The following is an 87,703-nucleotide window of genomic DNA, read 5'->3' on the forward strand; positions in this document are numbered from 1 at the left end:
TCCCCCCCCCCCCCCCCCCCCCCCCCCCCCCCCGCCGACCCGACCACGACACCCGACCCGAGACGTCAGACCTGCGCGTCCTGCTTCTGCGCGCGCTCGAGCGACCGCTTGCGGTCCTCGGCGTTCTCCTGCTCGATCCGCTCGGCCTCGGCGTCGTCGCGCGTGAGGTTGTCGCTCGTCTCGGGGTCGAAGAGCATCATCTTCGTCGGGTCGAACCACAGCTCCGTCGTGTCGCCGTCGCGGACGCGCGACGCGGAGTCGAGCGCGACGACGAACTGCGAGCGCTGGCCCTCGCCGTCGAGCTCGCGGTCGAGCTCGTCGAGCTGGCCCTTGACCGACTCGTGCATCTCGAACGGCACGTAGGCGTAGAGCTCCGCGCCGAGCCACTCGGTGACGTCGATCTGCGCCTCGAACGTGTGGCCGCGGTCCTTCTTCGACGGGTCGACGAGGCGCGCGTCCTCGAAGTGCTCGGGCCGGAGTCCCACGATCACGAGTCCCCGGTCCCCCACGGCGGACGCGAGGCCCTCGGGCAGGTCGAACTCCCCGAACGGCAGCGCGATCTTCCCGCCCGAGACCTCGCCGGGCAGGAAGTTCATGGGCGGCGTGCCGATGAAGCCCGCGACGAACAGGTTGACGGGCTGCTCGTAGAGACCGCGGGGGCTCGCGACCTGCTGCAGGACGCCGCGGCGCAGCACCGCGACGCGGTCGCCGAGCGTCATGGCCTCGGTCTGGTCGTGGGTGACGTAGACGGTCGTCGTGCCGAGCCGGCGCTGCAGGCGCGCGATCTCGGTGCGCGTCTGCCCGCGGAGCTTGGCGTCGAGGTTGGACAGGGGCTCGTCGAAGAGGAACGCCTTGGCGTCGCGCACGATCGCGCGGCCCATGGCGACGCGCTGGCGCTGACCGCCGGACAGGTTCGCGGGCTTGCGGTCGAGGTGCTCGCGCAGGTCGAGCATGTCGGCGGCGCGCTCGACCTTGCCGCGGATCTCCTCCTCGCTGTGCTTGCCCTTCGCAAGGCGTAGCGGGAACGCGATGTTCTCGGCGACCGTGAGGTGCGGGTACAGGGCGTAGTTCTGGAACACCATCGCGAGGTCGCGGTCGCGCGGCGCCTTCTCGTTGACACGTTCACCGTCGATCTCGAGCTCGCCGGACGTGATGTCCTCGAGCCCGACGATCATGCGCAGAACCGTGGACTTCCCCGAGCCGGACGGGCCGACGAGGATGACGAACTCGCCGTCGGCGATGTCGAGGCTCACGTCGTCCACGGCGAGGAACCCGTCCCCGTAGCGCTTGACGATGTCCTTGAGGGTGATCGACGCCATCAGGTCTCTCCTCGGGTTCGGCGTGCGGCGAGGTACGGGGTGCTCATCCCTTGACCGCCCCCTGGGTCAGTCCGGAGACGATCTGGCGCTGGAACAGCACGACGAGCACGACGACGGGGATCGTCACCACGACGGCCGCCGCCGAGATCGCGCCAGTCGGCTGCTCGAAGTACGACGCGCCGGTGAAGAACGCGAGCGCCGCCGGGACGGGTCGCGCGGCGCTCGTCGACGTGAGCGAGATGCCGTAGACGAAGTCGTTCCACGCGATGAAGAACGCGATGAGCGCCGTCGTGAAGACGCCGGGCGCGGCGAGCGGGACGATCGCCTTGCGGAACGCCTGCCAGGGCGTCGCGCCGTCGACCTGCGCGGCCTGCTCGAGCTCCCACGGGATCTGGCGGAAGAACGCGGCGAGCGTCCAGATCGAGATCGGGAGCGTCAGGGACAGGTACGGGATGATGAGGCCGGGCCACGTGTCGTAGAGGCCGATGTTGCGCCACAGGTTGAACAGCGGCGTGACGATCGAGACGACGGGGAAGATCGAGACGCCGAGCGCCGTCGTGAGGATGATCCGCTTGCCCGGGAAGTCGAGGCGCGCGATCGCGTAGGCGCACAGCGTCGCGAGGACGACGGCGATGACCGTCGCGATGAGCGAGATGCCGATGGAGTTGCGCAGCGCCGAGAGAAAGAGCTCCTGCGCGGAACCGCCGGTCGCGAGGATCTGCTCGTAGTTCTCGGTGCTCCACCGCGGCGGGAGGAACGTCCCGGAGTTGATGTCGCTCGAGGCCTTGAAGCTCGTCATGAAGATCGACACGATCGGGAACAGCGCCCCGACGAGGACGACGACGGTGATGACGGCCCACCAGGCCTTGGCCCGGGTGCTCAGGACGCTGCCCATCACTTCTCCCCCCTCGCGCCGGCGAGATCGACCTTGAAGAGCTTGATCGCGATGAAGCAGATGACCACGACGCACAGGAACAGCAGCACGGAGATCGCCGAGCCCATCCCGATCTGGAGCTGACCGATCGACGTGCGGTACGCGAGGAGGGAGAGCACCTCCGTGCCGTTGGCACCGTTCGTCATGATGAAGACGTTGTCGAAGATGCGGAACGCGTCGAGCGCACGGAACAGGACGGCGACCATGATCGCGGCCTTCATGTTCGGCACGATGACCCGCGTGAACCGCTGCCAGGCCGTCGCGCCGTCGACCTTGGCGGCCTCCTCCAGGTCGCCGGGCACCTGCGCCAGCCCCGCCAGCAGCAGGAGCGAGATGAACGGCGTCGTCTTCCAGACCTCCGACGCGATGATGACGAACAGGCTCGTGCCCCGCTGGGCGAACCAGTTGAGCTCGGGCCCGACGCCCGGGACCCAGTCGAACCACGCGTTGACGTACCCGGACGTGATGTCGAACGCGTAGAACCACGCGAACGCCGAGACCACGGTGATGATGCCGTACGGCACCAGGATCGCGGTGCGCAGGAGCCCGCGCAGGCGCCTGATCGCGCGGTGCATGACGAGCGCGAGCGCGAAGCCGAGGACGAGCTCGATGAGGACCGTGACCACCGTGATGAAGAGCGTGACGCCGAGGTCGCTCCACCACACCTGGTCGGTGAGGATGACGAGGTAGTTGTTGAGCCCGACGAACTCCCGGTCGTCCGGGGCGGTGAGCTTGTAGTTGAACAGCGAGTCGTAGAACGCCTGGAGGATCGGGTAGAGCGTCACGGCGAGCATGACGACGAACGCCGGCCCGGCGAGGTACCACCCGAGGCGGGCCTCGGCGCGGGAGCGGTCGCTGCGCGCCGCCTTCGCCGCGGCGTCGGGCGCGCCGCGACCCGTGTCCGACGGCGCGTCGTCGGTCCCGGGTGCGGCGTGGCGTCCGCGGGACGCCGGGTCGGTCGAGGTGCTCACAGGAGTCGCTCCCCTCGCAGGACGGCGGTGATGAACTCGGCGGACTGCTGCGGCGTCGTCTCGGGATCGACGTCCGACGGTGCGTACCACTGGTCCTGCAGGCCGCCGGAGACCTCGTTGTAGAACGGCGTCTGCGGGCGCGGTGCGGCCTGGTCGAGCGAGTCGCGGATGACCTCGTACATGGGGAACGCCTCCTGGACGTCCGGGTCGTCGTACGCCTGGAGGCTGGCCGCCGGGTTGCCGTTGGTGACGAAGTACTCCGCCTGGTTCTCCGGGCTGACGATGCACTCCGCGGCCTCGTAGGCGAGGTCGGTGTGCGCGCCGAACGCCCCGATCCCCAGGGAGATCCCGCCGTACGGCGGACGGGAGTCCTCGCCCTCGACCGTCTGCGGGTACAGGGCCCAGCCGATGTCGTCGAGCAGCTCCTGGTCGAGCGAGCCGGCGTCGACCGCGCCCTGGGTCGAGGACCACACGAACGGCCAGTTGACCATGAAGGACCCGCTGTCGCCCTGGAACTTGGTGAGCGACGCCGGCTCGTCCTCGCTCGGCAGGCCAGGGCCACCGAGCCCGCTGGAGCCGATCCCTCCGATGATCTCCGCGGCGGCCGTCCCGGCGTCGGTGTCGAGGCCCAGCTCCACCTCGTCGGCCGGCGCCTCGGGGTTGGTGATGATCTGCCCGCCCGCCCCCTCGACGAGCGCGTTGATCCACACGGTGAGCGACTCCGCCTTGGCCCCCTGGACCGCGAGCAGCTTGTCCTGGTCCTCCGCCGCCTGCATGATCTGCTCCCACGTGACCGGCTGAGTCATGTCGAGGCCCGCGGCCTCGGCGACGGACTTGCGGTACCAGAGCAGCTGCGTGTTCGCCCAGAACGGGACGGCGACGAGCTCGTCCTTCCAGGTCGACGCGTCGATCGCGCCCTGCACGACGTCCTGCGTCGTCGCGTCGGCGACGTCGTCCGGCACGGGCGCCAGGAAGTCGGCCTCCGCGAACTCGGCGATGAAGACCGGGTCGAGGCTCATGAGGTCGATCGACGAGTCCTTCGCCGCGAGCCGGCGTGCGAGCTGCTCGCGCTGCGACGCGGCGTCGCGCGGGAGGAGCTCCGTCTCGATGCGGTACGCGCCCTCCGCGGCCTCGGTGCACGACGCCGCGATCTCGGCCTGCCCACCGTTGTCGGGATTGATGTACCACGTGAGCACCGGCGTCCCGGAGTCGCCGGGGCCGCACGCCGCGAGCGGCGCCACGAGCCCGGCGGCGACCAGGACGGCGAGCGCTCGGGTGCGTCGGCGCACGTCGGCTCCCTTCCGTCACGGCTCCCCGTCTCCGGGGCGTCCCCTCCATGGCTACACCCGGTTCTCCTCGCCCGCCATGCGAACGCGCCCCCGCCTGGGACGACGTGGTGGGCGATCATGGGTGCCATGACTGCTGCCGCGACACCCGCCGCCCCCCGTCCCCTCACCCCGGCCGAGGCCTGGGCGACGCTGCGAGCGGGCAACGACCGCTTCGTCGCCGACGCCCCGCTGCACCCGTCCCAGGGCGCCGACCGACGCCGCGAGACGTCGTCGGCGCAGCACCCCCACACCGTGCTGTTCGGCTGCTCCGACTCGCGCGTCGCGGCGGAGATCGTCTTCGACCAGGGTCTCGGCGACATGTTCGTCGTGCGGACCGCGGGGCACGTCGTGGACACCACCGTGCTGGGCTCGATCGAGTACGGCGTGGACGTCCTGTCGGCACCGCTCGTCGTGGTCCTCGGGCACGACTCGTGCGGCGCCGTCGCGGCCGCGGTGAACACGCTCACGACGGGCGCGCAGGCCGACGGGTTCGTCCGCGCCGTCGTGGACCGGGTCATCCCGTCGATCGCCAAGATCACGAGCGCGGGAGGCGGCTCTCTCGAGAGCATCGACCCCGACGTCCTGCGCCGCGAGCACGTGCGCAACACGGTCGACATGCTGCACTCGTACTCGGCCGGGCTCGCCGCCGCGGTCGCGGCGGGGCGCTGCGCGATCGTCGGCGTGGAGTACGACTTCACCGAGGGCCGCGCGCGCCTCGTCGACGTCGTGGGCGACGTCGGCGAGCAGCCCGTCGCCGACGTCTGAGCCGCCCGGGGCCGGGGCGTCCGCCTCGCCGTCGTGCGTCGTGACGTCGCTCACGCGGGTTGCCGGAGCCCTCGTGCGGTGCGGCAGGATGGCCTCATGACTGCATCTCCCGAGGCCCCCGGCGCCGCCGCCGGCGAGACCCGTCCCACGGCCGCGTCCACGACCGAGTACCGCATCGAGCACGACACCATGGGCGAGGTGCGCGTCCCCGCGCACGCCCTCTACCGTGCGCAGACGCAGCGCGCGGTGGAGAACTTCCCCATCTCGGGCACGCCGCTCGAGCGGGGTCACATCGAGGCCCTCGCCCGGGTGAAGAAGGCCGCGGCGCGCGCCAACGCCGAGCTCGGCGTGCTCGACGAGGACGTGGCCACCGCGATCGTCGCCGCCGCCGACGAGGTAGCGTCCGGCGCCCACGACGACCACTTCCCCGTGGACGTCTACCAGACCGGGTCCGGGACGTCGTCGAACATGAACACCAACGAGGTGCTCGCGACGCTCGCGACGCGCTCGCTCGGTCGCGACGTGCACCCGAACGACCACGTCAACGCGTCCCAGTCGTCCAACGACGTCTTCCCGACGTCGGTCCACGTCGCCGCGACCGCCGGCGTCGTCCGCGACCTCGTGCCGGCGCTCACGCACCTCGCCGAGGCGCTCGAGGCGAAGTCGGCCGAGTTCGCGACGGTCGTGAAGTCCGGGCGCACGCACCTCATGGACGCCACGCCCGTCACCCTCGGTCAGGAGTTCGGCGGCTACGCCGCTGCCGTGCGCTACGGCGTCGAGCGCCTCCAGGCCGCGCTCCCCCGCGCCGCCGAGGTCCCGCTGGGCGGGACCGCCGTCGGCACCGGCATCAACACGCCCGCGGGCTTCCCGCAGCGCGTCATCGCCCTCCTCGTCGAGGACACCGGCCTGCCGCTCACCGAGGCGCGCGACCACTTCGAGTCGCAGTCCGCGCGCGACGGGCTCGTCGAGCTCTCCGGTGCGCTGCGCACGATCGCCGTCTCGCTCACCAAGATCTGCAACGACCTGCGCTGGATGGGCTCCGGCCCCAACACCGGCCTCGGCGAGATCTTCATCCCCGACCTGCAGCCGGGAAGCTCGATCATGCCGGGCAAGGTCAACCCCGTCGTGCCCGAGGCCGTGCTCATGGTCGCGGCCCGCGTGATCGGCAACGACGCGACCGTCGCCTGGGCAGGAGCCTCGGGCTCGTTCGAGCTCAACGTGCAGATCCCCGTCATCGCGCAGGGCGTCCTCGAGTCGATCCGCCTCCTCGCCAACGCCTCCCGCGTCCTCGCCGACAAGACCGTCTCCGGCATCACCGCGAACGTCGAGAGGGCCCTCGCCCTCGCCGAGTCGTCGCCGTCGATCGTCACGCCGCTGAACCGCGTCATCGGCTACGAGGCCGCCGCGAAGGTCGCCAAGCACGCCGTCAAGGAGGGCGTCACCGTGCGCCAGGCCGTCGTCGACCTCGGCTTCGTCGAGCGCGGCGAGGTCAGCGAGGAGCAGCTCGACGCGGCACTGGACGTGCTGTCGATGACGCGGCCGCCGCGCGGCTGACGTTTCGTCCTTGGCTCACCCGGGTGGCCGGGTGGGGTGGGGGCGCCGGTCTACCATCCGCGGGCTCGTTCCTCGCCCGCTCCCGCCAGACCCGCCACGACCGGCGCCCCCACCCCACCTGGCCTTCTTCGTCTCACCCGAGCCCGTGCTCACCCACCCCCCGGCGAAGTAGAACTCTGGTTCGCCGAGGTAGAACCGTGGTCCGGCGAGGTAGAACCCTGGTCCGGCCAGGTAGAACTGTGGCCCGGCGGGGTAGAACCGTGGTCCGGCGAGGTAGAACCCTGGTCGAGGCGGGCTCGACGGCGGGCGGTCAGCCCAGGTGGACGGCCTGGTGGTCGCCCGACGGGAGGAGCTTGTCTTTCGGGCCGCGGATCAGGAGGGCGGCGAGGACGGCGCCGATCGCCATCGTGATCGCTGCGGCGACGAAGACGGCGGAGTAGCCGGCGACCAGGTCCGTCAGCTCCGGTGCGGACGCCGTGGGCAGGGCGCCGGCGTAGACGGCGGTGAAGACCGAGAGGCCGACGGAGCCGCCGATCTGCATGGCCGCGTTGACCGTCGCGCTCGCCGCGCCGGCGTCGTGCGGGGCGACGCCCGCGAGGGCGACGTTCTGCAGGGGCACCAGGACGAGCGCGAGCCCGACGCCGAGCACGATCTGCGACGGGAGGATCTCGGCGACGTACGAGCCGCCGACCGTGACGCGGCTCAGCAGGAGCAGGCCCGCGGCGGCGATCACCGGCCCGGTGATCATGAGCGGCCTCGGCCCGACCTTGGGGAGCAGGGTCGTGACGACGGGCGCGAGCACGAGGATGACGAGCGTCATCGGGACGGAGCCGAGGCCCGCGCGCAGGGGCGAGAGTCCCATGACGACCTGCAGGTGGAACGACAGGTAGAGCAGGGCGCCGATCATGAGCGCGCCCACGATCGCCTGGAGGAGGAAGGCGCCCGCGCGGACGCGGTCGCGCACGATGCGCAGCGGGAGCAGCGGCTGGGCCACGCGGGACTCGACCAGGACGAAGAGGGCGAGCATGGCGACACCGCCGACGAGGCACGCGACGGTCCCCGGCGCGGTCCAGCTGTGCTCGGCGAGCGTGAGGCCGTAGACGAGCGCACCGAGCCCGAGGACGACGACGATCGTCCCGAGCACGTCGTAGCGGTTGTCCCCCTCGGCCCGGCTCTCCGTGACGAGGAGCTTGCCCGCCACGAACGCCACGACGACGACGGGGACGTTGACCCACAGGCACCAGCGCCAGTCCGCGAGCTCGGTGAGCGCACCGCCGAGCACGAGCCCGACGGCGGCCCCGACCCCCGCGATGGCCCCGAAGACGGCGAACGCGGTGTTGCGCTCCTTGCCGCTCGGGAAGGAGACGGTGAGCAGCGCGAGTGCCGCAGGCGCGAGCAGCGCGGCGAACGCACCCTGGAGCCCGCGGGCGGCGATCAGCTCGACGCCGTCGCGCGCGAAGCCGGCCAGCAGCGACGCGACGCCGAACCCGACCATGCCGAGCAGGAAGGTGCGCTTGCGGCCCCAGTAGTCGGCGATCCGGCCGCCGAGGAGGAGGAGTGCGCCGAACGCGAGCGCGTACGCCGTGACGACCCACTGGCGCTGGGAGTCGGAGAGCCCGAGCTCGACCTGCGCCTGCGGGAGCGCGATGCTGACGATCGTGCCGTCGAGGACGACGAGGAGCTGCGTGGCGGCGAGGACGACGAGGATCCACCACCGCCTCGCAGAACGGTCTGGCGTGCCGTCGGCCGGTGGTGTCGTGCGAGTCGTCGCGGGAGCGGACGCGAGCGCCCGTCCGGAGGTGGGCTCGTCGAGGCGTGCCGGGGCAGGGCTGGAGGACATGAGGCGACCTTTGCGCGGGTGGGGAGAATCATGGGGTTTCGAGCCCGGACCCGGTCGTCACGCGCACTGCGCGGAGACCCGGCCGCTCCAACCGCGGGGTCGGACAGACGGGCAAGCGTAGCCCGCCCGATGCTTCCCTCGCCCGTCGCCGCCGGGGTGACGTCGATCACGGCCGCCACCGACCGCGCCTCCGATCGCGCTCCCGCAGGCGCCGCCGGTGGGGCTCGGCCACGCGGCCCGGGCGATCATGGGCTCGACCGCGGTGCTCCAGGGGGAGTCGCCCCGCCACGCCGTCGTCCGGGCGCTCCAGCGCGGCGCGGGCACCGTGGCCGGTGCCCTGCTGGCCTGGCCGTTGCTCGCGGCGCCGCTCGGCCGCCCGCCACGGCGAGATAGAACCGTGGTACCGCGAGGTAGAACCCTGGTCCGCGACCAGGGTTCTACCTCGCGAGGTCAGACCTCGATCGACTCCAGCATCTCCGTGACGAGCGCGGCCACGGGCGAGCGCTCGGAGCGGGTGAGCGTCACATGAGCGAACAACGGGTGGCCCTTGAGCGCCTCGATGACCGCGGCGACGCCGTCGTGCCGGCCCACGCGCAGGTTGTCGCGCTGGGCGACGTCGTGCGTGAGGACCACGCGCGACGACTGCCCGATGCGCGAGAGCACCGTGAGCAGCACGTTGCGCTCGAGCGACTGGGCCTCGTCGACGATGACGAACGCGTCGTGCAGCGAGCGCCCGCGGATGTGCGTGAGCGGCAGCACCTCGAGCATCTCGCGGTCGATCACCTCGTCGAGCACCTGCGGGGAGACGAGCGCGCCGAGCGTGTCGTAGACGGCCTGGGCCCAGGGGTTCATCTTCTCGGCCTCGGACCCGGGGAGGTACCCGAGCTCCTGGCCCCCGACGGCGTACAGCGGCCGGAACACCATGACCTTGCGGTGCTGGCGGCGCTCCATCACCGACTCGAGCCCCGCGCACAGCGCGAGTGCCGACTTGCCCGTGCCCGCGCGGCCGCCGAGAGACACGATGCCGATGCTCTCGTCGAGGAGGAGGTCGATCGCGACGCGCTGCTCGGCCGAGCGACCGTGCAGGCCGAACAGGTCGCGGTCGCCACGCACGAGCTGCACGTGCTTGTCCGCCGTGACGCGCCCGAGCGCCGACCCGCGCGGCGAGTGCACGACGAGCCCCGTGTGGCAGTGCAGCGGGCCCGCCACCTCCACGACGGCGGGGTCGAGGCTCGCGATCTCGACGGACTCGTGCTCCCACAGCGCCGCGGTCTCCTCGTCCGTGAACGAGATCTCGCTCATCCCGGTCCAGCCCGAGTCGACGGCGAGCTCGTGCCGGTACTCCTCCGCGCGCAGCCCGACGGCCGACGCCTTGACGCGCATCGGCAGGTCCTTGGACACGACCGTCACGTCGTGCCCCTCCGCGGCGAGGTTCGCGGCGACGGAGAGGATCCGCGTGTCGTTGTCGCCCAGCCGGAACCCGGCCGGCAGGACGCCCGGGTCCGTGTGGTTGAGCTCGACGCGCAGCGTCCCGCCGGCGTCGCCGACCGGGATCGGTGCGTCGAGGCGGCCGTGCTTCACGCGCAGCTCGTCGAGCATGCGCAGCGCGCTGCGTGCGAAGTACCCGAGCTCGGCGTGGTGGCGCTTCCCCTCGAGCTCGGTGATGACGACGACCGGCAGGACCACGTCGTGCTCGGCGAACCGCCCGATCGCGCGCGGGTCGCTCAGCAGGACGGACGTGTCGACGACGAAGGTGCGACGGGTGTCGTCGCCGGTGTCGTCCTCCGGAGCAGGACCGGGGCGGGGGGTGGGTGAGGTGCGGACCACGAGGGCTCCCCTCCGGCGCGCGAGCGCCGTCGTCTCAGCGGGCGAGGCGGGCGACCGGCCGCTGGACCGTCAGAGCCACGGCTCAGCAGCGCCGGTGCCGGCCCTCCTGAGCGGAGCGTGAACCCCATCGGCTGGCCTCCCGGAGGACGGCGGTGGTGCCGTCCGTCTCCGACGAAACTACGCCGGTGTGATTCCGATCACCAGCCCTACGCGCGCGCGTCGTCGAGGTTTAACCCGCCGTTCATGCGGCGCTCCCCGAGGGGGCCGCCGCGAGATCGGCCTGAGCGTCCGAGATCGACCTTCGGGAGGTCGATCTCGTCGCGGGCGGGTCGATCTCGCGGAGCCTCAGTGCTCGACGTGCCTCGGCGCCATCGCGACGGCGCACACGAACCCGACGACGAGCACGGCGGCGGTGACGGCCAGCGTCTGCCCGGCGGCGGTCGCGAAGCCCTGGTGGAACGCGGTCGTGGCGGCGTCCGAGAGCTGGCGCGCGACGTCGTCGGGCACCCCCGCCGGGAGCTGCGGCGCGCCCACCTCGAGCGACCCGCCCGCGCTCGCGAACCCGTCGAGGAACGGCTGGCGGAGCTGCTCGGGCAGCGACGCCGCCGCGTCCTGCGCGGCGGCGGGGAGCGTGACGGACAGGCGCGCGGTGAGCGTCGCGACGATCGCGGCGGACCCGATGACGCCGCCCACCTGGCGCGTCGTGTTGAACGCGCCGGCGCCCGCACCGGCCGTGCGGTGGTCGAGGCCCGACGTCGCGAGGTTGGCGAGCGGCGAGAACACGCACCCGGTGCCGACGCCGAAGAGCGTCATGGGCAGGACGATGGTCACGACCGACGCGCCCGGCGCGACGACCGCCGCGAGCCACGCGACGGCCACCGCGAGCACACCGAAGCCCGTCGCGACGACCCACTTGGCGGGCACGCGGTCGGACAGCCGTCCGGCGAGCGGGGCGACGATCCCCGACACGAGCGAGCCCGGGAGGTTGATGAGTGCCGCGTGCAGCGGCGACAGGCCGAGGATCGACTGCAGGAAGATCGTCAGCGGGAAGAAGATGCCGATCATCGCGAACGAGACCGACATGCCGGCGACGTTGGCGAGCGAGAAGTTGCGCGAGCGGAACAGCTTCAACGGGAGCAGGGCGGCGTCGCCGAGGTGCCGCTGCCACAGGACGAACGCGACGAGCACGAGCAGCCCGAACCCGACCGTCCCCCACACCGTGACCGGCCCGACGATGGTGCCCCAGTCGTACGTCCCACCCTCCTGCAGTCCGAAGACCACGGCGAAGAGCCCGACCACCGACAGCACGACCCCGAGCACGTCGAACGAGCGCTTGTTCGTCGCGAGCCGTGGGAGCCGCCGGAACGCGAGCCACAGCGCGACGACGCCGACCGGGACGTTGACGAAGAAGATCCACTCCCAGCCCCAGGTCTCGACGAACACGCCGCCCAGCAGCGGACCGGCGATCGTCGCGGCACCCGCCGTCGCGCCCCACAGGCCCATCGCCGCGCCGCGCTGACGCGGCGGGAAGACCCGGGTGATCATCGCCATCGTCTGCGGGGTCATGAGCGCCGCGCCGACGCCCTGGACCACCCGTGCGGCGATGAGCATCCCGATGCTGCCCGACAGCCCGCACCACGCGGACGCGAGCGTGAAGACCACGAGCCCGACGACGAACACCGGCTTGGGCCCGTAGCGGTCGCCCAGGCGCCCGGCGAGCAGGAGCAGCACCGCGTAGGAGAGCAGGTAGGCGCTGTTCACCCAGCCGACGGCGACGAGCGACGCGTCCAGCTCGCGCTGGAGGGTGGGGACGGCGATGTTCACGATCGTCGTGTCGACCATGATCATGAAGAAGCCGAGGATGAGCGGCGGGAGGATGCTCCAGGCGCTGCGGCCGTGCAGGTCGACGAGCGGCACGACGGGGGTCTTCGTCGGCGCGGCCGGCGGCGTGGGGGTGGTCACGGGTTCTCCTGGCGGTCAGGGGTGTCGGTGGCTCCGGGAGCCGTCGGGAATCGGAACCTCGCGGACGGCTGGTCGGTCCAGCTCAGGTCGCCGCTCTCGATCTCCGCGAGCGTCGCGTCGAGCCAGGCGAGCTCGGCGTGCACCATGTGCTGCTCGTAGGAGGCGTCGAGCAGGAAGCGACGCGGGAGGCCGTCGGCGACGAGCTCGTCGAGGTTCTCGAGATGGCCGGTGGTCGCGGCAGCGAGGCCCTCGCGGCGAGCGCGCAGCGCGGCCACCGCCTCCTCGCGTCCGACGTCGCGCAGGAGCGCCAGCCCGACGGGGAACCCCGGGTACTCGGGCGACGTGTCGCGCACGAGCTCGACGCTGCGCGCCGCGTGGGCGGCCGCTCCGGCGGGGGTGATCGCGTAGGTGGTGCGCTCGGGCCGGTTGCCGTCGCGCTCGACGCCGGCGCGCTCGACGAGCCCGCCGCGCTCCAGCCGGTCCACGGCGTGGTACACGGCACCGGGGTTGAGCCGGACGAGGCGGTCGTCGCGACGCCTGCGGAGCCGCAGAAGGATCTCGTACGGGTGCAGCGGCCCGTCGCGCAGGACGCTGAGGACGAGCGTGGCGGCAGGGCTGAGGCGCGGTACGGGCACGCGGCGGCTCCGAGAGACGGGTTCGAGGGCGGACACGTTCAGGATCGCTGGGTCCGAGAGGAATATTCCTGTCGGAATATACGCCTGGATCAGGGCTGTGTCGACCCGTTGACTTCTCCGCGCGGACCTTCGTGCGCGACGCGGGCGGACGTCCCTGCGCGTCGCGCACACGCGTAGGCGCGGCGGCACGGCGTGTGGGGGCACACGAGCGATGGCGCGCGCAGGTCGGGGGCGACGGGGTCCGAAGCGGCGTACGGTCGGCAGTCATGGGCTCCGACCTGCTCGACCTCGACGCGACTGCACTCGCCGCCGCGTTGCGCGCGGGGGACGCCTCCCCGACCGAGGCGCTCGACGCCACCCTCGAGGCCGCCGCGGCCGCGGGTGCGGCGGTCGGTGCGTTCACGGTCGTCACCGCCGACCTCGCGCGGACGCAGGCCCTTGCGGCAGAGGCCATGCTCGTCGCGGCTCGGCGCAGCGGCGCCGCGCGCGCATCTGCCGGCGGCGCGGTGGACGACGGCGGGCTGCCCCCGTTCCTCGGCGTCCCGTGCCCGGTCAAGGACCTCACGATGGTCGAGGGGGTGCCGATCCGGGCCGGGTCCGCGGCGATCGACCCGTTCCCCGCGCCGTACGACGACGGCGTGGTGACGCTCCTGCGCGCCGCGGGCACGGTCATGGTCGGCAAGACGTCGACCCCCGAGCTCGGCCTGCCCTGCTACACCGAGCCCGACGTCGGCCCGACCGCCCGCACGCCGTGGGACCTCGCGCGGTCCGCGGGCGGGTCGAGCGGCGGTGCCGCCGCGGCGGTCGCCGCACGCATCGTCCCCGTCGCGCACGGCAGCGACGGCGGCGGGTCGCTGCGCATCCCCGCGAGCGCGTGCGGGCTCGTCGGCCTCAAGCCCTCGCGCGGGCTCGTGAGCCCCGGCCCGTACGGGGTCGACGGCGCCGGGCTGGCCACGCACGGCGTCCTCACCCGATCGGTGCGCGACACGGCGGCGTTCCTCGACGTCCTCGCCCGTCCGTGGCCGGGCGACACGTTCGCCGGCGCCTCCGCGGACGGGCGGTACGTCCCGACGGGCGGCACGACACGCCGCGCGCTCGGCGACGACGGCGCCCTCCCGCGGACGTTCGTCGCCGCGAGCGTCCTCACGCCCCGTCGGCTGCGGGTCGGGCTGCTCCTCGACCCGGTGATCTCCGCCGGCGCACCCGTCCACCCGGCGTGCACCGACGCAGCCCGCGCGACGGCGGCGCTCCTCGCGGGCCTCGGGCACGACGTCGTCGAGGTGGCGCCGCCGTTCGGTGCGGAGCGGTGGGACGCGTTCGCGGCGCTGTGGTCGGTCGGGGCGCTCCAGGCGCCCGTCCCGCCGGACCGCGAGCACCTGCTGGTGCCGCTCACCCGGTGGCTGCGCGAGCGCGGCCGGGCGGTGAGCGGGTTCGAGCACGCGACCGCGCTGGCCGGGGTGCAGCAGCTCACGCGCGAGGTCGCCGCGGCGTGGGCGGGTGTGGACGTCGTCCTCTCCCCCACGCTCGCGCAGCCCCCCGCGCTGGTCGGCAGCCAGCGCCTCGACGTCGACCCGGCCGCGGACTTCGCGGCGCAGACCGCGTTCACGCCGTGGACGAGCGTGTGGAACCTCACGGGACGACCCGCGATCTCGCTGCCGCTCGGCGAGACGCACGTCGCCGACCCGGGACACGCGCGACGGACGGTCCCCGTCGGTGTCATGCTGGGCGCCGACCACGGCGACGACGCCCTGCTGCTCGCGCTCGCCGCCCAGCTCGAGCAGGCTGCACCCTGGTCCGACCGTCGACCCGGGGAGGCCCTGTGACCGCGTACGTCGCGCTGCTGTTCGCCGTCAACGTCGGGGGCCGCAAGGTCCCGTCGACGGAGCTCCGCGCGCTCGCCGACGAGCTGGGCTTCGCGCACGCCCGGACCGTGGTCAACAGCGGCAACCTCGTCGTCGCGCCCGGGTCGTCCGGCGCCAAGGGCCCCGACGACGTCGCCCGCGTCCTCCACGACGCCGTCGCCGACCGCTTCGGCGTCGACGCGGCCGTGGCCGTGCTCACCACCGACCAGCTCCGCGCGATCGTCCAGGGCAACCCGCTGCCCGACGACGCCCAGGACCGTCCGGCGGCCCTCCTCGTCCACGTCGGCGAGTCCCCCGTCGACCCCGCCGCCCCGGCGACGCTGGAAGCCCGCGCCAGGAGCGAACGCGCCGCCGTCGCGCACAGCGTCCTCTACGTCGCTTACCCCGACGGGATCGGACGGTCGAAGCTCACAGCGGCGGTGCTCTCCAAGGCGGCCGGCACCCCGGTCACCGGCCGCAACTGGAACACCATCACGCGCCTCCTCGAGCTCGCCGAGGCCACCACCGACTGACCTCGGCCCGCCGTCGGCGTCGGCCGTGGGTTGAGCGGCTCGTGGTCGGGTCCGGTTGAGCGGCTCATGGTCGGGTCCGCAGGTGGGGCGGCGCCGGTGCTCGGGCGGGTTGGGCGTGCTGTGGTCGGGTCCGCGTGCGGGGCGGCGCCGGTGCTCGGGCTGTCCGCGCTGTCACCGTGGTCTGTCGGGTGTGGGTTTGAGGAGCGCGGACTTGACGCCCTTCGCATCCGACGCCGCCCCACCCGCTCAGCCGTCGTCCCGCCCGGGGCAGGGCCCGGTCCGCCGAGATAGAGCCGTGGTCGCGCGAGGTAGAGCTGTGGTCGGTCGACGGCGCGGCCCGCGTCGCGCACGGCCGCGCGCCACGGTGCCGGGCAGCCCCCGTGCCGACCATGCGGTCCCCAACAGGGCGGGCAGGCGACCGCGCTAGCCAACCGCTCGGGGACGAGCCGCAGCGACATGCTCGACGCGACACCGCGGGCCTTGCCCGGGTGAGCCACGACCAGGGCGGGACGACGTCGGGCGGGGTGGGTGGGGGCGCCGCGTCGTGGTCGGGCCTGGCGGGAGCCGCGAGGAACGAGCGGCGGATGATAGACGCGGCGCCCCCACCCACCCCGACCACCCAGGCCCACCACGCGCCGTCCGACAAAGAACCACAGCTCTACCTCGACCGACCACGGCTCTACCTCGCGTGACCAGGCCTCTACCTCGGCGGCGGGGTGGCGGCGCGGGACACCGGCCGCGAAGATGGCCGGGAGCCGGACAGGTCGTCCTCCGGGCGGGCCGACCCCGTACGATCGTGGGCGGTGTGCCGGGAAGTCTGGTCGGCCACGGTCTCGCGACGTGCGGGCCGTGCTGCCGTCTCACGACCCCAGGAGCACCATGAGCGACACCCCGTCGACACCCCACGCGACCTCCCCGCCCGGCGCCGGGAGCCGGCTGCGCCGGTGGGTGAGCCGCGAGACCACCGGCGGCGCTCTGCTCATCGGCGCCGCGATCCTGGCACTGCTGTGGGCAAACTCGCCGTGGCACGATTCCTACCTCGCGCTCTCGGACACCGTCGTGGGTCCGTCGTCGCCGCTGCACCTCGACCTCACGCTCGAGACGTGGGCGGCCGACGGCCTGCTGGCGATCTTCTTCTTCGTCGTGGGCGTCGAGCTCAAGCAGGAGTTCGTCGCCGGGAGCCTGCGCAACCCGAAGCAGGCGGGCGTCCCCATGCTCGCGGCGGTCGGCGGGATGATCGTCCCGGCGCTGATCTTCGTCGTCGTGCTCCTGGTGAACGGCGACTCGAGCGCTCTGCACGGGTGGGCGATCCCGACGGCGACCGACATCGCCTTCGCGCTGGGCGTGCTGGCCGTGTTCGGGCGTGGTCTTCCTGTCGCGATCCGCACCTTCCTCCTCACCCTGGCCGTCGTCGACGACCTCCTGGCGATCGTCGTGATCGCGATCTTCTACTCCGAGGACCTGAAGTGGGGCTACCTCGGTCTCGCGCTGCTCGCCGTCGCGCTGTACGCGGTGCTCGTCCGGGTGCGTCGCCCGCGCTGGTGGTTCCTGCTCCCGGTCGCCGTCGTCGCGTGGGCGCTCATGCACGAGTCCGGTGTGCACGCGACCATCGCCGGGGTGCTGCTCGGCTTCACGGTCCCGGCGTTGCTCGTGCACGGGGAGAAGGAGTCCCGGACGCACCGGTTCGAGCACGTCATGCGACCGGTCTCCCAGGGCATCGCGCTCCCCGTGTTTGCGTTCTTCGCGGCGGGGGTGTCGTTCGTCGGCGGCGAGACGCCCGTCGGCGAGGTCGTGACCCAGCCCGTCGTCCTCGCCATCGTCCTCGGCCTCCTCCTCGGCAAGCTGGTCGGCGTCCTCGGGGTCACCGCGCTCGTCACGCGCTTCACGCCGCTCCGCCTCCCGGCGGGCATCGGTGTGCGGGACCTGCTGCCCGTGGGGTTCCTGGCGGGTATCGGGTTCACCGTCTCCCTCCTCATCGCCGAGCTGTCGTTCCCCGACGCGGAGCACGCCGACGGCGCGAAGATCGCGATCCTCGCAGCCTCCACGATCGCCGCGGTGCTCGCGGCGATCGCGCTGCGCTGGGACGTGCGGCACCCCCGTACGGACGACATGAACCGCGACGACCTCCCGGACGAGGTCAAGGAGTTCATCGGGGACGAGAAGGACCGCCTCGAGCACTGAGGCGAACGGACCGCCGTCGACCCGTGTGAATCCTGGATCTGACTGCCGAACCCGGGGCTGCGGGGCGCGACTCGGTCGAACCCGCCCGTGACCCCGGGTTCGGCGCGCGACCGGAGGCTGCGCGGTTCCGCGCGCCCGTTGCCCGATCGTGACCAGGCGCCCGTGCTCGACGGGTTGACACCGCAGCGTGCGTTGCCGCATGATTCCCGCAACCTGAATCGCCTCTCATGTTTCGAGCGGCGGCTCCCCAGGACCACCCAACGAAGGGCGAAGTCATGCGGACGAAGAAGTCCCAGCGGTCGGCACTCGTCGTCGCGGCGCTCGCGGTCGCGAGCCTCGCGCTCGCCGCGTGCGCGCCGACGGACGCGACCGGCGGCGACACCGGCCAGGACGCGAGCGGCGAGACGAGCGCGAGCAGCGAGCCGGTCGACGTCGGCATCATCTACTCGAAGACCGGCCCCCTCGCGGCGTACGGCGAGGCCTACTACGAGGGCTTCCAGGCGGGCCTCGACCACGCGACCGACGGCACGGGCGAGGTCGACGGCCGCCCGCTCAACGTCACGTTCCACGACGACGGCGGCGACCCGGACAAGGCCGTCGGCCAGGCCAAGGACCTCATCGGCAAGGGCTACCAGATCCTCGGCGGCACGGTCGTGTCGGGCGTGGCGCTCAAGCTCGCGGAGCAGGCCGAGCAGAACAAGGTCCTCTACATCTCGGGCCCCGCCGCGGTCGACGGCCTCACGGGCATCAACGACTACACGTTCCGCTCGGGCCGCCAGTCGCTGCAGGACGTCGCGACGGCGGGCACGTTCGTCGACCCCGACGGCGCGAAGGTCGTCGTGTTCGCGCAGGACAACGCGTTCGGCCAGGGCAACCTCGCCGCGGTCGAGGCGGTCCTCGGCGCGCAGGGCGCCGAGGTGACGAGCGTGCTGGTGCCCGAGGACGCGACGGAGTTCACGCCGTTCGCCCACCAGATCGCCGACGCCGCGCCGGACCTCGTGTTCGTCGCGTGGGCCGGCGCCACGTCCGGCGCCATGTGGCAGGGCCTCGACCAGCAGGGCGTCCTCGACTCCACGACGGTGGTCACGGGACTCGGCGACGTCGCCACCTACGGCGCGTACGGCGCCGCGGCGAGCAAGGTCGACTTCCTCAACCACTACTTCCCGGGCGCGTCAGGCACCGAGGTCGAGGCCGCGATGCTCGAGGCGGTCGAGGCCGCGGGCAAGCAGCCCGACCTCTTCACGCCGGACGGGTTCGTCGCGGCGCAGATGATCGTGCACGCGATCGAGGAGGGCGGCGACGACGTCGACGCCATGGTCGACGCGCTCGAGGGCTGGAGCTTCGAGGGCCCCAAGGGGACCACCACGGTCCGGGCGTCCGACCACGCGCTCGTCCAGCCGATGTACCAGGTCAAGCTGGTCGCCGACGGCGACGCGTGGGTCCCCGAGCTCGTCGCCGAGGTGCCTGCCGAGGACGTCGCGCCGGCCGAGGCGGGCTGACGTGGGCGAGCCGCACACCCTCCCCGCGCTCGAGGTCCGCGACCTGGGTCTGCAGATCGGCGGGGCACGCATCCTGCGCGGCGTGAGCCTCGCCGTCGGCAAGGGCGAGATGCTCGGCGTGATCGGGCCGAACGGCGCCGGCAAGACGACGCTGTTCAACCTGGTCTCGGGGATCCACCGCCCGACGAGCGGGACGGTGCTCCTCGAGGGCGCGGACGTGACGACGACGTCGGTCGCCGCGCGGGCCCGCGCCGGGCTGGGCCGGACGTTCCAGACGTCGAGCCTGTTCCCGCGCCTGAGCGTCCGGGAGAACGTGCGGCTCGCCGCGCAGGGGCGCCTCGGCGGCGCCCTGTCCGTGCTGCGCTTCCCGCGTCGCGGCGACGCCGCGACGCGGGAGGCGGACCGCCACCTCGAGACCGTGCGCCTCACCCGGCGTGCGGAGGTCGCCGCGGGCGACCTCTCCCACGGCGACAAGCGCAAGCTCGAGATCGCGGTGCTGCTCGCGACGGAGCCGCGCGTCGTCCTCCTCGACGAGCCCATGGCCGGGGTGTCGTCGGCCGACGTGCCCGGCCTGGTCGAGGTCATCCGTGACCTGCACGCCACGGGCTGCACGGTCCTCATGGTCGAGCACCACATGGACGTCGTGCTCGGGCTCGTGGACCGCGTCGCCGTCATGCACCACGGCGAGCTCCTCGCGTGCGACACCCCCGAGGCCGTGATGGCCGACCCCACCGTGCAGAGCGCCTACCTGGGCGTGACCGCAGGCGAGAGCGCCACCCAGAACGCAGGAGACGCCGCATGAACGTCCCGGACCCCACGCCCGTCCTCGAGGTCCGCGGCCTGTCCGCGCGCATCGCGGGCCAGCAGGTCGTCGAGGACGTGACGTTCTCCGTCCCGGCCACCGGGGTGACCGCGGTGCTCGGCCGCAACGGCGTCGGCAAGACGTCGACGCTCAAGGCGGTGCTCGGCCTGATCGAGCGCCGGGGCGAGGTCCTGCTCGCGGGCGAGCGGGTCGACGGCGAGCGCACCGACCGCATCGTGCGCCGCGGCGTCGGCTACGTCCCCGAGGACCGCGAGGTCTTCGCCGGGCTCACCGTCGCGGAGAACCTGCGCCTCGCCGAGCGCGACGCGCACCCGCGCCGCGAGCTCGTCGCCGAGCTGTTCCCCGACCTCGTGCAGCGCGCCGCGCAGCGTGCGGGGACGTTGTCCGGCGGGCAGCAGCAGATGGTCTCGCTCGCCCGTGCGCTGCTCAACGCGAACCGCCTGCTCCTCGTCGACGAGCCCACGAAGGGCCTCGCGCCGCGGATCGTCGGCGAGGTCTCCGACGCGCTCGCCGAGGCCGCCCGCACGGTCCCGATCCTGCTCGTCGAGCAGAACCTCGAGGTCATCGAGCGGCTCGCCGAGCGCGTCGTGGTGATCGACGCCGGCCGCGTCGTGCACACCGGCCCGGCGCGCGAGCTCCTCGACGACCCCGAGCGCGTCCAGCACCTCCTTGGCGTCCACGCCGACACCGAGCCCGAACCGACCTCGGAGGTCGCCCGATGAGCACGATCGTCCTGCTCCTCGTTACCGGCCTCGGCCTCGGTGCGCTCTACTTCCTCGTCGCGTCCGGCCTGTCCTTGATCTACGGGCTCATGGGCGTCCTCAACTTCGCGCACGGCTCGTTCCTCACGCTCGGCGCGTTCGGCGGCTGGTTCGTCGCACGGACGCTCGGCGCGGACTCGTGGGGCGTGTTCGCGCTCTCGCTCCTCGCCGGTGCCGTCGTGGGCGCGGGGGCGGCGGCGCTCACCGAGCTCCTGCTCATCCGCCCCCTGTACGAGCGGCACATCGAGCAGGTGCTCGTCACGGTCGGCCTCTCGCTCGCGTCCGTCGCGCTGTTCGAGGGCATGTGGGGCTCGGACCCCGAGTTCATCTCCGGACCCACGTGGCTCAAGGGCACGACCGACCTCGCGGGCGCCCCCATCCCCAACGACCGGTTCGTCGCGATCGCCGCGGCCGCGCTCGTGCTCGGCGCGATCGTGCTGTTCCTCAAGCGCACGCGCTACGGCCTGATCATCCGCGCGGGCGTCGAGAACCGGTCGATGGTCACCGCGCTCGGGATCGACGTGCGCAAGGCGTTCACGCTCGTCTTCGCCGTCGGCGGCGCCGCCGCGGGGCTGGGCGGGGTGCTCGCGTCGCAGTACTTCGGCTACGTCTCGCCGCACCTCGGCGGGTCGCTGCTCATCTTCGCGTTCATCGTCACCGTGATCGGCGGGCTGGGCTCCCTGACCGGCGCCGCGGTCGCGTCCGTGCTCGTCGCGGTCCTGCAGCAGTTCGCGAACTACTACCTCGGGTACGGCGACCTCATCGTCGTCCTGCTGCTCGCGCTCGTGCTCCTCGTCCGTCCCACCGGCCTCCTCGGGAGGGCAGCCGCATGACCACCCAGACCGCTCCCGGCAGCCTGCCCGACGGCGGCGCGTCCTCCACGGCGGACCGCACCTCTCCTTCCGGCCCGGACGGCCCGACACCCGCTGCCCCGTTACGCACGGCGCGGCGCGCGCCGTCGGGCCCGCTCGTCCGCACGCTCGCGGGCGTCGCGCTCGTCGCGCTGCTCGCCTGCCTGCCGCTGCTCGCGATCCACGTGCCCGGCGTCCTGCCCGGCCCGACCTACACGCCCGGCGCGCTGCAGATGATGGCGCTGTGCTGGCTCATCGGGGCGCTCGCGCTGAGCTACCACCTGCTGTTCGGGGTGGCGGGCCTGCTGAGCTTCGGCCACGCCCTGTACTTCGCGGCCGGCGTCTACGGTCTCGCGATCGTGCTCGACACGACCGAGATCCCGCTCCTGCCCGCCGCGGTGCTCGTGCTCGTCGGCGGGATCGTGCTCGCGCACGTCGTCGGCGCGATCTCGCTGCGCGTCACGGGTATCTCGTTCGCGATGGTCACCCTCGCGTTCGCCCAGGCCGGCAACGTGCTCGTGCGCCGCAACCCCGGCGGGGTGACCGGCGGCGAGGAAGGGCTCGCGCTCTCGACCGCGAACGTCCCCGACGCGCTCGTCGGCGTGCTCAACACGCGCAACCTCTACTGGCTCGCGCTCGCGGTGCTCGTCGTCGTGTATCTCGTCGTCCTGGGGGTCGAGCGTTCGCGCGCGGGCCACGTCGCCGCGGCGACGCGCGAGAACGAGATGCGCGTCCGCGTCATCGGCGGACGCCCGTACCTCGTCAAGCTCCTGGTCTTCGTGCTCGCCGCGACGCTCGCGACGGTCGTCGGCATGACGTACCTGCTCCTGCAGTCGGGCGCGGTCCCGCGTGCGACGTCCGCCGACTTCACGCTCACGCTGCTCGTCATGGTCGTCCTCGGTGGCGTCGGCTCCCGGTGGGGCGCGGTCGTCGGAGGCGTGCTCTACACGATCCTGGACCAGCGCCTCGGCACCCTCGCGAGCTCCGAGGCCGTCGCGGACCTGCCCGCCGTCCTGCGCGTCCCGCTCAGCGAGCCGCTGTTCATCCTAGGGACGCTCTTCATCCTCGTCGTCATGTTCCTGCCCGGCGGCATCGCCGGCGCGGCGTCGCGCCTCGCCGCGCGGCGACGCCCGCGGGAGGATCGTGAGGAGTCCCGCGAGCGCCTCGAGGAGGTGGCATGACGACGACGAACCACCCTTCCCGTTCGCAGGACGGCCTGCACACCCTCGGGCGCTGGACGCGGGACCGCGCGCTCGCGACGCCGGACCGCGTCGCCGTCGACGACCGCGGCGTCACCCTGCGGTACCGCGACCTGCACGAGCGCGCGAGCGCCCTGGCGACGGCGTTCCGTGACGCGGGGTACGGCGTCGGGGACCGCGTCGCGACGGTCACGGGCAACAGCGCCGACCAGGTCGTGCTCTTCTTCGCGTGCGCCCAGGCGGGGCTCGTGCTCGCGCCGCTGTCGTGGCGGCTGTCGCCCGGCGAGCTCGCGGCGCAGCTCGAGCAGGCCGACCCGGCGCTGGTGCTCGTCGAGCAGGAGTTCTCCGGCCTGGCCGAGGCGGCGCTGGACCGCCTCGTCCTGCCCCCGCAGCGCACGGAGCTCGGCCGCAGCGGCGTCGAGGCGCACGTGCCTCCGCCGTCGCGCCGGCCCGTCGCGGGCGGGACGGCGGCCGTCGTGCCCTCCCCCGAGCGCCGGCCGGTGCGCGACGACGACCCGCTCCTCCTCGTCTTCACGTCCGGCACGCAGGGCACGGCCAAGGGCGCGCTGCTCACGCACGCGAGCTGCTTCTGGACCAACCTGTCGCTCTCGCGCACGGTCGAGCTGACGAGCCACGACGTCGTGCTGAGCGTCCTGCCGCAGTTCCACGCGGGCGGGTGGAACATCCAGCCGCTGCTCGCGTGGTGGACGGGCGCGACGGTCGTGCTCGAGCGCACGTTCGAGCCGGAGCGCGTGCTCCAGCTCATCACCGAGCGACGCGTCACGACGATGATGGGCGTCCCGACGAACTACCTGCTGCTCGCCGAGCACCCCGGCTTCGCCGACGCGGACCTCTCGTCCCTGGGCCACGCCGTCGTCGGCGGCGCGCCCATGCCGGAGCCGCTCCTGCGCACGTGGCACCGGCGCGGCGTCGCGCTCTCGCAGGGCTACGGGCTCACGGAGGCCGGGCCGAACGTGCTGTGCCTGCCCGACGACCAGGCGCGCGAGCGCATCGGGTCGGCGGGCACGCCGTACCCGCACGTCGAGGTCGCGGTCGCCGACCCCGTCACCGGTCAGCTGCTCGACGGGCCCGCGACCGGCGAGCTCCTCGTCCGCGGCCCGGGCGTGTTCGCGGGCTACTTCCGCGACGACGCCGCGACGGCCGCCGTGCTGCGCGACGGGTGGCTGCACACCGGCGACCTCGTCGAGCGCGACGCCGACGGGTACTACCGCGTCGTCGACCGGATCAAGGACGTCTTCATCGTCGGCGGCGAGAACGTCACGCCGTCCGAGGTCGAGGCCGTCCTCCGGTGCCACCCCGCGGTCGCGGACGTCGCCGTCGTGGGCGTCCCCGACGACCGGTGGGGCGAGGTCGGCGCGGCGTTCGTCGTCCCGCGCGCGGGCCACCCCACGGACGCCGAGGACCTCGAGGCGTTCTGCCGCCGCGAGCTCGCCCACTTCAAGGTCCCGCGCCGGTTCGACCTCGTCCCGTCCCTGCCCCGCACGTCGCTGCACAAGGTGTCGCGCCGCTCGCTCGTCGAACGCGTGACCGTCCCGGAGGACTCATGAGCACGCAGCCCCGCACCGCCCGCGGCAACCGCACGCGGGCCAAGATCCTCGCCGCGGCCGAGCAGGTGTTCGCGCAGGTCGGGTACCACGACGCGTCGATCGTCAAGATCACGGAGGCGGCCGGCGTCGGGCAGGGCACGTTCTACCTGTACTTCGAGTCGAAGATCGACGTGTTCGACGAGCTCGTCGACGACCTCAACCGCCGCGTGCGGCACGCGATGATCGAGGGCAGCTCGCAGGCTACGACCCGACTCGCGGCCGAGCGGGCCGGGTTCGAGGCGTTCTTCCGCTTCACCGCCGAGCACCCGGCGCTCTACCGGATCGTGCGGCAGGCCGAGTTCGTCTCCCCCGGTGCGCTGCGCCGGCACTACGCGCGCATCGTCGAGGGCTACATGACCGGGCTCGACAAGGCGCGCGCGAACGGGGAGGTCGGCCACGACGTCGACCCCGAGGTCGCCGCGTGGGCGCTCATGGGCATCGGCGAGATCGTCGGGATGCGCTGGGTGCTGTGGGGCGGCCGCTGGGAGGAGGGCGCCGAGCCGCCGGCGTACGACGCCGCGGCCGCCGAGGTCCCGCCGCACGTCTTCGAGCAGACCATGCAGTTCATCGAGCGCGCGCTCGCCGTACCGACCAAGGGAGAAGCACCGTGACCCCACCCGCCACGCTCACCGGACGGCGAGCGCTCGTCACGGGCGGCGCGAGCGGCATCGGCGCCGCGTGCGCGCGCGAGCTCGCCGCCCGCGGTGCGCACGTGACCGTCGCCGACGTCGACCCCGACGGCGCGAAGCGCCTCGCCGACGAGATCGGCGGCGAGGCGTGGGTCGTCGACCTCGCGGAGACTCGCGCGCTCGACGACCTCACGCTCGACGTCGACGTCCTCGTCAACAACGCGGGCGTGCAGCGCGTGAGCCCGATCGAGGACTTCCGGCCCGACGACTTCCGCCTGCTGCACGCGATCATGCTCGAGGCGCCGTTCCTCCTTGTCCGCGCAGCGCTGCCGGGCATGTACGAGCGCGGCTTCGGCCGGGTCGTCAACGTGTCGTCGGTGCACGGCCTCGTCGCGTCGCCGTTCAAGTCGGCCTATGTGTCCGCGAAGCACGGGCTCGAAGGGCTGTCGAAGGTCACCGCGCTCGAGGGCGGTCCGCACGGCGTGACGAGCGTGTGCGTCAACCCCGGCTACGTGCGCACGCCGCTCGTCGAGAAGCAGATCGCCGACCAGGCGCGCGTGCACGGCATCCCCGAGTCCGAGGTGCTCACGACCGTGCTCCTCGCCGAGTCGGCCGTGAAGCGGCTCGTGGAGCCCGAGGAGGTCGCGTCGCTCGTCGGCTGGCTCACCGGGCCGGACGCGTCGATGGTCTCCGGCGCCTCGTGGACCATCGACGGCGGCTGGAGCGCGCGATGAGCGCGGGCACGTCGACGGCCTCGGCTGCGTCCACCCCGGCACCCGGCACCACGCCCGCAGCCCCCGACGACGTCACCGCGGCGACCCACACGTACGCGACGCTCGACGTACCCGTCGCCGGCGGGCGGCTGCGCGTCGGCGTGTGGCACCCGGTGCCCTCGACCGATGGACGGCACGACGACGGCACGCGGCCCGGCGACCGGCTGCGCCGTGACGACGTCCCCGTCCCCACCGTCCTCGCCGTGCACGGCATCACCGCGTCGCACCGGGCCTGGCCGGCCGTCGTCGCGGCGCTGCCCGGGATCCGTGTGGTCGCGCCGGACCTGCGCGGGCGCGGGCGCAGCAGCGCGCTCCCCGGCCCGTACGGCATGGGCGCGCACGCCGACGACCTCGCCGCGGTGCTGGACGCCCTGGAGATCGAGCGCGTCGTCGCACTGGGTCACTCGATGGGCGGGTTCGTGTCGGTCGTGCTCGCGCACCGCCATCCCGGGCGCGTCTCGCAGCTCGTGCTCGTCGACGGCGGGATCCCGCTCCCGCTGCCCGCCGGCCTGCCCGCCGACTCCGACCACGACACGATCCTGCGCGCGCTCCTCGGGCCGGCGGTCGAGCGGCTCGAGCGCACGTTCGCCGACCGCGACGAGTACCGCGACTTCTGGCGCGCGCACCCCGCGTTCGCCGGCGCGTGGGACCAGCCGTGGGGCGCCGTCGTCACGGACTACGTCGACTACGACCTCGTCGGCGAGGCGCCGGCGCTGCGCCCGGCGTCGTCCGCGGCCGCCGTCTCCGCCGACTCGCTCGAGCTCTACGAGGGCGGCCCGCTCGCCGACGCGCTCGCGGGCGAGCGGCCGCTCCGCGTGCCGATGGTGCTCCTGCGCGCGCCCCGCGGCCTCCTCGACGAGCCGCGGGCGCTCTACTCCCCCGAGCACCTCGCCGCGTGGCGCGCCCGGCTGCCCGTGCTGCAGACTCACGACGTCGCGGGTATCAATCACTACACGATCATCATGAGCCCGGACGGCGTCGAGGCCGTCGCGGGCGAGACGCTGCGGGCCGTCACGAGCGGTGCGCAGGCGAGTGACGAGGAGGTCACGGCATGAGCTCCACGACCACGTCCCCACGAGGGGCCGGGCTGGACAAGGTGGTCGCGTCGGCGGCCGAGGCGGTCGCGGACGTGCCCGACGGCGCGTCGCTCGCCGTCGGCGGGTTCGGCCTGTGCGGCAACCCCATCGCGCTCATCGAGGCGCTGCTCGCCCAGGGCACGCGCGATCTGTGGGTCGTGAGCAACAACTGCGGCGTCGACGACTGGGGCCTCGGCGTGCTGCTCGGCGCGGGCCGCATCCGCAAGATGACGAGCTCGTACGTCGGGGAGAACAAGGAGTTCGAGCGCCAGTTCCTCTCGGGCGAGCTCGAGCTGGAGCTCACGCCGCAGGGCACCCTCGCGGAGAAGCTGCGCGCCGGCGGCGCGGGCATCGCCGGGTTCTGGACCCGCACGGGCGTCGGGACGCAGGTCGCCGAGGGCGGCCTGCCGCAGCGGTACGACGGCGCGGGCGGCGTCGCGCAGGCGAGCGCGCCCAAGGAGGTGCGCACGTTCGGCGTCGGGCCGCGCGGTCGCGACGGGACCTTCGACGCCGAGGCCGAGTTCGTGCTCGAGGAGTCGATCACGACCGACTTCGCGCTCGTGCACGCGCTGCGCGGCGACCGGCACGGCAACCTCGTGTTCCACCGCTCGGCGCGCAACTTCTCGCCGCTCGCCGCGATGGCCGGGCGCGTGTGCGTCGCGCAGGTCGAGGAGCTCGTCGAGCCCGGCGCGATCGACCCCGACGCCGTGCACCTGCCCGGCGTGTTCGTGCACCGCGTCGTCGAGGTGGGCCCCGACGTGCCCAAGCGCATCGAGCGCCGCACCGTCCGACCTGCACCGTCGACCACGAACCAGGAGGGCTGAGGCATGCCGCTCACCCGTGACGAGATGGCCGCGCGCGCCGCGCGCGAGCTCCAGGACGGCTGGTACGTCAATCTCGGGATCGGCCTGCCGACCCTCGTGCCCAACTACGTCCCGGCCGACAAGCACCTCGTGCTGCAGTCGGAGAACGGGATCCTCGGTGTCGGGCCCTACCCGACCGAGGACGCGGTCGACCCCGATCTCATCAACGCCGGCAAGGAGACGGTGACCGTCCTGCCGGGTGCCGCGTTCTTCGACTCCGCCCTGAGCTTCGGCATGATCCGCGGTGGCAAGATCGACGCCGCGATCCTCGGCGGCATGCAGGTCTCCGAGGCCGGCGACCTCGCCAACTGGATGATCCCCGGCAAGATGGTCAAGGGCCCCGGCGGCGCGATGGACCTCGTGCACGGCGCCGCGCGCGTGATCGTGCTCATGGAGCACGTCGCGCGGGACGGGTCGCCCAAGATCTTGCGCTCGTGCTCCCTCCCGCTCACCGGGAGAGGGGTCGTGCACCGGATCATCACCGACCTGGCCGTGCTCGACGTGACGCCCGACGGGCTCGTGCTGCGCGAGACCGCACCCGGGGTGAGCGTCGACGAGGTCCGCGCCGCCACCGAGCCCGAGCTGACCGTCGCGCTCGACCCGGCCCCGCTCGACGTCACGGACGACCGACCGGGTCCGTCCCCGCAGGCGACGGGGACGCCGTCGTGACGCGCGACGTGCCCGGGCCTGCCGCGAGCCGAGTGGCGGCCGGTCGTGACGTCGCCGATCGCGCCGTCGCCCATCGCGACGTCCCGACGCCGCGAGGGCGCGAGCACGTGCGCGAGGTCGCTGCCGACGGAGACGTCCGGGCGACGGTCCTGCTCGTGCACGGCAACTGCTCGTCCTCGGCGTTCTTCGACCCGCTGCTGCGCGCCCTCCCTGCCGACGTCCACGGCATCGCAGTCGACCTGCGCGGGTACGGCGACGCCGAGGTGCGCCCCGTGGACGCGACGCGCGGCGTGCGGGACTACGCCGACGACGTCGCGGCCCTGGTCGACGCGCTCGACCTCGCGCATCCGCTCGTCGCCGTGGCGCACTCGGCCGGGGCGGGGGTCGTGCTCCAGCTCGCGACCGACCGGCCCGACCTGTTCGACGCGGTCCTCCTCGAGGCGCCCATGTCGCCGTACGGGTTCGGCGGCACGCGCGACGTCGACGGCACGCCCCTGTCGCCCGACTTCGCCGGGACCGGCGGCGGGACGGCGAACCCCGCGTTCGTCGCGGCCCTCGCCGCGGGCGACCGCAGCGAGGACCCCGGCTCGCCGCGCGACGTCCTGCGCCGGTTCTACGTCGCCGACCCGGCGTCGCTCGGCGAGCCGCTCGGCGCGATCGAGGAGCTCCTGCTCGACTCCGTCCTGTCCACGCGCACGGGCGACGACAACTACCCGGGCGACACCGCGGCGTCGGACACGTGGCCGGGCGTGGCCCCCGGCACGCGCGGGATGAACAACGCGATCAGCGCGAAGTACTGCGACCTCTCCGGGTTCGCGACCGCCGGCGCGACGGCGCCCGTGCTGTGGGTGCGCGGCGACGCCGACGCGATCGTCTCGGACGCGTCCCTGTTCGACCTCGCGCAGCTCGGCGCGCTCGGCGCCGTGCCCGGCTGGCCCGGAGCCGAGACGCACCCGCCGCAGCCGATGGTCGCCCAGACGAGAGCTGTGCTGGACGCCTACGCGGCCGCGGGCGGCGGGTACCGTGAAGAGGTGCGGCCCGGCGTCGGGCACAGCCCGCACCTCGAGGAGCCGGACGTGTTCCTCGGGCTCCTGCTCGGGCTCGTCGACGACGCCGTCGCACGAGCGGCTGCCACACCCTCGGCGCCCGCGCAGACACCGCCGTCCGCACCCCTGGAGGTCAAGCAGTGAGCACCACGTCCCACACCCCCGACGTCTCTCCCGCAGCCCGTCCGGACGACGTCGTGATCGTCTCCGCCGCCCGCACGCCCCAAGGGCGGCTCAAGGGCTCGCTCGCGGCGCTGACCGCCGTCGAGCTCGGTTCCGTCGCCGCGCGCGCGGCGATCGAGCGCTCCGGGCTCGGCGCCGACGCGGTCGACGCGGTCGTCTTCGGCCAGGTGCTCCAGGCCGGGGCCGGGCAGAACCCCGCGCGCCAGACCGCGGCCGCGGCCGGCGTCGGCTGGGACGTGCCCGCCGTCACCGTGAACAAGGTGTGCTTGTCCGGGCTCACCGCGGTGATCGACGGCACGCGGATGATCCGGTCCGGCGAGGCCGAGGTCGTGCTCGTCGGCGGGCAGGAGTCGATGACCAACGCGCCGCACCTGCTCCCCGGGTCCCGGGCCGGCTTCGCGTTCGGCGACGCGACGCTCGTCGATGCCGTCGCGCGCGACGGGCTCACCGACGCGTTCGACCGCGCCTCGATGGGCGTCTCGACCGAACGCACCAACACCGGCGACGTGTTCGTGTCACGCGAGGAGCAGGACGTCGTCGCCGCCGCCTCGCACCAGCGGGCGGCCGCCGCGGCCAAGGACGGACTGTTCGACGCCGAGCTCGCACCCGTGAGCGTCCCCCAGCGGCGCGGCGATCCCATCGAGGTGCGCGACGACGAGGGCGTGCGCCCCGACACGACGACCGAGAGCCTGGCCCGGCTGCGCCCCGCGTTCGACCCCGAGGGCACCATCACCGCGGGCAACGCGTCGCAGATCTCCGACGGCGCCGCGGCCCTCGTCCTCACGACGCGCGCCCGCGCCGAGTCGGCCGGGGCACCGGTGCTCGCGACCGTCCGCACGTGGGGCCAGGTCGCCGGCCCCGACACGTCGCTGCACTCGCAGCCCGCGCGCGCGATCCGCCAGGCGCTCGACCGCGCCGGGTGGTCGGTCGACGACCTCGACCTCGTCGAGATCAACGAGGCGTTCGCGACCGTCGTCGCGGTGTCCACGCGCGTGCTCGGCGTCTCCCCCGAGATCGTCAACGTCCACGGCGGCGGCATCTCGCTCGGCCACCCCATCGGCGCGTCCGGCGCCCGGCTCGCCGTCCACGCCGCGCACGAGCTCGCGCGTCGCGGTGGCGGGCGGGTCGCGGTCGGGCTGTGCGGTGGGGGCGGGCAGGGAGAGGCGTTGCTGCTCGAGGCGTGAGTTCCGCTCCGGGGTCCGTGGTCACCTGGGTGGAGGGGTGGGTGGGTGCGCCGCGTCTACCATCCGCCGCTCGTTCCTCGCGGCTCCCGCCAGGCCCTCCACGACGCGGCGCCCCCACCCACCCCTCCCTCTTCGTCCCACCCTGGTCCTCGGCCGGCAAGGCAGCAACGCCCCGCGCCGAGGTAGAGCTCTGGACCGCGAGGTAGAGGCCCGGTCCGCGAGGTAGAGGCCCGGCCCGACGAGGTAGAGGTCTGGTCTGGTCTCGGCGGGTCGATCGTCGCTTGCGCGCCTACGCTCGCGAGGTGCAGCCCACCGTGACGGAGACCCGCGTTCCTGAGCCCGTCGACGAGGAGCGTCCTCGGCACGGGGTGTGGGGGCGGTGGGTGCGGCGGTTCTCGGCGACCGGGCTCGTGCTCGCGCTGCTGTGGTTCTGCGTGTCGTTCACGCCGTCGCTCATCCCGCGCGCCTGGTACTACCAGGCGGTGATCTCCGGGGTGAGCGCGATCGGCGGGTATGGGGTCGGGGCGCTCGTCGAGTGGTTCGCCGTGAAGGTCGGGCTGCGCATCCGGTGGACGGCACGAGCGAGCCGCGTCGCGTGGTGGGTGCTCGCCGGGGCGACGGTCGTGCTCGTGCCGCTCTCGCTCGTCCTGGGCGCACGACGCCAGATCGAGCTGCGGCACCTGTTCGGCATGTCCGAGGACGTGCCCGGTCGTGAGGTCGTGACGCTGCTGCTCGCCGTGGCCGTCGCGCTGCTCGTCCTCCAGGTGGCGCGCGGGCTGCGCCGGCTCGCGCACTGGTTGAGCCTGCTCGTCGACAACGTCGTCCCGGCGGCCGTCGCGCGGTTCGTGAGCGGCGTGGTCGTCGCGGTCGTCGTCGTGCTCGTCTTCAACGGCGTGATCTGGTCGGGCGTGCTCAGTGCGATGAGCTCGATCTTCGCCACGGCGAACGACGAGATCGACCCACGGCTCACGCCACCGGCCCAGCCCGAGCGCTCCGGCTCCGACGCGTCCCCCGAGTCGTGGGACTCGCTCGGCGCAGAGGGGCGCAAGTTCGTCGTGTCCGGCCCGACCCTCGACGAGCTGCGCGCGTTCGCGCAGGCCGGGGACGTTGTCGACCCCGCGGAAGTGCGCGAGCCGATCCACGCGTACGCGGGCCTCGACCCCGACGGCGACCTCGACGCGACGGCGGCGCGCGTCGTCGACGAGCTCGACAGGACGGACGCCTGGGACCGGTCCGTCCTGGTCGTCGCGACGACCACCGGGACCGGCTGGGTCGACCCGGGCATGACCGAGGCGGTCGAGCTCATGCACGGCGGGGACACCGCGATCGCGAGCATGCAGTACTCGTACCTGCCGAGCTGGATCAGCTTCGTCGGCGACCGCTCGACGCCGCCTGCCGCGGGCAAGGCGCTGTTCGAGGCGGTGTACGACCGGTGGTCCGCGCTGCCCGAGGACGACCGCCCGCGCCTGGTCGCCTTCGGCATCTCGCTCGGTTCGTTCGGCATGCAGGGCGCGTTCAGCGGCGTCCAGGACCTCGAGGCCCGCACCGACGGGGCGATGTTCACCGGGACCCCCGGGTTCACGCCGCTGTGGCGCGAGCTCACCGACGCGCGCGACCCCGGCTCGCTCGAGTACTCCCCCGTGCTCGACGGCGGCCGGCAGGTCCGCTGGGCCGACCCGGTCCGCACCGGGGTCGCGGACCTGTGGGGACCGGGCCCCCGCTGGGACGCCCCGCGCGTCGTCTACCTGCAGCACGCGTCCGACGGCGTCACGTGGTGGTCGCCCGAGACGCTGTGGTCGGAGCCCGACTGGCTGCGCGAGCCGCGCGGCCCGGACGTGCTCGGCGACGTCAACTGGTACCCCTTCGTCACGTTCTGGCAGCTCACGGGCGACCTGTTCGTCGCCGCGGCGTCCGACATCCCGCCCGGCCACGGGCACGTCTACAAGCTCGAGTACGCCGACGGCTTCGCGGCCCTCCATGCGCCCGACGGCTGGTCGGACGCCGACACCGCACGCCTCAAGGCCGCGATGGACGCTCCCGTGCAGGGCGGCTCGATCGGCTGAGGACGACGAGCGCCACGGCGACGACGACGCCGACCGCGCTGACCGCCGTCGCGACCCAGAACGCCTCGGCGAACGGCCGGCCCGGGTCCGCGCTCGTCGCACCCGCGGCGAGGAGCGCCGCGACCACGGGGGCGGCGGCCGCAGAACCCACGGTCCGGATCACGCTGTTGAGGCCGGTCGCGGCCCCGATCTCCGCCGGCGGGGACCACGCGACGACGAGCTGGGCGCAGATCGCGTACCCGATGCCGTTGCCGAGCCCGAGGACCGAGAACGCGACGACGACGGCCCACGGCACGGTCGGCCACAGCGCGAGCCCGACCGACCCCACGAGCATGACCCCGACCGCGACGCCAGACGTGGCCGCCGCGCCCACGCGCGCGACGAGGACGGGCGTGAACCGGCCGCCGAGGAAGACCAGGACGGCGCTCGGCAGCATCGCGAGGCCCGACGCCGTCACGTCCAGCCCGTGCCCGTACCCGGTGCTCGTCGGCGCCTGCATGAGCACCGGAAGCGCGACGTAGCAGACGTAGGGGACGAACCCGACGGCCACCGTGAGGACGCTCACGAGCGCGAGCGGCCCGTGGCGGAACGTGCGGACGTCCACGAGCGGCGCGTCCCGGCGCAGCTCGACGAGCACGAGCAGGACGAGCAGGACGACGCCCGCGGCGCCCACCACGACGGTGCGCGGCGAGCCCCACCCCCACGAACCGCCCTGGGACACCGCGAGCAGGAGGCCGACGAGGCCGCCCGCGAGCAGCACGATGCCCGGCCAGTCGGTGCGCCGGCGCACCGGCGGGACGGCCGCCGTCGGCACCCAGGCGAGCACCAGGCCGGCTGCGACCACCACGAGGGCGGCCGCCAGCACGAACATCCACCGCCACGACAGCGCCTCGACGATCACGCCGCCGAGGACGAGCGCCGCTCCCGCGCCGAGCCCGATCATCCCGGAGATCCACCCGAACGCCGCGGCGACCCGGGGGGCCGGCAACAGGTTGCGAGCGAGGGCGAGCGCGAGCGGGAACGTCGCCGTGCTCACGCCCTGCACGACGCGCGCCCCGAGGAGGACGCCGAGGTTCGGCGCGGCAGCCGCGACGAGGGTCGCGACGGCGAAGACGGCGAGCGTGCCGAGCAGCACGCGCCGGTGCCCGAACCGGTCGCCGAGGTTGCCGACCACGGGGGCGAGGACCGCGCCCGCGAGCAGGAACGCCGTGAGGATCCACCCCGTCCCCTGCGGACCGGCGCCGAGCTCGCGGCCGAGCGTCGGCAGGGCGGGGACCACGAGCGTCTGCATGAGCGAGAACGCGAGCACGACGACGCTCAGCGCCGCCGTCACGAGGCCGGGTCGCGCGCCCGGTGCGCGGTCGGCGGCGGGGACCGCCGAGGGGGTCACGGCACCGGGCGAGGCGGTCGCTCTGTGGGGCGGGGCGTCGTCGGTCGTCGCGGGGGGTCCGGAGGGCACGGGGTACTCGCTCTCAAGGTGGGAGTCGTGGTGTGGATCGGAACGGAACCTACGTTCCGATTCGCCATCGTACCCCGCCGCGGCTACCGTGACGGCATGCCCGACGCCACCCCCCTCCCGGCCCTGCCCGGCCGCCAGCGCGAGGCCCGGGCGAACGACACCGCGATCCTTGCGGCGGCTCGTGAGGTCTTCGCCGCCCAGGGCCACGGCGCCTCGGTCGCCGACGTCGCGCAGCGCGCCGGAGTGGGTGTCGGCTCGGTGTACCGCCGCTACCCCACCAAGGAGGCGCTCGTCGAGGCCCTGCACGTCGCGGCCGTCCAGGAGGTCGCGGACCTCGCCGCGGCGGTGGCCGACGCCGCAGCGCAAGCCGGCGGAGACGACGACGGCGCGGTCGCCGCGTTCCTCGCGCGCCACATCACCGGGGCGTCCGGTCCCCTGCTCCGCCCGCCGGGCGCGCAGAGCCGCATCCCGCCCGAGCTCTCCGCGGCGTCCGACCGGCTCCGCGCCGCGCTGGAACGGCTCGTCGCGCTCGACCGTGCCGCGCACCGCGTGCCCGACGGCTTCACGGCCGCCGACGTCATGCAGCTCGTCGTCCACCTGCGCCCGCCGCTGCCGTTCTCCCGCGCGCAGTCCGACGCGCTGCACCTGCGCTACCTCGCGCTCGTGGTGCGCGGACTGCGCGAGCGGGCCGCCGAGGGCGTCACGCTCGCGGGCGGGCCGGGCTGGGACGAGTGGGTCGGCGCCTGGCACGACTGAGAGCAGCCACCGGCATCCCGACCGCCGACCCACCCGCTGACGGAGCTCACCGACGCCCTCCCGCAGGGCCGGTCGGCTCGTCGTCGGCCACCGGGCGGTCGTCCGCCAACGTGTGCGCTCCCGCCCGGAGCCGTTCGAGGAGCTGCGCGGTCCAGGCGATCTCGGCGCTCGCCGTCTGATCCCAGTACCGGATGGCTTCGACGTGGTGCCCCCAGTCGTCGTCCGGGTTCTGCTCGTGCTCCCGGACGACACGTTCGCGCTTCGACCGGAACGCCTCGAGGCGCTGCTCGAGCAGGAGGATCGCGCGGTCCCGCGGCAGGGACGACAGGAAGCCGATCGCCGCGACGGTCGCACCCGGGCTGGTGTCGTCGGCCGCGAGCGTGCGCTCGAGCAGCTCGACGAACGCACGCCGCCCTTCGGCGGTGGGGCGGTACCGGGTGCGCGCCGGCCCGGCGGGCCGGGCCTCGTCGTCGGCGTGCTCGAGCAGCCCCTCTGAGGTCAGCTGCCGCAGCGCGTGATAGATCGACCCCTGGCCGATGCCACCCCACAGGTCGACGCGCCAGGACTCCAGGTCCTTGCGCACCTGGTAGCCGTGCGCCGTGCCGCGGGCGATCACCGCACCGAGCACGAGCAGTCGCGTGGCCGACATCTGCACCTCCTTGCCATTTTGGCGCCCCTGGGCGACGCTAGTACAACTTTACTAGAGGAGAGAAGGCTCAGAGTGCACATCGTCGTGGCAGGTGCGTCCGGCCGGACCGGACGCAGGATCGTGGACGAGGCAGTTGCCGCGGGCCATCGGGTGACGGCGCTCGTGCGGGACGGGACCGGCACGACCGGGTCGGCAGCCGTCGACGTGCAGTTCGCAGAGGTCGTGGCGGACACGTCGCTGGTCCTGCCGGCCGACGCCGACGCCGTGATCTCGGCCCTGGGCATGCGCGACGGCCGCGGCGCGCCCGTGTGCGAGCCGGGCACCGCGAACCTGGTAGCCGCGATGTCGCGTGCCGGCATCACGAGGATCGTGGCGGTCTCCGCGGTGCCCGCACATACCTCCGGACAGGGTGAGCCGTGGTGGTTCCGCGGCGTCCGGACGTTGGCGCGTCGGCGCATGCCGCAGGTGTACGACGACATCGAGGGGATGGAGCGGGTGCTGCGCGCCAGCGGGCCCGAGTGTCGGTGGACGGTCGTGCGGCCGGGCTACCTCACGGACGGTGAGCCCACCGACTACCGGTTGCTCGCGGAGCGCAACGCCACGACGAGCACGCACCGCGTCGATCTGGCGCACGCGACGGTGGCGCTCGCCGCAGATGACGGTGCCGAGCGGCGTTCGTACGGGATCCGGAGAGGTCGGACGCGACAGGCGGTGACCGCCGCATGACGGCACGCATGGTCCGACTCGGGTTCCTCGCGGACGGCGTGTGGAAGGCGCTCGTCGGCATCGCGATGCTCGTGCTCCTGCGGACGCTCGTCGACGAGCTCGATGCGCCGGGGTGGCTGCTCGTCGTCACCGCGGCCGTGGTGCTGGCCGGTGCCGCGGCCGAGGTGGCGTACGCCGTGCGGAACGGGGCGGGCACGCACACGAGGTACCTCGTCGCCTACGACGCCGGCTGGGTGCTGGTGTCGGCGCTGGCCCTGGTGCTGGCTCGTTCGGACGCCGACCTGGCCTGGGTGCTCTGGCTGGGATACCAGCTCGTCGCCGCGCCGCTGCTCATGGTGCTCTTCGCCCGGGGCGCGCGGTCGAGACGAGCTCCGGCGTGACCGTTCCCCACCGCCTGCTCACCCGGAGACCGAGCGCGTAGACGCTCTCCGACACCACTACCCCATGGGCGCGTGCCGCTCCAGGAACGCGTACACCTCGGTGGTGTCGACCCCCGGGAAGGCTCCCGTCGGCATCGCGGCCAGCATCGACGCGTGCGGGCGCGCGCTCGGCCACGCCTGCCCGGCCCACCGGTCGGAGAGCGCGTCGGGCGGGCGACGGCAGCACGCGCCGTCGGGACAGCGCGAGACGAGCCGCTCGGTGGTGTCGCGCCCGAGGAACCATCTGACGTGCGCGAACGGCACGCCGACGCTCACCGAGAACTCGCCGTCGGCCGACCCCTGCACGCGCGACGTGCACCAGTAGGTGCCGCTCGGGGTGTCGGTGTACTGGCTGAACGGGCTGAGCCGGTCCTCGACCGCGAACACCGTTCGGGCCGTCCAGCTCCGGCACACGTACTGTCCCTCGACGGCGCCGAGCGGGTCGGCCGGGAACCGGACGCCGTCGTTCTCGTAGGCCTTGTGGATGACGCCGGACTCGTGGACCTTCATGAAGTGCACAGGGATCCCCAGGTGCTTCGTGGCGAGGTTCGTGAACCGGTGCGCCGCGGTCTCGTAGGACACCGCGAACGCGTCGCGCAGGTCCTCGATGGAGATCTCCCGCGCGTCCTTCGCCGCGCGCAGCGCCTTGACCGCGTGCCGCTCCGGCAGCAGGAGAGCCGCCGCGAGGTAGTTCGCCTCGACGCGCTGGCGCAGGAACTCGCGGTAGTCGTGGGGCTCGGCGTGCCCGAGGACGTGGGGCGCGAGGGCCTGCAGCAGCGCCGACGTCGCGTTGGACCGGCCGCGCATCCCGTTGCTCGGGAGGTACACGCGGTGGTGGCGCAGGTCGAGCACCGAGCGCGTCGAGTGCGGCAGGTCGCCGACGTAGTGCAGCGTGAAACCGAGGTGCGCCGCGATGTCGGCCGCGACGCGCTGCGGTAGCGGCCCGCCCGCGTGCCCGACGCCGTCGAGCAGCTCGGCCGCGGCGTCCTCCAGCTCGGGGAAGTAGTTGTCCTGCGCGCGCATGGTCGCGCGCAGCTCCGCGTTGGCGCGGCGCGCCTCCTCGGGCGTCGCGGCGCGCTCGGTGTGCAGGCGCTGGAGCTCGCGTTCCAGGGCGACGATCGTCTCGAGCGCGTCCGTCGGCAGGGACTTGCCGACGCGCACGCCGCGGAGCCCGAGCGCGTCGAAGAGCGGGCCGCGCTGCGCCCGCTCGAGCTCGATCTCCAGCGCGTCGCGTCGCGACGGGGCCTCGGACGAGAGCAGGTCGTCGAGGCTCGCGTCCAGCGCCCGGGCGACGGCCTGGAGCTGGGCGAACTTGGGCTCGCGCTTGCCGTTCTCGAGCAGCGACACCTGCGACGGTGCGCGGCCGATCGCCGCGCCGAGGTCGTCGAGCGTCATGCCCCGCGCGGTCCGCAGGTGCCGGATCCGGCGGCCGATCGTCAGGGCGTCGGGCTCGCTCTCGAGCGGGATTTCCGCATGTTCCGCGATTCCGGCCGGTCGCGTCGTCGGGATAGCCATGACCGAGAGTGACACGCGCCACTCCTTCCGCACAAGAGAAGAACGGCGATTCTTTCGCTGGGTCTGGCTTGAGACGGGGTTGCCGGCGGGAGGAAGGTCGAAGCACGGATCTCGCCGAGGTCCACCGACCGGCCCGTCCGGCCCGCGTGCAGCGGGCCGGCGCACCACCAGGAGGCACCCGTGAACAGGCCCACCATCGTCAGCCGCCGCTCCCCGTCCGAGTACGCGGGCGGCGCCCGTCCGCTCGGCGCCGTCGCGACGACGGCGGCGGTCGGCCCGACCAGCTCCGCCCCGACCGACCCGGCCCCGTCGGGCACCCGGCCCCGCGCCGGCGACCAGACCCAGTCCGCCGCCGAGCTCGCCGAGCAGTGGGCGACCGACCCCCGTTGGGCCGGGCTCGAGCGCGACTACACCGCCGAGGACGTGGTCGCGTTGCGTGGCTCGGTGCGCGAGGAGCACACGCTCGCCCGCCGCGGTGCCGAGAAGCTGTGGGAGCAGATCCACACGGAGGAGTGGGTCGCCGCGCTCGGCGCGTTCACCGGGAACCAGGCCGTGCAGCAGGTGCGGGCGGGCCTCAAGGCCATCTACCTCTCCGGGTGGCAGGTCGCGGCCGACGCCAACCTCTCCGGCCAGACCTACCCCGACCAGTCCCTCTACCCCGCCAACTCCGTGCCCGCCGTCGTGCGCCGCATCAACAACGCGCTCCTGCGCGCGGACCAGATCGAGACGGCGGAGCGCGCCGGGGACGGCGCCGGGTCGACCGCCGAGCCTGCCCGGGACTGGCTCGCCCCGATCGTCGCCGACGCCGAGGCGGGGTTCGGCGGCCCGCTCAACGCCTACGAGCTCATGCACTCGATGATCGCCGCGGGCGCGGCGGGCGTGCACTGGGAGGACCAGCTCGCGTCGGAGAAGAAGTGCGGCCACCTCGGCGGCAAGGTGCTCGTCCCCACGAGCCAGCACATCCGCACGCTCAACGCGGCGCGCCTCGCGGCCGACGTCGCCGGCGTCCCGTCGGTGATCATCGCCCGGACCGACTCGCTCGCCGCCGACCTGCTGACGTCCGACGTCGACGAGCGCGACCAGCCGTTCCTCACGGGCGAGCGCACGTCCGAGGGCTTCTACCGCGTCCGTCCGGGGCTCGACGCGGTCATCGCGCGTGGTCTCGCGTACGCGCCGTACTCCGACCTCATCTGGGTCGAGACCGGCGAGCCCGACCTCGAGCTCGCGCGGACCTTCGCCGAGACGATCCACGCGCAGTTCCCGGGCAAGAAGCTCGCGTACAACTGCTCGCCGTCGTTCAACTGGAAGAAGCACCTGGACGACGCCCAGATCGCGAGCTTCCAGAAGGAGCTCGCCGCCATGGGCTACGCGTTCCAGTTCATCACCCTGGCCGGCTTCCACGCCGTCTCCCACTCCATGTTCGAGCTCGCGCGCGGCTACAACGAGCGCGCGATGACCGCCTTCGTCGAGCTGCAGGAGGCCGAGCTCGCCTCCGAGTCCGACGGCTACACCGCCACCCGCCACCAGCGGGAGGTCGGCACCGGCTACTTCGACCGGGTCGCCACGGCTCTCAACCCCGACGCCGCCACCCTCGCGCTCGCCGGGTCCACCGAGACCGCCCAGTTCCACTAAACCCCTCCTCGCGAGGTAGAGGCGCAGTCCGCGAGGTAGAGGCCTGGTCATGACCACGCCTCTACCTCGCGGGACCAGGGCTCTACCTCGGCCTACCTGAGCTCTACCTCGCGACATCGACCTTTCGGAGCACGCCATGACCACCCTCACCACGTCCACATCTCCCCCCACCTCGGGCTCGTCCGGGACCCGGCCCGACGGCGGCCCGCGCGCAGACCGCCCGGCCCACCCGCGGCAGGATCCTCAGCGGGGCAGCCTGCGCGTCACCGGGGCGCTCGGCGAGCGCTACCGCGAGATCCTCACGCCCGAGGCGCTCGACTTCCTCACGCTGCTGCACGACCGGTTCGTCGCGCGCCGCCACGAGCTGCTCATGGACCGCCAGCAGCGCCGTCAGGACGTCGCGGACGGGATCGACCCCGACTTCCGTGCGTCGACCCGACCCGTGCGCGACGACCCGTCGTGGCGCGTCGCCGGCTCGACCGGCGCACCCGGCCTCGAGGACCGCCGCGTCGAGATCACCGGCCCGACCGACCCGAAGATGACGATCAACGCCCTGAACTCCGGGGCCAAGGTGTGGCTCGCGGACGGGGAGGACGCGTCGAGCCCGACGTGGCGCAACGTGATCGAGGGGCAGCTCGCGCTGCACGACGCGATCCGCGGGACGCTCACGCACACGAGCGGGACGGGCGCCGAGAGCAAGGAGTACCGCCTGCGCTCGACGACGCTGACCGACCTGCCGACGATCGTGTTCCGCCCGCGCGGGTGGCACCTCATCGAGAAGCACATGCGGTACGTCGACCGGGCCGGGGTGAGCGTGTCGGCGTCCGCGTCGCTCGTGGACTTCGGGCTGTACGTCTTCCACAACGCGCACGAGCTCGTCGAGCGCGGGCGGGGACCGTACTTCTACCTGCCCAAGCTCGAGGGTCACCGTGAGGCGCGGCTGTGGAACGACGTGTTCGTGCTCGCCCAGGAGTACCTCGGCCTGCCGCAGGGCACGATCCGCGCGACCGTGCTGATCGAGACGCTGCCCGCCGCGTTCGAGATGGAGGAGATCCTCCACGAGCTGCGCGACCACTGCGCCGGCCTGAACGCCGGTCGCTGGGACTACCTGTTCTCGGTCATCAAGTCGTTCCGCACGCGCGGCGACTCGTACGTGCTGCCCGACCGTGCGCAGGTCACCATGACCGCCCCGTTCATGCGCGCGTACACCGAGCTGCTCGTCGCGACGTGCCACAAGCGCGGCGCGCACGCCATCGGCGGGATGAGCGCCTTCATCCCCGACCGCCGTCGGCCCGAGGTCACCGAGCGCGCGTTCGAGCAGGTGCGCGCAGACAAGGCCCGCGAGGCCGGCGACGGGTTCGACGGGACGTGGGTCGCGCACCCCGACCTCATCGATGTCGCGCGGGGCGAGTTCGACGCGGTGCTGGGCGACCGACCGAACCAGGTGTCGCGCCTGCGCGACGACGTCGAGGTCGGCCAGCACGACCTGCTCGACATCGGCTCGGCCCGCCGCGCCGGGGCGACCGTGACGGCGGCCGGGCTGCGGTCGAACGTGTCCGTCGGCGTGCGGTACGTCGAGTCGTGGCTGCGCGGCGTCGGCGCCGCGGCGATCGACCACCTCATGGAGGACGCCGCCACGGCCGAGATCTCGCGGTCGCAGGTGTGGCAGTGGATCGCGTCGGGCACGCGCACCGAGAACGGCGTGCCGATCACGCGCGAGCGCGTCGAGGCGCTGCTCGCCGAGATCGTCGACGACCTCCCGCGCACGCCCGGCAACCGCATAGACGACGCGGCCAACGTGTTCCGCGCCGTCGCGCTCGCCGAGGACTTCCCGACGTTCCTCACCATCGGGGCGTACTCGCAGTTCCTCGTGGGCTCGGAGGTCGACCAGCCGTAACGCGGTCGCCGGCCCCGGCCCCGGCCCCGGCCCCGGCCGAACACGACCTTGGTGTCGTTATCCGCCCGATAACGACACCAAGGTCGTTCTCATGTGCGCGCGACCGCGTGCTCGCCCGTACCGGAATCCGGGCCGGTCCGCCCGTCTATCCCAGCGCGCGCACGAGCTCCCCGCGCTCAGCGGCGAACCACGCCTCGTTCTCGCGGATCCGGTCGCCGACGCCGTCGTCCCACATCCGCTGCCAGCCGCCGCCGCGCGTCGCGGCGTTGTGGCGCATCGCGTACCAGCTGCGCGCGAACCGCTGGGCGAGCACGTCGAGCAGAGCGAGCCGCTCCGACCGGTCCAGCCCGTACGCCTCCGTGAGGATGCGCGCGCGACGCCCCGCGTCCACGTCGCGGGTCACGTCCGGGCGGGCCTCGGGCGGGCTGATCGGCGCCCAGTAGAGCAGCGTCGTCGCGACGTCGAGCAGGCGCGTGGTCGGCGCCGCCATGTCGAAGTCGATCACCCCGACCAGCCGGTGCGGGCCCTCCGGGTCGTCCCCGGCGGGCACGAACAGCGCGTTCTCCACGGTGAGGTCGTTGTGCCCGACGACGTCCGGCACGTCGAACACGTCCGGCACCTCGGGGAACTGGGCCCGCTCGGGCCACGCGACGCCGTCGGGCAGCACGACCTCGTGCGACACGTCGTGCAGGGCGCGCTGCCACTGGCCGAGCTGGACCAGCACGTCCTCGTCCAGCGCCCAGCGGTGCGGCGGCCGCCCGCCCATCTCGCCGGGCAGGAACGACACGACCTCGCGACCGTCGTCGTCCACGCCGAGGAACCGCGGCGCGCGCTCGAACCCTGCCCGTTCCAGGTGCAACAGGTACGCCTCGACGGCCGGGCTGTGCGGGCCGCGAGGTCGCCGCACGGTGTCGCCGCGGCGGACGATCCCGTCCGACACGTCACCACCGAGCAGCGGGACCTCGACGGCGTCGTGAGGATCCAGGTACGTGGGCACATGACTCATACCGGACACCCTCGCACGACGCACGGGCCGCTGACCAGGCCTTCGACCCGTTCACGCCGCGTAGCGCGCCGCCATCGACTCCATCTGCTGCATGACGAGGACGATCGCCCCGGGCTGCTCGTCCGGCGGGTACCTGTGCTTGATGAGCAGGCGCTTGATCGACGCCCGCAGCGTGGCCTTCACGTCGTCGCGCACGGTCCAGTCGGCTTCCCCATCCACACCCGCACCTGCTCGTAGAAGCGCGCGTCCTCCGCGAGGTCCACGACGTCGTCGGACCGCCCCGCGATCGCCCAAGCGCGGGCGAGCGCCGCGGCCCGACGGCGGAACGCGGCCCCGCGCGTCTCCTCGCCCTCGGCGTCGACGGCGTTCCCCGGCGTGTGCGGGTCGCGCAGCCAGGCGACGGCCATCAGGACGGTGTCGAGATAGCCGCGTCGGGCACCGGCCGCGCGCGCGGACGCGAGCCGCGACCTCCATCCCGACGGGTCGACGAGGTCGCGCAGCTGCGCGACCAGGTCGGCCACCACCTCGGCGGCGTCGTCGACGGTCCGCCCGAGCGGGCGCGCACCCTGGTCGCGCACGGTGTACTCCGCGAGCGCCGCGCGCAGGTTCTCGGCGATCGGCGCGGACGCGACGAGGAGTCCGGCGTTCTTGCCCCGGAAGGTGCGGTTCACGCGGGAGAGGGTCTGCATCAGCAGGGCGCCGCGCATGGGCCGGTCGAGGTAGAGCGTGTGCAGCGGGGGCGAGTCGTAGCCCGTGAGCATCATGTCCTTGACGATGACGATGACGATCTCGAGCTCGTCGTCGGGGTCCTTGGGCCGCTTCCTGACGGCGGCGTTCTCGGAGTCGCGCCGGACGTGGTCGGCGATCGGCGGCTGGTCCGTCGCGGTGCCCGAGTAGACGACCTTGATCTTCCCCGCGTGCAGGTCGTCGGAGTGCCAGTCGGGCCGCAGCGCGACGATCTCCGCGTAGAGGCGCGCGCAGATGTCGCGCGTCGCCGCCACGACCAGCGCCTTGCCGGGTGCGGGCTCCGCTGCTCCCCCGTCCGGTACCCGAGGCGTCGGACCGCACCAGCTCCGCCATCGCGTCCCTGCGCGGCCCCCAGTGGCCGACGACGTCGGCCGCGAGCTCCCGCAGCCGCGCCGGCGCGCCGTAGACCGCGTTGACGACGGCGACGGACTTCTCCACGCGGTCGCGCTCGACGTCGTCGAGGCCCGACGTCGCCTCGTCCGCCGCGGCGTCGATCGTCTCGGCGTCGAGGCCCTCGGCGAACGCGACCTTGACGAGCCGCGGCTCGACGTACACGGGCACGGTCGCGCCGTCCTCGACCGCGCGCGTGAGGTCGTACACGTCGATGACGTCGCCGAACACCTTCTCGGTGTCGCGGTCCGCCGTCGAGATCGGCGTACCCGTGAACGCGATGAGGGTCGCAGAGAGCGTTCCGACGTGTTCGAACACCAGCTCCTCCTAGCCGGAGTGGTCTACTTCGCTCGTGACCTGGGATGTTGCGTCATAGGCACCTGTCCGCGTCGCGTGACGCCTGCATGAGTGCTGAGGTGTCGCGGTCGGTGGCCATCGCCGAGGAGCTTGTGTGAGGCACGCGGTCGGGCCGGTCAGACTACGCATGGTGCGTGGTCCGGGGTCTGTCGTCGCTGGTGAGGCTGGGAACTCCCCAACCCGAAGGAGATGCCATGTCCTCGCATGCGATCCGGTCACGCCGCGTCGTCGCGGCTCTGATCACGATGTTCGTCGCCGTTCTCGGCCTGGCTCCACTCACCGCGTCGGCGGGCCCCTCGGTCGCACCCGCCACCGTCGCGGAGGGCCGACCTGGTGCACCCAAGCCCACCGTCGTCCTGGTCCACGGGGCGTTCGCCGACTCGAGCGGCTGGACCGTCGTCGCTGAACGGCTGCAGGCCGACGGCTACCCGGTCCTGGCCTTCTCGAACCCTCTGCGCGGCATCGAGCACGACTCCGAGTATCTGCGGATGTTCCTCGAGACCGTGGAGGGCCCGCTCGTCTTGGTGGGCCACTCCTACGGCGGTGCGGTCATCACGAACGCAGCGACGGGCAACGACCAGGTGAAGTCGCTCGTCTATGTCGCCGCCTATGCGCTCGACGAGGGAGAGTCGGTCGCGGACGCGAACGCCCTCGGTGGTGGCCACACCGACGTGATCGACCACCTCATGCTCCGCCCGTTCCCCGGAGCCGAGGAGGGCGATGCGGACGCGTACATCGACCCCGAGTGGTACCCGCAGCTGTTCGCCCAGGATCTTCCGCGGCGGCTGGCCGAGACGATGGCGGGCGCACAGCGTCCCGGCGCCCTCGCTTCTCTGGTCGCTCGCTCCGGTGAGCCGGCCTGGAAGACGATCCCGAGCTGGTACATCGTGGCGAAGGACGACCGCATCATTCCTCCGGAGGCGGAGCGGGCGATGGCGAAGCGCGCCGGCGCGACGACGGTGGAGATCCGCAGCTCGCACTCGGTGATGATCAGCCACCCCTTCGAGGTCCTGCACGTCATCAAGAAGGCCGCGAAGTAGCGGTCGCCTGCACCCGCTCATGACGGGTCCTGCCCGCGCCGGCATCACAGCCGGGCAGGGCCCGCCATGGGCATCGTGTGCTCGCCCCGCAACACCCACCCTGGGTGAACTTTGCGGTAGGCCGCACAGCGGTGGGAGCGCTTCCCTAGAGTGTGGCTCGTGCACAGCATCGGCGGCCTGCTCGGCCGCGAAAGCGAGCAGCGTCAGATGGCCGACGTGATCGGGGCGGCCCGCAACGGGCATGGCGGCGCGCTGCTGGTCCTCGGAGAACCGGGGGTCGGAAAGACAGCCCTGCTAGGAGACACGTTGCCGGGCGCTGGGGTGCAGGTCCTGCGCCTCGACGGGCACGAGTCGGAATCGTCGATGCCGTACGCGGCGGTCGAGCGCCTCACCAGCCAGCTGCGCGAGCACCTGCTCCAGATCCCGGAGCGGCAGCGCCGGAGCCTTCGCGTGGCCTGTGGTGTGGCGGACGGTCCACCTCCCGACCGCTTCCTCGTGGGGCTCGGCGTGCTCAGCCTCCTCGCCGCCGCCGGCACGAGCGAGACCGTTCTCTGCGCGGTCGACGACGCGCACCTCCTGGACCGCGAGAGTCTCCACGTGCTGGCCTTCGTCGCGCGACGGCTGACGGCCGAGCGCGTCGCGCTGATCGTCGCCGGGCGTCACGAGGGTGGGCTGGAAGAGACGTTCGGCGGTGAGGCGATACTCAGGTTGAGCGGCTTGGCGCCGGAGCCGGCGACCGCGCTGCTGAACCGCTCCGCGGGCGAACCGTTCACCCCGACGGCATCCTCGGCCGTCGTTCGCGCCACCGGCGGCAACCCTCTGGCTCTCGTCGATCTCGCCACCGACCCCCTGCTGCGCGAGCTCACCGACCTCGGGCTCGGACCCGACCCCGTGCCGATCGGCCGCCACCTCGAGGCCCACTATCTGCGCCGTGTCATGCACCTGCCCGCCGAGTCCCAGCGCTGGCTGCTGCTCGCAGCGGCAGACTCCACCGGCGACCCGGATCTTCTGGAAGCGGCGGCCACCCGGCTTGCTCTGGATCCCGCGCGCGGCGAGGAAGCGGAGGCGGCCGGTCTGGTTCGCCTCGAGCCGGTGGTCCAGTTCCGGCACCCGCTGGTGCGGTCGGCGATCTTCGGCTCGGCGTCCGTGGCGGATCGGCGCCGCGTCCACGGCGCACTGGCTACGGCGGCAGGAAAGCTCGGCCTGGTCGAGGCCGAGGCCTGGCACGCGGCACGCGCGGTGACCGGCACCGACGAGGGCGTTGCCGCGCGACTCGTCCAGGTGGCCGATCTCGCCGCGCAGAGGGGTGGCTCGTCCTCGCGCGCGAGCATCCTGACGCGTGCCGCCGCGCTCACCCCTGTCGGTGCCGTCCGCGACGAACGGCTCGTGAGCGCCGCCGAGGCCACGCTCGAGGCAGGCGCCGCCGACGTCGCCGGGCGTCTGCTGGACGACCTGCGCGACGAGGAGCTCGACCCCGTCCCGCGAGGACGGGCGATCGTCGTGCGCAGCACGGTCGGCTTGTTCGTCGCGGACCCGGCCGGTGTCCGGGCCGCGACGTCGCAGCAGCTCCGCGCGGCCGACGAGTTCCGCGGGCACGACGTCGAGCGCGAGCAGCGCGCACTCATCAAGGCTTGGGAGCGCTGCATCACCGCAGAACGGCTCGTCGTCGACGTCGACCGGAACACGCTCGGACGCAGGATCGCGCAGGGGGCCGATGCTCCGGGCCCGGCCTCGGTGATCCTGCGCGGGATCGCCGCGCTCATTCTCGAACCCTACGAGCGGGCCGTCGAGCCGGCGCGGGCCGCGTTCGCGGCCGTCCTTCGGCTCCCCGACCGGGAGCTGCTGCATCTGGGCAGCCTGATCGGATCGATCAGCGCGTTCTTGTGGGACGACGCCGGCCGCCGGGCCGGCTTGGATCGCGCGATGCGCGCCGCGCGCGACACCGGGGCGCTCGAGGCGCTGGACACCCTGTTGTGGGTGTCCGCGCTGGCCGAGCTCACCGGGGGCACCGTCAGTCGCGCCACCACGTTCGACGAGACCGTTCGAGAGGTCCGGCGAGCCATGGGCTACGACCGCGAGAACGTGGTCAATGCCGCGGTCATGGCCTTGACCGGCGCACCGGAGGAGCTGGTGGACGCCATCGGTCAGGGAGCAGACGCGACCGGGTTCGGCGGTGTGGGTTCCTCTGCAACCTCCGCCTTGGCCGTCCGCAACCTCGCAGAACGCCGCTACGACCACGCCTACGAACGGCTTCGCCCCCTCCACCTCGACCCCTTCCTGCACGTCACCCCCCTGCACGCCGCCGACTACGTCGAGGCCGCAGCGCGCAGCGGGCACGGCGCCGACGCGGCCTCTGCCGCCCAGTCGCTGAAGGACCGTGCGGACGTCAACGGTTCCCCCTGGTGCCTGGGCGTCGCGATGAGAGCCCTGGCGCTTGCCGATGTCGGAGACGTCGAGCAGTGCTACGTGGCATCGATCGACGCTCTCGCGAAGACCGGTGCGCAGGTCGAGCTCGCGCGCTCGCACCTCGTCTACGGCGAGTGGCTACGGCGTTCCCGCCGACGACGCGATGCCGCCACGCAGCTCCAGCACGCCTTGGACCACGCCACCCGCAGCGGCGCGACCGTCTTCGGGGACCGGATCCACGCCGAGCTCGTCGCCGCCGGCGGCGCCGCCCGGGTGCCGGCGCCGACGTCCGCTCGCGACCTGACGACGCAGGAGCAGGCCATCGCGACGATGGCGGCGGCAGGGCGTACCAACGCCGAGATCGCGGCCCGCATGTTCCTGAGCCCCAACACCATCGACTACCACCTGCGCAAGGTCTTCCAGAAGCTCGGCATCACCTCACGCCGACAGCTCTCCGAGCACCTCGACCCCGCTGTGCGGTAGCGCGGGGCGGGCCGGACTACGCGCAGCACGTGGTCCGAGCAAGGTCGAACGCAGCGACGCTCAAGAGGTCCTCGTTCGACCAAGCCAAGGAGGCCACCGTGCCCTACATCACCACCGACGACGGCGCCGAGATCTTCTACACCGACTGGGGCTCCGGAGGCACGCCAGTGCTCCTCAGCCACGGCTGGCCGCTCAACTCCGACGCCTGGGCCGCCGCGGCCCTCTTCCTCGCCGAGCACGGTCACCGCGCCATCGCCCACGACCGGCGCGGGCACGGCCGCTCGAGCCGCACCTGGGACGGCAACGAGATGGACACCTACGCCGACGACCTCGCGTGCCTGCTCGACGCGCTCGACCTGCACGACGTCACCCTGGTCGGGCACTCCACCGGCGGCGGCGAGGTCGTGCGGTACGTCTCTCGGCACGGCACCGACCGGGTCGCACGCGTCGTCCTGGTGTCCGCTGTCCCGCCTCTCATGGTGCAGACCGACGACAACCCGGGCGGGCTGCCGATCGAGGTGTTCGACCAGATCCGCGCCGGCGAGCGGGCCGACCGGTCCCAGCTCTACCGTGACCTCGCCGACGGCCCGTTCTTCGGCCACAACCGCCGCGGCGACGTCGATCAGGGGTTCCGCGACGCCTTCTGGCTGCAGAGCATGGCCTGCGGGCACCGCGCCGCCTACGAGTGCATCGCAGCGTTCTCGGCGACCGACTTCCGGCCCGACCTCGAGAAGATCGACGTCCCCACCCTCGTGATCCACGGGGACGACGACCAGATCGTGCCCTTCGACGTCGGCGGGAAGCGGTCGGTCGAGCTGATCGCCGACGCCCGCCTCCTGACGTACCCGGGCAGCGGCCACGCCCTGCCCGACACCGACCGCGACCGGCTGCACGCGGACCTGCTGGCGTTCATCGACTCCTGAAAGGACCTACCCATGACTGACGCAACAGCAAGCAACACGCCCGACACCATCGTCCTCGTCCACGGACTGTGGATGACACCCCGCAGCTGGGAGGGCTGGGTCCAGCACTACGAGCAGAAGGGCTTCACCGTCCTTGCCCCGGCCTACCCCGGGTTCGAGATCGAGGTCGAGGCCCTTCGCGAGAACCCGCAGATCATCGCGGACCTGACCGTGCCCGAGACCGTGGAACACCTCGCCGGCGTCATCGAGAGCCTGGAGCGGCCGCCGATCATCATGGGCCACTCGTTCGGGGGCGCCCTGACGCAGATCCTGCTGGCCCGGGGGCTCGGCGCCGCCGGGGTGGTCATCGACTCGGCACCGACCGAGGGCGTCCGGGTCACCCCTCCGAGCCAGGCGAGGTCGCTCTTCCCGGCGCTCAAGAACCCCGCGAACAGAAGTCGCGCCGTCGGGTTCACCCCCGAGGAGTTCCACTACGCGTTCACCAACACCCTCTCGGTGGAGGAGTCGCGCGCGGTGTGGGAGCACTACGCGATCCCCGCCCCCGGCCGCTGGGTCTGGGACTACGGCCTCATCGCCAACTTCAAGCCCGGTCACCAGGAGACCTGGGTCGACTTCAGCACCGACCGCGCGCCGCTGCTCTTCATCGCCGGCGAGCACGACCACATCATGCCGCCGTCGGTGAACCGGTCCAACGCCAAGCACTGGGAGAAGTCCCCCTCGGTCACCGAGTACTACGAGTTCAAGGGCCGCGACCACTGGACCTGCGCCGCCCCGGGCTGGGAACAGGTCGCCGACTACGCGCTCACCTGGGCCCTTGAGAACGCAGTCAAGTCCGAACCTGCCACAGCCTGAGCTCGCCGGAGGGGCAGCCATCACGCCACGGCAGGCGCTGGTGACCGCCCCTCCTTGCTGCATGGACGGACCTGGCGCAGGCTTCCTCAGCGGTCACCCGGCGAGACATGCTCACCCACCGCTTCGCGCTGCGAGCACGCCACCCTGGAAAACACCTGGAGAGTCCGACCCGCGGTAACTGGCTTTGCTCCGTCGACCACGCCGCGAACAGGCCACCAGACCCCCAGGGGAACACACGTTCTGAGAATCTGCTTCAGTGAAGTCGCGCGGTGGATGCGAGAGCTGCGGCCACTGACTCCCTGCTACTTTCGCCGCCGTGAGCCGCGCCGAGCATCGCCCGTTGCTGTTCCTCGACATAGACGGCACCGTGTTGTCGACGGGTGGCGTTTCACTCCCGGAGACTCTCGAGGCCTGGTATGCCACATGGCAGCACCCGAGCAAACTTCAGCTCGCCACGATCGATCGCTCGCACGGCCGTCGGCTCCTGTCTCTCGACTGCGACGTCGTGTGGGCGACGGCGTGGATGCATGATGCGAACACGGTGATCGCACCGATCCTCGGCCTGCCCGCCCTGCCGGTAGCGGAGTTGGGTCAGCTCCCGGGGCTCGAGGATCCGGCTTGGGTCGACGACGACGAGGGCGCGGAGTTGAGTTGCAAGACGAGACACTTGTGCCGGATCGCGGCTGGGCGCCCATTCGTCTGGATCGATGATGAGTTGACGGCAGTTGACCGCTCCTGGGTGAACGCGAACCACTCGGGGAGCGCGCTCCTACATCGCGTCGACTCACTGACGGGGTTGCAGGGCAGCGACCTCGATGTCGTCGAGACGTGGCTCCGCGGGCTGAGCGAGGGCGAACTGTCGTGACTCACTACTGGTCCTTCGTCGCCTTCGCGATGGTGGTCGCCATCGCGCCAGGACCGGACACCCTCTTGACGCTCCGGAGCACGATCGGAGGCGGGCGCAAGCGGGGCTTGTGGACGATGGCAGGCATCACGGTCGCGGGTTCGGTGCAGGGCACTCTGGCCGCATCGGGTCTCGGCGCGATCATCGCTCGCGCAGAGCCGGTCTTCGAAGCGGTCCGATGGGCGGGAGTCATCTATCTCTCCTACCTCGGCGTGCAGTCCCTGCGGGCTTCCCTGCGAGCTACGGACGGTGACTGGACCGAGGCAGTTGGTCCGGTGGGCACATCTCCGAGGCGCGCCCTGGGGCAGGGATTCCTGTGCAACATCACCAACCCGAAGGTTCTCGCGTTCAACCTCGCCGTACTCCCGCAGTTTCTCGGTGTCGAGGCGGGCTTGCCCATGCTGCTTACGTACGCGCTGACGCTGTCCGCCGTTGGAGGGCTCGTCCTGCTTGCCGTCGTGCTCGGCGCGGACGCAGCCAAGCGCGCCTTCGCCTCACAGCGCGCCCGGCGCGGCATCGACGCGGCGTCCGGCGTGGCCTTCCTTGGCTTCGCGACCGTCCTCGCCGCCGAGGCGTAGCCGGGGTGTCCACTCCTTCTGGGGCGAGAAGGAGTCTCACCAGGAGACTTCACGTGAGCAGATACCCAGAACACACGTTCGATCGCGTGTGGGTGGTGGCTGGTTGGATCGTGCCATGACCACATCGACCGGCCTGCGATCCCGCCGGGCGCCCGTGCCCGCGGGTTCGCACACGGTCACGGTGCGTGCGGACGGTGCGCCTGACGGCGCGCGGCCGGCTGCTGGCTTGGCTTGTCCAGGCCAGGGCTCTCTGGAGGCGCTCGCGACGGCGGTCGAGCGGGTCGCCGCGATCCAGCGGCAGATCGACGCGCTGACAGGTGCCCGCCTGGTGGCGGTCGAGCGTGCTCGCGTCGCGGCGCTCGCCGCGCACGGAGCGCTCCTCGCCGAGGAGTCGGTGCGCCTGGACGGCGCGACACCGGAGCGTCGGATCGAGCTGGCCCGGCGCGCGACGGTCGCGGAGATCGCGTGCGCGCTCCGCGTCTCGGAACGCACGGCGGACGCGCTGGTCGACGACGCGGCGACGCTCACGACCCACGCGCCCGCGGCGCTGGCACGCCTGTGCGCGGGCGACTTCTCCGCCGCGCACGCGAGCGACCTCGCCCGGGCGATCGGGGACCTCGACCCGCAGGCCGCGGCGGAAGTGACCCAGGCGTGCCTGGGCCGCGCCGGGTCGACGACGCCGCACGCCTTCCGGCGGCTCGTCCGCCGGGTACGCGATCGCGTGCACCCCGAGCCGCTGACGGCGCGGCACGAGCGCGCCGTGACGCGTCGTGCGGTGTGGGTAGATGCGGCCGATGACGGCATGGCGTGGCTCACCGCGCTGCTGCCGGCGGTCTCCGCCCACGCGATCCACGACCGACTGACGGGCACGGCGACGCGGGCGCGCGGCGAGGGCGATGCCCGCACCACGGCACAGCTGCGCGCCGACGTGCTCGTCGACCTGCTGCTCGACGACGGCACCGCCACGCAGGGAATGCTCCCCGCGAGCCTGGCCGAGTCGGCGCGGACGATCGTGCCACGCGTGCACGTCACCGTCCCGGTGCTCTCGCTGCTCGACGGCGAAGCGCCGGCCCACCTGGACGGGCACGGGCCGATCGACCCGGAGACCGCGCGGCACCTCACGGCCCGTGCGCCGTCGCTCCGGCGGCTCCTCACCCATCCGGAGTCGGGCGCGGTGCTCTCCGTCGGACGCGAGAGCTACGCCGTGCCGGCCGACCTGCGGGCCTGGCTGGCGGTGCGCGACGAAACCTGCCGCTTCCCCGGCTGCTCCGTGCCGGCACGCCGCTGCGACGTCGACCACGGCGAGGACTTCGCCCGGGGCGGCCGGACGGACGCGGACAACCTCGCGCACCTGTGCCGCAAGCACCACGTTCTCAAGCACGAGACCGCGTGGCGGCTCGAGCACCTCGCGGACGGCGTCGTCAGCTGGACCTCGCCGACGGGTGCCGTCTACCTGTCCGAGCCCGCGACCCGCATCACCCCGGATCGCGACCTCGCCCCACCCGATCCGCCGCCTGATCTGGACGACCTGATTCCGCCACCATCCCGCCACGCGAGCTGATCTGTATCGCATCTGATTCACCTGCGCGCTAGTCTGATTCTGAATCAGAAATGATTCGCGACCGCGATCAGGACGGAATGAATCAGATATGAGCGCAGCCACGCCCTGGTTCCGTGCGCGCAGCACGGACGCCCTGGGCTCCGCAGTGAGACGTGCCCGGCAGGTTGCCGTCCTGTCGCAGGACGAGCTCGCCCGACGGGCGTCGACGTCGCGACCGACGGTCTCCCGCCTCGAGCGCGGCACGGCCGTGGCGAGCTCGACGCTGCTCGACGTCGCTGCGGCGTGCGGCTACGAGCTCGTCCTCGTCCCGCGGGGGGCCAGGATCACCGTCGAGGCGCGCCCGCGCGACGGTGAACCGTGAGCACACCGGACGTGCTGTCGATCTACCTGCGGGGAGACCGGATCGGCACGGTGCGCCGCCTGCGGAACGGACGGCTCCGCCTGCAGTACTCCGACGAGGCACTCGACCGCTGGGGCGAGGGAAGCCGACCGCTCTCGCTGTCGCTACCGCTCTCCCCCCGCCGGGTCGACGGTCCCGTCGTCCACCGGTTCCTGGACAATCTCCTCCCGGAAGGCCCTGTCCGTGCGGCGCTCGAGCGCGAGCACGACGTCGCACCCTCCGACACGTTCGCGCTGCTCGCGCACCTGGGCGCCGAGTGCGCAGGCGCCGTACAGCTCGTCCCGGAGGGCTCCGCACCCGGGGACGGATTCCTCCGCCCGCTGGACGATGCCGAGTTCGCGGCGCTGGTGACCGGGCTCCCGACGCTCGAGCCTCCGGACGGACTCGTCGTGACAGCGTCGTTGGGTGGGGTGCAGGCCAAGGTGCTGCTGCACCGGTCCGAGTCTGGCTGGTCCTGGCCGGCCGACGGCGCGCTCTCCACCCACATCGTCAAGCCCGAACCGCTCGGCGGGACGGGGATCGAAGGCCTGGTTCGCCTGGAGCACTGGGCCCTGTGCCTCGCCCGCGCGAGCGGCATCCCGGCTGCACGGACCGAGCTGCTGGAGATCGACGGACGGGACGCGATCGTCGTCGAACGGTACGACCGCACGGGTGGCCGTCGAACCCACCAGGAGGATCTCGCGCAGGCACTGGGCCTCGCGGCCCAGGACAAGTACGAGCCCTCGGGCCAGACTCCTGGCCGACTCGCCGCTGTGGCACGCGCCGCATCGGCAGAAGCGGTCGATGCCACGACGCTCCGCCGTGACGTGCTCCGGCTCGTCACGTTCAACATGATCATCGGCAACGGCGACGCCCACGCGAAGAACTACTCGCTGCTGGTCGACGCCGAGGCGTCGTACGGCGTCGCACCCCTGTACGACACCGCGCCGGTCTACCTCGCGTCTGCGACGTATCGTCACTCCGGGCTCGCCGTCGCGGGGCGCAACCGCCTCGACCTCATCACGGGCGCGCACCTGGTCGACGAGGCGACGTCCTGGGGCATGCAGCGCGCCGATGCGATCGATGTCGTCGTCGAGACAGCGCAGGCCGTGCAGCGCGGGCTCGACGCCGTCGACGCCATCCTCCCCCTGACCCGTGTCCCCGGCCTGGTCGCGGAGAGAGCCATGGCGTTCGCGCGGTCGACGGCCGCCTGAGCGATCCGGGGGTGATGCCCTCTCCACCTACGGGCGATGTCCGACGCGTGTGGTTCACGAGAACTGTCGGAGCCCGTTGGTGGGGCTGCCGGGCACGGTCAGAGCTGGGCGACCAGCTCCTTCCAGACATCGATGTGGTCGAGGCCCCCGGAGTCCTTCGACCCGGACGACGCCCGCGAGCGCCGACCCGGAACCGACCCTCCTCGGCACGTACCAGGAGGGCTACGACCACGGGTACCAGCACGGCTCGACCACCGGCTACCCGGCCGGCTCCGATTTCCTGTCCGAGCGGAGGGAGAAGTTCCGCGACGGCGACGACGCCGGGTACACCACCGGGAAGGACGAGGCGGAGGCCGCCCCGAAGAACCCCGTGCCGTCCTTCGGCACGCCCATGGGTGGGAGGACGGGCTCACCCTCACCGTCACCAACGACGGCTGCTTGACCCCGGGCGAGTGGGCCTCGTTGGGCGACTTCCCCGTCTACCTCAGCGTCACGTTCACCATGACCAACGGGACGAGCACGACGTGGAACTCGTCCGGGCACACGCAGATCACGAGCGCCGGCGCTGCCGGCGAGGAGGTCTTCGACTCCGGCCAGGGCTACGGCGGCGCGCCCACGCCCCCGTTGCTGCCGGGACAGTCGATCGGCTGGAAGCAGGGGTTCGGTGTGAGCGACCCCGCCGAACTCACCAGGAGCGTCTCGGTCGACCGGGACCACGTCGACGTCGTCTACACCACGCTCGAGGACGCCTGGACGTTCTGATCCGGTCGCGCCGGCGACGGCTCGCGGGTCGTCAGTGCGCGTCGTCGTCCAGCAGGTCGACGTGCGCCCGGGCCCGGGCCCACAGCGGGCCGCCGTGGTCGGCGACGTGCTCGAGCCGGGCCCACGCGCCTCGGTCCTCGGCGCCGTCGTCGGTGCGGGTCCAGGCGTCGAGCGTGTCCGTGTCCCCGGCCGAGACGACGGCCGCCCGGACCTCCGCGGCGAGCGCGAAGCGCAGGGCCTCCACGGCCGGGGCCGTCGACCGGGCGAGCAGCGGCGCGCGGTAGCGGCGGAGCGCGCCGTGCACGTCGCCGACGGCGAAGCGGTCGCGGACGGCGTCGACGTCGGTGGTCAGGGGCCGGCCGAGGCGGTACGTGCGCGAGCCGACGACGAGCGGGCCGACAAGCCTGCGCAGGGCCGCGACCTCCGCCCGGATCGCGGCGCCGGACGGGATTCCGGGCTGCAGGAGCACGGCGAGCTCGTCGGCGGACAGTCCCTGCTGGTGCGTGCCCAGCAGGACGAGGATCTCGGCGTGCAGGAGCGGGAGGCGATGCTCGACACCTCGCGGGACGCGCAGGACCGGCGCGGCGCCGAGCACGTCGAGCTCGGCGCCGCTCGCGCCGCGCTCCCCGGCCGGTGCCGGGGTCTGGCGCGCGGCCGACCGGCGCGCGATGGCTCCACGGGCCAGCTCGCGCTCGACGCTGAGGACGGCGGCACCCAGCAGCGGCAGGACCGCCGCACCGGAGGCCGCGCCACGGCGACCGGTGACGTCGAGGGTGCCGAGGACGCGCCCCGTCCCGGGTGCGTGGATCGGCACGGCCGCACAGCTGAACGCCTGCACGGGCCGGGCGAAGTGCTCCATGCCGAGCACCTGGACCGGGCGACGGGCCGCGAGCGCGGTGCCCGGTGCGTTCGTGCCCACCCGGTCCTCGCGCCAGACGGAGCCCTCGACGAACCCGACGCGGGCGGCCTCGTCCCGCACGGCACGGTTGCCCTCGACCCACAGGAGCCGGCCCGCGTCGTCGGACACGGCGACGACGAGGCCGTCGTCCGCCGCGACGTCGACGACGAGCTCGCGCACGACCGGCATGAGCGCGGCGATCGGGTCGGCGTCGCGGTACGCGGCGAGGTCGTCTCCCGAGAGTGCGCTCTCGGTGTACGGGCGGTCGGGGTCGACCCCGCTGCGCACGGAGCGCCGCCAGGAGTCGGCGACGACGGGGTCGACGTCGGCGGAGACGTCGCCGCCGGCGAGGAACGACTCATACGCGGCGCGCACGGAGCGAGCGTCCCGGCGCGTGCCGACACCGCGCGTGTCCGCCCGGGGCGTGTGCGCGCCCGAGGTCGGGGGCAGCGCGGGCGTCCGCGGCATGGGTTCTCCGGCCTCGTCGGGCGATGGTGCCGCCAGTGTAGAGCGCTGTCAGGTCGGCCCGACCGGGGATCGTGCGGCGCGGCGCAGACCGGCGAGGACCACGTCGGTGGCCGACGTCGTCGGCCCGCGCCGGACGGCGGCGTACACGCGACGCGTCCGGGCCGGACTCAGGGGCCGCGCGACGACGTCGTACCGGTCGTCGACCGCGAGCCCGGGCAGGAGCGCGACGGACAGCCCCGCCTCGACGTGCGCGAGGAGCAGCTCGTAGCTCGGGAGCCGCGCGACGACCCGCGGCTCGAACCCGGCGCCCCGGCACGCGTTCTCGAGGAGCGTCGCGAGGTACGTGCCGGCGAGGTCGGAAGCCCAGCGCGCCTCGGCGAGGCCCGCGAGGTCGACCGGCTCCGGGGCCGTGGCCGAGGTGGCGTCCGGCGCGCGGTTCGTCGCGGGCGACACGAGAAGGACCGGGTCCTCGAGCAGCGGCACGGTCACCACGTCGGGACCGGTCGGCCGGGCGCCCTCGAGCAGGTCGGCGGTGACGGCGACGTCGACCTCTGCGCGCCGCAGCGCCGGTCCGCTCTCGCGCGGGTCGAGCTCGACGACGTCGACGTCGACCCGCGGGTGCTCCTGGCCGAGGCGGCGCGCGAGCGGGATGACGAGCGCCCGGACGGCGCTGGAGAACGCGGCGACGCGCACGGTCCCGGCGGGCTCGCCGCCCGGGTGCGCGAGCTCGGCCTCGGCGAGCGCCATCTGGTCGAGGATGACACGGGCGTGCCGGGCGAGCGTGCGCCCCGCGGGCGTGAGCCGGACACGCCGACCGGACCGTTCCAGCAGGCTGGTGCCGGTCTCGGCCTCGAGCGCCGCGAGCTGCGCGGACACGGCCGACGGGCTCAGGCGCAACGACGCACCGACCGCGCGCACGGTCCCGAGGCTCTCGAGCCGGCTGAGCATCTGCAGGCGCGCGGCGTTGAGCACGGAACCCTCCTCGCAGTGATGGCACTGTTCTGAAATCCTGCACAGACTGTACGAGAACCCGTGCTGTACGCGCACAGGGCGACTCCCTACGCTCGGGACATGACCGCCGTCCCGCCCCCCGCCGTCGCCGCTGCCACTCCTCCGGAGCCTGCCGCGCTCGTGGGATCCGCCGCTCGCTTCTGGTCCGACGTCGACCAGCACCTCGTGCGCTACGGCGGGCCGTTCACGCCCGAGATCGTCGAGAGCGCGGCGGGCAGCTTCGTCACGACGGCGGACGGCCGCAGGATCCTCGACTTCACGTCGGGGCAGATGAGCGCGATCCTGGGCCACAGCCACCCCGCGATCGTGGAGACGGTGCGCCGGCAGGTGGGCACGCTCGACCACCTGTTCAGCGGGATGCTCTCGCGACCCGTCGTCGACCTCGCGCGCCGCCTCGCCGGCACGCTGCCCGACCCGCTCGAGAAGGTCCTGCTGCTGACGACGGGCGCGGAGTCGAACGAGGCCGCGATCCGGATGGCCAAGCTCGTCACGGGCCGGCACGAGGTCGTCTCGCTCGCCGGCTCGTGGCACGGCATGACGCACGCGGCGGCGGCCGCGACGTACAGCGCCGGCCGCCGCGGCTACGGCCCGACGGCGCCCGGGAACCTCGTCATCCCGGTCCCGAACGCGTACCGCCCGGACCACCTCACGCCCGACGGCGGGCACGACTGGCGACGCCAGCTCGACCTCGCGTTCGACCTCGTCGACGTGCAGTCCACCGGCAGCCTCGCCGCGTGCCTCGTGGAGCCGATCCTCAGCTCGGGCGGGATCGTCGAGCTGCCGCCGGGCTACCTCGCCGCGCTGCGCGACAAGTGCCACGAGCGGGGGATGTTGCTCATCCTCGACGAGGCGCAGACCGCGCTGTGCCGGACGGGCTCCTGGTACGCGTTCGAAGGTCGCGACGGCGAGGAACCCGTGGTGCCGGACATCCTCACGCTCTCCAAGACGCTCGGCGCGGGCCTCCCGCTCGCGGCGGTGGTCACCAGCGCCGAGATCGAGGCGCGCGCGCACGAGCGCGGCTTCCTCTTCTTCACGACGCACGTCTCCGACCCGCTCGTCGCGGCGGTCGGCAACACCGTGCTCGACGTGCTCGAGGCGGAGCAGATGGATGCCCGGGTGCGCGTGCTCGGTGATCGCCTGAGCGCCGGGCTCCTGGACCTCCAGGAGCGGCACGCGACGATTGGCGACGTGCGGGGTCGCGGCCTGCTGCAGGGCATCGAGCTCGTCCTCGACCGTGGGTCGAAGGAGGGTGCCGACGCCCTCGGCGCGCTCGTCACCCGCCGTGCGCTCGACCTCGGGCTCCACATGAACGTCGTGCAGCTCCGGGGCATGGGCAGCGTGTTCCGCATCGCGCCCCCGCTCACGGTGAGCGAGGAGGAGCTCGACCTCGGGCTCGAACTCCTCGACTGCGCGCTCGGCGAGGTTGAGATCGAGGTCGCCACAGCTCGGTGACCCTCCGCCCGGAAATCTGAAGTCCGTGTTCCTGTCGGTGCCTTCCTCTAGCCTCGCGAGTGATCTCGGCAACAAATCGACCATTGAGGGGCAGCAATGGAAGCGTGGATTCTTCTTGGTGGGCTCGCCGCCGTCGTCGCACTTGCGACCTGGCGATGGGGACAGCTCACCACCCGACGTCTCTCCGACGCGCAGGCCGAGGCCCTGACTCGCCAGCTCGAAGAGGCCGTCTTCGAGTATGCGGCCGGTCCCGACGCTTCTGTCCCGGTTCGCGCCTCCTATTGGCGCGACATCGGCGGGCCCCGCACGGCGGTCGAGGTCTCACGATGGGCGAACGGCCGAGGGCGTATCACCACCCCCGGGTGGGACCTCGTGTCGATCCTGCTCGGACAACCGCCCCGGTTCGTTGCGCTCACGGAGAAGTCGTTCACGCGGATGGCCGCACCCGTGCCGCTGCCGACGTGGGTCTCCCACGGCCCCGTGACCGTCAACGGAGGGCAGATCGTGCTGGGGAACGTCACCGTCGAACTCAGCCAGCTGGAAGTGCTGGCCGACTCCCTCGAGTCGGACTCGGTGAAATGGGCTCCCGAGGACGGTCGGCACCTCCGCGAGCAGGCCACACTGCTTCGCCGTGCCGTCGCGACCGGGGATACCCGCACCGCGCGTCGTGTCCTCAGCTGGGTGCGCGACCGACTAGACGAAGCCACCGGAAACGCGCTGGGTCTGGGCTCTTCGTTCTCACTCAAGCAGCGTTTCGTTCCCTCTTCGGCTGAGCAGCGCCACACCCGGGTTTACACCGTCTCAGCATGCGCGACGGCCCTTCCGTGATGCGGACGGCGCACCTAGCCTGGCGCTCGGACCGGCCCATCAGCCCGCGCACGGAGGAACACCATGCCTGCACCGCTCGACACCACCGAGAAGATCACCCAGTACGCCCACCCCGACCGACTCGTGAGCACCGACTGGCTCGCCGAGCACCTCGGGCAGCCGGGCATCGTCGTCGTGGAGTCCGACGAGGACGTCCTGCTCTACGAGACCGGCCACGTCCCGGGCGCCGTGAAGATCGACTGGCACACGGACCTCAACGACCCGGACACGCGCGACTACATCGATGGCAAGGGCTTCGCCCAGCTCCTCGGCAGCAAGGGCATCGCGCGCGACACGACGATCGTCGTCTACGGCGACAAGAACAACTGGTGGGCCGCGTACGCCGCGTGGGTGTTCACGCTGTTCGGCCACGAGGACGTGCGCCTGCTCGACGGCGGCCGCGGCAAGTGGATCGCCGAGGGCCGCGAGACGACGACGGACGCCCCCGAGCCCGAGGCCGTCGAGTACCCGGTCGTCGAGCGCGACGACGTGACGATCCGCGCGTTCAAGGAAGACGTCCTCGCGCAACTCGGCAACGGCCCGCTCGTCGACATCCGCTCCCCGCAGGAGTACACGGGCGAGCGCCTGCACATCCCGGACTACCCCGAGGAGGGCGTGCTCCGCGGCGGCCACATCCCCACGGCGCGCAACGTCCCGTGGGCGACGGCTGTCGCCGAGGACGGCACCTACAAGTCGCGCGAGCAGCTCGAGGCGATCTACCAGGAGGGCGGCCTCGGCCTCGCGACCGACGACGAGGTCGTCACCTACTGCCGCATCGGCGAGCGCTCGAGCCACACGTGGTTCGCGCTGACCTACCTGCTCGGCTTCGACAAGGTCCGCAACTACGACGGCTCGTGGACCGAGTGGGGCAACGCCGTGCGCGTGCCGATCGTCAAGGGCGAGGCGGCCGGCGAGGCCCCCGCGTCGCTCAGCTGACGCACGGCTCACAGCCGGCGTGCCCGACGGCGCGCGGCCGGGTCTCCCTCGCGGGACCGGGTCGCGCGCCGTCGGCGTTCCGCACCGTGGGACCTCTCCCCCGACACCGCGCGCCGGTGCGAGGATCGACACCATGAGCTCCTCCTCCGACGCCTCGCCGTCCCTGCCCGCGTCCCTCGCGGAGATCCGCGAGGACTTCCTCGCGCTGCCCGAGCGCGAGCGCCTGCAGCTCCTGCTCGAGTTCGCGAACGAGCTGCCCGAGCTCCCCGAGCGGTACGCGAGCGCTCCGGGCATGCTCGAGCGCATCGAAGAGTGCCAGTCGCCCGTCCGCGCGTTCGCCGAGGTCGACGGCGACGGCGTCGTGCACTTCTTCGCGACAGCACCGGCCGAGGCACCCACCACGCGCGGCTTCGCGTCGATCCTCGCGCAGGGCCTCTCGGGGCTCACCGTCCAGGAGGTCCTGGACGTGCCGGACGACTTCCCCATGTCGATCGGCCTTACGCGCGCGGTGAGCCCGCTGCGCATCGGCGGCATGAACGGCATGCTCACGCGCGCCAAGCGCCAGGTGCGCGAGCAGGTCGCGTCGCGCGGCTGACCGTACGCTCAGGGCCGAAGCGTGGGGGCGTCAGGCGCGGAGGGCGAGCCGGCGCGCGAGCACCGCGCACACGACGAGCTGGAGCTGGTGGAAGACGATCACCGGTACGGCCACCACACCGGCGACGGCGACGGGGAAGAGCACGCTCGCCATGGGCAGCCCGGTCGCGAGGGACTTCTTGGACCCGCACATGAGCAGCGCGATGCGGTCCTCGGTCGGCAGCCGCAGCGCCGCGCCGCCCCACCACGTGACGGCGAGCATGGTCGCCAGCAGGACCGCGCTCACGACGAGCAGGCCCACGATCGACCAGCCGGACACGCTCGCCCACACCCCGGCGGACGTCGCCGCGGCGACCGCACCGAACACGACGACGAGGATCGTCCCGCGGTCGACGCCGAGCGTGAGCCAACGCCGGGCGCGGATCCAGTCGCCGACGAACGGCTGGAGGAGCTGGCCGACGACGAACGGGACGAGGAGCTGCAGCAGGACGGTGCGCAGCCCGCCGAGGCCGCCGGCCGGTCCGGCGGCACCCGAGCCGGCGCTCGTCATGAACCACAGCACGAGCAGGGGCGTGGCGACCATACCGACGACGTTCGACACCGTCGCACCGCAGATCGCCCCCGCGACGTTGCCGCGCGCGACCGACGTGAACGCCACGGACGACTGCACGGTCGACGGGAGCAGCGACAGGAACAGCAGCCCGGCCGCCAGCCCCTCGCCGAGGAGCGGCTCCGTCGCCCAGGCCACGACCAGCCCGAGCACCGGGAACAGCACGTAGGTCGCGGCCAGGATCCCGCCCTGCAGCCGCCAGTTCCGCAGCCCCGCCCACACCTCGCGCGTCGACAACCGCATGCCGTAGACGAGGAACAGGACCGTCACCGCGACGTCCGCGACGACGTCGACGACCCGCTGCACCTCGGGCCCGACCGGGACGACGAGCCCGAGCACGAGCACGACGAGCAGGGTCACGACGAACGGGTCGACCCATCGGCTCAGCACGGCACGCACAAGGAGGGAGCCTAGCCGTCACGCCCGGACCGGACCTGGCGCGTCCGTGGGAAGTCCGGAACAGCGGTCCTCGTCGTCGGGCGTCAGTACCGCGTGACGTCACGCGGGCGCGACGACCCGAGGGGGCTCAGAAGTCGAAGAGGTCCCCGAGCCAGGACTCCTTCTTCTTGCTCTTGCGGTAGCGCGGGTCGTAGCCGTCGCGGCCGTCGTAGCGGCGGTCCCGGTCGTCGCGGTAGCGCTCGTCCCGGTGACGCTCGTCGCGGTAGCGGTCACGGTCGTCGTACCGGCGGTCGTCGCCGCGCGCGGGCGGACGCTCGCCGTAGCCCGGCGTGCCGTAGTCGGCGGCCGGCGCCGGCGGGTACGACGTCGCCGCGGGTGCGACCGGAGGCACCGGCACGGCCGCTGCCGGCCCGACCGCCTCGGCGGCGATCTCGGTCTCGAGCGAGCGGTCGATGATCTTGTCGAGCTCGCCGCGGTCGAGCCACACCCCGCGGCACGTCGGGCAGTAGTCGATCTCGACGCCCTTGCGGTCGGTCATGACAAGCACGGTCTGGTCGGTCGGGCACAGCATGCGGGTCCTCCTGCTCGGGTGGTGCTCGGGTCGCCGTCGGGACGGTGCCCGGATGCGGCTGACGCTGCTGCGCAGTCCAACGCGGACTGAGCCGTGCGGGTTCCCGCCCGCTCAGACGTCCTCGCCGCCGAGCTGCTCGCGCAGCTCCTCGGCGCGGTGCACCTCGTCGTCGAGACCGGCGAGCGCGTCCGCCAGGAGGGGCAGGGCCTCCGCGCCGGCGAGGAACCGGGCGGCCCCGGCGTCGTCGTGCAGGCGCAGCGCGAGGTCGGCACGCAGGACGAGGGCGCGGAAGCGCAGGGGCTCCGAGACGGTGCGGGCGCGCACGCCCTCGGCGTCGAACGCGCGGTCGAGCACGCGGGCCGCCCCGGCGGGGTCGCCCGCGCCGCGCAGGATCCGGGCGTGCTCGACGGCGTGGGCCAGGTCGGGCGCGGGGTCCACGCGGCGTCGGGGCAGGGCCCGTGCGACCACCGGGCCACCCGTCACGACGACACCTCCCCATCGCCCCCGATGCGTCCGACCACCCTAACCCGCGGGGGCCGGACGACGGCCGGACCTGCCCACGGGTTCGGGCACGCACCCGCGCACCCGCGCAGTCAGCGACCGGCCCCACGTTCCAGGACCGTGTCGAGCATCGCGTCCACGAGCGCCCGGCGGTCGCGCTCGAGGCCGTCGGGCCACTCCTGGTGCGGCTTGTGCAGGCGGAGGGACACGAGCCCGTGCAGCGCCATCCACGTGCGGGTCGCGGTGCGGCGCGCGGCGTCGACCGCGACCCCTCCCTCGACGAGGATCTCGGCGGTCTCCGCGACGAGCCGGTCGCCGGGGACGTCCTGCCCGCCGTCGATGCCGAGCGAGTCGACGCTCTCGAAGAGGAGCTGGTACGCGCCCGGGTGCTCCAGGCCCCAGGCGACGTACGCCGCGGCGCCCCGGTGCATGCGCTCGCGGACCTCGAGCGCGGGGTCGTCGGCCGCCCGGAGGGCTTCCGCGAGCCCGTCGAGGTGGCGCTCGAGCACCGCCCACACGAGGTCCGCCTGCGAGGCGAAGTGGAGGTAGACCGCCGCGGGCGAGACCCCGACGGCGCGCGCGACCGCGCGCAGCGACGGCGCCGGCACGCCCCGGGGGCGCGCGAGCAGCGTCGCCGCGGCGTCGACGAGCTCGCGACGGAGCTGCTCGCCCTGGCCCCGGACGCGCGGGACGCGGCGGCTCGGCGTGGCGGTCACGGGCGCCGACCGGCCCTTGCGTCGGCCACGAGTTCGGTGTACACCTGTTCACCATACTCGGTGAACAGGCGTACACCTTTCATCTCCCGTCACCCCTGGAGGACCACCATGCCCCTCGACTACGCCGGCACCACCGCCCTGGTCACGGGCGCGAGCTCCGGGCTCGGCGCCGAGTTCGCGACCCGCCTGGCCGAGCGCGGAGCGGGCCTGGTGCTCGTCGCTCGACGCGTCGACCGGCTCGAGGGCCTTGCGGCCCGGCTCCGCTCGCAGATGCGCGCGGACGTGACGGTGCTCCCGCACGACCTCGCGACAGACCGGCCCGGCCGGGCGCTCGCCGAGGCGCTCCAGGAGCGGGACATCTCCCTAGGCACGCTCGTGAACAACGCCGGCTTTGGCTCGCACGGCGCGCTCGCCGACGCCGACCCCGACCGGGTCGCGGCGGAGGTCCAGGTGAACGTCGCGAGCCTCGTCGACCTCACGCGCGCGTTCCTGCCCCAGCTCGTCGCCACCGGTCGTGGCGCGCTCGTGAACGTCGCGAGCACCGCCTCCTACCAGGCGACGCCGGGCATGGCCGTGTACGGCGCGACGAAGGCCTTCGTCCGGTCGTTTACCGAGGCGCTGTGGTACGAGACGCGCGGGACGGGCCTGCGCACCCTCGCCCTGTCCCCCGGCCCGGTCCCGACCGAGTTCTTCGACGTCGTCGGCTCCGACGAGGCGAAGATCGGCCAGGTGCGCAGCGCCGAGCAGGTGGTAGGCCACGCGATGCGCGCGCTCGACCGGCGCGACGCGCCCCCCGGCGTCGTGCCCGGGCTCGGGAACCGCCTCCAGACGCTCGCGACGCGACTGGCCCCGACGCGCGCGATCGTCTCGCTGTCCGGGCGGATGCTCTCCCCGGCGCGCTGAGCCCGAGCCCTCGGCGCGCCGGAGAGGTGGTGACGCGTCGGCGTCAGCGCTGCACGCGCGCGCTCCCGCCCGACGCGAGCTTGCGCACCTCGGCGAGCGACGCCGTCGACGTGTCGCCCGGCGTCGTCATGGCGAGGGCACCGTGCGCCGCACCGTACTCGACGGCCTCGCGGATCGAGCCGAGCTCCATGAGCCCGTACGCGAGCCCGGACGCGAACGAGTCGCCGCCGCCCACGCGGTCGAGGATCTCGAGGCCGGGACGGTGCGTCGCCTCGGCGAAGCCCTGGACGCGCGACCAGGCGATCGCGCCCCAGTCGTTCACGGTCGCCGTCTTCACGCCGCGCAGCGTCGTCGCGATCACCTGGAAGTTGGGGTACTCCTCGGCGGCCCGCGCGATCATCGCGCGGAACGCGCCGGTGTCGAGGTCGGTGAGCGACTCGTCGACACCCTCGACCTCGAAGCCGAGGCTCGCGGTGAAGTCCTCCTCGTTGCCGATCATCACGTCGACGTAGCGCGCGAGGCGACGGTTCACCTCCTGCGCGCGCTCGACGCCGCCGATGCCCTGCCACAGGGACGGGCGGTAGTTGAGGTCGTACGACACGACCGTCCCGTGGCGGCGGGCAGCGGCCATCGCAGCCTCGGCGACGTCGGCGCTCGACTCCGACAGCGCCGCGAAGATGCCGCCCGTGTGGAACCAGCGCACGCCCCGCCCGAACAGCGCGTCCCAGTCGACGTCGTCCGGCTGGAGCTGGGCGATCGCCGTGTTGCCGCGGTCGGAGACGCCGACCGCGCCGCGGACGCCGAAGCCCCGCTCGGTGAAGTTGAGCCCGTTGCGCACCGTGCGACCGATGCCGTCGTAGGGCACCCAGCGCACGTGACTCGTGTCGAGCCCGCCGGTGAGCATGAGGTCCTCGACGAGCCGCCCGACCTCGTTGTCCGCGAGCGCCGTGACGACGGCGCCGCGCAGCCCGAAGCAGCGGCGCAGCCCGCGCGCGACGTTGTACTCGCCGCCACCCTCCCAGGCGTCGAAGCTGCGGGCGGTCTTGATGCGGCGCTCGCCCGGGTCGAGGCGCAGCATGACCTCGCCGAGGGCGACGACGTCGTAGGCGCACTCGGCCGCGGGGCGGACGGCGAGCGGGGGCTGGGTGGTGACGGCGGTGTCGCTCACGAGTCAGGCTCCTTCGGCGGTGTTCGGCAGGGTCGCCGCGAGGTCGACGGCCTCGCGTGTGCGGCGCGCGACCTCGGTCCAGTCGCCCGCGCGGACGAGGGCGGCGTCGACCATCCACGACCCTCCGGCGGCGAGCACGGACGGCAGGGCGAGGTAGTCGAGCAGGTTCGCGGCGCTGACGCCCCCGGTGGGCACGAACCGCAGGCCCGGGAACGGCGCGGAGAACGCCTTCACGGCGGCCGGGCCGCCGACGACGTTCGCGGGGAAGAGCTTGACCGCGTCGAGGCCGAGGTCGAGCGCCGCGATGATGTCCGACGGCGTCGCGACGCCGGGCAGCACCGGCACCCCGAGCTCCTGGGCGCGGCGCACGACGGCGGCCGACAGCCCGGGCGAGACGAGGAAGCGCGCGCCCGCTTCGACGGCCTCGTCGACCTGGTCCGGCCGCACGACGGTGCCCGCGCCCACGAGGACGTCGGGCACCTCGGCCGCGATCGCCTCGATCGCTGCGCGCGCCCCGGCGGTGCGGAACGTGACCTCCGCGACCGGGAGGCCGCCGTCGCGCAGCGCCGTGGCGACGCCGACGCCCTGGGCGGCGTCGTCGACGACGACGACAGGGACGACCCGGGCGCGCCGGATCGTCTCGAGGGGTCCGTGGGGTGACATGCTTTTCCGTTTCGCTATGGTGAACGTCTGTTGTTCACAACGGAACGCACTCTAGAGGACGGGACGACGATGACGGAAGCCGGCAGCCCGCTCGGCAGCGTGGACAAGGCGCTCACCGTGCTCGAGGCGCTCGCTGCGTCCGGCCCGACGGGTGCGGCGCTGGGCGACCTCGCACGCGACCTCGGGCTGCACAAGGCCTCGCTCCACCGCACGCTCGCCGCCCTGCGCTACCGGGGGTACGCCGAGCAGGACGCCACGACGGGCGACTACCGCCTCGGGCCTGCCGCGACGGCGCTCGCGACCGTGTTCCTCGGCGAGGAGAACCTGCCCGCGCTCCTGCACCCGGCGCTCGTCGCCGTGTGCCGGGCGACCGACGAGCTCGTGCACCTCGGGGCGCTCGCGGGGACCGAGATCGTCTACCTCGACAAGGTGGAGCCCGCGCGCGCGGTGCGCGTGTGGTCGGCGGTGGGACGCCGTCGGCCCGCCGCGACGACCGCGCTCGGGCGCGCCCTGCTCGCCTACCGTCCGCTCGACGACGGCGCCCTGGCCTGGTACGCCGACGCCACGCCCGACGACCAACCCGTCTCGCCCGCCGCGCTGCGCAAGATCTGCGACGGCGTCCGGGCGGACGGGATCGCGACCGAGGACGAGGAGAACGAGCCGGGGATCAGCTGCGTCGCCGTCCCCCTCCTGCGCGCCGGCCAGTCGGTCGCGGCCGTCAGCGTGACGGCGCCGGCCGAGCGGCTCGGCGCCCGACGCCGGCGCGAGATCGAGGCGATCCTGCGCGACGTCGTCCCGCCGCTGCTCCCGGCCACCCTCGCCGTCCCCGACGGCGCACCCGCCGCACCGCGGCGACCCGCGTCGGGCAGCGACGGAGGCGGGCGTGTGAGAGAGTTCAACCGCAGCACGACGGAAACACGGAAGGGCCCGCGATGACCGTCCTCGTGGCGTACAACGACTCACCGCAGGGCGAGACCGCGCTCCGGGCGGCCGTCGCCGAGGCGGTCCACCGCGACACCGCGCTCGCGGTCCTCGTGCTCACCCCGCAGGACGCCGAGGCGGGCGTCCCCGCGAGCCTCGCGCACCTCCTCGACACCCTGCCGGCAGAGCTCGCCCGGCCGGAGATCACGTACCGCCCCGAGCACGTCGATCCGGCCGAGTCGATCATCGACGAGGCCGAGCGCACGCAGCCCGACCTCGTCGTCGTCGGCGCACGCAAGCGGTCACCCGTAGGCAAGTTTCTGCTCGGCAGCACCACCCAGCGCGTCCTGCTCGACTCCCCCGTCCCCGTCCTGGTGGTCAAGGCGACGCACTGACGGGTCCGGCTCAGCCGGCCGGGCGCACCTCGAGGAGGTTGCGCCACGGGTCGTCGAAGCGCAGCGTCGCGCCGTCGTCGCGGACCGCCACACCCGCCCGCGCGAGCCGCTCGCGCAGCGCGCCGACGTCGTCGGCCCCGGGCACCGTGATCGCGACCTTCCCGAGGCCGAGCGACGACGCGCGCGGCCCGGCGCCTCGGCTGTTCCACGTGTTCATCGCCATGTGGTGGTGGTACCCGCCCGCGGACACGAAGAGTGCTCCCGGGACGGTCGCGGTCTCCTCGAACCCGAGCGCGTCGACGTAGAACGCGCGAGCCGCGGGCACGTCGCCCACCTGGAGGTGCACGTGGCCCACCACGGCGCCGGCGCCCGGCGCGGTGCCCGCCGCAGTGCCCGCACGGGTTCCTGCCGCACCGACCGTGCGGTCGCCCGCGAGCGCGTCGCGCGACGTGTCGCTCAGGTGGTCGGCGAGGAACGCGTTCGGGTCGAGGTAGACCGTGTCCATGCGCACACCACCCTCGTCCCAGCCCCACGTGTCGCGCGGGCGGTCGGTGTAGAGCTCGACGCCGTTGCCCTCGGGGTCGGTGAAGTAGAACGCCTGGGACACGAGGTGGTCGGCGCTGCCGACGAACGTGCTGGGCGCGGTGGTCGCGACGGCGGCGAGCGCGTGCGCGAGGCCCGGCTCGTCGTCGAACAGGACCGCGGTGTGGAACAGGCCCGCCTCGCGGCGGCCCGGCACCGGCAGGTCGGGCGTGCGGTGCAGCACGACGAGCGGCGTCGCCCCGCGGCCGAGCACGACGGTCTCCGCGAGCCGCGCCCCGGCAGGCAGGGCGAGGGTCTCAGGCGTGGGGAGCACCGCGAGCGACAGCGCGTCGCGGTAGTAGCGCGTCATGAGGTCGAGGTCGCGCACGTGGAGGGTCACCGCGCCCATGCGCGTGTCGGCGGCGAGCAGGTCGCCGACGGGACGGGCGGCCGCACCCGGTCGAGCGAGGCGCTGGATCGCGGGCGACGAGTCGGCCTGGCGGGTCATGTGTTCCTCCGGTGATCGGCTCCACGAACGCGGAACTTCTTAGTTGTACCTTTAACCAGTAGACAGCGACGGGCGGTCGCTCGACGACGCGCCGGCGACGAACCCGGTCGGCGACACCGTTCGCGCCGACCGGGCCGCGGCGCCGTCAGGCCGGGTCGGCGACCCGCACGGCCTCGCGCAGTCCGTCGACGAGCGGGGTCGTCGGCCGGCCCAGGAGTCGGGCGAGGTCACCGGGGGTGTCGGCCAGCAGCCCCGCGCGCGCGTCGGCGTCCAGGTCGACGACGAAGCCCGCCGTGCCCGAGTCCAGGCCGGCGGCGACGAGGACGTCACGGTGCTCGTCGGAGGTCAGGCGCCGGTAGGCCACGGGTCGGCCGAGCACCTCGGCAGCGGCGCGCGCGAGCTCGTCGAAGTCCCACGCGACGTCGCCCGACAGCTCGTACACCGCACCGTCGTGCATGGTGGCGGCACCCTCGGGGGCCCGGTCACCGGTCATCGCGACGATCGCGACGGCCTCCGCGTAGTCCGCGCGGGGTGCGCTCGCGACGCGACCGTCGCCGACGCTGAAGACCAGCTCGCCGGTCTCGCGCGCCCGCTCGACGTCGGGCAGGTAGTTCTCCGTGTACCAGCCGTTGCGCAGGATCGTCGTGGTCAGGCCGGAGGCAGCGAGCATCTCCTCGGTCGCCTTGTGCGCGGGGGCGAGGATCGCTGGCGTGGTGTCGGCGTGCAGGATGCTCGTGTAGAGGACGCGCCCGACACCGGCGGCCTTCGCCGCCTCGATGACGGCACCGTGCTGCCGCACACGCCCGTCCAGGTCGGAGCTGGACACGAGGACGAGGACGTCGACACCGGCGAGCGCGACGTCGAGCGTCTCCGGGCGGTCGTAGTCGGCCTCGCGGACGACCGCACCACGGTCCGCGAGGTCGTCGACCGCACTCGTGGTGCGCGCGAGGGCGACGACGTCGGAGGCCGCTGCCCCGTGGTCCAGAAGGGACTCGACGACGAGGCGGCCGAGGTGGCCGCTGGCTCCGGTGACGGCGATGGTCATGGGTGGACTCCTTCGAGAGCGGGACGTGTCGTGCGACCCGTTCGTCCGGGTCGCGGGAGCGCGCTTCGGCGCCGCTGCCCAGCATGCACTAACTTTTTGATAGTGCCCCCGTGCAGTGCGTGCGATGTATCTCACAGCACGTTCGGAGGGCGCGCGCACTATCCTGACGGCATGACGACGGAACTCGACGCGCGCGACGTCGGCCCGACCGACGAGATGGTCGCCGACGTGTTCCAGCGCAGCTGCACCTCCCGGCACGTGCTGGAGTCCGTGACCGGGCGCTGGGGCGTCCTGGCGGTCGCCGGTCTGCGCGACGGCGCCGTGCGCTTCAACGCGCTGCGACGCCGGATCGACGGCGTGAGCGAGAAGATGCTCGCCCAGACGCTGCAGGCGCTCGAGCGCGACGGCATCGTCGTGCGCGAGGTCCGTACGACCATCCCCCCGCACGTCGAGTACTCCCTCACCGAGCTCGGTGCCCGCGTGGCCGACAGCCTCTCCGCGCTCATCGACGTGCTGGAGGGCGCCGTCGACGAGGTCACCTCGTCCCAGCGCGCGTACGACGCGCGCCACGACGGCGCGTGACCACCTCCGCGGCGGACGTCCCGGACCCGTCGCTCGTCGCGGGACGAACGGTCGGCCTCCTGCTCGCGGCCGGCGCCGGGACGCGGCTCGGTCGTGGCCCGAAGGTGCTGCTCCGGCACCACGGGCGGCCGCTCGTCGAGCACGTCACGGGCGTGCTCCGGGACGGAGGCTGCGACGTCGTCGTGGTCGTCCTCGGGGCGGGCGCGGACCAAGTCCGCACCGAGTCCGCGCTCGACGCTCCCGGCGTGCGGGTCGTCGTCAACGAGGACTGGGCGTCCGGCATGGCCTCGTCCCTGCGCCAGGGCGTCATAGCAGCACTGTCGGAGCGCGCCGCGCGGGTCGTCGTCGCGCACGCGGACCAGCCGGGTGTGCTGCCCGACGACGTCGCGCGCCTCCTCGCCGCCCACCGCCCGGGGCGCGTGGTCGCCTCGCGCTGGACGGCCGCCGTCGAGCACGACGCCGCGGCGGTCTCTCCCGCCGACGCGGGCGAAGAGCCCCGCTGGTCCCACCCGCTCGTCCTCGACGCCTCGCTCGCGACCGCCGCCGTCGCGACCGCGCACGGCGACCACGGCGCCCGCGACTTCCTGCAGGCGCACGCGGACCTCGTCGACGTCGTCGACCACCCCGGCGACGGCCGCGACCTCGACACCGAGGCCGACCTCGACCTCCTCGCCCCACCCGACCGCTGAGTGCATGAAATAGTCGCGTCCGAGCCCGTCCGGCGCGACTATTTCATGCACTCAGCGGGTGGGGGCGGCCTTGATGCCCAGGTACACCCGGTCCCGCGCGAGCGGCAGCTCCGTGAACCGGACGCCCGTCGCGGCCCGGATCGCGTTGGCGAGCGCGGGCGCGACGGGGTTGAACGGGCTCTCGCTCATGGACTTCGCGCCCAGCGGACCGGTGCTGTCCGACGTGCGGGCGAAGTACACCTCGCTCCGCGGGGTGTCCGCGAACGTCGGCAGGTGGTACTGGCGGAAGATGTCGGTCGTGACGCGCCCGGTGTCGTCGATGACCACGTGCTCGTAGAGCGCGGCGCCGAGCGCCTGCGCGATGCCGCCCTCGACCTGGCCGCGGCACTGGCGCGGGTTGACGACCTCGCCGGCGTCGGCGGCCTGGACGGACTGCAGGATGCGGATCTCGCCGGTGCCGCGGTGCACGGCGACGCGGAACCCGTGCACGTTGAACGCGACGGAGCGCGGCGTGCCGCCCCAGCGGCCCTCGGCGCAGAGGTCGATGCCGGCCTCGGCGGCCACGCGCGCGACGTCGGCGAGCGGGACGACGGTCCCGGCGCAGTCGACGCCGCCCGGCACGAGCCGGCAGTCGTCGGCGCCCGTCCCGGCGGACCCGGCCGCGACCTTGAGCACCGCCTCCGCGAGGTCCTGCGCCGCCGCGAGCGACGCCTTGCCCGCGACGACGGTGCCGGTGGACCCGAACGCGCCGGTGTCGTGCTCGAGGAGGTCGGTGTCGGACTGCCGCACGACGACCGCGCCCGCGTCCTGCCCGAGCGCGCTCGCGACGAGCTGGGCGTGGACCGTCGTGGTGCCGTTGCCGAACTCGGCGGTGCCGACCTCCGCCTCGACGACGCCGTCGGCGCGCAGCCGGACGCGCGAGTGGGAGTAGTGCCCGCGGGGCGGCACGGTGTCGATCATCGACAGCGCGACCCCCTCGCCGATCCCCCACTCCTCGCCGAGCCACGGCATCGCAGCGACCGGACCGGCATCCGGGCCGGCGCCGTACGCGGCGACGTCGCGGGCCCGGCCGCGCTCGAGGGCGTCGCGCGCGAGGTCGAGGCACTGGTCGAGGCCGTAGCTGCCGTACAGGACGTCCTGCTCGGGCTCGGGACGCGTCGAGAGCATCGGCTCGCCCTCGAGCACGACGTTGCGGCGCCGCAGCTCGAGCGGGTCCATGCCGAGCTGCCGTGCGAGCTCGTCGACGGCGGACTCGACGGCGAAGATCATCTGCGACAGCCCGTACCCGCGGAACGCGCCGGAGGGCACCGTGTTCGTGTACACGCTGTGCGCGTCGACCTTCTTGTTCTCGCACCGGTACACCGCGAGCGACTCGCCGCACCCGTGGAACATGACGCCGGGCCCGTGATTGCCGTACGCCCCGGTGTTGGTCAGCACGTCGAGCTGCAACGCGGTGAGCGTCCCGTCGCGGCGCGCGCCCGCCCGCACCCGGATACGGAAGGGGTGGCGCGTCGTCGTGCCGACGAACTGCTCCGAGCGCGTGAGCTCGAGCTGCACGGGTCGCCCGAGGCGCAGCGTCGCGAGCGCGACGACGTCCTCGGTGAGCACCTCCTGCTTCCCGCCGAACCCGCCGCCGACGCGCTCGCAGTGCACGCGTACGCGCGCCGGGTCGAGGTCGAGCACGCGCGCGAGGTGGCGACGCGCGAGGAAGGGGACCTGGGTGGACGAGCGCACGACGAGCCGCCCGTCGTCGTCGAGCGAGGCGATGGAGCAGTGCGTCTCGAGCGCGGCGTGCTGCACGCGGTGGGTGCGGTACGTGGCCTCGTGCACGACGTCGGCCTCGGCCAGTCCGCGCTCGACGTCGCCGAGCTCGCTGTGCACCTCGGCGACGACGTTCGCCTCGGGTCGGGACACGCGCGCGGCGGTCGGGTCGAGCTCGGGGTGCACGAGCGGCGCGCCCGGCGCCATCGCCTCCTCCGGGTCGACGACGGCGGGCAGCACCTCGTACTCGACGCGCACCTTGCGCACGCCCTCCTCGGCGGCGGCGACCGTCTCCGCGACGACCGCGGCGACGCGCTGGCCGACGTGACGGACGACGTCGTCGAGGATGCGCGTGTCGTCCGGGTCGTCGGTGATGAGCTCGTGCTGGGCCGTCGAGAAGCGCGTCTCGGGCGCGTCCTGGTGCGTGAGCACCGCGAGGACGCCTGGCACCGCGAGTGCCGCCGTCGTGTCGATCGCGACGACGCGGGCGTGCGCGTGCGGCGACCGGACGAGCTTGAGGTGCGCGAGGCCCGGGTACTCCGCCGGGTCCACGTCGAGCGTGTACCGCACCGTCCCCGTCACGACCCCACGCCCCGCGGGCGCGGGCACGTCGGCCCCGAACGCGCGCCCGGCCGAGGTAGAGGCCTGGTCCGGCGAGGTAGAGCCCTGGTCGCCGCCCGACGCCCGGCGCTCGCCCGTACCGGAGCCGGTCCCGGTCGTGTCGCCCCGGCCGAGGACGGCGTCCTCGATCGCGCGGTAGCCGGTGCAGCGGCACAGGTTGCCCTTGAGGTTGCGGGGCAGGTTCTCGCGCTGCGCGTCGTCGAACGTCGCCGCGGTCATGATCATCCCGGCGGTGCAGAACCCGCACTGGAAGCCCTGGGCGTCGAGGAACTGCTGCTGCACGGGGTGCAGCGCGTCCTGCGGACCGTGCGGCTCGTGGTCGCACGCGCCCTCGCCGTCGCCACCCCGGCACGACGTCGCGGCGAGACCCTGGATCGTCGTCACCGCGTGCCCCGCGGCGCGCCGCGCGGGGTAGACGCACGAGTGCACGGGGACGCCGTCGACGTGCACGGTGCAGGCGCCGCAGTCGCCGGCGTCGCAGCCCTTCTTCACGCCCAGCGCGCCCTGCTCGCGCAGGTAGGTGCGCAGGCACTGGCCGGCACGGGGCACGGTGTCGACGGACCGGCCGTCGACGACGATCGGCGACGACGCGCCCGCGGGACGGGTCGGCGTCGGCGTGGCGGGTGTGGTCGTGGGGGGCGTGGTCATCGAGGGCCTCCGTCCGCGATGCCGTCGACGAGCTCCGCGCGGATCTCCTCGGCGAGGCGATAGGTCATGTCCCGGCGCCACTGCGGCAGGCCGTGGATGTCGTCGTGGTACAGGTCGAACGGGATCGCGGCGTCGAGCGCCGCGACGAGGTCCGCCGCGGTCGGCAGGTCGTCCGCGGCGAACCGGAGCTGCACGGGGCGGCGCGTCGAGGCGGTGACGGTGAGGACGAGGGCTCCCCTGGCGTCGGACTCTGCGTCGGGCGGGTCGACGCGCCCGATCAGCAGCACGCCCGAGCGCCCGAGGTTCGTCAGCGACAGGCGACGGAACGCGGTGCGCGACCGCAGCACGTGGTCCGGAACCCGGATCGCCCGCAGGAGCTCACCGGGAGCGAGGGTGTTGCGCAGCTCGCCCGTGACGAGCTCGGCGACGGGCTGCGTCCGGCGCGTGCCGCCGGGCCCCCAGACCTCGGCGACGCCGTCGAGCGCGGCGGTGAGGGAGATCATCGGCCCGGCCGGCAGCGACGTGCAGACGTTCCCGCCGACCGTCGACGTGTTCCAGATCTTGAAGGACGCGACGAAGGAGTCGCAGCACGGGCGCACGAGGTCGAGCGCCGTCCAGCGCTCGCGCGCGGCGACGCCGGGCGCCGTCTCCTCGAACCTCCACAGCTCCGCGACGGTGCACGTCGCCGCGATCTCCAGGCCGTCGTCGGTCACGGTGAGAGCGGGCCAGCCCGCGCTCGTGACGTCGAGCAGTCGCCGCAGCGTCTGGCTGCCGTAGGAGAACAGGACGGTCCCGCCCGCGAGCCACGCGTCGCCCTCGCGCCAGTCGGCGGGGTCGGCCGTCGGGACGAGGTCGGTGACGGTGCTCAGGTCCATCAGAGGGCCTCCTCGGGAGTGACGGGGACGGGCGCGGGGGCAGGGGTGGGAGCGCCGTGCAGCGGGCCGTCGGTGCTGCTCAGCGGGACGACGGCGGCCCGGCCGTGGCGGGTCGCGACCAGCTCGGCGGTGATCGAGACCGCGACCTCCTCGGGCGTGACGGCCCCGAGGTCGAGCCCGATGGGCGAGCGCAGGCGTGCGAGCGACGCGTCCGAGACGCCCTCCGCTCGCAGCGTCGCCACGCGCTGGGCGTGCGAGCGGCGCGAGCCCATCGCCCCGACGTACGCGAGCGGCAGGTCGAGCGCGAGGCGCAGGAGCGGCACGTCGAACTTGGCGTCGTGCGTGAGGACGGCGACGGCGGTACGGGCGTCGACGCGCCCGGCGCCCGCCTCGCCCGCGAGGTAGCGGTCGGGCCACTCGACGACGACGTCGTCCGCCTCAGGGAAGCGACGCGCGTCCGCGAAGACCTCGCGGGCGTCGACCAGCGTCACGCGGTAGCCGAGGAGCCGCACGCTGCGCAGGAGCGCACCGGCGAAGTCGTTCCCGCCGAACACCAGGAACCGCGGAGCGGGCAGGCGGGTCTCGACGAGCAGCGTCACGGGCTCCGTGGCCTCGTCGTCGCACGCCGCGCCTGGACGGCCCGCGATCGCGTCGCCCGCGCGCGGTGCCGTCGCATCGTCACGGCTCGACCCGCCGGCGGACCTCACGGTTCTCGCCGCACCGGGCGCGCCGTGCGCCGCGTGCACGGTGGCCGTTCCGCCGGCGCGCAGCACGGCGACGACCTGCGCGGCAGCGGCGTCCAGGGGGCCGCGCCCGACCAGGTCGCGCAGCGCGACCGCGACCGAGCGCTCGTCCGCGGCGCGCGGGTCCATGAGGACCGCCGTCGGTCGTGCGCCGTCGATCCGTCGCACGAGCGCCGCCGTCGCGCCTGCTGCTCCCCGCCCCGCAGGCGTCTCGCCCGCCCCACGCCCGGCCGGAGCCCCGACGCTGGTGGGCGCTCCGTCGTCGGGCGGGGACGCGAACACGGCGAGGGCGCGTGCAGCGGCGTCCCCGGGGAAGACGGGCTGGACGTGCACCTCCAGCGTGCCGCCGCAGCTCAGGCCGACGGCGAACGCGTCGTCGTCGCTGTAGCCGAACGTCTCGCGGTGGCACGCGCCGGACGTGATCGCGTCGAGCGCGGCGGCGTGCACCGCGCCCTCGACGCACCCGCCGGACAGGCTACCGACGACGGCGCCGTCCGCGCGCACGGCCATCGCGGTGCCGACCGGTCGCGGCACGGAGCCGGACGCCGCGACCACGGTCGCGACGGCGAACGGGGGCCGCCCCGGGCCGAGCCACGGGGCGATCTGGTCGACGATGTGGAGCATCGTGGATCTCGCTTCCGCCAGGGTGCCGGCGAACCGGCGTCCTTCCAGTGAACCCTTGCGGTGAGTCCCCTGCGTGTCCGGATCCGCGTCGGCTGTGACGCGCCGGAAACACAGGGCTTGAATCCGCCTGTGGACTGCTCATGAGACTTCGCTCAACTCTTCCGCTTCACGGAATCGAGGTTCCGCGAAGTGGAGTCCACGCTAGCACGCGGTAACGCGCGCGTCACGGGACGTGTCTACGATCGGTGGCATGACCGCCGTCTCCCTCGGGATGCCCAGGCCGCGCCCGGCCGCGCCCGGTGCTTTCGCCGCCGTCTCCTTCGAGGGCCGGCCGGAGACCGACGCGCTGGTCGACCGGTACGGCCGCGTGGCACGCGACCTGCGCATCTCGATCACCGAGAAGTGCTCGCTGCGCTGCACGTACTGCATGCCGGCCGAGGGTCTGCCGGCCATCGCGCGCGAGAATCTGCTGACGCCCGACGAGATCGGCCGGGTGGTGCGCGTCGCCGTCGGTCGGCTCGGCATCACGGACGTCCGGTTCACGGGGGGCGAGCCGCTCATGCGACGCGACCTGGAGGACATCCTGCGCGCCGCACGTGCCGCGGCGCCCGACGTCTCGCTCTCCATGACCACCAACGCGATCGGCCTGGACAAGCGCGTCCAGGGGCTGGTCGCCGCCGGGCTCGACCGCGTGAACATCTCGCTGGACTCGGTCGACCGCGTCGACTTCGCGCGCCTCACGCGGCGGGACCGCCTCGCGGACGTCCAGGCGGGCATCCGTGCGGCGCTCGCGGCGGGCCTCGCCCCGGTCAAGCTCAACGCGGTCCTCATGCCAGAGACGCTCGCGGGCGCAGCGGAGCTGCTCGCGTGGGCCGTCGATCACGGCTGCCACCTGCGGTTCATCGAGCAGATGCCGCTCGACGCGGACGGGCACTGGACGCGCGGCGACCTCGTGTCGGCACAGGACCTGCTGCGCGTGCTCGGGGACCGGTTCGACCTGCTCGAGGTCGGCCGGGACGACCCGTCGGCGCCCGCCGAGGAGTGGCTCGTCGACGGCGGCCCCCAGACCGTCGGCATCATCGCGTCGGTCACGCGGTCGTTCTGCGGGGCGTGCGACCGCACGCGCCTCACCGCCGAGGGGACTGTGCGCTCGTGCCTCTTCGGCGACGACGAGACCGACCTGCGCGCGATCCTGCGCTCGACGGACCTCACCGACGACGAGCGCGACGACGCCGTCGCGCGCGCGTGGCAGGGCGCCATGTGGCGCAAGCCGCTCGCCCACGGCAGCGACACCCCGACGCTCGCCGCCGACGCGTTCGCCCCGACGTCGCGCAGCATGGGCGCGATCGGCGGCTGATCGGGCAGGCAGCCCAGCGATCGACCGACGGGCCGCTCGTCGGCGGCGCCGGTCGGCGCTCAGCCGTGGGCGGGTGGCCTGCGCGTCGGGTCGAGCGGCACGGCGTCCGCTCCGGCCTCGCGCCTGCGTCCGCTCAGGCGGATCACGTCCCGGGCGAGGTAGAGGTACGACTCCGGCGGGTCCGACATGACGACGTCGTTGTCGCCGTAGAGGCGCTGCACGATGTCGACGGCCTGCTGAGGGTCGGTGATCCCGAGATGCTCGAAGAGCAGCACGAGGTCGTCCCAGTCTCGTCCTGGCCGGGCAGCGACCATCTTCATCGCGAGGAGGTGCTCCGGAGACGCCACCGAGATCGACAGCCCGGGGACGTCGAGCGCGACGGCGTCCGGGTCGTCCTCGTCGGGGAGGAAGGCGGCCGCACTCGAGTTGATCCAGCCGGCGCTGAGTCCGTGCCGTGCGGCGACCTCCGCGGCCGCTGAACGAACGTCCCGGCGGGCGGAGCGGAACATCGCGTCGACGTCCTCGGTCAGTCGCCGCGTGTCGAGAGTCAGAGCGATGGCCGCTCCCCCGACGAGATAGAGGTCGGCGTGCAGCCCGTCCCGGTGCAGCTCCGCGCCGAGCTCCGTCAGCAGACCGAGAAGCTGCTGCCGGGTCAGGGTCTGACCGTGGCTCATGCCGTCGCGAAGTTCTGCTCGTCGAACCAGATGCCTACCCGCTTGAAGTCGATCGGCGTACGGGCGACGGTTCTCGCAGCGAGCGATCCTTCCTGGGCGGGCCACCACCACGCGGGCAACGTCGGCTTGCGACTCCACCGCGGCGGCGTGCGGCCGAGTCGGCGACACATGAACTGCACGCTCGCCGCGAGCAAGGTGTCCCACCTCTGGTCGCCGATGCTGCGCGGCTCCGCGAGCATCTCGTCCAGCCGGTCGATCTGGGCGACCATGGGCGCGCGGTTGATGCCGTCCAGGAGCAGGCGCAACGCCATCGAGTCGTCACCCCTGTCCAGCTCCGCCGTGACGTTCGCCGCGATCTCGTCCGCCGTCCGCCAGGACCTGACCCTCTCCCGCCTCGCGGCATCGACCGACTCCGCGTGCTCGAACGCACCGAGGACGGCCCGCGTGTACGGGTTGCGCAGGTTGGGAACGAGCAGGTGCCTTCGCCCGTCGACGCGCGCCGTCAGCATTCCGGCGCCGACGAGCCGGTTCGTCTCTCGTGAGACCGTGGAGACCGGCGCGCCGATGTGCCGCGCGATGTCGGACGCTGTCCGCGGGCGCGAGTCCTCGAAGACCTCACGCAGGACGCGCTCCTGCAGGTCGCTGCGGAAGATCGGGGTCGAGGCCATACACCCCATGCTATCTCCAACTTTGCTGGAAAAACCTTGTTGCTCCGATCGGGACCGCCCGTCCGTACCTCGGCGAACTCACTCGTGCGGCACCCGTGATGTCGTGCACGTCATAGGGTGAAGCCGGTCACCGTGACGCGTTCTCCCAGGTCAGGCGAAACGCCGCTCTCTACCATGGAGTCCGTGACGACGATCTCCCCCGCGCCGACGAACCGGCCGACGACCAGCAACCCCGAGACCACCGACAACAGCACCTCCGCCCTGCCGATCTACCGCCAGGACGAGCACTCGCAGAGCTGGAAGGCCGGGACGAAGAGCGTCCTGGGCGTGGCGATCGGCGCGATCGTGGGGACCGTCGTCCTCAGCTGGTTCGGCCTCGTCCTCGGTGCGGCCGTGGGCCTCGGTGTCGGGATGCTGCTCGACAACCGCCCGGCGCGCTGACGCATTCTCGTCCGGGCTACAGCCCGACCCACTCCGAGACCCCGTCGGTGAAGTGCTGTCGCTTCCAGATCGGCACCTCGGCCTTGATGCGCTCGACGAGCAGCGAGCAGGCCTCGAACGCCTCGCGGCGGTGGCCCGCGGCCGCCGCCGCGACGAGGGCGACGTCGCCGACGACCAGCGTCCCGTAGCGGTGCACCGCGGCGACGCGCAGGCCCGTCTCGGCCGCGACGGTGTCGACGCACCGGCGCAGCACGGCCGTCGCGTCGGGGTGCGCCTCGTAGTCGAGCCCGGTCACGCCGCGGTCGTCGTCGACGTCGCGCACGACGCCGCGAAACGTCACCACCGCCCCGCACTCCGGCCCGCCGACGGCGTCCTCCACGGCACGCGACAGGGCGTCGTCGAGCACGTCCGTCGTCACCCGGCTCACGTCCGCGCCCTCGCGCGCAGGTCCGCTCACAGCTCCCACACCTCCACCTCGTCCCCCGCCGCCAGGGCGTTCGCGTGCAGCGGTACGTCGATCAGCACGTCGGCGCGTGCCATCGTCACGACGAGGTGCGAGCCCGGACCGCCGACGGGCCGGACCGTGCTTCCCTCCCGCGCGCCGCGCAGCAGCTGGCGGCGGCCGGGAGGCGAGCTCACCGGCTCGGCGAGCACGGCGCGGGCCCTCGGCACGGGCGGCAGTCCCCCGGCCCGGCGCAGCGCGTCACGGACCAGCACGACGAAGGACACTTGCGCGCTGACCGGGTTGCCCGGGAACGCGACGAGCGGGGTGCCCGCGTACGTCCCCCAGCCCTGCGGGCCGCCCGGCTGCATCGCCACGCCGCGGAACCTGACCCCGTGGGCGGAGAGCAGGTCCTTCACGACCTCGTAGGCGCCCTGGCTCACTCCCCCGGACGTGAGGACGAGGTCGGCGCACGCGGCGGCGTCGGCCAGGACACGTTCGAGAGCCCCGGGCTCGTCGCTCGTGCGCTCGCGGCGCACGACGACGCCCCCGGCGAGCGCGACGGCGGCCGCGAGCGCCGGCGCGTTGGTGTCGTAGACCTGCCCGGGGCCGAGCGGGTCGCCGGGGCGGGCGAGCTCCGCGCCCGTCGACACGACGGCGACGCGGGGCCGAGCCCACACCTCGACCTCGCCGACGCCGACGGCCGCGCACGCCGCGACGCGCGCTGGCGTGAGGAGGGCGCCGCGCGGCACGACCAGGGCGCCGGCCTGCACGTCGTCCCCGGCCTCGCGGACGTACGCGCCGCAGGCCACCACGGCCTCGAACCGGACCTGCGCGGGTCGCTCCGCGGGGTCGAACGCCCCGACGGACGTGCGCTCGACCGGGACCACGGCGTCGGCGCCGGCCGGGACCGGGGCGCCGGTCATGATGCGCGCGGCGTGCCCGAGCACGAGCGGCGGCACGTCCCGGGCGCCCGCCGGCACCTCACCGCGGACCGGGAGCGTCGCCCCGGGCCCGACGTCGTCGGCTCGCACCGCGAACCCGTCCATCTGCGCGTTGCGGAACGCCGGCACGGGGACCTGTGCGATGACGTCGGCGGCCAGGACCCTGCCCGCGGCGGCGTCCAGCGCGACCGTCTCGCGGCGGGCGAGCCCGGCGAGCAGGGCCTCCACGTCGGCGCGGTGCTCGTCGAGCGAGATGGGCATGGGGACACGGTAGCCGCCGGAGCGCGACGCCCCGGCATCGTCGCCGCATCGTCTCGCAGATCCGTCGTCAGGTAGTCGTCAGGTCCTCGGCACGGTCGGACCACCCTGCAGTCCGTCGTCGCGCGGCACACTGGAGGGACACCGTGGGAGACCGTCCGCACCGGTCCCCGACCACGCCACAGGAGCCGTGATGTCTCGCACCGCCCGCACCCTGACCACCGTCGCGCTCGCCGCGACGCTCGCCGTGACCGTCGGCGCGTGCGGGGCGGCGCAGGACGCGCCTCCCACGCCGTCGGCGTCGGAGCCTGCCGCCGAGGAGCCCGCGGAGCCCGCGGAGAGCCCCACCGAGAGCACGCCGGAGGCGACCGCGACGGAGACCGAGAGCGCCGACGCGGCGCCCGTTCCAGTCCCGGAGATCCTGCAGGTCTCCGGGGCGACGCTCGACGGGTCGGAGCTCGACCTCGCCTCCCTCGCGGGCGAGCCGGTCGTCCTGTGGTTCTGGGCCCCGTGGTGCAGCATCTGCCGCGGTGAGGCGCCGGCCGTCGCCGAGATCGCGGCCGGGCTCGACGGCGAGGTGACCTTCGTCGGCGTCCCCGGCCTCGGCGAGGTGGACGCGATGCAGGGCTTCGTCGCCGACACGGGGACGAACGGGTTCCCGCACCTCGTCGACGGCGACGGGTCGGTGTGGAACCACTTCGGCGTCGTATCGCAGCCCTCGTACGTCTTCGTCGCGCCCGACGGCTCGTGGGAGGGCGTCGCCGGGGCGATGGGTCACGACCAGCTCTCCGACGCGGCGTCGCAGCTCGCGCAGGGCTGAGGCGTGGACCCGGTCCTCCTCTCCGTCGCGCTCGTCGCCGGCGCGGTCGCGGCGTTCAACCCGTGCGGCTTCGCGCTGCTGCCCGCCTACCTGACGCTCCTCGTCGCGACGCCCCCGCCGGACGGCGACGCGAGCACGGCGGGGGCGGTCCGGCGCGGGGCGTTCTTCAGCCTCGCCATGACCACCGGCTTCGTGCTCGTCTTCGCCGTGATCGGCGCGGCCCTGTCGACGGTCGCCGTCGGCATCGAGCGCTGGCTGCCCGTCGTGACGATCGTCGTGGGAATCGGCCTGGTCGCGCTCGGCGTGTGGCTCCTCGCCGGGCACAGCCTGGGCATCGGCCTGCTCGGACGCTACGGGCGCGCCCCGAAGCGCTCGTGGTGGTCGCAGGTGGGCTACGGCGTGACCTTCGCGCTGGCGTCGCTCAGCTGCACGATCGCCCCGTTCCTCGCCGTGACTGCCGGCGCCATGAGCTCGGGCGGCGTGGCGGGAGCGCTCACGGTGTACGTGGTCTACGCGCTCGGCATGGGTGCCGTCGTGGGGGTGCTCTCCCTCGCGGCGGCGACCGCGTCCGCCGGCCTCGTCGGCTGGCTGCGGCGCGCGGCCCCGACGGTCTACCGCGTGTCGGGGCTGCTGCTGCTCGTCGCCGGCGCGTACGTCGCGTGGTACGGCTGGTACGAGGTGCGGGTGCTGTCCGGCGGGGCCACGGGTGACCCGGTCGTGGACACCGCGGTGCGGTTCCAGTCCGCGCTGGTGAACGCGGTGGCCTCGGCAGGCGCGGGTGCGACGGTGGCGGTGCTCCTCGGTCTGCTCGGCGTCGTCGCCGTCGCGACCTGGCTCGTGCGCCGCCGCAGGATCGCCGAGCGCGACGCCGCGGCCGTGCGCGAGCAGGGGTGACCGGACGGGACGTCCGGCCACCCCCGGCCCACCCTCGCGTCAGCCGCCGACCACGGCGGTCAGCGGTCCGCGCACGAAGTACACGACGAACCCGGCCGCCACCACCCACAGCAGCGGGTGGACGTCGCGCGCCCTGCCGCACGCGAACTGCAGCAGGACCCAGGTGACGAACCCGATGCCGATGCCGTTGGCGATCGAGTAGGTGAGGGGCATCGTCACGATCGTGAGGAAGACCGGCAGCGCGACGGCGAAGTCGCCGAGGTCGATCTCCTTGATCTCGCGCATCATCATCGCGCCCACGACGACGAGCACGGCGCTCGCGACCTCGATGGGCACGACCGCGGTGAGCGGCGTGAGGAACATCGCGACGAGGAACAGCCCGCCGGTCACGACGGACGCGAGCCCGGTCCGGGCACCTTCCCCCACGCCCGCCGCCGAGTCGACGAACACCGTGTTCGACGACGACGACGTCGCGCCGCCGACGACCGCGCCCACCCCCTCGACGACGAGCGCCGACTTGATCCGCGGGAAGTTCCCGTCGGCGTCGGCGAGACCGCCCTGCTTGGCGAGCCCCGTCATCGTGCCCATCGCGTCGAAGAAGTTCGTGAAGAACAGGGTGAACACGAGCATCGTGGCCGCGAGCGCCCCGATCCGGTCGAACGCGCCGAACGAGAGCTGCCCGAAGAGGCTGAGGTCCGGGACCGAGACGAGCGAGCTCGGCAGCGCCGGCACGGTGAGGTGCCAGCCGCCGGGGTTGTCGTCCGAGGCAGGCCCGAGCTGAAGCACGGACTCGGCGACGATCGCGACGACGGTCGTCGCGACGAGCCCGATGAGCAGGCCGCCCTTCACCTTGCGTGCGACGAGGATCCCCATGGTCAGCAGACCGACGACGAACACGAGCGTCGGGACCGAGGTGATCGAGCCACCGTCGCCGAGCTGCACCGGCGGGCCGCCCGGGGTCCGGGTGACGAAACCGGCGTCGACGAACCCGATGAACGCGATGAACAGGCCGATGCCGACGGTGATCGCGGCCTTGAGCTCGCGCGGCACGGCGTTGAAGATCGCCGACCGCGCGCCCGTCACGGCGAGCAGCACGATGAGGAGGCCGTTGATCAGGACGAGGCCCATCGCCTCTGGCCACGTGACGTCGCCGATGACGGCGACGGCGAGGAAGGAGTTGATGCCCAGCCCGGCGGCGAGCGCGAACGGGAGGTTCGCGACGAGACCGAACAGGATGGTCAGCGCGCCCGCCGCGAGGCCGGTCATCGCGCCGACCTGGGCGGTGGCGAGCCAGCCGCCCGCGACGTCAGTGGGGGCGTTCTCCGCGCTCGTGCCGCCGAGGATGAGGGGATTGAGGATGACGATGTACGCCATCGCGAAGAAGGTCACCAGGCCGCCGCGGAGCTCGCGCCCCGTGGTCGAGCCGCGTTCGGTGATCCGGAAGTAGCGGTCGAGCCGGTTCGGGGCCGGCGTCGTGCCGCGGGGGTCGTCGTTCTCGGCGGTGTCCCGCCGCATGCCGAGGAGGGTCACGTCCTTGTGTCCTTTCGGTGCTGGATCGTCGGTACGGACCGGCGCGGGCCGGTCAGTACTCGATCCGGGACTCGAGGACGCGCCAGGCGTCGAACGGCGCGGTCGCGGTCGCGGTGCGCTCGTGCACGACGCGCATGGCGCGGTCGGCCGGGTCACCTTCGAAGAAGTCGTAGAAGGCGGCGTCGTCGAAGCCGGCGTGCGCGGCGTCGTGGCGGTCGGCAGCGAAGTACACGGCGTCCACGCGCGCCCACAGGGACGACGCGAGGCACATCGGGCACGGCTCGCAGCTCGAGTAGAGCGTCGCGCCGGTGAGGTCGAACGTGCCGAGCGCGGCGCACGCGCGCCGGATCGCGGTGACCTCGGCGTGCGCGGTCGGGTCGTTGTCCTGCGTGACCCGGTTGTTGCCCTCGAAGATCTGCCCCTCGGCGGTGACGATCACGGCGCCGAAGGGTCCTCCGGCGTTCGCGACGCTGTCGACCGCGAGGGCGACGGCTCGGTCCAGGTGTGCTGCGTCCACGGCAAGAGTGTCCATGGTGAGTCTCCACGGTTCGGGCAGCGACCCGGTGGATCCGACCGGTGGACCGGCTCGACGTCGAGGCCGGGGCGGGCGGCGGGCGCTGCAGGCGAGTGTTCTTGTCCGCCTGGTTGGTAGCTGCCGGTGTCGGATCGATCGCGTCGACCACCGAGCTCTCGCTCGGCCCGGGCCCGCCGTTGGCACGCACGACGCTAACAGCGCGTGACGGAGGACACAAGGCTTTCGGAAGAACTTTTCCACGATACGGACCAGATGGCCTGACGCCGCCACACGTGGCTCGTGGGGTTTGCGGAAGCATCCCGCGCCCGCGAGAGTTGTCACCCGGCGAGGCCCGACGTCGGCGAGCGCAACAGTGTCGTCCCGGCGGATCCTGCGCCGACGGCGTCTCCCCGACCCGACCCACCCCGGAGGTGCCGTGACCGACCCCGTCGCGCCGTCGTCGTTCCCGATCGCGCGCGTCCCTTCGCGCCCCGGTCCCCCGCTGCGGTTCCAGCTCCGTCCCGTCGCGCCGTCGCTGCGCTCGTTCCTCGCGACCGAGGCAGGCGGCGCGATGCTGCTGCTGGCCGCGACCGTCGTCGCGCTCGTGTGGGCCAACTCCGCGTGGTCGGGCGCGTACGACGCGCTGTGGTCGGCGACCGCGGGCTGGCACATCGGGCTATGGACGTTCGAGATGGACCTGCACCACTGGGTCAACGACGCCGCGATGGCGGTCTTCTTCCTCGTCATCGGCCTCGAGATCAACCGCGAGGTCACGACGGGCGAGCTGCGCAACCGCCGGACCGTCGCCGTCCCCGCGCTCGGTGCGCTGGGCGGTCTCGCGGTGCCCGCGCTCGTCTACCTCGCCTTCAACGCCGGGTCGCCCGCGCAGCACGGGTGGGGCGTCGTCATGTCGACCGACACCGCCTTCCTCGTCGGCATCCTCGCACTGTTCGGGCCGCGCTGCCCCGACCAGCTCCGGCTCTTCCTCCTCACGCTCGCCGTCGTCGACGACATCGGCGCCATCGCCGTCATGGCCGTGTTCTACACCGACGACCTCTGGCTCCCCGGGCTGGTCGTCGCCGCCGTCCTCGTGGCCGTGTTCCTCGCGCTGCGCTGGCTCGGTGTCTGGCGCCTGACGCCGTACGTGCTCGTCGGCGTCGCGCTGTGGGGCGCGGTCTACGCGTCGGGCGTCCACGCGACGCTCGCGGGCGTGCTCGTCGGGCTGCTGATCCCCTCGCGCTCGTCGCGGCCCGCGGACGTCGCCGTCGTGCCGAAGTACGCCAAGCGCCTCGCCCAGGAGACGACGGCGGAGCGCGAGCACCTCACCGAGCTCGCCGCGCGCGCGGCCGTCCCCACGAGCGAGCGCCTGCAACGCGTGCTGCACCCGTGGAGCGCGTACGTCGTCGTGCCCGTGTTCGGCCTCGCGAACGCGGGCGTGCGGCTCGACGCCGAGTCGCTGCGCGTCGCCGCGACCTCGCCCGTGACCATCGGCGTCGCCGTCGCTCTCGTCGCCGGGAACGCGATCGGCATCTTCGGCGCCTCGGCCCTCGCCCTGCGCCTCGGGCTGGGTGACCTCCCGGGCAGGGTCCGCTTCTCGCACCTGCTGGGCGGCGCCATCCTCGCGGGCATCGGCTTCACCATCTCGCTGTTCATCGCCGAGCTCGCGTTCGACGACGAGTCGCTCGTTGAGCAGGCGAAGATCGGAATCCTCGCCGGGTCGCTCGTCGCCGCCGTCCTCGGCTCCCTCGCCCTCCGTCTCTTCGGCGAACACTGGCCCCTCTGCTCCCCCGGCGCCGCCGGTCCCCCGCCCGGGCTCCCACCCCTCCCCTGGCGCCCGCCGACCCCCGCCTGACGCGTTGTCGCGCACCTGGGCGCGCGGTCGTGGTCGGGTCCGCGCGC

Annotated in this window: 82 protein-coding genes and 1 pseudogene; 49 read left to right on the forward strand and 34 right to left on the reverse strand. The window is 73.4% G+C overall.

The window, feature by feature from the left end; translation table 11 throughout:
• Nucleotides 1-65: 65 nt before the first annotated feature.
• Genes AC4H2H_RS13555 through AC4H2H_RS13570 form a run of 4 tightly spaced genes read right to left on the reverse strand, consistent with a single transcriptional unit; the run spans nucleotide 66 to nucleotide 4,513 of the window.
• Complete coding sequence (locus AC4H2H_RS13555; protein ID WP_494371338.1) at nucleotides 66-1,319, reverse strand: ABC transporter ATP-binding protein; 1,254 nt, start codon at nucleotides 1,317-1,319, stop codon at nucleotides 66-68.
• 43 nt (nucleotides 1,320-1,362) lie between these two features.
• Nucleotides 1,363-2,214: a carbohydrate ABC transporter permease gene (locus tag AC4H2H_RS13560; RefSeq protein ID WP_494371339.1), complete on the reverse strand. Its 852-nt coding sequence runs from the start codon at nucleotides 2,212-2,214 to the stop codon at nucleotides 1,363-1,365.
• Nucleotides 2,214-3,224: a carbohydrate ABC transporter permease gene (locus tag AC4H2H_RS13565; RefSeq protein WP_494371340.1), complete on the reverse strand. Its 1,011-nt coding sequence runs from the start codon at nucleotides 3,222-3,224 to the stop codon at nucleotides 2,214-2,216. The genes AC4H2H_RS13560 and AC4H2H_RS13565 overlap by 1 nt, the downstream gene beginning before the upstream one ends.
• Nucleotides 3,221-4,513, reverse strand: a complete 1,293-nt coding sequence (locus AC4H2H_RS13570; protein WP_494371341.1) for an extracellular solute-binding protein — start codon at nucleotides 4,511-4,513, stop codon at nucleotides 3,221-3,223. Before AC4H2H_RS13570 ends, AC4H2H_RS13565 begins: the two co-directional genes overlap by 4 nt.
• Nucleotides 4,514-4,639: 126 nt before the next feature.
• Here AC4H2H_RS13570 and AC4H2H_RS13575 point away from each other — a divergent pair, with 126 nt between their 5' ends.
• A complete protein-coding gene (locus AC4H2H_RS13575) occupies nucleotides 4,640-5,317 on the forward strand; it encodes a carbonic anhydrase (protein WP_494371342.1) in 678 nt (225 codons plus the stop codon).
• A 96-nt stretch (nucleotides 5,318-5,413) separates the two neighbouring features.
• Complete coding sequence (locus AC4H2H_RS13580; RefSeq protein ID WP_494371343.1) at nucleotides 5,414-6,871, forward strand: class II fumarate hydratase; 1,458 nt, start codon at nucleotides 5,414-5,416, stop codon at nucleotides 6,869-6,871.
• Nucleotides 6,872-7,181: 310 nt separating this feature from the next.
• On the opposite strand, the gene AC4H2H_RS13585 is transcribed toward AC4H2H_RS13580, so the two are convergent.
• Nucleotides 7,182-8,711, reverse strand: coding sequence for an MFS transporter (locus AC4H2H_RS13585; protein WP_494371344.1), 1,530 nt, complete (start codon nucleotides 8,709-8,711; stop codon nucleotides 7,182-7,184).
• Nucleotides 8,712-8,928: 217 nt separating this feature from the next.
• On the opposite strand from AC4H2H_RS13585, the gene AC4H2H_RS13590 reads away from it, so the two are divergent.
• Nucleotides 8,929-9,240: an FUSC family protein gene (locus AC4H2H_RS13590; protein ID WP_494371345.1), complete on the forward strand. Its 312-nt coding sequence runs from the start codon at nucleotides 8,929-8,931 to the stop codon at nucleotides 9,238-9,240.
• On the opposite strand, the gene phoH2 is transcribed toward AC4H2H_RS13590, so the two are convergent.
• The 3 genes from phoH2 to AC4H2H_RS13605 all read right to left on the reverse strand — a co-directional run bounded on the left by phoH2 (nucleotide 9,162) and on the right by AC4H2H_RS13605 (nucleotide 13,135).
• The gene (gene phoH2, locus AC4H2H_RS13595) at nucleotides 9,162-10,538 is read right to left on the reverse strand and encodes an RNA 5'-3' helicase PhoH2 (protein ID WP_494371346.1); all 1,377 of its coding nucleotides are present in this window, start codon (nucleotides 10,536-10,538) and stop codon (nucleotides 9,162-9,164) included. The genes AC4H2H_RS13590 and phoH2 overlap by 79 nt on opposite strands.
• A 345-nt stretch (nucleotides 10,539-10,883) precedes the next feature.
• Nucleotides 10,884-12,500, reverse strand: a complete 1,617-nt coding sequence (locus AC4H2H_RS13600) for a DHA2 family efflux MFS transporter permease subunit (protein ID WP_494371347.1) — start codon at nucleotides 12,498-12,500, stop codon at nucleotides 10,884-10,886.
• Nucleotides 12,497-13,135 (reverse strand): PadR family transcriptional regulator, encoded by a 639-nt coding sequence (locus tag AC4H2H_RS13605; protein WP_494371348.1) that lies wholly within the window; start codon nucleotides 13,133-13,135, stop codon nucleotides 12,497-12,499. The genes AC4H2H_RS13600 and AC4H2H_RS13605 overlap by 4 nt, the downstream gene beginning before the upstream one ends.
• 266 nt (nucleotides 13,136-13,401) lie before the next feature.
• Here AC4H2H_RS13605 and AC4H2H_RS13610 point away from each other — a divergent pair, with 266 nt between their 5' ends.
• The 17 genes from AC4H2H_RS13610 (at nucleotide 13,402) to AC4H2H_RS13690 (ending at nucleotide 32,916) form a co-directional block, all read left to right on the forward strand.
• The gene (locus tag AC4H2H_RS13610) at nucleotides 13,402-14,958 is read left to right on the forward strand and encodes an amidase (protein ID WP_494371349.1); all 1,557 of its coding nucleotides are present in this window, start codon (nucleotides 13,402-13,404) and stop codon (nucleotides 14,956-14,958) included.
• Nucleotides 14,955-15,509, forward strand: coding sequence for a DUF1697 domain-containing protein (locus AC4H2H_RS13615; protein ID WP_494371350.1), 555 nt, complete (start codon nucleotides 14,955-14,957; stop codon nucleotides 15,507-15,509). Before AC4H2H_RS13610 ends, AC4H2H_RS13615 begins: the two co-directional genes overlap by 4 nt.
• A gap of 879 nt (nucleotides 15,510-16,388) precedes the next feature.
• Nucleotides 16,389-17,690, forward strand: coding sequence for a Na+/H+ antiporter NhaA (gene nhaA / locus AC4H2H_RS13620; RefSeq protein WP_494371351.1), 1,302 nt, complete (start codon nucleotides 16,389-16,391; stop codon nucleotides 17,688-17,690).
• Between the two features lie 275 nt (nucleotides 17,691-17,965).
• The gene (locus AC4H2H_RS13625) at nucleotides 17,966-19,189 is read left to right on the forward strand and encodes a substrate-binding domain-containing protein (protein ID WP_494371352.1); all 1,224 of its coding nucleotides are present in this window, start codon (nucleotides 17,966-17,968) and stop codon (nucleotides 19,187-19,189) included.
• Nucleotide 19,190: 1 nt separating this feature from the next.
• Nucleotides 19,191-19,991 carry an ABC transporter ATP-binding protein gene (locus AC4H2H_RS13630; RefSeq protein WP_494371353.1) on the forward strand — a complete coding sequence of 267 codons (801 nt, stop codon included), beginning with the start codon at nucleotides 19,191-19,193 and terminating at the stop codon, nucleotides 19,989-19,991.
• The gene (locus tag AC4H2H_RS13635) at nucleotides 19,988-20,734 is read left to right on the forward strand and encodes an ABC transporter ATP-binding protein (RefSeq protein WP_494371354.1); all 747 of its coding nucleotides are present in this window, start codon (nucleotides 19,988-19,990) and stop codon (nucleotides 20,732-20,734) included. Before AC4H2H_RS13630 ends, AC4H2H_RS13635 begins: the two co-directional genes overlap by 4 nt.
• Entirely contained in the window at nucleotides 20,731-21,606 is an 876-nt protein-coding gene (locus tag AC4H2H_RS13640; RefSeq protein ID WP_494371355.1) for a branched-chain amino acid ABC transporter permease, read from the forward strand. Before AC4H2H_RS13635 ends, AC4H2H_RS13640 begins: the two co-directional genes overlap by 4 nt.
• Nucleotides 21,603-22,805, forward strand: coding sequence for a branched-chain amino acid ABC transporter permease (locus AC4H2H_RS13645; protein WP_494371356.1), 1,203 nt, complete (start codon nucleotides 21,603-21,605; stop codon nucleotides 22,803-22,805). Before AC4H2H_RS13640 ends, AC4H2H_RS13645 begins: the two co-directional genes overlap by 4 nt.
• The gene (locus tag AC4H2H_RS13650; protein ID WP_494371357.1) at nucleotides 22,802-24,391 is read left to right on the forward strand and encodes a class I adenylate-forming enzyme family protein; all 1,590 of its coding nucleotides are present in this window, start codon (nucleotides 22,802-22,804) and stop codon (nucleotides 24,389-24,391) included. Before AC4H2H_RS13645 ends, AC4H2H_RS13650 begins: the two co-directional genes overlap by 4 nt.
• On the forward strand, nucleotides 24,388-25,041 hold the full coding sequence (locus tag AC4H2H_RS13655) for a TetR/AcrR family transcriptional regulator (protein WP_494371358.1): 654 nt from the start codon (nucleotides 24,388-24,390) through the stop codon (nucleotides 25,039-25,041). Before AC4H2H_RS13650 ends, AC4H2H_RS13655 begins: the two co-directional genes overlap by 4 nt.
• On the forward strand, nucleotides 25,038-25,793 hold the full coding sequence (locus tag AC4H2H_RS13660) for a 3-hydroxybutyrate dehydrogenase (RefSeq protein ID WP_494371359.1): 756 nt from the start codon (nucleotides 25,038-25,040) through the stop codon (nucleotides 25,791-25,793). Before AC4H2H_RS13655 ends, AC4H2H_RS13660 begins: the two co-directional genes overlap by 4 nt.
• Nucleotides 25,790-26,887, forward strand: coding sequence for an alpha/beta fold hydrolase (locus tag AC4H2H_RS13665; protein ID WP_494371360.1), 1,098 nt, complete (start codon nucleotides 25,790-25,792; stop codon nucleotides 26,885-26,887). Before AC4H2H_RS13660 ends, AC4H2H_RS13665 begins: the two co-directional genes overlap by 4 nt.
• On the forward strand, nucleotides 26,884-27,732 hold the full coding sequence (locus tag AC4H2H_RS13670) for a CoA transferase subunit A (protein ID WP_494371361.1): 849 nt from the start codon (nucleotides 26,884-26,886) through the stop codon (nucleotides 27,730-27,732). The genes AC4H2H_RS13665 and AC4H2H_RS13670 overlap by 4 nt, the downstream gene beginning before the upstream one ends.
• Nucleotides 27,733-27,735: 3 nt before the next feature.
• The gene (locus AC4H2H_RS13675; protein WP_494371362.1) at nucleotides 27,736-28,440 is read left to right on the forward strand and encodes a CoA transferase subunit B; all 705 of its coding nucleotides are present in this window, start codon (nucleotides 27,736-27,738) and stop codon (nucleotides 28,438-28,440) included.
• Nucleotides 28,437-29,630, forward strand: a complete 1,194-nt coding sequence (locus AC4H2H_RS13680; RefSeq protein ID WP_494371363.1) for an alpha/beta hydrolase — start codon at nucleotides 28,437-28,439, stop codon at nucleotides 29,628-29,630. The genes AC4H2H_RS13675 and AC4H2H_RS13680 overlap by 4 nt, the downstream gene beginning before the upstream one ends.
• Nucleotides 29,627-30,853 carry an acetyl-CoA C-acetyltransferase gene (locus tag AC4H2H_RS13685; RefSeq protein WP_494371364.1) on the forward strand — a complete coding sequence of 409 codons (1,227 nt, stop codon included), beginning with the start codon at nucleotides 29,627-29,629 and terminating at the stop codon, nucleotides 30,851-30,853. Before AC4H2H_RS13680 ends, AC4H2H_RS13685 begins: the two co-directional genes overlap by 4 nt.
• Before the next feature lie 302 nt (nucleotides 30,854-31,155).
• A complete protein-coding gene (locus AC4H2H_RS13690) occupies nucleotides 31,156-32,916 on the forward strand; it encodes an alpha/beta hydrolase (protein ID WP_494371365.1) in 1,761 nt (586 codons plus the stop codon).
• On the opposite strand, the gene AC4H2H_RS13695 is transcribed toward AC4H2H_RS13690, so the two are convergent.
• Nucleotides 32,870-34,306 (reverse strand): MFS transporter, encoded by a 1,437-nt coding sequence (locus tag AC4H2H_RS13695; protein ID WP_494371366.1) that lies wholly within the window; start codon nucleotides 34,304-34,306, stop codon nucleotides 32,870-32,872. The genes AC4H2H_RS13690 and AC4H2H_RS13695 overlap by 47 nt on opposite strands.
• Nucleotides 34,307-34,471: 165 nt before the next feature.
• Here AC4H2H_RS13695 and AC4H2H_RS13700 point away from each other — a divergent pair, with 165 nt between their 5' ends.
• The gene (locus tag AC4H2H_RS13700; RefSeq protein WP_494371367.1) at nucleotides 34,472-35,131 is read left to right on the forward strand and encodes a TetR/AcrR family transcriptional regulator; all 660 of its coding nucleotides are present in this window, start codon (nucleotides 34,472-34,474) and stop codon (nucleotides 35,129-35,131) included.
• A gap of 46 nt (nucleotides 35,132-35,177) precedes the next feature.
• Here the strand turns inward: AC4H2H_RS13700 and AC4H2H_RS13705 are convergent, their stop codons facing one another.
• Nucleotides 35,178-35,780 (reverse strand): PadR family transcriptional regulator, encoded by a 603-nt coding sequence (locus tag AC4H2H_RS13705; protein WP_494371368.1) that lies wholly within the window; start codon nucleotides 35,778-35,780, stop codon nucleotides 35,178-35,180.
• An 84-nt stretch (nucleotides 35,781-35,864) separates the two neighbouring features.
• Here AC4H2H_RS13705 and AC4H2H_RS13710 point away from each other — a divergent pair, with 84 nt between their 5' ends.
• A complete protein-coding gene (locus AC4H2H_RS13710) occupies nucleotides 35,865-36,506 on the forward strand; it encodes an NAD(P)-dependent oxidoreductase (protein ID WP_494371415.1) in 642 nt (213 codons plus the stop codon).
• Entirely contained in the window at nucleotides 36,503-36,886 is a 384-nt protein-coding gene (locus tag AC4H2H_RS13715) for a hypothetical protein (protein WP_494371369.1), read from the forward strand. The genes AC4H2H_RS13710 and AC4H2H_RS13715 overlap by 4 nt, the downstream gene beginning before the upstream one ends.
• Before the next feature lie 57 nt (nucleotides 36,887-36,943).
• Here AC4H2H_RS13715 and AC4H2H_RS13720 read toward each other — a convergent pair whose 3' ends face one another.
• The gene (locus AC4H2H_RS13720; protein WP_494371416.1) at nucleotides 36,944-38,440 is read right to left on the reverse strand and encodes a helix-turn-helix domain-containing protein; all 1,497 of its coding nucleotides are present in this window, start codon (nucleotides 38,438-38,440) and stop codon (nucleotides 36,944-36,946) included.
• A gap of 180 nt (nucleotides 38,441-38,620) precedes the next feature.
• Between AC4H2H_RS13720 and aceA the strand changes: the two genes are divergently transcribed.
• Both aceA and aceB read left to right on the forward strand, forming a co-directional pair.
• Nucleotides 38,621-40,072, forward strand: coding sequence for an isocitrate lyase (gene aceA, locus AC4H2H_RS13725; RefSeq protein WP_494371370.1), 1,452 nt, complete (start codon nucleotides 38,621-38,623; stop codon nucleotides 40,070-40,072).
• 136 nt (nucleotides 40,073-40,208) lie between these two features.
• Nucleotides 40,209-41,969: a malate synthase A gene (gene aceB / locus AC4H2H_RS13730; protein ID WP_494371371.1), complete on the forward strand. Its 1,761-nt coding sequence runs from the start codon at nucleotides 40,209-40,211 to the stop codon at nucleotides 41,967-41,969.
• A 145-nt stretch (nucleotides 41,970-42,114) separates the two neighbouring features.
• Here the strand turns inward: aceB and AC4H2H_RS13735 are convergent, their stop codons facing one another.
• From AC4H2H_RS13735 to AC4H2H_RS13750, 4 genes and pseudogenes are all read right to left on the reverse strand, one after another.
• A complete protein-coding gene (locus tag AC4H2H_RS13735) occupies nucleotides 42,115-42,975 on the reverse strand; it encodes an aminoglycoside phosphotransferase family protein (RefSeq protein WP_494371372.1) in 861 nt (286 codons plus the stop codon).
• A gap of 51 nt (nucleotides 42,976-43,026) precedes the next feature.
• A complete protein-coding gene (locus AC4H2H_RS13740) occupies nucleotides 43,027-43,170 on the reverse strand; it encodes a type I restriction enzyme endonuclease domain-containing protein (RefSeq protein WP_494371417.1) in 144 nt (47 codons plus the stop codon).
• Entirely contained in the window at nucleotides 43,155-43,976 is an 822-nt protein-coding gene (locus AC4H2H_RS13745; protein ID WP_494371373.1) for a type I restriction enzyme subunit R domain-containing protein, read from the reverse strand. The genes AC4H2H_RS13740 and AC4H2H_RS13745 overlap by 16 nt, the downstream gene beginning before the upstream one ends.
• Nucleotides 43,977-44,226: 250 nt before the next feature.
• A pseudogene (locus AC4H2H_RS13750) lies at nucleotides 44,227-44,430 on the reverse strand (hypothetical protein); the annotation flags it as partial.
• Between the two features lie 233 nt (nucleotides 44,431-44,663).
• Between AC4H2H_RS13750 and AC4H2H_RS13755 the strand changes: the two are divergent.
• The 10 genes from AC4H2H_RS13755 (at nucleotide 44,664) to AC4H2H_RS13800 (ending at nucleotide 55,571) form a co-directional block, all read left to right on the forward strand.
• The gene (locus tag AC4H2H_RS13755; RefSeq protein WP_494371374.1) at nucleotides 44,664-45,509 is read left to right on the forward strand and encodes an alpha/beta fold hydrolase; all 846 of its coding nucleotides are present in this window, start codon (nucleotides 44,664-44,666) and stop codon (nucleotides 45,507-45,509) included.
• 159 nt (nucleotides 45,510-45,668) lie between these two features.
• Complete coding sequence (locus AC4H2H_RS13760; RefSeq protein ID WP_494371375.1) at nucleotides 45,669-48,398, forward strand: helix-turn-helix transcriptional regulator; 2,730 nt, start codon at nucleotides 45,669-45,671, stop codon at nucleotides 48,396-48,398.
• 98 nt (nucleotides 48,399-48,496) lie between these two features.
• A complete protein-coding gene (locus AC4H2H_RS13765; protein WP_494371376.1) occupies nucleotides 48,497-49,321 on the forward strand; it encodes an alpha/beta fold hydrolase in 825 nt (274 codons plus the stop codon).
• 12 nt (nucleotides 49,322-49,333) lie between these two features.
• Nucleotides 49,334-50,173 (forward strand): alpha/beta hydrolase, encoded by an 840-nt coding sequence (locus AC4H2H_RS13770; RefSeq protein ID WP_494371377.1) that lies wholly within the window; start codon nucleotides 49,334-49,336, stop codon nucleotides 50,171-50,173.
• A gap of 316 nt (nucleotides 50,174-50,489) precedes the next feature.
• Entirely contained in the window at nucleotides 50,490-51,038 is a 549-nt protein-coding gene (locus tag AC4H2H_RS13775; protein WP_494371378.1) for an HAD domain-containing protein, read from the forward strand.
• Nucleotides 51,035-51,655, forward strand: a complete 621-nt coding sequence (locus tag AC4H2H_RS13780) for a LysE family translocator (protein ID WP_494371379.1) — start codon at nucleotides 51,035-51,037, stop codon at nucleotides 51,653-51,655. Before AC4H2H_RS13775 ends, AC4H2H_RS13780 begins: the two co-directional genes overlap by 4 nt.
• 115 nt (nucleotides 51,656-51,770) lie before the next feature.
• Nucleotides 51,771-53,216: an HNH endonuclease signature motif containing protein gene (locus tag AC4H2H_RS13785; protein ID WP_494371380.1), complete on the forward strand. Its 1,446-nt coding sequence runs from the start codon at nucleotides 51,771-51,773 to the stop codon at nucleotides 53,214-53,216.
• Between the two features lie 88 nt (nucleotides 53,217-53,304).
• Nucleotides 53,305-53,577 (forward strand): helix-turn-helix domain-containing protein, encoded by a 273-nt coding sequence (locus AC4H2H_RS13790; protein ID WP_494371381.1) that lies wholly within the window; start codon nucleotides 53,305-53,307, stop codon nucleotides 53,575-53,577.
• On the forward strand, nucleotides 53,574-54,809 hold the full coding sequence (locus AC4H2H_RS13795; RefSeq protein ID WP_494371382.1) for a HipA domain-containing protein: 1,236 nt from the start codon (nucleotides 53,574-53,576) through the stop codon (nucleotides 54,807-54,809). Before AC4H2H_RS13790 ends, AC4H2H_RS13795 begins: the two co-directional genes overlap by 4 nt.
• Before the next feature lie 438 nt (nucleotides 54,810-55,247).
• Entirely contained in the window at nucleotides 55,248-55,571 is a 324-nt protein-coding gene (locus tag AC4H2H_RS13800; RefSeq protein ID WP_494371383.1) for a hypothetical protein, read from the forward strand.
• 31 nt (nucleotides 55,572-55,602) lie between these two features.
• Here the strand turns inward: AC4H2H_RS13800 and AC4H2H_RS13805 are convergent, their stop codons facing one another.
• Nucleotides 55,603-56,937: a transcriptional regulator gene (locus AC4H2H_RS13805; protein WP_494371384.1), complete on the reverse strand. Its 1,335-nt coding sequence runs from the start codon at nucleotides 56,935-56,937 to the stop codon at nucleotides 55,603-55,605.
• A 48-nt stretch (nucleotides 56,938-56,985) separates the two neighbouring features.
• Nucleotides 56,986-57,909: a LysR substrate-binding domain-containing protein gene (locus AC4H2H_RS13810; protein ID WP_494371385.1), complete on the reverse strand. Its 924-nt coding sequence runs from the start codon at nucleotides 57,907-57,909 to the stop codon at nucleotides 56,986-56,988.
• Between the two features lie 99 nt (nucleotides 57,910-58,008).
• Here AC4H2H_RS13810 and AC4H2H_RS13815 point away from each other — a divergent pair, with 99 nt between their 5' ends.
• From AC4H2H_RS13815 to AC4H2H_RS13830, 4 genes are all read left to right on the forward strand, one after another.
• On the forward strand, nucleotides 58,009-59,400 hold the full coding sequence (locus tag AC4H2H_RS13815) for an aspartate aminotransferase family protein (RefSeq protein WP_494371386.1): 1,392 nt from the start codon (nucleotides 58,009-58,011) through the stop codon (nucleotides 59,398-59,400).
• 96 nt (nucleotides 59,401-59,496) lie between these two features.
• The gene (locus AC4H2H_RS13820) at nucleotides 59,497-60,228 is read left to right on the forward strand and encodes a hypothetical protein (protein ID WP_494371387.1); all 732 of its coding nucleotides are present in this window, start codon (nucleotides 59,497-59,499) and stop codon (nucleotides 60,226-60,228) included.
• Between the two features lie 63 nt (nucleotides 60,229-60,291).
• Nucleotides 60,292-61,203, forward strand: a complete 912-nt coding sequence (locus AC4H2H_RS13825; protein WP_494371388.1) for a sulfurtransferase — start codon at nucleotides 60,292-60,294, stop codon at nucleotides 61,201-61,203.
• A gap of 133 nt (nucleotides 61,204-61,336) precedes the next feature.
• Nucleotides 61,337-61,798, forward strand: a complete 462-nt coding sequence (locus AC4H2H_RS13830) for a SufE family protein (protein WP_494371389.1) — start codon at nucleotides 61,337-61,339, stop codon at nucleotides 61,796-61,798.
• Between the two features lie 30 nt (nucleotides 61,799-61,828).
• On the opposite strand, the gene AC4H2H_RS13835 is transcribed toward AC4H2H_RS13830, so the two are convergent.
• From AC4H2H_RS13835 to AC4H2H_RS13850, 4 genes are all read right to left on the reverse strand, one after another.
• On the reverse strand, nucleotides 61,829-62,797 hold the full coding sequence (locus AC4H2H_RS13835; protein ID WP_494371390.1) for a bile acid:sodium symporter family protein: 969 nt from the start codon (nucleotides 62,795-62,797) through the stop codon (nucleotides 61,829-61,831).
• Nucleotides 62,798-62,933: 136 nt separating this feature from the next.
• Nucleotides 62,934-63,377, reverse strand: coding sequence for a TFIIB-type zinc ribbon-containing protein (locus AC4H2H_RS13840; RefSeq protein WP_494371391.1), 444 nt, complete (start codon nucleotides 63,375-63,377; stop codon nucleotides 62,934-62,936).
• Nucleotides 63,378-63,488: 111 nt separating this feature from the next.
• The gene (locus AC4H2H_RS13845; protein ID WP_494371392.1) at nucleotides 63,489-63,860 is read right to left on the reverse strand and encodes a DUF8817 family protein; all 372 of its coding nucleotides are present in this window, start codon (nucleotides 63,858-63,860) and stop codon (nucleotides 63,489-63,491) included.
• Nucleotides 63,861-63,970: 110 nt separating this feature from the next.
• Entirely contained in the window at nucleotides 63,971-64,594 is a 624-nt protein-coding gene (locus AC4H2H_RS13850) for a TetR/AcrR family transcriptional regulator (RefSeq protein WP_494371393.1), read from the reverse strand.
• 108 nt (nucleotides 64,595-64,702) lie between these two features.
• On the opposite strand from AC4H2H_RS13850, the gene AC4H2H_RS13855 reads away from it, so the two are divergent.
• The gene (locus AC4H2H_RS13855) at nucleotides 64,703-65,497 is read left to right on the forward strand and encodes an SDR family NAD(P)-dependent oxidoreductase (RefSeq protein ID WP_494371394.1); all 795 of its coding nucleotides are present in this window, start codon (nucleotides 64,703-64,705) and stop codon (nucleotides 65,495-65,497) included.
• Nucleotides 65,498-65,540: 43 nt separating this feature from the next.
• Here the strand turns inward: AC4H2H_RS13855 and AC4H2H_RS13860 are convergent, their stop codons facing one another.
• Nucleotides 65,541-66,665, reverse strand: a complete 1,125-nt coding sequence (locus AC4H2H_RS13860) for a PfkB family carbohydrate kinase (RefSeq protein WP_494371395.1) — start codon at nucleotides 66,663-66,665, stop codon at nucleotides 65,541-65,543.
• A 3-nt stretch (nucleotides 66,666-66,668) separates the two neighbouring features.
• Complete coding sequence (gene eda, locus AC4H2H_RS13865; protein WP_494371396.1) at nucleotides 66,669-67,328, reverse strand: bifunctional 4-hydroxy-2-oxoglutarate aldolase/2-dehydro-3-deoxy-phosphogluconate aldolase; 660 nt, start codon at nucleotides 67,326-67,328, stop codon at nucleotides 66,669-66,671.
• Between the two features lie 69 nt (nucleotides 67,329-67,397).
• Between eda and AC4H2H_RS13870 the strand changes: the two genes are divergently transcribed.
• On the forward strand, nucleotides 67,398-68,264 hold the full coding sequence (locus tag AC4H2H_RS13870) for an IclR family transcriptional regulator (protein WP_494371397.1): 867 nt from the start codon (nucleotides 67,398-67,400) through the stop codon (nucleotides 68,262-68,264).
• Entirely contained in the window at nucleotides 68,261-68,644 is a 384-nt protein-coding gene (locus tag AC4H2H_RS13875) for a universal stress protein (RefSeq protein WP_494371398.1), read from the forward strand. The genes AC4H2H_RS13870 and AC4H2H_RS13875 overlap by 4 nt, the downstream gene beginning before the upstream one ends.
• A gap of 10 nt (nucleotides 68,645-68,654) precedes the next feature.
• Here AC4H2H_RS13875 and AC4H2H_RS13880 read toward each other — a convergent pair whose 3' ends face one another.
• Both AC4H2H_RS13880 and AC4H2H_RS13885 read right to left on the reverse strand, forming a co-directional pair.
• Complete coding sequence (locus tag AC4H2H_RS13880) at nucleotides 68,655-69,575, reverse strand: VOC family protein (protein ID WP_494371418.1); 921 nt, start codon at nucleotides 69,573-69,575, stop codon at nucleotides 68,655-68,657.
• Nucleotides 69,576-69,819: 244 nt separating this feature from the next.
• Nucleotides 69,820-70,719, reverse strand: coding sequence for an SDR family oxidoreductase (locus tag AC4H2H_RS13885; protein ID WP_494371399.1), 900 nt, complete (start codon nucleotides 70,717-70,719; stop codon nucleotides 69,820-69,822).
• 171 nt (nucleotides 70,720-70,890) lie between these two features.
• Between AC4H2H_RS13885 and AC4H2H_RS13890 the strand changes: the two genes are divergently transcribed.
• Together AC4H2H_RS13890 and AC4H2H_RS13895 are read left to right on the forward strand one after the other, a co-directional pair.
• Nucleotides 70,891-71,301: a winged helix-turn-helix transcriptional regulator gene (locus tag AC4H2H_RS13890; RefSeq protein ID WP_494371400.1), complete on the forward strand. Its 411-nt coding sequence runs from the start codon at nucleotides 70,891-70,893 to the stop codon at nucleotides 71,299-71,301.
• Nucleotides 71,298-71,990, forward strand: a complete 693-nt coding sequence (locus AC4H2H_RS13895) for a nucleotidyltransferase family protein (RefSeq protein WP_494371401.1) — start codon at nucleotides 71,298-71,300, stop codon at nucleotides 71,988-71,990. The genes AC4H2H_RS13890 and AC4H2H_RS13895 overlap by 4 nt, the downstream gene beginning before the upstream one ends.
• A 51-nt stretch (nucleotides 71,991-72,041) precedes the next feature.
• Here the strand turns inward: AC4H2H_RS13895 and AC4H2H_RS13900 are convergent, their stop codons facing one another.
• From AC4H2H_RS13900 to AC4H2H_RS13910, 3 genes are read right to left on the reverse strand one after another with little or no spacing between them, the layout of a single operon-like run.
• Entirely contained in the window at nucleotides 72,042-75,020 is a 2,979-nt protein-coding gene (locus AC4H2H_RS13900; RefSeq protein ID WP_494371402.1) for a molybdopterin-dependent oxidoreductase, read from the reverse strand.
• On the reverse strand, nucleotides 75,017-75,895 hold the full coding sequence (locus tag AC4H2H_RS13905) for an FAD binding domain-containing protein (protein ID WP_494371403.1): 879 nt from the start codon (nucleotides 75,893-75,895) through the stop codon (nucleotides 75,017-75,019). Before AC4H2H_RS13905 ends, AC4H2H_RS13900 begins: the two co-directional genes overlap by 4 nt.
• A complete protein-coding gene (locus AC4H2H_RS13910) occupies nucleotides 75,895-77,262 on the reverse strand; it encodes an XdhC family protein (RefSeq protein ID WP_494371404.1) in 1,368 nt (455 codons plus the stop codon). Before AC4H2H_RS13910 ends, AC4H2H_RS13905 begins: the two co-directional genes overlap by 1 nt.
• A 250-nt stretch (nucleotides 77,263-77,512) precedes the next feature.
• Between AC4H2H_RS13910 and moaA the strand changes: the two genes are divergently transcribed.
• Complete coding sequence (gene moaA / locus AC4H2H_RS13915) at nucleotides 77,513-78,619, forward strand: GTP 3',8-cyclase MoaA (RefSeq protein ID WP_494371405.1); 1,107 nt, start codon at nucleotides 77,513-77,515, stop codon at nucleotides 78,617-78,619.
• 59 nt (nucleotides 78,620-78,678) lie between these two features.
• On the opposite strand, the gene AC4H2H_RS13920 is transcribed toward moaA, so the two are convergent.
• Together AC4H2H_RS13920 and AC4H2H_RS13925 are read right to left on the reverse strand one after the other, a co-directional pair.
• Complete coding sequence (locus AC4H2H_RS13920) at nucleotides 78,679-79,293, reverse strand: DUF6036 family nucleotidyltransferase (protein ID WP_494371406.1); 615 nt, start codon at nucleotides 79,291-79,293, stop codon at nucleotides 78,679-78,681.
• On the reverse strand, nucleotides 79,290-79,961 hold the full coding sequence (locus AC4H2H_RS13925; RefSeq protein ID WP_494371407.1) for a helix-turn-helix domain-containing protein: 672 nt from the start codon (nucleotides 79,959-79,961) through the stop codon (nucleotides 79,290-79,292). The genes AC4H2H_RS13920 and AC4H2H_RS13925 overlap by 4 nt, the downstream gene beginning before the upstream one ends.
• 183 nt (nucleotides 79,962-80,144) lie before the next feature.
• Here AC4H2H_RS13925 and AC4H2H_RS13930 point away from each other — a divergent pair, with 183 nt between their 5' ends.
• On the forward strand, nucleotides 80,145-80,402 hold the full coding sequence (locus AC4H2H_RS13930; protein ID WP_494371408.1) for a hypothetical protein: 258 nt from the start codon (nucleotides 80,145-80,147) through the stop codon (nucleotides 80,400-80,402).
• 16 nt (nucleotides 80,403-80,418) lie between these two features.
• Here AC4H2H_RS13930 and AC4H2H_RS13935 read toward each other — a convergent pair whose 3' ends face one another.
• Together AC4H2H_RS13935 and AC4H2H_RS13940 are read right to left on the reverse strand one after the other, a co-directional pair.
• Nucleotides 80,419-80,859 carry a molybdenum cofactor biosynthesis protein MoaE gene (locus AC4H2H_RS13935; protein WP_494371409.1) on the reverse strand — a complete coding sequence of 147 codons (441 nt, stop codon included), beginning with the start codon at nucleotides 80,857-80,859 and terminating at the stop codon, nucleotides 80,419-80,421.
• On the reverse strand, nucleotides 80,856-82,049 hold the full coding sequence (locus AC4H2H_RS13940) for a molybdopterin molybdotransferase MoeA (RefSeq protein ID WP_494371410.1): 1,194 nt from the start codon (nucleotides 82,047-82,049) through the stop codon (nucleotides 80,856-80,858). The genes AC4H2H_RS13935 and AC4H2H_RS13940 overlap by 4 nt, the downstream gene beginning before the upstream one ends.
• A 190-nt stretch (nucleotides 82,050-82,239) precedes the next feature.
• On the opposite strand from AC4H2H_RS13940, the gene AC4H2H_RS13945 reads away from it, so the two are divergent.
• Together AC4H2H_RS13945 and AC4H2H_RS13950 are read left to right on the forward strand one after the other, a co-directional pair.
• Complete coding sequence (locus AC4H2H_RS13945) at nucleotides 82,240-82,866, forward strand: redoxin domain-containing protein (protein WP_494371411.1); 627 nt, start codon at nucleotides 82,240-82,242, stop codon at nucleotides 82,864-82,866.
• A gap of 3 nt (nucleotides 82,867-82,869) precedes the next feature.
• On the forward strand, nucleotides 82,870-83,760 hold the full coding sequence (locus AC4H2H_RS13950; RefSeq protein ID WP_494371412.1) for a cytochrome c biogenesis CcdA family protein: 891 nt from the start codon (nucleotides 82,870-82,872) through the stop codon (nucleotides 83,758-83,760).
• 39 nt (nucleotides 83,761-83,799) lie between these two features.
• Here AC4H2H_RS13950 and AC4H2H_RS13955 read toward each other — a convergent pair whose 3' ends face one another.
• Together AC4H2H_RS13955 and AC4H2H_RS13960 are read right to left on the reverse strand one after the other, a co-directional pair.
• Complete coding sequence (locus tag AC4H2H_RS13955) at nucleotides 83,800-85,275, reverse strand: NCS2 family permease (protein ID WP_494371419.1); 1,476 nt, start codon at nucleotides 85,273-85,275, stop codon at nucleotides 83,800-83,802.
• Between the two features lie 67 nt (nucleotides 85,276-85,342).
• Nucleotides 85,343-85,822, reverse strand: coding sequence for a nucleoside deaminase (locus AC4H2H_RS13960; RefSeq protein ID WP_494371413.1), 480 nt, complete (start codon nucleotides 85,820-85,822; stop codon nucleotides 85,343-85,345).
• A gap of 418 nt (nucleotides 85,823-86,240) precedes the next feature.
• Between AC4H2H_RS13960 and nhaA (AC4H2H_RS13965) the strand changes: the two genes are divergently transcribed.
• A complete protein-coding gene (gene nhaA / locus AC4H2H_RS13965; protein WP_494371414.1) occupies nucleotides 86,241-87,656 on the forward strand; it encodes a Na+/H+ antiporter NhaA in 1,416 nt (471 codons plus the stop codon).
• The last annotated feature ends 47 nt before the right edge of the window (nucleotides 87,657-87,703 follow it).

The sequence above is a fragment of the Cellulosimicrobium sp. BMG9.22 genome, from assembly GCF_059159975.1.

Bases quoted from the DNA above. Each gene is read 5' to 3' on its own strand.
- AC4H2H_RS13555 (WP_494371338.1), bottom strand. From the start codon at position 1,319: ATGGCGTCGATCACCCTCAAGGACATCGTCAAGCGCTACGGGGACGGG.
- AC4H2H_RS13560 (WP_494371339.1), bottom strand. From the start codon at position 2,214: ATGGGCAGCGTCCTGAGCACCCGGGCCAAGGCCTGGTGGGCCGTCATC.
- AC4H2H_RS13575 (WP_494371342.1), top strand. From the start codon at position 4,640: ATGACTGCTGCCGCGACACCCGCCGCCCCCCGTCCCCTCACCCCGGCC.
- AC4H2H_RS13580 (WP_494371343.1), top strand. From the start codon at position 5,414: ATGACTGCATCTCCCGAGGCCCCCGGCGCCGCCGCCGGCGAGACCCGT.
- AC4H2H_RS13585 (WP_494371344.1), bottom strand. From the start codon at position 8,711: ATGTCCTCCAGCCCTGCCCCGGCACGCCTCGACGAGCCCACCTCCGGA.
- AC4H2H_RS13610 (WP_494371349.1), top strand. From the start codon at position 13,402: ATGGGCTCCGACCTGCTCGACCTCGACGCGACTGCACTCGCCGCCGCG.
- nhaA (WP_494371351.1), top strand. From the start codon at position 16,389: ATGAGCGACACCCCGTCGACACCCCACGCGACCTCCCCGCCCGGCGCC.
- AC4H2H_RS13625 (WP_494371352.1), top strand. From the start codon at position 17,966: ATGCGGACGAAGAAGTCCCAGCGGTCGGCACTCGTCGTCGCGGCGCTC.
- AC4H2H_RS13635 (WP_494371354.1), top strand. From the start codon at position 19,988: ATGAACGTCCCGGACCCCACGCCCGTCCTCGAGGTCCGCGGCCTGTCC.
- AC4H2H_RS13640 (WP_494371355.1), top strand. From the start codon at position 20,731: ATGAGCACGATCGTCCTGCTCCTCGTTACCGGCCTCGGCCTCGGTGCG.
- AC4H2H_RS13645 (WP_494371356.1), top strand. From the start codon at position 21,603: ATGACCACCCAGACCGCTCCCGGCAGCCTGCCCGACGGCGGCGCGTCC.
- AC4H2H_RS13650 (WP_494371357.1), top strand. From the start codon at position 22,802: ATGACGACGACGAACCACCCTTCCCGTTCGCAGGACGGCCTGCACACC.
- AC4H2H_RS13655 (WP_494371358.1), top strand. From the start codon at position 24,388: ATGAGCACGCAGCCCCGCACCGCCCGCGGCAACCGCACGCGGGCCAAG.
- AC4H2H_RS13665 (WP_494371360.1), top strand. From the start codon at position 25,790: ATGAGCGCGGGCACGTCGACGGCCTCGGCTGCGTCCACCCCGGCACCC.
- AC4H2H_RS13670 (WP_494371361.1), top strand. From the start codon at position 26,884: ATGAGCTCCACGACCACGTCCCCACGAGGGGCCGGGCTGGACAAGGTG.
- AC4H2H_RS13675 (WP_494371362.1), top strand. From the start codon at position 27,736: ATGCCGCTCACCCGTGACGAGATGGCCGCGCGCGCCGCGCGCGAGCTC.
- AC4H2H_RS13700 (WP_494371367.1), top strand. From the start codon at position 34,472: ATGCCCGACGCCACCCCCCTCCCGGCCCTGCCCGGCCGCCAGCGCGAG.
- AC4H2H_RS13705 (WP_494371368.1), bottom strand. From the start codon at position 35,780: ATGTCGGCCACGCGACTGCTCGTGCTCGGTGCGGTGATCGCCCGCGGC.
- AC4H2H_RS13715 (WP_494371369.1), top strand. From the start codon at position 36,503: ATGACGGCACGCATGGTCCGACTCGGGTTCCTCGCGGACGGCGTGTGG.
- AC4H2H_RS13720 (WP_494371416.1), bottom strand. From the start codon at position 38,440: ATGGCTATCCCGACGACGCGACCGGCCGGAATCGCGGAACATGCGGAA.
- aceB (WP_494371371.1), top strand. From the start codon at position 40,209: ATGACCACCCTCACCACGTCCACATCTCCCCCCACCTCGGGCTCGTCC.
- AC4H2H_RS13735 (WP_494371372.1), bottom strand. From the start codon at position 42,975: ATGAGTCATGTGCCCACGTACCTGGATCCTCACGACGCCGTCGAGGTC.
- AC4H2H_RS13755 (WP_494371374.1), top strand. From the start codon at position 44,664: ATGTCCTCGCATGCGATCCGGTCACGCCGCGTCGTCGCGGCTCTGATC.
- AC4H2H_RS13770 (WP_494371377.1), top strand. From the start codon at position 49,334: ATGACTGACGCAACAGCAAGCAACACGCCCGACACCATCGTCCTCGTC.
- AC4H2H_RS13785 (WP_494371380.1), top strand. From the start codon at position 51,771: ATGACCACATCGACCGGCCTGCGATCCCGCCGGGCGCCCGTGCCCGCG.
- AC4H2H_RS13790 (WP_494371381.1), top strand. From the start codon at position 53,305: ATGAGCGCAGCCACGCCCTGGTTCCGTGCGCGCAGCACGGACGCCCTG.
- AC4H2H_RS13805 (WP_494371384.1), bottom strand. From the start codon at position 56,937: ATGCCGCGGACGCCCGCGCTGCCCCCGACCTCGGGCGCGCACACGCCC.
- AC4H2H_RS13815 (WP_494371386.1), top strand. From the start codon at position 58,009: ATGACCGCCGTCCCGCCCCCCGCCGTCGCCGCTGCCACTCCTCCGGAG.
- AC4H2H_RS13820 (WP_494371387.1), top strand. From the start codon at position 59,497: ATGGAAGCGTGGATTCTTCTTGGTGGGCTCGCCGCCGTCGTCGCACTT.
- AC4H2H_RS13825 (WP_494371388.1), top strand. From the start codon at position 60,292: ATGCCTGCACCGCTCGACACCACCGAGAAGATCACCCAGTACGCCCAC.
- AC4H2H_RS13830 (WP_494371389.1), top strand. From the start codon at position 61,337: ATGAGCTCCTCCTCCGACGCCTCGCCGTCCCTGCCCGCGTCCCTCGCG.
- AC4H2H_RS13840 (WP_494371391.1), bottom strand. From the start codon at position 63,377: ATGCTGTGCCCGACCGACCAGACCGTGCTTGTCATGACCGACCGCAAG.
- AC4H2H_RS13855 (WP_494371394.1), top strand. From the start codon at position 64,703: ATGCCCCTCGACTACGCCGGCACCACCGCCCTGGTCACGGGCGCGAGC.
- eda (WP_494371396.1), bottom strand. From the start codon at position 67,328: ATGTCACCCCACGGACCCCTCGAGACGATCCGGCGCGCCCGGGTCGTC.
- AC4H2H_RS13870 (WP_494371397.1), top strand. From the start codon at position 67,398: ATGACGGAAGCCGGCAGCCCGCTCGGCAGCGTGGACAAGGCGCTCACC.
- AC4H2H_RS13875 (WP_494371398.1), top strand. From the start codon at position 68,261: ATGACCGTCCTCGTGGCGTACAACGACTCACCGCAGGGCGAGACCGCG.
- AC4H2H_RS13880 (WP_494371418.1), bottom strand. From the start codon at position 69,575: ATGGGCGCGGTGACCCTCCACGTGCGCGACCTCGACCTCATGACGCGC.
- AC4H2H_RS13885 (WP_494371399.1), bottom strand. From the start codon at position 70,719: ATGACCATCGCCGTCACCGGAGCCAGCGGCCACCTCGGCCGCCTCGTC.
- AC4H2H_RS13890 (WP_494371400.1), top strand. From the start codon at position 70,891: ATGACGACGGAACTCGACGCGCGCGACGTCGGCCCGACCGACGAGATG.
- AC4H2H_RS13900 (WP_494371402.1), bottom strand. From the start codon at position 75,020: ATGACCACGCCCCCCACGACCACACCCGCCACGCCGACGCCGACCCGT.
- AC4H2H_RS13905 (WP_494371403.1), bottom strand. From the start codon at position 75,895: ATGGACCTGAGCACCGTCACCGACCTCGTCCCGACGGCCGACCCCGCC.
- AC4H2H_RS13910 (WP_494371404.1), bottom strand. From the start codon at position 77,262: ATGCTCCACATCGTCGACCAGATCGCCCCGTGGCTCGGCCCGGGGCGG.
- moaA (WP_494371405.1), top strand. From the start codon at position 77,513: ATGACCGCCGTCTCCCTCGGGATGCCCAGGCCGCGCCCGGCCGCGCCC.
- AC4H2H_RS13920 (WP_494371406.1), bottom strand. From the start codon at position 79,293: ATGAGCCACGGTCAGACCCTGACCCGGCAGCAGCTTCTCGGTCTGCTG.
- AC4H2H_RS13925 (WP_494371407.1), bottom strand. From the start codon at position 79,961: ATGGCCTCGACCCCGATCTTCCGCAGCGACCTGCAGGAGCGCGTCCTG.
- AC4H2H_RS13940 (WP_494371410.1), bottom strand. From the start codon at position 82,049: ATGCCCATCTCGCTCGACGAGCACCGCGCCGACGTGGAGGCCCTGCTC.
- AC4H2H_RS13945 (WP_494371411.1), top strand. From the start codon at position 82,240: ATGTCTCGCACCGCCCGCACCCTGACCACCGTCGCGCTCGCCGCGACG.
- AC4H2H_RS13955 (WP_494371419.1), bottom strand. From the start codon at position 85,275: ATGCGGCGGGACACCGCCGAGAACGACGACCCCCGCGGCACGACGCCG.
- AC4H2H_RS13960 (WP_494371413.1), bottom strand. From the start codon at position 85,822: ATGGACACTCTTGCCGTGGACGCAGCACACCTGGACCGAGCCGTCGCC.